Annotated in this window: 115 protein-coding genes, 2 tRNA genes and 1 other RNA gene (1 of these 118 cut by a window edge); 54 read left to right on the forward strand and 64 right to left on the reverse strand. The window is 70.4% G+C overall.

The features are described 5' to 3' along the window. The 5 genes from ABD978_RS38990 to ABD978_RS39010 all read left to right on the forward strand — a co-directional run. Positions 1-73 carry the 3' end of an ABC transporter ATP-binding protein gene (locus ABD978_RS38990; RefSeq protein WP_345365872.1) on the forward strand. 809 nt of this gene lie to the left of the window's left edge, so only the last 73 of its 882 coding nucleotides appear in the window; its start codon lies off the left edge, out of view; it ends in the stop codon at positions 71-73. Between the two features lie 33 nt (positions 74-106). Continuing rightward, positions 107-850: an ABC transporter permease gene (locus ABD978_RS38995; RefSeq protein WP_345365874.1), complete on the forward strand. Its 744-nt coding sequence runs from the start codon at positions 107-109 to the stop codon at positions 848-850. Continuing rightward, positions 850-2,013 carry a sensor histidine kinase gene (locus ABD978_RS39000; RefSeq protein WP_345365876.1) on the forward strand — a complete coding sequence of 388 codons (1,164 nt, stop codon included), beginning with the start codon at positions 850-852 and terminating at the stop codon, positions 2,011-2,013. The genes ABD978_RS38995 and ABD978_RS39000 overlap by 1 nt, the downstream gene beginning before the upstream one ends. A 32-nt stretch (positions 2,014-2,045) precedes the next feature. After that, positions 2,046-2,651 carry a response regulator gene (locus ABD978_RS39005; protein WP_345365878.1) on the forward strand — a complete coding sequence of 202 codons (606 nt, stop codon included), beginning with the start codon at positions 2,046-2,048 and terminating at the stop codon, positions 2,649-2,651. A gap of 136 nt (positions 2,652-2,787) precedes the next feature. Continuing rightward, positions 2,788-3,021: a hypothetical protein gene (locus tag ABD978_RS39010; RefSeq protein ID WP_345365880.1), complete on the forward strand. Its 234-nt coding sequence runs from the start codon at positions 2,788-2,790 to the stop codon at positions 3,019-3,021. Between the two features lie 529 nt (positions 3,022-3,550). On the opposite strand, the gene ABD978_RS39015 is transcribed toward ABD978_RS39010, so the two are convergent. Next, a complete protein-coding gene (locus tag ABD978_RS39015) occupies positions 3,551-4,291 on the reverse strand; it encodes a hypothetical protein (protein WP_345365882.1) in 741 nt (246 codons plus the stop codon). 399 nt (positions 4,292-4,690) lie between these two features. Between ABD978_RS39015 and abc-f the strand changes: the two genes are divergently transcribed. Then, positions 4,691-6,328, forward strand: a complete 1,638-nt coding sequence (abc-f, locus tag ABD978_RS39020) for a ribosomal protection-like ABC-F family protein (protein ID WP_345365884.1) — start codon at positions 4,691-4,693, stop codon at positions 6,326-6,328. Between the two features lie 162 nt (positions 6,329-6,490). After that, positions 6,491-7,069: a biotin transporter BioY gene (locus tag ABD978_RS39025; RefSeq protein ID WP_345365886.1), complete on the forward strand. Its 579-nt coding sequence runs from the start codon at positions 6,491-6,493 to the stop codon at positions 7,067-7,069. A 186-nt stretch (positions 7,070-7,255) separates the two neighbouring features. On the opposite strand, the gene ABD978_RS39030 is transcribed toward ABD978_RS39025, so the two are convergent. Beyond that, positions 7,256-7,879, reverse strand: coding sequence for a TetR/AcrR family transcriptional regulator (locus tag ABD978_RS39030; RefSeq protein WP_345365888.1), 624 nt, complete (start codon positions 7,877-7,879; stop codon positions 7,256-7,258). Between the two features lie 79 nt (positions 7,880-7,958). Between ABD978_RS39030 and ABD978_RS39035 the strand changes: the two genes are divergently transcribed. Continuing rightward, the gene (locus tag ABD978_RS39035) at positions 7,959-9,248 is read left to right on the forward strand and encodes a GH1 family beta-glucosidase (RefSeq protein WP_345365890.1); all 1,290 of its coding nucleotides are present in this window, start codon (positions 7,959-7,961) and stop codon (positions 9,246-9,248) included. On the opposite strand, the gene ABD978_RS39040 is transcribed toward ABD978_RS39035, so the two are convergent. Continuing rightward, positions 9,249-10,307, reverse strand: coding sequence for a CapA family protein (locus tag ABD978_RS39040; protein ID WP_345365892.1), 1,059 nt, complete (start codon positions 10,305-10,307; stop codon positions 9,249-9,251). Between the two features lie 64 nt (positions 10,308-10,371). Here ABD978_RS39040 and ABD978_RS39045 point away from each other — a divergent pair, with 64 nt between their 5' ends. Together ABD978_RS39045 and ABD978_RS39050 are read left to right on the forward strand one after the other, a co-directional pair. Next, positions 10,372-11,532: an aminotransferase class V-fold PLP-dependent enzyme gene (locus tag ABD978_RS39045; protein WP_345365894.1), complete on the forward strand. Its 1,161-nt coding sequence runs from the start codon at positions 10,372-10,374 to the stop codon at positions 11,530-11,532. Between the two features lie 96 nt (positions 11,533-11,628). Further along, a complete protein-coding gene (locus ABD978_RS39050; protein WP_345365896.1) occupies positions 11,629-12,087 on the forward strand; it encodes a Fur family transcriptional regulator in 459 nt (152 codons plus the stop codon). Between the two features lie 57 nt (positions 12,088-12,144). On the opposite strand, the gene ABD978_RS39055 is transcribed toward ABD978_RS39050, so the two are convergent. Next, on the reverse strand, positions 12,145-12,573 hold the full coding sequence (locus tag ABD978_RS39055; RefSeq protein ID WP_345365898.1) for an ATP-binding protein: 429 nt from the start codon (positions 12,571-12,573) through the stop codon (positions 12,145-12,147). A 287-nt stretch (positions 12,574-12,860) separates the two neighbouring features. Between ABD978_RS39055 and ABD978_RS39060 the strand changes: the two genes are divergently transcribed. Together ABD978_RS39060 and ABD978_RS44115 are read left to right on the forward strand one after the other, a co-directional pair. After that, the gene (locus tag ABD978_RS39060; RefSeq protein WP_345365900.1) at positions 12,861-13,715 is read left to right on the forward strand and encodes a helix-turn-helix domain-containing protein; all 855 of its coding nucleotides are present in this window, start codon (positions 12,861-12,863) and stop codon (positions 13,713-13,715) included. A gap of 24 nt (positions 13,716-13,739) precedes the next feature. Next, positions 13,740-13,919 (forward strand): DUF397 domain-containing protein, encoded by a 180-nt coding sequence (locus tag ABD978_RS44115; RefSeq protein WP_425550816.1) that lies wholly within the window; start codon positions 13,740-13,742, stop codon positions 13,917-13,919. Here the strand turns inward: ABD978_RS44115 and ABD978_RS39065 are convergent, their stop codons facing one another. Then, positions 13,920-14,528, reverse strand: a complete 609-nt coding sequence (locus ABD978_RS39065) for an HAD family hydrolase (RefSeq protein WP_345365902.1) — start codon at positions 14,526-14,528, stop codon at positions 13,920-13,922. Between the two features lie 91 nt (positions 14,529-14,619). Between ABD978_RS39065 and ABD978_RS39070 the strand changes: the two genes are divergently transcribed. Both ABD978_RS39070 and ABD978_RS39075 read left to right on the forward strand, forming a co-directional pair. Then, the gene (locus tag ABD978_RS39070; RefSeq protein WP_345365904.1) at positions 14,620-15,081 is read left to right on the forward strand and encodes a hypothetical protein; all 462 of its coding nucleotides are present in this window, start codon (positions 14,620-14,622) and stop codon (positions 15,079-15,081) included. A gap of 179 nt (positions 15,082-15,260) precedes the next feature. After that, positions 15,261-16,502, forward strand: coding sequence for a lipase family protein (locus ABD978_RS39075; RefSeq protein WP_345365906.1), 1,242 nt, complete (start codon positions 15,261-15,263; stop codon positions 16,500-16,502). 150 nt (positions 16,503-16,652) lie between these two features. Here the strand turns inward: ABD978_RS39075 and ABD978_RS39080 are convergent, their stop codons facing one another. Beyond that, positions 16,653-17,162 carry a hypothetical protein gene (locus ABD978_RS39080; RefSeq protein ID WP_345365908.1) on the reverse strand — a complete coding sequence of 170 codons (510 nt, stop codon included), beginning with the start codon at positions 17,160-17,162 and terminating at the stop codon, positions 16,653-16,655. Between the two features lie 178 nt (positions 17,163-17,340). Between ABD978_RS39080 and ABD978_RS39085 the strand changes: the two genes are divergently transcribed. Beyond that, positions 17,341-17,853 carry an O-acetyl-ADP-ribose deacetylase gene (locus ABD978_RS39085; RefSeq protein ID WP_345365910.1) on the forward strand — a complete coding sequence of 171 codons (513 nt, stop codon included), beginning with the start codon at positions 17,341-17,343 and terminating at the stop codon, positions 17,851-17,853. Positions 17,854-17,920: 67 nt separating this feature from the next. Here the strand turns inward: ABD978_RS39085 and ABD978_RS39090 are convergent, their stop codons facing one another. The 3 genes from ABD978_RS39090 to ABD978_RS39100 all read right to left on the reverse strand — a co-directional run bounded on the left by ABD978_RS39090 (position 17,921) and on the right by ABD978_RS39100 (position 20,083). After that, a complete protein-coding gene (locus ABD978_RS39090; protein WP_345365913.1) occupies positions 17,921-18,493 on the reverse strand; it encodes an NADPH-dependent FMN reductase in 573 nt (190 codons plus the stop codon). Positions 18,494-18,590: 97 nt separating this feature from the next. Then, on the reverse strand, positions 18,591-19,649 hold the full coding sequence (locus ABD978_RS39095) for an SPFH domain-containing protein (RefSeq protein ID WP_345365915.1): 1,059 nt from the start codon (positions 19,647-19,649) through the stop codon (positions 18,591-18,593). After that, positions 19,631-20,083, reverse strand: coding sequence for an NfeD family protein (locus tag ABD978_RS39100; RefSeq protein ID WP_345365917.1), 453 nt, complete (start codon positions 20,081-20,083; stop codon positions 19,631-19,633). The genes ABD978_RS39095 and ABD978_RS39100 overlap by 19 nt, the downstream gene beginning before the upstream one ends. 201 nt (positions 20,084-20,284) lie before the next feature. On the opposite strand from ABD978_RS39100, the gene ABD978_RS39105 reads away from it, so the two are divergent. Beyond that, a complete protein-coding gene (locus tag ABD978_RS39105) occupies positions 20,285-21,193 on the forward strand; it encodes a Rieske (2Fe-2S) protein (protein WP_345365919.1) in 909 nt (302 codons plus the stop codon). Between the two features lie 66 nt (positions 21,194-21,259). Here the strand turns inward: ABD978_RS39105 and ABD978_RS39110 are convergent, their stop codons facing one another. The 3 genes from ABD978_RS39110 to ABD978_RS39120 form a co-directional block, all read right to left on the reverse strand. Next, entirely contained in the window at positions 21,260-21,508 is a 249-nt protein-coding gene (locus tag ABD978_RS39110; RefSeq protein WP_345365921.1) for a hypothetical protein, read from the reverse strand. Between the two features lie 594 nt (positions 21,509-22,102). Beyond that, a complete protein-coding gene (locus ABD978_RS39115; protein WP_345365923.1) occupies positions 22,103-23,038 on the reverse strand; it encodes a PrsW family intramembrane metalloprotease in 936 nt (311 codons plus the stop codon). Between the two features lie 196 nt (positions 23,039-23,234). After that, the gene (locus ABD978_RS39120; protein WP_345365925.1) at positions 23,235-24,032 is read right to left on the reverse strand and encodes an ABC transporter ATP-binding protein; all 798 of its coding nucleotides are present in this window, start codon (positions 24,030-24,032) and stop codon (positions 23,235-23,237) included. Between the two features lie 104 nt (positions 24,033-24,136). Here ABD978_RS39120 and ABD978_RS39125 point away from each other — a divergent pair, with 104 nt between their 5' ends. Further along, positions 24,137-24,910 (forward strand): hypothetical protein, encoded by a 774-nt coding sequence (locus tag ABD978_RS39125; protein ID WP_345365927.1) that lies wholly within the window; start codon positions 24,137-24,139, stop codon positions 24,908-24,910. A gap of 67 nt (positions 24,911-24,977) precedes the next feature. On the opposite strand, the gene ABD978_RS39130 is transcribed toward ABD978_RS39125, so the two are convergent. From ABD978_RS39130 to ABD978_RS39160, 7 genes are all read right to left on the reverse strand, one after another. Further along, positions 24,978-25,757, reverse strand: coding sequence for an RDD family protein (locus tag ABD978_RS39130; protein WP_345365929.1), 780 nt, complete (start codon positions 25,755-25,757; stop codon positions 24,978-24,980). Between the two features lie 72 nt (positions 25,758-25,829). Further along, the gene (locus ABD978_RS39135) at positions 25,830-26,222 is read right to left on the reverse strand and encodes a DUF2752 domain-containing protein (RefSeq protein ID WP_345365931.1); all 393 of its coding nucleotides are present in this window, start codon (positions 26,220-26,222) and stop codon (positions 25,830-25,832) included. Positions 26,223-26,557: 335 nt separating this feature from the next. Then, positions 26,558-27,307, reverse strand: a complete 750-nt coding sequence (locus ABD978_RS39140) for a PP2C family protein-serine/threonine phosphatase (protein ID WP_345365933.1) — start codon at positions 27,305-27,307, stop codon at positions 26,558-26,560. 115 nt (positions 27,308-27,422) lie between these two features. After that, positions 27,423-28,040 (reverse strand): response regulator, encoded by a 618-nt coding sequence (locus ABD978_RS39145; RefSeq protein ID WP_345365935.1) that lies wholly within the window; start codon positions 28,038-28,040, stop codon positions 27,423-27,425. Positions 28,041-28,148: 108 nt separating this feature from the next. Further along, complete coding sequence (locus ABD978_RS39150; protein WP_345365937.1) at positions 28,149-29,291, reverse strand: GAF domain-containing sensor histidine kinase; 1,143 nt, start codon at positions 29,289-29,291, stop codon at positions 28,149-28,151. 65 nt (positions 29,292-29,356) lie between these two features. Beyond that, positions 29,357-29,674, reverse strand: a complete 318-nt coding sequence (locus tag ABD978_RS39155; protein ID WP_345365939.1) for a hypothetical protein — start codon at positions 29,672-29,674, stop codon at positions 29,357-29,359. An 11-nt stretch (positions 29,675-29,685) separates the two neighbouring features. Then, positions 29,686-30,072 (reverse strand): DUF2752 domain-containing protein, encoded by a 387-nt coding sequence (locus tag ABD978_RS39160; protein WP_345365942.1) that lies wholly within the window; start codon positions 30,070-30,072, stop codon positions 29,686-29,688. A gap of 112 nt (positions 30,073-30,184) precedes the next feature. Here ABD978_RS39160 and ABD978_RS39165 point away from each other — a divergent pair, with 112 nt between their 5' ends. From ABD978_RS39165 to ABD978_RS39175, 3 genes are read left to right on the forward strand one after another with little or no spacing between them, the layout of a single operon-like run. Then, positions 30,185-30,853, forward strand: a complete 669-nt coding sequence (locus tag ABD978_RS39165; RefSeq protein ID WP_345365944.1) for an SDR family NAD(P)-dependent oxidoreductase — start codon at positions 30,185-30,187, stop codon at positions 30,851-30,853. After that, the gene (locus ABD978_RS39170) at positions 30,850-32,181 is read left to right on the forward strand and encodes an MFS transporter (RefSeq protein WP_345365946.1); all 1,332 of its coding nucleotides are present in this window, start codon (positions 30,850-30,852) and stop codon (positions 32,179-32,181) included. Before ABD978_RS39165 ends, ABD978_RS39170 begins: the two co-directional genes overlap by 4 nt. Further along, on the forward strand, positions 32,174-33,184 hold the full coding sequence (locus tag ABD978_RS39175) for an S-adenosylmethionine:tRNA ribosyltransferase-isomerase (protein ID WP_345365948.1): 1,011 nt from the start codon (positions 32,174-32,176) through the stop codon (positions 33,182-33,184). The genes ABD978_RS39170 and ABD978_RS39175 overlap by 8 nt, the downstream gene beginning before the upstream one ends. 110 nt (positions 33,185-33,294) lie before the next feature. Here ABD978_RS39175 and ABD978_RS39180 read toward each other — a convergent pair whose 3' ends face one another. Then, positions 33,295-33,720 carry a hypothetical protein gene (locus ABD978_RS39180; protein WP_345365950.1) on the reverse strand — a complete coding sequence of 142 codons (426 nt, stop codon included), beginning with the start codon at positions 33,718-33,720 and terminating at the stop codon, positions 33,295-33,297. 174 nt (positions 33,721-33,894) lie between these two features. Between ABD978_RS39180 and ABD978_RS39185 the strand changes: the two genes are divergently transcribed. Then, positions 33,895-34,101, forward strand: coding sequence for a GntR family transcriptional regulator (locus ABD978_RS39185; RefSeq protein ID WP_345365952.1), 207 nt, complete (start codon positions 33,895-33,897; stop codon positions 34,099-34,101). A gap of 314 nt (positions 34,102-34,415) precedes the next feature. Continuing rightward, on the forward strand, positions 34,416-35,621 hold the full coding sequence (gene serB / locus ABD978_RS39190; RefSeq protein ID WP_345365954.1) for a phosphoserine phosphatase SerB: 1,206 nt from the start codon (positions 34,416-34,418) through the stop codon (positions 35,619-35,621). Between the two features lie 71 nt (positions 35,622-35,692). Here serB and ABD978_RS39195 read toward each other — a convergent pair whose 3' ends face one another. Next, positions 35,693-37,846: an FUSC family protein gene (locus tag ABD978_RS39195; protein ID WP_345365956.1), complete on the reverse strand. Its 2,154-nt coding sequence runs from the start codon at positions 37,844-37,846 to the stop codon at positions 35,693-35,695. A 497-nt stretch (positions 37,847-38,343) separates the two neighbouring features. Here ABD978_RS39195 and ABD978_RS39200 point away from each other — a divergent pair, with 497 nt between their 5' ends. After that, positions 38,344-38,712: a hypothetical protein gene (locus ABD978_RS39200; RefSeq protein WP_345365958.1), complete on the forward strand. Its 369-nt coding sequence runs from the start codon at positions 38,344-38,346 to the stop codon at positions 38,710-38,712. A gap of 42 nt (positions 38,713-38,754) precedes the next feature. Here ABD978_RS39200 and ABD978_RS39205 read toward each other — a convergent pair whose 3' ends face one another. The 4 genes from ABD978_RS39205 to ABD978_RS39220 form a co-directional block, all read right to left on the reverse strand. Continuing rightward, positions 38,755-39,225 (reverse strand): SixA phosphatase family protein, encoded by a 471-nt coding sequence (locus ABD978_RS39205; protein ID WP_345365960.1) that lies wholly within the window; start codon positions 39,223-39,225, stop codon positions 38,755-38,757. Between the two features lie 291 nt (positions 39,226-39,516). Continuing rightward, entirely contained in the window at positions 39,517-41,907 is a 2,391-nt protein-coding gene (locus ABD978_RS39210; protein ID WP_345365962.1) for a sodium-translocating pyrophosphatase, read from the reverse strand. 459 nt (positions 41,908-42,366) lie between these two features. Continuing rightward, complete coding sequence (locus ABD978_RS39215) at positions 42,367-42,798, reverse strand: ATP-binding protein (protein ID WP_345365964.1); 432 nt, start codon at positions 42,796-42,798, stop codon at positions 42,367-42,369. A 6-nt stretch (positions 42,799-42,804) separates the two neighbouring features. Beyond that, complete coding sequence (locus tag ABD978_RS39220; protein WP_252843406.1) at positions 42,805-43,158, reverse strand: STAS domain-containing protein; 354 nt, start codon at positions 43,156-43,158, stop codon at positions 42,805-42,807. A gap of 325 nt (positions 43,159-43,483) precedes the next feature. Between ABD978_RS39220 and ABD978_RS39225 the strand changes: the two genes are divergently transcribed. The 3 genes from ABD978_RS39225 (at position 43,484) to ABD978_RS39235 (ending at position 47,874) form a co-directional block, all read left to right on the forward strand. Continuing rightward, positions 43,484-45,751: a DEAD/DEAH box helicase gene (locus ABD978_RS39225; RefSeq protein ID WP_345367402.1), complete on the forward strand. Its 2,268-nt coding sequence runs from the start codon at positions 43,484-43,486 to the stop codon at positions 45,749-45,751. A gap of 253 nt (positions 45,752-46,004) precedes the next feature. Beyond that, entirely contained in the window at positions 46,005-46,421 is a 417-nt protein-coding gene (locus tag ABD978_RS39230) for a hypothetical protein (RefSeq protein ID WP_345365968.1), read from the forward strand. A gap of 256 nt (positions 46,422-46,677) precedes the next feature. Continuing rightward, positions 46,678-47,874 carry an FAD-dependent monooxygenase gene (locus ABD978_RS39235; protein WP_345365970.1) on the forward strand — a complete coding sequence of 399 codons (1,197 nt, stop codon included), beginning with the start codon at positions 46,678-46,680 and terminating at the stop codon, positions 47,872-47,874. Positions 47,875-48,285: 411 nt separating this feature from the next. On the opposite strand, the gene ABD978_RS39240 is transcribed toward ABD978_RS39235, so the two are convergent. The 9 genes from ABD978_RS39240 to ABD978_RS39280 all read right to left on the reverse strand — a co-directional run bounded on the left by ABD978_RS39240 (position 48,286) and on the right by ABD978_RS39280 (position 57,781). Continuing rightward, a complete protein-coding gene (locus ABD978_RS39240) occupies positions 48,286-49,098 on the reverse strand; it encodes a hypothetical protein (protein WP_345365972.1) in 813 nt (270 codons plus the stop codon). Positions 49,099-49,627: 529 nt separating this feature from the next. Further along, positions 49,628-50,188, reverse strand: a complete 561-nt coding sequence (locus ABD978_RS39245) for an Rv3654c family TadE-like protein (RefSeq protein ID WP_345365974.1) — start codon at positions 50,186-50,188, stop codon at positions 49,628-49,630. A 58-nt stretch (positions 50,189-50,246) separates the two neighbouring features. Next, positions 50,247-50,600, reverse strand: coding sequence for a TadE family type IV pilus minor pilin (locus ABD978_RS39250; protein ID WP_345365976.1), 354 nt, complete (start codon positions 50,598-50,600; stop codon positions 50,247-50,249). Between the two features lie 380 nt (positions 50,601-50,980). Continuing rightward, the gene (locus ABD978_RS39255) at positions 50,981-51,175 is read right to left on the reverse strand and encodes a DUF4244 domain-containing protein (protein ID WP_345365978.1); all 195 of its coding nucleotides are present in this window, start codon (positions 51,173-51,175) and stop codon (positions 50,981-50,983) included. Positions 51,176-51,482: 307 nt separating this feature from the next. Beyond that, on the reverse strand, positions 51,483-52,064 hold the full coding sequence (locus ABD978_RS39260; RefSeq protein ID WP_345365980.1) for a type II secretion system F family protein: 582 nt from the start codon (positions 52,062-52,064) through the stop codon (positions 51,483-51,485). A 684-nt stretch (positions 52,065-52,748) separates the two neighbouring features. Beyond that, positions 52,749-53,486: a type II secretion system F family protein gene (locus ABD978_RS39265; protein ID WP_345365982.1), complete on the reverse strand. Its 738-nt coding sequence runs from the start codon at positions 53,484-53,486 to the stop codon at positions 52,749-52,751. Further along, on the reverse strand, positions 53,483-54,637 hold the full coding sequence (locus ABD978_RS39270; RefSeq protein ID WP_345365984.1) for a TadA family conjugal transfer-associated ATPase: 1,155 nt from the start codon (positions 54,635-54,637) through the stop codon (positions 53,483-53,485). The genes ABD978_RS39265 and ABD978_RS39270 overlap by 4 nt, the downstream gene beginning before the upstream one ends. After that, on the reverse strand, positions 54,634-55,713 hold the full coding sequence (ssd, locus tag ABD978_RS39275) for a septum site-determining protein Ssd (protein ID WP_345365986.1): 1,080 nt from the start codon (positions 55,711-55,713) through the stop codon (positions 54,634-54,636). The genes ABD978_RS39270 and ssd overlap by 4 nt, the downstream gene beginning before the upstream one ends. A 1,282-nt stretch (positions 55,714-56,995) precedes the next feature. Continuing rightward, a complete protein-coding gene (locus ABD978_RS39280) occupies positions 56,996-57,781 on the reverse strand; it encodes a Fic family protein (RefSeq protein ID WP_345365988.1) in 786 nt (261 codons plus the stop codon). 242 nt (positions 57,782-58,023) lie between these two features. Here ABD978_RS39280 and acs point away from each other — a divergent pair, with 242 nt between their 5' ends. From acs to ABD978_RS39300, 4 genes are all read left to right on the forward strand, one after another. Then, on the forward strand, positions 58,024-59,994 hold the full coding sequence (acs, locus tag ABD978_RS39285) for an acetate--CoA ligase (RefSeq protein WP_345365990.1): 1,971 nt from the start codon (positions 58,024-58,026) through the stop codon (positions 59,992-59,994). A gap of 226 nt (positions 59,995-60,220) precedes the next feature. Beyond that, positions 60,221-60,655, forward strand: a complete 435-nt coding sequence (locus tag ABD978_RS39290) for a phage holin family protein (RefSeq protein ID WP_345365992.1) — start codon at positions 60,221-60,223, stop codon at positions 60,653-60,655. 113 nt (positions 60,656-60,768) lie between these two features. After that, positions 60,769-61,698, forward strand: coding sequence for an alpha/beta fold hydrolase (locus ABD978_RS39295; RefSeq protein ID WP_345365995.1), 930 nt, complete (start codon positions 60,769-60,771; stop codon positions 61,696-61,698). A 26-nt stretch (positions 61,699-61,724) separates the two neighbouring features. Further along, positions 61,725-62,228, forward strand: a complete 504-nt coding sequence (locus tag ABD978_RS39300) for a DUF309 domain-containing protein (protein ID WP_345365997.1) — start codon at positions 61,725-61,727, stop codon at positions 62,226-62,228. 165 nt (positions 62,229-62,393) lie between these two features. On the opposite strand, the gene ABD978_RS39305 is transcribed toward ABD978_RS39300, so the two are convergent. The 3 genes from ABD978_RS39305 to nth form a co-directional block, all read right to left on the reverse strand. Continuing rightward, a complete protein-coding gene (locus tag ABD978_RS39305) occupies positions 62,394-63,590 on the reverse strand; it encodes a MarP family serine protease (RefSeq protein WP_425550817.1) in 1,197 nt (398 codons plus the stop codon). 81 nt (positions 63,591-63,671) lie between these two features. Then, positions 63,672-64,334, reverse strand: coding sequence for an NUDIX hydrolase (locus ABD978_RS39310; protein ID WP_345365999.1), 663 nt, complete (start codon positions 64,332-64,334; stop codon positions 63,672-63,674). A 64-nt stretch (positions 64,335-64,398) separates the two neighbouring features. Next, positions 64,399-65,106, reverse strand: a complete 708-nt coding sequence (nth, locus tag ABD978_RS39315; RefSeq protein WP_345366001.1) for an endonuclease III — start codon at positions 65,104-65,106, stop codon at positions 64,399-64,401. Between the two features lie 84 nt (positions 65,107-65,190). Here nth and ABD978_RS39320 point away from each other — a divergent pair, with 84 nt between their 5' ends. Then, on the forward strand, positions 65,191-65,877 hold the full coding sequence (locus ABD978_RS39320) for a Crp/Fnr family transcriptional regulator (RefSeq protein ID WP_345366003.1): 687 nt from the start codon (positions 65,191-65,193) through the stop codon (positions 65,875-65,877). A 55-nt stretch (positions 65,878-65,932) separates the two neighbouring features. On the opposite strand, the gene ABD978_RS39325 is transcribed toward ABD978_RS39320, so the two are convergent. From ABD978_RS39325 to ABD978_RS39345, 5 genes are all read right to left on the reverse strand, one after another. Further along, complete coding sequence (locus ABD978_RS39325) at positions 65,933-66,694, reverse strand: MBL fold metallo-hydrolase (protein ID WP_345367406.1); 762 nt, start codon at positions 66,692-66,694, stop codon at positions 65,933-65,935. 14 nt (positions 66,695-66,708) lie between these two features. After that, positions 66,709-67,569 carry an NUDIX hydrolase gene (locus ABD978_RS39330; RefSeq protein ID WP_345366007.1) on the reverse strand — a complete coding sequence of 287 codons (861 nt, stop codon included), beginning with the start codon at positions 67,567-67,569 and terminating at the stop codon, positions 66,709-66,711. Positions 67,570-67,653: 84 nt separating this feature from the next. Beyond that, complete coding sequence (locus ABD978_RS39335; RefSeq protein WP_345366009.1) at positions 67,654-68,115, reverse strand: RidA family protein; 462 nt, start codon at positions 68,113-68,115, stop codon at positions 67,654-67,656. Next, positions 68,112-68,267: a Sp36 family protein gene (gene sp36 / locus ABD978_RS39340; RefSeq protein WP_252781158.1), complete on the reverse strand. Its 156-nt coding sequence runs from the start codon at positions 68,265-68,267 to the stop codon at positions 68,112-68,114. The genes ABD978_RS39335 and sp36 overlap by 4 nt, the downstream gene beginning before the upstream one ends. 12 nt (positions 68,268-68,279) lie before the next feature. Further along, on the reverse strand, positions 68,280-69,239 hold the full coding sequence (locus ABD978_RS39345; protein WP_345366011.1) for a slipin family protein: 960 nt from the start codon (positions 69,237-69,239) through the stop codon (positions 68,280-68,282). Between the two features lie 125 nt (positions 69,240-69,364). On the opposite strand from ABD978_RS39345, the gene bagA reads away from it, so the two are divergent. After that, positions 69,365-70,360, forward strand: a complete 996-nt coding sequence (gene bagA, locus ABD978_RS39350; protein WP_345366013.1) for an ATPase BagA — start codon at positions 69,365-69,367, stop codon at positions 70,358-70,360. Next, a complete protein-coding gene (gene bagB, locus ABD978_RS39355) occupies positions 70,357-71,511 on the forward strand; it encodes an ATPase BagB (RefSeq protein WP_345366016.1) in 1,155 nt (384 codons plus the stop codon). Before bagA ends, bagB begins: the two co-directional genes overlap by 4 nt. Positions 71,512-71,716: 205 nt before the next feature. On the opposite strand, the gene ABD978_RS39360 is transcribed toward bagB, so the two are convergent. Continuing rightward, positions 71,717-72,025, reverse strand: coding sequence for a WhiB family transcriptional regulator (locus ABD978_RS39360; protein ID WP_252843431.1), 309 nt, complete (start codon positions 72,023-72,025; stop codon positions 71,717-71,719). A gap of 239 nt (positions 72,026-72,264) precedes the next feature. Here ABD978_RS39360 and ABD978_RS39365 point away from each other — a divergent pair, with 239 nt between their 5' ends. Beyond that, positions 72,265-74,550 (forward strand): penicillin-binding protein, encoded by a 2,286-nt coding sequence (locus ABD978_RS39365; protein WP_345366020.1) that lies wholly within the window; start codon positions 72,265-72,267, stop codon positions 74,548-74,550. A gap of 68 nt (positions 74,551-74,618) precedes the next feature. Here the strand turns inward: ABD978_RS39365 and ABD978_RS39370 are convergent, their stop codons facing one another. Further along, positions 74,619-75,068, reverse strand: coding sequence for a GatB/YqeY domain-containing protein (locus ABD978_RS39370; RefSeq protein ID WP_345366022.1), 450 nt, complete (start codon positions 75,066-75,068; stop codon positions 74,619-74,621). Positions 75,069-75,134: 66 nt separating this feature from the next. On the opposite strand from ABD978_RS39370, the gene ABD978_RS39375 reads away from it, so the two are divergent. The 3 genes from ABD978_RS39375 to ABD978_RS39385 all read left to right on the forward strand — a co-directional run bounded on the left by ABD978_RS39375 (position 75,135) and on the right by ABD978_RS39385 (position 76,997). Next, positions 75,135-76,040 (forward strand): metallophosphoesterase, encoded by a 906-nt coding sequence (locus ABD978_RS39375; RefSeq protein ID WP_345366024.1) that lies wholly within the window; start codon positions 75,135-75,137, stop codon positions 76,038-76,040. Between the two features lie 146 nt (positions 76,041-76,186). After that, a tRNA-Pro gene (locus ABD978_RS39380) sits at positions 76,187-76,263 on the forward strand. Positions 76,264-76,502: 239 nt separating this feature from the next. After that, entirely contained in the window at positions 76,503-76,997 is a 495-nt protein-coding gene (locus ABD978_RS39385) for an SRPBCC domain-containing protein (protein ID WP_345366026.1), read from the forward strand. 224 nt (positions 76,998-77,221) lie between these two features. Here the strand turns inward: ABD978_RS39385 and ABD978_RS39390 are convergent, their stop codons facing one another. Both ABD978_RS39390 and ABD978_RS39395 read right to left on the reverse strand, forming a co-directional pair. Then, entirely contained in the window at positions 77,222-77,716 is a 495-nt protein-coding gene (locus ABD978_RS39390; RefSeq protein ID WP_345366028.1) for an NUDIX hydrolase, read from the reverse strand. Positions 77,717-78,238: 522 nt separating this feature from the next. Further along, positions 78,239-78,364 (reverse strand): hypothetical protein, encoded by a 126-nt coding sequence (locus tag ABD978_RS39395; RefSeq protein ID WP_345366030.1) that lies wholly within the window; start codon positions 78,362-78,364, stop codon positions 78,239-78,241. Between the two features lie 304 nt (positions 78,365-78,668). On the opposite strand from ABD978_RS39395, the gene ABD978_RS39400 reads away from it, so the two are divergent. Genes ABD978_RS39400 through ABD978_RS39415 form a run of 4 tightly spaced genes read left to right on the forward strand, consistent with a single transcriptional unit; the run spans position 78,669 to position 82,280 of the window. Continuing rightward, positions 78,669-79,397, forward strand: coding sequence for a hypothetical protein (locus ABD978_RS39400; protein ID WP_345366032.1), 729 nt, complete (start codon positions 78,669-78,671; stop codon positions 79,395-79,397). After that, positions 79,394-79,756 (forward strand): transcriptional regulator, encoded by a 363-nt coding sequence (locus ABD978_RS39405; protein ID WP_345366034.1) that lies wholly within the window; start codon positions 79,394-79,396, stop codon positions 79,754-79,756. Before ABD978_RS39400 ends, ABD978_RS39405 begins: the two co-directional genes overlap by 4 nt. Beyond that, a complete protein-coding gene (locus tag ABD978_RS39410) occupies positions 79,753-80,490 on the forward strand; it encodes an ABC transporter ATP-binding protein (protein WP_345366036.1) in 738 nt (245 codons plus the stop codon). Before ABD978_RS39405 ends, ABD978_RS39410 begins: the two co-directional genes overlap by 4 nt. Positions 80,491-80,495: 5 nt before the next feature. Further along, the gene (locus tag ABD978_RS39415; protein ID WP_345366038.1) at positions 80,496-82,280 is read left to right on the forward strand and encodes an ABC transporter permease; all 1,785 of its coding nucleotides are present in this window, start codon (positions 80,496-80,498) and stop codon (positions 82,278-82,280) included. Positions 82,281-82,343: 63 nt separating this feature from the next. Here the strand turns inward: ABD978_RS39415 and ABD978_RS39420 are convergent, their stop codons facing one another. Next, positions 82,344-83,108, reverse strand: a complete 765-nt coding sequence (locus ABD978_RS39420) for an SDR family oxidoreductase (protein ID WP_345366040.1) — start codon at positions 83,106-83,108, stop codon at positions 82,344-82,346. A 100-nt stretch (positions 83,109-83,208) separates the two neighbouring features. Between ABD978_RS39420 and ABD978_RS39425 the strand changes: the two genes are divergently transcribed. Beyond that, complete coding sequence (locus tag ABD978_RS39425; RefSeq protein ID WP_345366042.1) at positions 83,209-84,075, forward strand: helix-turn-helix transcriptional regulator; 867 nt, start codon at positions 83,209-83,211, stop codon at positions 84,073-84,075. 471 nt (positions 84,076-84,546) lie between these two features. Then, a complete protein-coding gene (locus ABD978_RS39430; RefSeq protein ID WP_345366044.1) occupies positions 84,547-85,608 on the forward strand; it encodes a phosphatidylinositol-specific phospholipase C domain-containing protein in 1,062 nt (353 codons plus the stop codon). Between the two features lie 174 nt (positions 85,609-85,782). On the opposite strand, the gene ABD978_RS39435 is transcribed toward ABD978_RS39430, so the two are convergent. Beyond that, a complete protein-coding gene (locus ABD978_RS39435; protein WP_345366046.1) occupies positions 85,783-86,382 on the reverse strand; it encodes a peroxiredoxin-like family protein in 600 nt (199 codons plus the stop codon). 70 nt (positions 86,383-86,452) lie between these two features. Between ABD978_RS39435 and ABD978_RS39440 the strand changes: the two genes are divergently transcribed. Next, positions 86,453-87,088 carry a TetR/AcrR family transcriptional regulator C-terminal domain-containing protein gene (locus tag ABD978_RS39440; RefSeq protein WP_345366048.1) on the forward strand — a complete coding sequence of 212 codons (636 nt, stop codon included), beginning with the start codon at positions 86,453-86,455 and terminating at the stop codon, positions 87,086-87,088. 138 nt (positions 87,089-87,226) lie between these two features. Here the strand turns inward: ABD978_RS39440 and ABD978_RS39445 are convergent, their stop codons facing one another. The 4 genes from ABD978_RS39445 to ABD978_RS39460 all read right to left on the reverse strand — a co-directional run bounded on the left by ABD978_RS39445 (position 87,227) and on the right by ABD978_RS39460 (position 90,199). Continuing rightward, complete coding sequence (locus tag ABD978_RS39445) at positions 87,227-88,333, reverse strand: AAA family ATPase (RefSeq protein ID WP_345366050.1); 1,107 nt, start codon at positions 88,331-88,333, stop codon at positions 87,227-87,229. After that, entirely contained in the window at positions 88,330-88,965 is a 636-nt protein-coding gene (gene pnuC, locus ABD978_RS39450; RefSeq protein WP_345366052.1) for a nicotinamide riboside transporter PnuC, read from the reverse strand. The genes ABD978_RS39445 and pnuC overlap by 4 nt, the downstream gene beginning before the upstream one ends. Before the next feature lie 155 nt (positions 88,966-89,120). Next, the gene (locus ABD978_RS39455) at positions 89,121-89,939 is read right to left on the reverse strand and encodes a PIG-L family deacetylase (protein WP_345366054.1); all 819 of its coding nucleotides are present in this window, start codon (positions 89,937-89,939) and stop codon (positions 89,121-89,123) included. Positions 89,940-89,974: 35 nt separating this feature from the next. Then, complete coding sequence (locus tag ABD978_RS39460) at positions 89,975-90,199, reverse strand: hypothetical protein (RefSeq protein WP_345366056.1); 225 nt, start codon at positions 90,197-90,199, stop codon at positions 89,975-89,977. Positions 90,200-90,370: 171 nt separating this feature from the next. Here ABD978_RS39460 and ABD978_RS39465 point away from each other — a divergent pair, with 171 nt between their 5' ends. Then, positions 90,371-91,321: a D-alanyl-D-alanine carboxypeptidase family protein gene (locus tag ABD978_RS39465; RefSeq protein WP_345366058.1), complete on the forward strand. Its 951-nt coding sequence runs from the start codon at positions 90,371-90,373 to the stop codon at positions 91,319-91,321. A gap of 12 nt (positions 91,322-91,333) precedes the next feature. After that, a complete protein-coding gene (locus ABD978_RS39470) occupies positions 91,334-93,097 on the forward strand; it encodes a S9 family peptidase (RefSeq protein WP_345366060.1) in 1,764 nt (587 codons plus the stop codon). Positions 93,098-93,253: 156 nt separating this feature from the next. Here ABD978_RS39470 and ABD978_RS39475 read toward each other — a convergent pair whose 3' ends face one another. Further along, complete coding sequence (locus tag ABD978_RS39475; RefSeq protein ID WP_345366062.1) at positions 93,254-93,916, reverse strand: TetR/AcrR family transcriptional regulator; 663 nt, start codon at positions 93,914-93,916, stop codon at positions 93,254-93,256. Positions 93,917-94,072: 156 nt separating this feature from the next. On the opposite strand from ABD978_RS39475, the gene ABD978_RS39480 reads away from it, so the two are divergent. After that, a complete protein-coding gene (locus ABD978_RS39480; RefSeq protein WP_345366064.1) occupies positions 94,073-94,789 on the forward strand; it encodes a hypothetical protein in 717 nt (238 codons plus the stop codon). Positions 94,790-94,954: 165 nt separating this feature from the next. Here the strand turns inward: ABD978_RS39480 and ABD978_RS39485 are convergent, their stop codons facing one another. From ABD978_RS39485 to ffs, 7 genes are all read right to left on the reverse strand, one after another. Further along, positions 94,955-96,025 carry an aspartate-semialdehyde dehydrogenase gene (locus tag ABD978_RS39485; protein WP_345366066.1) on the reverse strand — a complete coding sequence of 357 codons (1,071 nt, stop codon included), beginning with the start codon at positions 96,023-96,025 and terminating at the stop codon, positions 94,955-94,957. After that, positions 96,022-97,290, reverse strand: a complete 1,269-nt coding sequence (locus tag ABD978_RS39490) for an aspartate kinase (RefSeq protein ID WP_345366068.1) — start codon at positions 97,288-97,290, stop codon at positions 96,022-96,024. The genes ABD978_RS39485 and ABD978_RS39490 overlap by 4 nt, the downstream gene beginning before the upstream one ends. A 286-nt stretch (positions 97,291-97,576) precedes the next feature. Beyond that, the gene (locus ABD978_RS39495; RefSeq protein ID WP_345366070.1) at positions 97,577-98,092 is read right to left on the reverse strand and encodes a DUF5063 domain-containing protein; all 516 of its coding nucleotides are present in this window, start codon (positions 98,090-98,092) and stop codon (positions 97,577-97,579) included. A gap of 25 nt (positions 98,093-98,117) precedes the next feature. Further along, positions 98,118-98,717, reverse strand: a complete 600-nt coding sequence (recR, locus tag ABD978_RS39500) for a recombination mediator RecR (protein WP_345366072.1) — start codon at positions 98,715-98,717, stop codon at positions 98,118-98,120. 218 nt (positions 98,718-98,935) lie between these two features. After that, positions 98,936-99,292 carry a YbaB/EbfC family nucleoid-associated protein gene (locus tag ABD978_RS39505; RefSeq protein ID WP_345366074.1) on the reverse strand — a complete coding sequence of 119 codons (357 nt, stop codon included), beginning with the start codon at positions 99,290-99,292 and terminating at the stop codon, positions 98,936-98,938. Between the two features lie 215 nt (positions 99,293-99,507). Further along, positions 99,508-101,670, reverse strand: coding sequence for a DNA polymerase III subunit gamma and tau (locus tag ABD978_RS39510; protein ID WP_345366076.1), 2,163 nt, complete (start codon positions 101,668-101,670; stop codon positions 99,508-99,510). A gap of 22 nt (positions 101,671-101,692) precedes the next feature. Next, positions 101,693-101,789: signal recognition particle sRNA small type (gene ffs / locus ABD978_RS39515), an RNA gene on the reverse strand. Positions 101,790-101,839: 50 nt separating this feature from the next. Here ffs and ABD978_RS39520 point away from each other — a divergent pair. Together ABD978_RS39520 and ABD978_RS39525 are read left to right on the forward strand one after the other, a co-directional pair. Continuing rightward, complete coding sequence (locus tag ABD978_RS39520; RefSeq protein ID WP_345366078.1) at positions 101,840-102,181, forward strand: DUF952 domain-containing protein; 342 nt, start codon at positions 101,840-101,842, stop codon at positions 102,179-102,181. Between the two features lie 10 nt (positions 102,182-102,191). Beyond that, positions 102,192-102,279: transfer RNA gene (locus tag ABD978_RS39525), tRNA-Ser, on the forward strand. A gap of 359 nt (positions 102,280-102,638) precedes the next feature. On the opposite strand, the gene ABD978_RS39530 is transcribed toward ABD978_RS39525, so the two are convergent. Then, entirely contained in the window at positions 102,639-103,955 is a 1,317-nt protein-coding gene (locus tag ABD978_RS39530) for a ricin-type beta-trefoil lectin domain protein (RefSeq protein ID WP_345367408.1), read from the reverse strand. 745 nt (positions 103,956-104,700) lie between these two features. Further along, positions 104,701-105,045, reverse strand: a complete 345-nt coding sequence (locus tag ABD978_RS39535; RefSeq protein WP_345366080.1) for an ATP-binding protein — start codon at positions 105,043-105,045, stop codon at positions 104,701-104,703. Positions 105,046-105,211: 166 nt separating this feature from the next. Here ABD978_RS39535 and ABD978_RS39540 point away from each other — a divergent pair, with 166 nt between their 5' ends. Further along, positions 105,212-105,967 carry a GntR family transcriptional regulator gene (locus ABD978_RS39540; protein WP_345366082.1) on the forward strand — a complete coding sequence of 252 codons (756 nt, stop codon included), beginning with the start codon at positions 105,212-105,214 and terminating at the stop codon, positions 105,965-105,967. A 142-nt stretch (positions 105,968-106,109) separates the two neighbouring features. Here the strand turns inward: ABD978_RS39540 and ABD978_RS39545 are convergent, their stop codons facing one another. Continuing rightward, a complete protein-coding gene (locus tag ABD978_RS39545) occupies positions 106,110-106,430 on the reverse strand; it encodes a MarR family winged helix-turn-helix transcriptional regulator (protein ID WP_345367410.1) in 321 nt (106 codons plus the stop codon). A 104-nt stretch (positions 106,431-106,534) separates the two neighbouring features. Here ABD978_RS39545 and ABD978_RS39550 point away from each other — a divergent pair, with 104 nt between their 5' ends. The 4 genes from ABD978_RS39550 (at position 106,535) to ABD978_RS39565 (ending at position 110,904) form a co-directional block, all read left to right on the forward strand. Beyond that, on the forward strand, positions 106,535-107,956 hold the full coding sequence (locus ABD978_RS39550; RefSeq protein ID WP_345366085.1) for an ATP-binding protein: 1,422 nt from the start codon (positions 106,535-106,537) through the stop codon (positions 107,954-107,956). Positions 107,957-108,067: 111 nt separating this feature from the next. Beyond that, a complete protein-coding gene (locus ABD978_RS39555) occupies positions 108,068-108,754 on the forward strand; it encodes a hypothetical protein (RefSeq protein ID WP_345366087.1) in 687 nt (228 codons plus the stop codon). Between the two features lie 522 nt (positions 108,755-109,276). Further along, entirely contained in the window at positions 109,277-109,882 is a 606-nt protein-coding gene (locus ABD978_RS39560) for an RNA polymerase sigma factor (protein WP_345366090.1), read from the forward strand. Further along, entirely contained in the window at positions 109,879-110,904 is a 1,026-nt protein-coding gene (locus ABD978_RS39565; RefSeq protein ID WP_345366092.1) for a CU044_5270 family protein, read from the forward strand. Before ABD978_RS39560 ends, ABD978_RS39565 begins: the two co-directional genes overlap by 4 nt. Positions 110,905-111,392: 488 nt before the next feature. On the opposite strand, the gene ABD978_RS39570 is transcribed toward ABD978_RS39565, so the two are convergent. Beyond that, positions 111,393-112,604: an oxygenase MpaB family protein gene (locus ABD978_RS39570; protein ID WP_345366094.1), complete on the reverse strand. Its 1,212-nt coding sequence runs from the start codon at positions 112,602-112,604 to the stop codon at positions 111,393-111,395. Positions 112,605-112,745 lie beyond the last annotated feature (141 nt).

Genomic DNA, 112,745 nt, shown 5'->3' on the forward strand with positions numbered 1-112,745 from the left:
TCGGGTCAGCGACCTGGAGGTCAAGGGCGCCGATCTCGAGGACGCCTTCCTCTCCCTGACCCACGACCGCTGACCCCCTGCTCGGCTCCCGGAAAGGACCCCCACGATGTTCCGCTACCTCGGCCTGGAGATCCGGCGCACGGTCCGGGACCGGCGCTTCATCTTCTTCACCATGGCCGTCCCGGTCGCCTTCTACCTCCTGTGGGCGAACGTCTACGGCAAGGGCAACGGCTCGGTCGCCGGTACCAACCTGAACGCCCGGACCTACCTGCTCGTATCGATGGCCGCCTACGGCGCCCTCGGCGCCTCGCTGACCGCCACCGCGGCGCGACTGGCCGGCGAGCGGCAGATCGGCTGGCTGCGCCAGCTCCAGGTCACTCCGCTGCGCCCCTGGGCCTTGATCACCGTGAAGATCGTCTCGTCGATGTGCCTCGCGCTGCCGGCGATCACCCTGGTCGGGCTCACCGGCGTGCTGACGCAGCACGTGCACCTGTCGGCCGGTGAATGGGCCGGGATGGTCGGCCTGATGTGGCTCGGCACGCTGCCGTTCGCCGCGCTCGGCACCCTGATCGGCTCGCTCGTCGGCGCCGACGCCGCCCAGCCGGTGACGCTGGCCTGCTACTTCACGCTCTCCATCCTCGGCGGACTGTGGATGCCGGTGAGTTCGCTGCCCACGGCGCTGCGTCACGTCGCGCGCTGGCTGCCCTCCAACCGATTCGCCGGACTGGGCTGGAGCGTCGTCGGTGGGCACGTCCCGCCCGCCTCCGATGGGCTCGTGCTGGCCGGCTGGGCGCTGGTCCTGGGCGTTCTCGCCATCGCGGCCTACCGCCGCGCTACGGTACGCGCTTGATGAACATCTTCTTCCCGAAGGGCGCCGACGGGACGGCCACACCGCCTCGTTGGCGCCGTCTCGTGTGGATGTCGTTCGGGCTGGTCTACCTCTTCTTCTGGCCCCTGGCGGGCCTCCTGGAACACCAACGGTCGACCGCACGCATCGCGTTGTCAGTGCTCGCCCTGGCGGCGTTCGTCGCGGCCTTCCTCGCCCTGGCCATCGGCAACAAACTGTGGAGCGGCGAGACCACCCGTCGCACCTGGGTCCTGCTGGGGACCGTCACGGCCATGGCGATCGGCTTCCCGCTCGTGTTCGACGGCCAGTGGGACGGCCTGCCGATCTACCTGGGGGTCGGCTACGCGATGACGCTGCCGCCCGCGTGGGCCATGCGCGGCGTCCTGGCCGCCACCGTGCTCACGGCCGCCCTGTGCCTGGCGACGCACGTCGGGAGCGCGACGTGCGTCCTGCTGACCTTCCAGACGCTGAGCATCGGCCTGATCATGCTGGGCTTCCGGGGCAGCCGGATGCTGATCGCCCAGCTGCAGGAGGCGCGCGGCGAGGTCGCCCGGCTCGCCGCGAACGAGGAGCGGCTGCGGATCGCGCGCGACCTGCACGACCTGCTCGGCCACACGCTGTCGCTGATCGTCTTGAAGAGCGAGGTCGCGGTGCGCATCGCCGACCGCGACCCGGCCAGGAGCCTCGGTGAGATGAAGGACATCGAGACGGTCGCGCGGCAGGCGCTGACGGACGTCCGCGCGGCGGTCAGCGGCTACCGGCGGCGCGACCTCGCCGAAGAACTGGACAACGCCCGCGGGGTACTGGTCGCCGCCGAGATCGAGCCGGCGATCAGCACCTCCGGGACGCCCCTGCCGGACGGGGTCGACGACCTGTTCGCCTGGGCGGTCCGCGAAGGCGTCACCAACATCGTCCGGCACTCCCGCGCCCGTACCGCCGACATCTCGGTGACCCGCGTCGGCGCGGACGCCGTCCTCCAGATCAGCGACGACGGGGCGGGCCCGGCGGCGGACGGCGGCTCTCCGGGCGTCGGCGGCAACGGCCTGACGGGGCTCGGCGAACGGGTCGCGCTGGCCGGCGGGTCGGTCGAGTCCGGCCGGGGCCCGAACGGCGGTTTCCGGCTGATCGTGCGCGCTCCCCTGGACGCGCCGGCGCCGACCGCGTGAGAAGGTCATCGGGTATCGAGAAGGATCACGGGATGATTCGCGTACTGCTGGCCGAGGATCAGGGCATGGTGCGTGGCGCGCTCGCCACCCTGCTGAGCCTCGAGGACGACATCGAGGTGATCGGCGAGGCCGCCGACGGTGACGAGGCCCTGGCCGTCGCCGCGCGGACGCGTCCCGACGTCGCGCTGCTCGACATCGAGATGCCCGGCCGCAACGGAATCGACACCGCCGCCGCGCTGCGCAAGGCCCTGCCGGACTGCCGAGTGATCATCCTGACGACGTTCGGCCGTCCGGGCTACCTGCGCAGTGCCATGGAGGCGGGCGCGTCGGCCTTCCTGGTCAAGGACAGCCCGGCGCGCGAGCTGGCGGCCGCGATCCGGCGCGTGCTGGCCGGCGAACGCGTCATCGACCCGGCGCTCGCCGCCGCCGCGCTCAGCGCGGGCCCGAACCCGCTGTCCCCCCGCGAGCGGGAGGCGCTGGCCGCGGCCGCCGACGGCTCGACCATCGGCGACGTGGCACGGAAGCTGCACCTGTCGGAGGGAACGGTCCGCAACTACCTGTCCGCGGCGATCCACAAGACCGGCGCCCGCAACCGCATCGAGGCCGTCCGCACCGCCCAGCGCCAGGGCTGGCTCTAGATCTTCCGCGTCGACGGCGTGAACCGGCCACCCGTCCGGCCCGTATGCCGAATTAGATGATCTTCCAGGCCGTCCAACCTGGGGTGGATGGCCTGGAAGGCATCGCTCGGCTTGTCGTCGTCAGAAAGGGTTGCGCGTGATCCGCAAAGTCCTGCTGCCGCTGGGCCTTGCCGCGGGCATTGCCGGCGGTGTCCTCTTCTCCGCGAGCTCGGCCTCCGCCTCGGGTTTCGTTCCCGGTGGCGTCTACCCCTCGGTCCAGGCGTGCTCGGACGCCGGCAACGCCGGCTTCCCGCAGGGCCGCTGGGTCGGCTTCTATTGCCAGTCGCTCGGCTACGGCCAGTACGAACTCTGGGTCCAGCCGACCTACTGATCCATCTCCCCGGCGGCACCGCCCCCTCCCGCCTGCGACGCGCGTGGGAAGGGACGGTGCCGTTCCGGCGGTGCCGACCGACAGCGGCGTGGCGCGGCTGGTGCCAGGTCGCGAGCAGAAGTCTCGGGGAACGCGGCCGCAGCCGCCCCAGTTGCCCTGGTTCACCCCCTCCACGAACCGGAGCGGGTTGCGTTCACCGAGCGTTCTGCACCCCCAGCGCCAGGGCGGCAAACGCCGTCGGCTCGGACCGGAGGCGGCAGCGCCGGTGCCTGTGGTTGCCGTCGCTGTTGACAGGTTGCCGTCGGTGTGGTCGGTGAGGTGTCCGGATCGTCGCGTTCGGCCCGGCGATACCGACGGCAAGGTCCTAGGTCACGCAGGTTCCCGGGCCCCTCGACGTGAGGAGCCCGGGAATCAGATCACCTTCGGTGAAGTCAGCCGGTTCGCCGGAGTCTTCGGCGCGGTCGGCGTCAATCGGGTGTCGGTTCCGACGTGGATGTGCCTGGTCGAGGTGGTCGGCGGGTGTGACGGCTCAGCGGACGTCCCGGAGCATCCAGAGTGGCGTCCCGAACTCGATGACTCGCGGGCGGAAGACCGGGATGTTCGGGTTCCGGGCCAGGAGCACGGCCGGCATCTCGTCGAGCGCCTTCATCGCCCGGATGATGTCGTCCCACTCGATCAGCTTGTCCAGCGTCGTCTCCTGCATTCTCCAGCCCCAGTGGCTGAGGACCTGCTGGTGGCCCCTGTCCCGAGTTCCACGGCTGACCACCACGTGGTTCGCCCCGTCCATGAAGATCACACATCCCGCCGGAATGCCGGGTGTGCTGATCCTGGTCTTCGGGTCCACCTCGATGCGGCTGCGCGGGCCGGGACACACCTGTTCCAGCAGGCTCGTGTAGTACCTGCGGCCGTAGCGGGCGGCCGTCGCGGCATCGTGCGCGTTGACGTGGATCTGCTTCAGCCACGCCTTGTCGACGAAGCCGGCGCGGTAGGCGGTGTACATGACGGCCTCCCAGCAGTTCATCGTGTCCGACGGTCCCGGTTCGGGACCGTCCTCGATGAGCCAGGTCAGAAAGCCGTTCTTCGGATGGCCGGGAAGCTGCGTGCTCACCCTGCCGGAGGCCCAGTCCAGTCCGCTGGGGACCCACGTGAACCAGCCGAGCATCTCCCTGCCCGCGTCGAGGAACGCCCGCGCCCGGGTCTCGGCGGACCACGCCGCGGAGATGACGCCGCCCTCAAGCCGCTCTCTCAGGGCTTCGCTGTTCGCACCCATGAAAGCTCCCTTTTCGTTGTACCCCCTCCGCCGAACGGCGGACATGCCGGCCCTTAGGACCGGCACTACCCGAAACCGTGCCGAGTGACGATCGATCCGCCACGTGGACGGCGGAACCCCGCCAGGTGATCGGCTCCCGCTACCGGCAGAGGAACTCCATCGCCTGATTGTTTGCCGTCGGCGATGGCGCTGAGTTCGCTGGTATGGTGCAACGCGAGTAGCCCCGATCTCAGGGAGACAGACGTGGTTGGTGACGACGACATCTCCGGCTGATACCCGGACATGACGGCCACCGGCAGGCGCGCAGGAGCGCCGCCGACGTGGCCGAACGGTCGTTTCACCCTTCCCTGCTCCCTGCGGATGGCCGTTGTGCCCCGCGTTCGACCCGAGGGCTCTCTCATGTCCGACGCTTTCATCGTCTGCTCGAACCTGTCCTTCTCCTGGCCCGACGACACCCCCGTCTTCCAGGACCTGTCCTTCTCCGTGGGCGGCGGCCGTACGGGCCTCGTCGCGCCGAACGGCGCCGGGAAGAGCACCCTGCTCAAGCTGATCGCCGGTGAGTACCGGCCCGGCGGCGGCACCGTGTCCGTCGAGGGCGTGCTCGGCTACCTCCCGCAGACGCTGCCCCTCACCGGTGACCTGACCGTGGCGGAGGTGCTCGGGGTCGCCTCGGTGATCCGCGCGATCGACGCCATCGAGGCCGGCGACGCCAGCGAGGAGAACTTCGCCACGGTCGGCGACGACTGGGACATCGAGGACCGCACGCAGGCGCAGCTCGACCGGCTCGGCCTCGGGGACGTCGACCTGGCCCGGTGCCTGCGTACGCTCAGCGGCGGCCAGATCGTGTCGCTCGGCCTCGCGGCCCAACTGCTGCGGCGGCCCGACGTGCTGCTGCTCGACGAACCGACCAACAACCTCGACCTGGACGCGCGCCGCAGGCTTTATGCGGTCCTCGAGGACTGGAAGGGCTGCCTGCTGCTGGTCAGCCACGACCGGGAGCTGCTCGACCGCATGGACCGCATCGCCGAACTCGACCGTGGCGAGGTCCGCTTCCACGGCGGGAACTTCACCGCCTACGAGGCGGCCGTACGCGCCGAGCGGGAGGTCGCCGAGAAGAACATCCGCGCCGCCGAACAGGAGGTCAAGCGGGAGAAGCGGGAGATGCAGCAGGCCCGGGAGCGGGCCGAACGCCGGGCGAGCAACGCCGCGCGGAACATCCAGAACGCCGGCCTGCCCAAGATCCTCGCGGGGGCGCGGAAACGGCGTGCCCAGGAGTCGGCGGGCAAGGCGGACGAGACGCACGCCACGCGGGTGGCCGGGGCCAAGGCGCGGCTGGACGAGGCGAGCCGCGCGCTGCGCGACGATCAGCGGATCACGCTGGAACTGCCCGAGACGAACGTCCCGGCCGGCCGTACCGTCTTCCTGGGCGAGCGGATGCAGGTCCGCCACGGGGAGCGGGCGATCTTCGCCGGCGAGGGCGTCGACCTCGTCATCCGGGGGCCGGAGCGGATCGCGCTCACCGGGCCGAACGGCGGCGGCAAGTCCACCCTGCTGCGCCTGGTCAACGGCGAGCTGGATCCGGACGGCGGCGAGACCAGGCGGGCCGACGGCCGGGTCGCGTACCTGTCCCAGCGGCTCGACCTGCTCGATCCGGACCGCACCGTGGCGCAGAACCTCGCGGCGTATGCGCCCGGGATGCCGGAGTCGCAGCGGATGAACCTTCTCGCCCGCTTCTTGTTCCGGGGATCGCGCGTCCACCTTCCGGTCGGGGTGCTGTCCGGCGGCGAACGGCTGCGCGCGACGCTCGCCTGTGTCCTGTTCGCCGAACCCGCGCCCCAGCTCCTGCTGCTGGACGAGCCGACCAACAACCTCGACCTGTTGAGCGTCGGCCAGTTGGAGAGCGCCCTCAACGCCTACGAAGGCGCCTTCGTCGTGGTCAGCCACGACGAACGGTTCCTCGCCGAGATCGGGGTGAGCCGCTGGCTGCGGCTGACGGAGGGCCGGCTGCTCGAAACAGGCGCGCCCGCCGGGGAGTGAAACCTCAAGACGGGGGCGCCCGCCGGGAGTGAGACCTCGAGCCGCTCCCGAGGGGGACCGGTTACAAAGCCGAGGGGCCATCTTTTGGCGGGGCCGCCGCGCGCTCATCGCCGGTCCTGGAAGGGACAATGAGCGCGATAACCCTCGAAAGGGAGGTTCTACGTGTCCAACTCGCAGGCTGTGGCGAGCCGTCCGGCCGTCCTCGGCGACCTGGTGCCGGGCCGGCTGGTCCGCGACGTCGCGCTGGTCGTCGGCGCGGCGGTCTTCGTCGGACTGGCCGCGCAGGTCAGCGTGCCCATCCCGGGAACGCCGGTGCCGGTGACCGGCCAGACGTTCGCGGTCCTGCTGTCGGGCGCGGCGCTCGGGTTCCGCCGTGGCGCCCTGTCCATGGCGCTGTACGCGCTCGCCGGAATGGTCGGCGTGCCGTGGTTCGCCGACGGCGCGTCCGGGTGGCGGATGGCGTCGTTCGGTTACGTGCTCGGCTTCGTGCTGGCGGGCGCGGTCGTGGGCGCCCTGGCCGCCCGTGGCGGCGACCGGTCGCCGCTGCGGACCGTGGGCACGATGGCCCTCGGCCTCGCCGTGATCTACGCGGTCGGGGTGCCGTGGCTGATGGCCTGGACCCACAGCGACCTGGGCCAGGCCCTCTCGATGGGCGTCCGGCCGTTCCTGGTCGGCGACGCGATCAAGATCGCGCTCGCGGCCGGGCTGCTGCCCGGCGCCTGGCGGCTCCTCCGCCGCTGACGTCCCCGCATGAGATGAGGGCCCGGCTCCCGATACAGGGGGGCCGGGCCCTCGTCGTCATCACGGACCCTCGTCGTCACCACGAGCCCTTGTCGTCATTGCGGGCCTCGTCGTCATTGCGGGCTCTCGTCGTCGGCGCGGGCCTCGTCGTCGGCGCGGGCCTCGTCGTCGGCGCGGGCCTCGTCGTCAGCGGCCGCCGAGGTGGTCGGCCAGGTAGCCGTGGATGAGTCGCTCGACCTCGGCGAGCAGTGCCGGGTCGCCGTCCGGCTGATTGCGGAAGGCCAGCTTGAGCACCGCGTCCGCCGCCTCGACGGAGACGGCCAGCGCGCGGGCGAAGTCCCCGTCGTCCGGCAGGTCGAACGCCGAGACGAGAAGCGTCTTCAGCCGGTCCGCGACGACGGCGTTGTTCTCGGCGGCGACGTCGAGCAGGTGGACGTCCGCGATGTCCCCGAAGCGCAGCACCCGGAAGCCCAGGACCGTACGGTGCATGTCGACGAAGATCTCGATGACCGTGCCGACGGCGTCGTACCAGTGCGCGTAGCGCCGCTCGGCGAGCGCACGCTCCACCCGGTCGCCGAACATGTCCAGGTTGCGGAGCGCGAGCTGCTGCGCGATCGCCTTCTTGTCCGGGAAGAACTGGTAGACCGAGCCGATCGCGACCTCGGCCCGCTGGGCGATCTTGGTGGTGGACAGGCCGTCGTACCCGGATTCGTCGAGGATCTCCGCACACGCGTCGAGCATGCGCTGGACGCGTTCGGCACTCCGTCGTTGCGCAGGTCGGCGGCGCAGCGCCGAGCTATCCGTCGTCACACGTCCAATCATGCCTTTTCCGACGGAGATACCGGCGCGTAATATCCGAGGTCCGTTCACGTTTGCGGGGAGGTGGGCCGTGTTCCCCACGGACTTTCAATGGGGCGTCGCGACCGCGGCGTTCCAGATCGAGGGCGCCACGGAGGAGGACGGCCGAGGGCCGTCCACGTGGGACACGTTCTGCCGGGAGCCCGGCCGCGTACGGGACGGGCACACCGCCGACGTCGCCTGCGACCACTACCACCGGTGGGCCGAGGACCTCGACCTGATCGCCGGCCTCGGCGCCCGCGCGTACCGCTTCTCCATCGCCTGGCCCCGCGTCCAGCCCACCGGCAGCGGCGCGGCCAACCCCAAGGGCCTGGACTTCTACGACCGCCTCGTCGACGGCCTCGCCGAACGCGGGATCGCGGCCGTGCCGACGCTGTACCACTGGGACCTCCCCCAGCCGCTGGAGGACGCCGGCGGCTGGATGAACCGCGACACCGCCCACCGCTTCGCCGAGTACGCCGCGCTCGTCGCCGAACGGCTGGCCGACCGCGTCGACCTATGGATCACCCTCAACGAGCCGATGGTCGTGATGGCGTACGGCTACGCCTTCGGGATCTACGCGCCGGGCCAGGCGCTCATGCTCGACGCGCTGCCCACCGCCCACCATCAGCTCCTCGGCCACGGCCTCGCCGTCGCCGCCCTGCGCGACGCCGGTGCGGAGCGGGTCGGGATCGCCAACCACTACACCCCGGCGTGGCCGGTCGACGACACCGCCGAGGACGCCGAGGCGGCCGCCGCCTTCGACGACCTGCTGAACTGGCAGTTCGCCGACCCGATCCTGCTCGGTCGCTACCCCGACCTCGGCCTGGACATGTCCCACGTCCAGGACGGCGACCTGGAGGTGATCGGCGCGCCGATCGACGCGCTCGGCGTGAACTACTACCACCCGACCGGGATCGCCGCCCCGGCCGACGACGCCCTGCCCTTCGCGATGCGCGACCTGACCGGCTTCCCCACGACGGGGATGGGCTGGCCGGTCGTCCCGGACGGGCTGCATCGGCTCCTGGTCGACCTGCGGGACCGGTACGGCACCGCGCTCCCGCCGGTGTACATCACCGAGAGCGGCTGCTCCTACGACGAGTCACTGGACGACGACGCCCGCATCGGCTTCCTGAACGCGCACGTCGGCGCCGTACAGGCGGCGATGCACGACGGCATCGACGTGCGCGGCTACTTCGTCTGGTCGCTGCTCGACAACTTCGAATGGGCCGAGGGTTACGCGCCGCGTTTCGGACTCGTGCACGTCGACTACGCCACCCAGCGGCGCACGCCGCGCGCGTCGTACGGCTGGTACCGCGACCTGATCGCGGGCTCGTCCTGATCAGGGCCCGGCGGTGAGACCGGTGCAGCGGCGCAGCCGCTCCCACTTGGCGTGCGCCCGGGTCGCCGCCGCGCCGTCGAGCAGCCGTGGCACGCCCTTGGTGATGTAGGCCGGCTTCCACGCGGCCCCCAGCACCTTCCGCTTCCGCAGGGTGATCTCGAGGATGCCGGAGTCGGGGTCGTTGCGGTCCGGGGCGGTGAAGAAGAAGTTGCCGAGGCCGTAGTCGACGTACCGGCCCTTCATGTACCCGCCGCCGAGGGGGATGTGGGCGTGCCCGCCGACGACCACGTCCGCGCCGGCCCGGACGAGGGCGCGGGCCAGCGTCTTCTGGCGGGGCAGCGGGCAGGGGTTCTTCTCCTGCCCCCAGTGCAGGTACACGATGACGGTGTCGGCGTTGCGGCGCGCCGCGCGTACCTCGTTGACGAGGCGCGGGACGTCCTTGGCCGAGGCGAGGCCGCCCTTCTTCGCGGTCGCCGTCCAGGCGCTGATCAGGTTGTCGTCCAGGACCTGGGTGGCGCCGAGGATCGCGAGGCGGTCGCCCTTGACCGTCACGTAGTACGGCCGGAAGGCCTGGGCGGCGTTCGCGCCGATGCCGACGGTGGGGAAGCTCGACTTCTTGATGGCCGCGAGCGAGTCGCGCAGGCCGACCGGGCCGTAGTCCATGGCGTGGTTGTTGGCCATGGTCACCACGTCGACGCCGGCGGCCCGCAGCGCGTCGAACGCGCTCGGCGGCGCCCGGAACGTGAACTGCTTCGGCGCCTTCGTCCCACGCGTGGTGATGGCCGTCTCCAGGTTGACCATGGCGAGGTCGGCGCGCGTCAGCTCGGGGATGGTCGGGCCGAGCGCGGTGGCGGGGTCGGCCAGGCGCGCGCGGAGCCGCCCGTTGAAGTGGACGTCCCCGGCGAACGCCACCGTGATCGGCCCGTCCTTCGCGTCGCCCGGCGCTCGACTGGATGGCGTGGAGCCGCGCGGGCTCTTCGCCGCACCACCGCCACCGCCACAGGCCGCCGCCGCGGCCGCGACACCGGCCAGCGCGGCCATCAGCATCGTTCGCCGCATCACGCCCACCATCTCTGGGAAAGGATCACAGGATGGCATCTTTCCCGCATTTCGGAAAAATGGAGTGATCTTGCTCGACATCGCGGGCATCCGCGCCGAGACCCCCGGCTGCCGGGAGGGCGTGCACCTGAACGCCGCCGGATCGGCGCTGCCACCACGGGTCGTACTCGAGACGATGCGCGACCACCTCGACCTCGAGGCGCACATCGGCGGGTACGAGGCGGCCGACGCCGCCGAGGCCCGGCTCACCGGAACGTACGACTCCCTCGCCCGCCTCATCGGCGCACGCCCCGACGAGATCGCCTACGCGGAGAGCGCCACGCGCGCCTGGGACATGGCGTTCTACGGCATCCCGTTCCGGCCCGGCGACCGCGTCCTCACCAGCGCCGGCGAGTACTCCAGCAACACGATCGCCTTCCTCCACGCGGCCCGCCGGCAGGGCGTGAAGGTCGAGGTCGTCCCGGACGACGAGTACGGCCAGATCTCACTCGACGCCCTCAAGGCCGCGCTCGACGACGACGTACGGCTCGTGGCGATCAACCATGTCCCCACCCACGACGGCCTGATCAACCCGGTCGCCGAGGTCGGCCGCCTGGCCCGGGCGGCCGGCGCGCTCTACCTGCTCGACGCCTGCCAGTCCGTCGGCCAGCTCGCGGTGGACGTCGGTGAGATCGGCTGCGACCTGCTGTCGGCCACGGGCCGCAAGTTCCTGCGCGGACCGCGCGGCACCGGCTTCCTCTACGTACGGCGGTCGGCGCTCGGCCTCCTCGACCCGCCGTTCCTCGACCTGCGGGCCGCGGACTGGACGGGACCGGACTCGTACGAGCTGCGGGGCGACGCCCGCCGGTTCGAGTCGTGGGAGAGGTCCGTCGCCGGGCAGCTCGGCCTGGGCGCCGCCGCGGAGTACGCGATGGCGATCGGGCTGGAGGTCATCGAGAAGCGCGTGCTGGAGCTCGGCGCGCTGCTGCGCACGGCCCTCGCGGAGCTCCCGGACGTCACCGTACGGGACCGGGGGCTGCACCGGTCGGGCATCGTGACGTTCACGCACCGGGACCGGGAGCCCGCCGAGATCGTCGCGTCGCTCGCCGAACGGCGGATCCACGTGCGGGTGTCCCAGCAGACCTACCGGTACGACGAGGGCGCGCGGCCGGAGCCGCGAGTGCGGGCGTCGGTGCACTACTACACCACCGAGGACGAGATCCGGCGGCTCATCACCGCGCTCTGAAACGTTCCCCGAGGTAGATCAATGTTTGGGACGCCGTGGGTCCGGCCCAACTCCGACCTATCATTGTCCTGAACGATTCCACCCAGGGGGGACAGCGTGGACGACGCGAAGGGCCGTGCGCCCCTCCACGATCCGGCCGCCGAACTGCGCGCGGCCGGGTTCCGCGTGACCGCCGCCCGGGTGGCGATCCTCGACACCGTGCGCTCCGGTGACCACCTCGACGTCGACACGGTCACCGCGCGTGTACGCGAGCGGCTCGGCCGGGTGTCCGTGCAGGCGGTGTACGAGGCACTGCACGCCCTCACCGGCGCCGGCCTCGTACGGCGGATCGAGCCGGCCGGCAGCCCGGCGCGGTTCGAGGGACGGGTCGGCGACAACCACCACCACCTCGTCTGCCGCGACTGCGGCCGCGTCACGGACGTCGACTGCGTCGTCGGCGACGCACCGTGCCTCGAGCCCGCCCACGACGCGGGTTACCTCGTCGACGAGGCCGACGTCACGTTCTGGGGCCACTGCCCCGACTGCCGTCGGGAGCAGGTGCGGAACCGCACCTGACCGACCGCGCATATCCCCCATGACCAGGCGGGAGATCTCGGGCCGGTGCGCGGCGATTCAGCGGGGTCGCTGAAGCGCCGCACGCTCAGCCGGTGTCAGTTCCACACCGGGCGCGGCCAGCACAGCATGGATGGTCTTGCCTTCGCGGCCGTAGACCACCCAGCACGACGCCGACAGCACGTCGACGATGTGAAGCCCCCGTCCGCCCTCGGCCAGACTGTTGTCCGGATCAACCGGACGCAGAGGTCGTGGGTCAGGGTCGACGACGGACACCTGCGTCCACCGCCGCGTCACCTCGACGCCAAGACGGACAGGCCGATCGTGATGCCGCCACTGGTCGGCCAGCCCCTCGGCCACCAGATCGGCAGCGGCGCGAAGGCCATTGGTGACCAGCTCCGAGACGACGACCGCGACGTTGTACGCATGCTCGGGGCTTCGGATGCCGTCGGAGACGACATCCGCCGTGAAGCGGCGTGCGATCGCCACAGAAGTGGCGTGCACCCGCAGCGCGATCCACGAAACTCCATCCCGTCGGATCCCGATTCCAGACGGTTCGCCACCAGCGGATGATGGCGGCTCTCGGTTCATCGGGTGATCACCATGCCCTCCGTGTTCGACTGAACATGTCAACTCAGTCACGCTGGGTTATGACGCCTGCAGACATGGTCGAAGTGCACTGTGCATGATCACAACGCACGAGGCCGTATTGACGCATCGATGGCCACATTCGGTCATTAATTGATCACTTAGCGTGGCATCGTGAGACTGGGGTCATGCCCGAGCCCCATAGTCCGACCGTCCGAGGTCGGAAACTTGCGAGCGAACTGCGTCGCCTACGTGATCACGCCGGCTTGACCACGGAAGAGGCCGCCGCCAGACTCGGAGACGATTGGAGCCGCTACAAGGTCTCCCGTATCGAGCAGGCCAAGACCAAACCGACCATTAACGGCGTCACCGCACTCCTCGACCTGTATGGAGTCGACAGCGCAACGCGTGCCGCACTCATCGAACTGGCGAGAAACGCCTGGCGAAGAGGCTGGTGGGAAGACTACAAGGATCTATTCAAGAAGCCATCGTATGTAGCTCTCGAAGACGACGCGGCTCGGATCGACGAATGGAGTCCTCAGTTGGTTCCGGGACTCCTGCAGACCGACGAATATGCCAGGGAGGTCATCCGCACCTGGGAGCACGGTGACGAAGCCAGTGTCCAACGGCGCGTCATGGCGCGGATCACCCGCAAGGCTCTGCTCGGCAGAGCCGAGCCGCCTGCGCCGGACCTCACGGTAGTCATGGACGAGGCCGTCCTTCGGCGTCCGATCGGCGGCACCAAGGTCATGCGATCGCAGTTGCACGCGTTGCTGGATGTCGGGGAGCGGCCGAATGTGACCGTCCGGGTGATCCCCTTCCACGTCGGCACCCACGCCGGCCTTGACGGCCCGTTCATCGTCCTTGGCTTTCCCGACTGCATCGCATCCGATGTCGCCTACGTCGAGACCAAAGCGGGGGCTACCTATGTGGAAAGCGTGGACAGCGTGCAACGCTTTAAGCTGGACTTTGAGAAGTTGAAGGCCGCGGCGTTGTCCATAGAGGATTCGGTGGACCTGATCGCCGCCATTGCCAAGGAGTGACGGATTCTCATGCCTCTCCCTCCGATGGACTTGTCGCATCTCCCGTGGCGTAAGAGCACCCGCAGCGGCGGAGGGCAGGCGACCTGCGTAGAAGTGGCACCTATCGTCATGGAGCAGAGCAGCCAGACCGGCGAGTGCGCGGAAGTCGCGATCGCGGATAGGTGGCGGTCGGCTCTTGCCCCCGGTCGAGCGCTCACCGCCTGATCAATCCGTTGCCAGTAGCGCCTCGATCTCGCCGATCGCCTGGTCGTTGTCCCGATACAGCACCGCGTGGATGCCGGCCCGGCTCGCCGCGTCGACGGCGACCTCGACATCGTCGAGGAACACCATCTCCTCGGGTGAGACACCGAGACGTGCGCAGGTGAGTTCATAGATCCACGGATCGGGCTTGCACATGCCGACTTCGTGCGAATACACGATCTCGTCCACCAGATCTTCGAATCCGTAGGTGGCCTGTTCACGCTCCCGGGCGCCGACGAAGCTGTTACTCAGTATCCCCGTCCGACACCGTGAACGCAGCGCACGTGCGTACTCGATCAGGTCGGTGTTGGCGACGCCGAGGTACTGCTTCCACATGTCCGCCATGAGCTCATCGACCTGCTGTTCGGAGAGCCCGAGCCGCTCCCTGACCGCCCGGTGCACGTCATCTTCGGTGATCGTGCCGACCGCCCCTGCCGCCCAGACATCGGCCATCCGCCCACCGATCTCACCGGGAGCGAACCCGAGTCGCTTCTCCCATCGCTGATCGAAGTCCATCTTCGGGGTGATCTCCAGGACACCCCCGATATCAAAGACGACCGCGCGAACCACCATGATCTTTAGGACGGTGGTCCGAGTCCAAGTGTTCACCTGGACAGGGAATCCGCACCTGGCCCGGCGGTGGAACCGGTGGCAGGATCAAGCCGTGGAAACGCCTCGGATCACCTGGCGGATGGGGGTCGCCGCACGGACGTTAGCGGCGCTGGTGATGCTCGTCGGGATCCTGCTGGAGATCGGATTCGTGGCGGCGCTGGTCGAGGAGCGGGAATTGGGATTCGTCGGTGCGCTCCTCGTCCTGCCCTGCTTCGTCGTGTGGCTCTGGTGCGCCTTCCTCCGGCCGTCGATCGGCCTCACGTCGACCGAACTCGTGCTCCGCAACAAGTACCGGACCGAACGCGTCGAGCTGCGGACGATCCAGGCCGTCGTGCCGAGCTCCGGCGGCCTGGTCATCGTCGTGGACGGCCGGCCCGCCTGCACCGGATGGGCGGTCCAGAAGTCGAACCTCGCCCTCTGGCTGAACCGGGAAGGCCGGGCCGACCGGATCGCAGAACAGATCCGGCAGGCGGCACTCGCCGGCGGCGCACCGGTCGCGCCCGCCCCCGAGTGATGCGTCCTTCCGCCACCATTTCGACCCTACGGCGCCCGAGTAAGTGACCGTTTATCACATCGGTCGCAAATCGCGGGCCGCCGATTGATGGTGCTCGCCTATCACCCCGGCGGCGTACGGGAGATAGTCCAGGCCCCGCATCGATGACGTACGGTGCCCGCCTCCCGCTGGAGTGATCGATGACCACGGCCGCCCCCCGCCCTCGGCTCGTCGCCCGAACCTTCCGCGCACTGCCGATCGCCGCCGCCGCCCTGACTCTGGCCGCCGGTGCCGCGTCGGCCGCCGATCCGCCGCCGGCCGGTTCGGTCCCGCCGGACCAGGACCCCTTCTACAGCGCGCCCGCCGACATCGGCTCGTACCAGCCGGGTCAGGTCGTCGCCGACCGGAAGATCACTCCGAAGGTGGGCGACCTGGCCACCACGACCGACGCGTGGCAGATCTCCTACCGCACCGACGACTCGCACGGTCAGCCCGAGCTGGCGGTCACGACGCTGCTCGTCCCGAAGAAGGCGTGGACGGGCGGCGGCCCGCGTCCCATCGTCTCGGTGCAGGCGGCCGAGGACTCCACCGGTACGCAGTGCGCGCCGTCGTACGGAGTCTCCTCGGGCCAGGGGTACGCGGCCTCGTCCGCGATCTACCCGGCCGCCGTGCTGGCCAAGGGCTGGGCGGTCGCGATGCCCGACTTCGAGGGCCCGAAGTCGGTGTTCATGGGCGGCCCGCAGGCCGGGCACGCGGTCCTCGACGGGATCCGGGCCGTACGGAACCTCGGCGCCGGTGGGGTCGGCACGACCAACCCCTGGGCCCTGAACGGCTACTCCGGCGGTGCCCAGGCGACCGGCTGGGCCGCCGAACTGCAGCCCTCGTACGCTCCGGACGTCACACTCGTCGGCGCGGCCATGGGCGGTGTCCCGGCCGACCCGGCCGCGGTGGCGCGGTCGCTGGACGGCGGGATCTTCTCCGGCTTCGAGGCCGCCGCGACCGTCAGTCTGGCCGCGGAGTACCCCGAGGCCGGCATCGACGACCTGACCAACGCCGAGGGCAAGGAGGCGCTGCAGAAGGCGCGCGGCAAGTGCCTCACCGACCTGCTCACCGGCTTCACGTTCAAGAGGCTCGCGGACTACACCACCGTGCCCGACCCGCTGTCGGTCCCCTCCGTGGCCGCGATGCTCAAGAAGAACACCATGGGCGCGGCGGCGCCGACGACGCCGATCTACGACTACCACGCCGACACCGACGAGATCGTTCCCGTCGCTCAGGACGACGCCCTGACCCGGGCGTGGTGCGCCAAGGGCGCCACCGTTCAGGTCGTCCGCGACCTCCTCGGGGAACACGCGGTCGAGATGGTCGTCCGGCAGAACGACGTGCTGTCCTTCCTCACGGACCGCTTCGCCGGCCGGACTCCCGGGAACACCTGCACGTAGGCTCCGAACCGCCGCCGCGAACCCGCCCGTTCCGGCGGACGCCCGTCCGTCAGCGCGCGCCTCAGGCCACCGGGCCGGCCGGTGGCCTGAGGCTTTTCCGCCGACCGACTCCCGGCCGGCGCCATGGCGCTATCGGAATGCCACGGTCGATCACTCCGCTGCTTCCTCAGAGCCCTGACCGACAGTGCTCTGCCGCTCAACGGCGCTCTGGTGAGAAGTGGTCTGCTGCCCCGAGGATTTCGACTGCTCGACCAGTTTCTTATTCTCCAGACTCGTCTGGATCTCCTGCAGTCTCAGCTGCTCCGCCAGCTTTTCGCGGTCCAGAGCAGTTTGGCGCTCCTGAGACTTCATCTGCTCGATCGTTTTTTCATGCTCCAGAGCGGTCTGACGCTCTTGAGACTTCATCTGCTCGAGCGTGATCTGGTGCTCCAGAGCGGTCTGGATCTCCTGGGACCGCAACTTCTCCTGCAGGCTCGGTACTCGTTCCGGCACCAGCACCGGCGACTTGATCGGGATGTAGGTGGTCGGAATATATGCCGTTCCGGGATAGTAAACGCCGGTAGCCGGGTCGTCTTGCGCGAACGCCGGCGCGGCTCCGATCAGCGAGGCCGCCATGGTCGTGGCCACCAGACCGCCTGCGGCTATTGCCGTTTTCAGCACGTCAGGTCACCTTCTTACCTGGACGATACATTAATATTGACGAAACCACCCTTTTATCATCAGACTTCAGGGCGTCATGAAGCCAGTATCTCCCGGTAAGCCGGACAGTCCACCAGAAGAACGTAATATTGCCGCAAATAAGAATGACGGTATCGAGCGTAGTTTCGAAAGGAACCACATGACGCGCATCACGCTGATCCAAGGCGACATCACCGAGCAGAAGGTCGACGCGGTCGTCAACGCGGCGAACTCCTCGCTCCTCGGCGGGGGCGGGGTGGACGGCGCCATCCATCGGCGGGGCGGCCCCGAGATCCTGACCGCGTGCCGGGAATTGCGTGCGTCTCAGTACGGCAAAGGACTCCCGACCGGGCAGGCGGTGGCGACGACCGCGGGACGACTGCCCGCACGCTGGGTGATCCACACGGTCGGCCCGGTGTACTCCCGGTCCGAGGACCGCTCCGAGCTGCTGGCCTCCTGCTATCGAGAGTCGCTGCGGGTCGCCGACGAGCTGGGCGCCGCGACGGTCGCCTTCCCGGCCGTGTCCGCCGGCATCTACGGCTGGCCGCTGGACGACGCCGCGCGGATCGCGGTCGGCACCGTACGGGCGACGCCGAGCGGGGTGAAGGAGGTGCGCTTCGTACTGTTCACCGAAGATGTCCACGACGCGTTCGCGCAGGCACTGGCGGACTGAGCGGCCGCGAACCCCCAGGTGACGTACCGCCGGGCGGCGGTGACCGCGGTCGTGGCGGTTCCTCTTCTCAAACGGTGAAGGGCCGGGCCGTGCGGGCGTCGCGTAGGGCGCGGGCCCACCAGACGAGCTGGTCGAGCAGGGGTGTGACGGCGGCGTTGCAGGCGGCGGTGGCCTTCGGCCAGCTCCCGTCGGCGGCGAACAGGTCCCAGTAGCAGGGCAGAGTGATCGACGCCGCGATCGGCACCGCGTGCAGTTCGGTGAAGACCTGCCGGAGCTGGGCGACCGCGTACAGCCCCCCGGACTCCCGCCCGTACGCGACGAAGGCGACGGGCTTGGCGTGCCACTCCTCGTACAGCCAGTCGATCGCGGTCTTGAGCGGGGCGGGGAAGCTCTGGTTGTACTCCGGCGTCACGACCACGAACGCGTCCGCGGCGGCCAGGCGCGCACCGAACTCCGCGACCCTCGGAGGTACGGCCTCGTCGTGGTCGCAGAGGGTCGAGGGGAGCCGCGTCTCGGCCAGATCGACCAGGTCGACCTCGAGGTCCCCGCGCCGCCGGGCCCGTACGGTGAACCACTCGGCAACGGTGGGGCCGAACCGGCCGTTGCGGGTGCTGGCGATGATGACGGCCAGTCGCACCATGTCCCCCTCCCGTCGTTCTCGGTGTGGTCTCACCATGCGGGAGGGGGTTTACGGCTTCTTTACGGCGTCTCGCGCGCCCGCCACCCGGCCGGCGTGGTCACTCGGTGGCGGCGTCCACCCGGCCCGGGGCGAGTTCGAAGGGCGGCGTGTGCTCCCGCAGGGCGGCCTGCTCCTCCGGGCCGTCGATGGCCCCCGGTCGCGGCTCCGGCACGCGCGCGTTCCGTTCCTCCTCGCGCGGCGCCGGACGGCCCTTGCCGGCAGCCTTCGGCTGCTCGGCCTGCCCGCCGAACGCCGCGCTGACCGCCCGCAGCGCGGCGGTGACCTCGCCGGGGATGACCCAGAAGGAGTTGCCCTCCCCTGCCGCGATCTTCGGCAGCGTCTGGAGGTACTGGTAGGCGAGCAGCTTCGGATCGGGGTCGTTCCGGTGGATCGAGGTGAAGACCTGCTCGATGGCCTTCGCCTCGCCCTCGGCCTTGAGGATCGCGGCCTGCCGCGCGCCCTCCGCCTGCAGGATCGCCCCCTGTTTCTCCCCTTCGGCGGTCAGGATCCGGGACTGCCGTACGCCTTCGGCCTGCAGGATGGTGGCCCGCTTCTCGCGCTCGGCCCGCATCTGCTTCTCCATCGCGTCCTTGATGGACTGCGGCGGTTCGATCGCCTTGATCTCCACGCGGGTCACCCGGATGCCCCACTTGCCGGACGCGTCGTCCAGCACGCCGCGCAGCGCGGTGTTGATCCGGTCGCGGGAGGAGAGAGTGGCCTCCAGGTCGAGCGTGCCGATCACGTTGCGCAGCTGGGTGGCGGTGAGCTGCTCGATCGCCTTGATGTAGTCGACGATCTCGTAGTCCGCCGCCCGCGGATCGGTGACCTGGAAGAACAGCACCGTGTCGATGTGCACGACGACGTTGTCCTCGGTGATGACCGGCTGCCCCTGGAACGCCACGACCTGCTCGCGCAGGTCGATCAGCGGCTTCACCCGGTCCGCGAACGGCACGATGAAGTTCAGGCCCGGTTGGAGGGTCTTGCGGTAGCGACCGAAACGTTCGACGTTCCGCGCGCGGGCCTGGGGCACGATCCACACGGTCCGCATCACCACGGTCGCCACCAGGAGCAGCGCGATGACCAGCGCGACGATGCCTGCTACGGCGAGGTCGGCCATGAGTCCTCCCGAGGATGTACGAGGGCGGTGACGCCTTCGATGGCGAGGACGTCCACGGCCGCCCCCTCTGGAATCACGACTCCGGGGTCGTACGGGCGCGCGCTCCACTCCTCGCCGCCGATGCGCACCCGGCCCGAGTAGCGGGAGACCTCGGTGATGGCCAGCGCCTCACGTCCCACGAGCGCCGCGGTACCGCTCCGCAGCAACGGTGGCTGCCGGACGTGACGCAGGGCGATCGGGCGTACGGCGGCCAGCCCGGCGACGGAGGTCGCGCCGAACACGATCACCTGAACCAGCAGGGGAACGCCGACCGACGCGGTCACGGCGGCGACGAGCGCGCCGACCGCCATCAGCCCGAGCGCGAACGTCAGCGTGGTCACCTCGGCGATTCCGAGAACTGCGGCCACGACCAGCCAGACCACCCACGCCGGCATCGGGGACTCCTTCAGTGACGCACGGCCCTGAGTCCACGGTAACTCCGTACGCGCCGATTGCCGCCGTCCGAAGAGGCGATACTTGCCGCTCGAGCCGAACCCCTATGTGCCGGGGGAAATCGAGACGGGTAGGACCCCCGGTGATGGGGACGTAGGACGGCAGACTAATGTCCGAAAAGCGAAGCCATCCGAGGAGGTGCGGTGAACCGCCAACGGGTGAGCAGGATCTCCCGGTCGCTGGTGCGGCCCCGTCCCTTGAAGGTCGCCGAAGATCTCGAGCACGCCGACGCCCTCGACGGGGCCGCGCGGTCGATCACCAAGGTCGTACGGCGGTTGCTGCCCCCAGGCCCCGTCAAGGATCTGCTGCACGGAGTTCCGTTGGGCCACCCGGCCCACCCGCCATTGACCGATGTCCCGATCGGCTGTTTCGTCTCGGCCGCCATACTCGACCTGCTGCCCGGCACTGAAACGGCGGCCGAGGTGCTGCTGGCGACCGGGTTGGCGGCGTCGGTCCCGACCGTCCTGACCGGGGTCGCGGACTGGTCGGCCCTGCACAGCGAACAACAGCGCGTCGGCCTGGTCCACGCGCTCAGCAACGCGGCCGGCAGCACGCTCTACACCGTCTCGCTCCTCGCCCGCAGGCGCGGCTTCACCGGTGCGGGCAAGGCGTTGTCCTTCGCGGGTCTGACCGCGCTGGTCGCCGGGGCGTACCTCGGCGGGCACCTGGCGTTCCGGCAGTCGGCCGGGCCGAGTCACGCCGAGTCCATCACGCACCTCGGCCCGCTGGGCTGGCACGACCTGTGCTCGATCGACGAGCTGCCGGACGGCTGGCCGGTCCACCGGAACCTCGGCTACATCAGCCTGTTCGTGCTGCGGGAGGGCGATGACGTGCACGTCCTCGCCGACCGGTGCTCCCACCTGGACGGCCCCCTGCATCAGGGCCGCGTGATCGAGGTCAACGAGGAGACCTGCATCGTCTGCCCCTGGCACGGCAGCACGTTCCGGGTCGGCGACGGCACCGTCGTGCACGGCCCCGCCACCGGCCGGCAGCCCGCCTTCGAGACGCGGATGGGCGACAACGGCATGATCCAGGTGCGCCCGGCCCGATAGGACCGTTCCATCCCGTCCGCCGTACGGCGCCTTCCCCACCCGAAGGCCCGTCACGGCGGCCCGGTCCTACTCCTCGTCGGCCTCGGCCCGCGACTCTCCGCGGTCGTTCACCGGGTGCTCCACCAGCGCGAGGATGCGGCTCGCCATGAACCGGGCGGTCCGTACGGGAGTTCCATTCCGAGTGACCTCGACGACCTCGACCACGCCTCGCCGCGTGACCACCTCGACCCGCCGCCCGGCACGCGTCGCCGCCACCTCATAGGTGCGGGTCGCCCCTCCGGCATCGATAACGACCTCAACCCGGTCACCCTTCACACCACACCCCTTTCGAACACCTATTCGAGTAATACCCGTCCCTCGAACCTCCCAACCAGACCGAGAGATGGGTATCACCAAATAAAGCGATCACAATGCGTGCTCGATCGAACACCAATACGATCCACTGGGTGACCACCCATGCCTTCGTCGACGAGTCAACGCGCCGGGAGCGGTACATCCTGTGTGCCGCAACCGTGGACACCTCGAGTTTGGACGAGGTGCGACGGCTGCTGCGCGGACTCTGCCTTCCCGGCCAGCGACGCTGGCATTAGCTGCATCGCCGAAACGCTCAGGAAGAGTTCGGAGAACTTGAGCTACGCGCATCTACGTCCGCACGAAGAACCCGGATTGTGGCTGCCGGATGCGGTGGCCTGGACCTACGGCGCAGGCGGTGACTGGAGACGGCGAGTGCAACCGATCATCGAGCTCACGCGGAATGTTGGCCTAGTCGCATAAAACGCGAAACCCGACTGCTGACCGTCCGGACAGGAGTCGGGCTCACTTCCTCCGGCTAGTGCCAGAGGCTGGGACCATTGTGCAACAGAGGCTAAGCGTAATCAAGCGGTAACGGGATCGACTCGATTCTCAGCCTCAGTGGGGCGGGGTGGCGGTGGGGATGCGCCAGCCGGGGGGCGGGTTGTAGGGGCGGCGGGTCGAGTGCCACAGGCCCACCAGCCAGGCGATACCGATCACGGAGATGACGGCGAGCCCCGCCCACGACAGGAACGTGAACAGGCGCACCTGCTCGTCGGTGGGCCTCGGCATCCAGCCCGTCTCGAGCAGCCGGTACTGCGCGGGACTCCCGGTGAGCAGCAGGGTGACGACCAGCGCGATGGAGTGCATCGAGTCCCACAGGGCGTGCAGGAGCGAGACGCCGACGTAGGCCACGATCAGCCGGTAGGTGATCAGGAAGTGATGCCGGGTGCTGGCCCGGAACAGCACGCCGCCGAGGATCCCCGTCCACAGGCCGTGGCCCACGGGGGCGAGCAGGCCGCGGAGGAGTTCGGTCTGCACCACCTGCATCAACGACAGGCCGTTCTCGGTGAACAGCGCGGTGAAGGCGTAGCCGGCCGACTCGAAGGCGGCGAAGCCGAACCCGACGGCCGCGCCGAGGATCATCCCGTCGCGCATCGTCTTGGTCGCCAGGTGCCGGGTGAGGACGGCCAGCGCGCACAGCTTGACGGCCTCTTCGATCAGCCCGACACCGACGAACAGCCAGGGCGACGGGTGCAGCAGGTACGTCTCCAGCAGGGAGGCGGCCAGCACGCCCAGCACCCCGCCGGTGAGGAAGGTGCTGAACACCAGCGTCGGCGTCAGCTCGCCCGTGTCACGGCGTTCGAACGCCCAGACGACGAACGTCACCGGCACCAGGAAGCTGCCCAGCAGCACGAGGGTGGGGATCAGGTTCGGGTTCTGCGTGAGCAGGATGACGAGGACGGTCAGCACCCACAGCACCAGTCCGGTGACGAACACCCGGAGCCATGGCCGCGCGGCCCGCCGCGGAGCCTGAAAGGTGGGTGTGCCCATCGCCCGCTCCCGTCGCCTCGACCCGTACCGGGATTCATGCGCCGATCGGTCGGCGTCTACCCGGGCCGCGGAGCCGAAAAACGCCGCTGACCGGCGATCGAGGGATCGGGGTCGGGCCGTCCTGCGGCGCGGAGAGCGGGACCGGCCGGCAGGGGCGGCTCGGCCGGTCCTCGGGAGTCGGTCGTCTCGAGCCGGCTCAGGGGCGGGGGGCGACCGCGTGCGCGTGCCAGCGGCCGTCCTGCCGCTCGATCTTCAGGGGCAGGCCGAAGCACTCCGACAGCAGCTCTTCGGTGAAGACCTCATCGACCTTCCCGGTGGCGACGACCGAGCCTCGGCGCAGCAGCAGCGCGTGCGTGAACCCCTCGGGCACCTCCTCGACGTGGTGGGTGACGAGGGCCATCGTGGGCGCGAGGCGGTCGTTGGACAGGGCGGTGAGGCGCGCCACCAGGTCCTCTCGGCCGCCGAGGTCGAGGCCGGCGGCCGGTTCGTCCAGGAGCAGCAGCTCGGGGTCGGGCATGAGCGCGCGGGCGATCGATACCCGCTTGCGCTCGCCCTCGGACAGGGTGGAGAACCGGCGCCGGATCAGGTGCGCGCAGCCGAGCGCGTCGAGGAGCTCGACCGCCCGGGTGACGTCCGTGGAGTCGTACTCCTCTTTCCACCGGCCGATGATGGCGTACGACGCCGTCAGGACGATGTCGATGACCTTCTCGTCGGCCGGGATCTTGTCGGCGATCGCCGCGCTGGACAGGCCGATGCGGGGCCGCAGCTCGAAGACGTCGGTCTTGCCGAGCGTCTCGCCCAGCAGCTCCACCTCGCCCTCGGTGGGGAACAGCATGGCGGCGGCGACCTGGAGCAAGGTCGTCTTTCCGGCGCCGTTCGGGCCGACGATGACCCATCGCTCGTCTTCCTGGACCGTCCAGTCGACGTCGCGCAGGAGCGACGCGCCTTCGCGTCGGACCTCGACGCCCTTGAGTCGTAGTACCTCGCCGGCCATCGCATCCTTCCCCTAGAGCGCGCAGCGACCGGCGGGATGCCGCCGGGCGCTGTCCGGGTCTCGGAATGAACCTACGGCATTATGAAACGCTTATGGTGGTCGGCATGCGCCTCACTCTCCCTTCCACCGGGCTTGTCGCCTGGGGCAACGCCTGGCTGACCGGCCATGTGGGGCTCGACGAGGCGGCCGATGTCGTCGAGCGCCAGGGCGGCCCGCACGTGGTCGCCGGCGTACCCGGCGAGAGCGGCGAGCTTCCGCTGCGCCAGGGTCTCGGCGCGCTCCGCGTGGCCGGACTCACCGGGCTGCGCCTCGCGCTGCCCGCACCGGGCGACCCGCTCGGGCTGACCGGCCCGCCGGATTTCAACACGGCGGCGATCGACGCCGGGGAGGCCGTCCTCGCCACGACGCGCGAGCGGTCGCTCGGCCTCATTCCGGCGGAGGACCGCCGGGGCTCCTCGTACGTCGGCACCCGCTGGGAGGTTCACGAGACCCGCTCCGGCGCCCTGGACACCCCCGCGCTGCCGGAGGCCGATCGTCAGTTGACGCTGGCGGTTCGGGACGCCACCGAGGCGCTCCTGTCCGTGGACGGCGGGCAGGAGTGGCGGCCGGAGATCGCCGAGGCGCTGGGCGCGCTGCGCGACTCGCACCGGCACGAGCACGTCGGCGGCCTCGCGCCGGGGTACCCCGCACGCGCGCACCGGGTCGCGGCGCTCGCGAGCCGGCTGGCCGTCGTGGTCGATCTGGCACGTTCCACCGAGAGCGTCGGCCTGTCCGCCGCGCACGTCGAGCGTCGCTCCGAGGCTCTCCGCACCCTCGACCGCGCGGTCCGCCGGGCCCGGGTCGCCGCCTACAACAGCGTCTTGGACCCCGTCCGCTGACCTCGTACGCGAAACGCCCCGGCGATCGCTCTCGCGGTCGCCGGGGCGTCTGTCCCGATCCTGTTTCTCAGGCCTGGACGACGATGGTGGTGCAGACCTTGTCGGCGAACGTCTGGCTCTTGTCGTCCCAGAGCGGCCACAGGTAGCCGATGTAGCAGGCGGCGCCGTCGAGGAAGTGGGCGAGCCGGCGCACGAACGCCATGCCGAACCCGATCGGCTGACCGGTGGTCTCGCCGATCAGCTTGATGCCGAGGGCGCGCTTGCCGGGCGTCTGACCGGTCGTGCCCTCCTGGTGGCACAGCCAGAGGCCGAGCCCGACCGCGGCGAGGAACCCCAGGAACACGACCAGGGCGCCGCCGCCACCGCCGATCGCGATGCCGATGCCGTAGAGCAGGCCGTACGGCACGCCGACGATCAGTCCGTCGACCAGCGTGGCGCCGACCCGGGAGAACCAGCTGGCGTACTGCCCCTGGTTGTAACCGGCGCCATAGCCCTGCTGCGGGTACTGCTGGCCGTACGCGGCGGGCTGCTGGCCATAGCCCTGCTGCCCGTAGTCCTGCTGGCCGTATCCGGGCTGCTGCCCATAACCGGGCTGCTGGCCGTACCCCTGCTGCTGGCCGTAGTCCTGCCCGTATCCGGGCTGCTGCTGGCCATAGCCGGGCTGCTGCTGCTGGCCGTACCCGGGCTGCTGCTGGCCATAGCCCGGCTGCTGCTGCCCATAACCGGGCTGCTGCTGACCGTAGCCCGGTTGCTGCTGGCCGTACCCGGGCTGCTGCTGCCCGTATCCGGGCTGCTGACCGTACCCGGGCTGCTGGCCCTGGCCGTACGGGTCGTAGGGGGTGCTCACGCTCTTACTCCTTCATCGAATGACGCCCGTCTGCCAAGCCGGGCCCGCGGTCGCCGTGACGCGATATGGAATTCACCACTGCAGGAGCCCGAACCGGGCGAGCTGCCATAGCCAGGACAGGCCCAGCACGACGCCGAGCAGTGCAGTGCGGGCGCGCGGCTCGATCGTCCACCATCGGCGCCCGATCCCCAAAGGCGCCGTGGCCAGACCGATCGCCCCCGCGAGAGCGAACGGATTCGCGAGGACGGCTCTGACCGGGTGGGCGGCCCCCAACTCCATGAAGACGGTGGTACCGCCACAAAGAGGGCAGGGGACTCCGGTGAACCGCCGAAGCGGACACAGTATGCCGGGATCGTGGGCACGGTGCACTAGCGCCGCGAGTACGGCCGCAACGGCCATGCTCCCCGTGCGGATCGCCACACCCCGTACCCCGTCCCCTGCGGCGGCGGTGAAGGAGGCGAGCATCCGCGCCGGCGCGGTCGGCGCACCAGGGGTGACCCTCGTCCCCCGTGCGACGTCCAAACTCCGCCCTCCAACCCCGTGCCGTTGTACGCCTGTGGGACCTATATCGCAGCAAGGCGGGTAACGGTCAAGTCAGATGGGCCCCAGAGCCCAGAACGTGACCGCACGGAGACATTCGGGACCGGCCGGCATCGACGCCGGGCGGCGTCCACCACCGTCCTCGGCGCCGAGCGGCACCCACGACCGTCGTCAGCGCCGGACAGCGCCCACGCGACCGTCGTCAGCGCCGGACGACACCCACGACCGTCGTCAATGCCGGACGGCGTCCAGGCCCGTCGTCAGCGCTGGGCGGCGCCCACGACGACCGGGGGCCTCGCGTCCGCGCCCTCCGGGACGACGTCCACCACGATGACGGTGATGTTGTCCGGTCCGCCGCCCTGATTGGCCAGATCGATGAGCGCGCGAACGGCCGCCTCGGGCTCCGGCTGGGTCGTCAGGACCTGATGCAGCGTCTCGGCGTCGACCGGGCCGGTCAGGCCGTCGGAGCACAGCAGGTAGCGATCGCCCGGCAGGGCCTCACGCAGCGACATGTCGGGCTTGCGGTCCGACTTGCCGTCGAGCACCCGGACGAGGCGGTTGGCCAGATGGGGCGCCGCGCCGTCCTCGCCGGTGAGCATCTTCTCCAGCGTGTGGTCCTCGGTGATCTGGTACAGGATGGTGTCCCGCAGCATGTACGCGCGGGAGTCCCCGATGTGCGCGAGCGCGAGCTGGGTGCCAGACCACAGCATCGCGGTGCAGGTCGTGCCCATCGACTGCAGCGCCGGCTCCTGCACGACCCGCTGCGCGATGGCCTGGTTGGCCGACAGCACGGCGTGTTCGAGCGTGTCCACCAGCGCTGGCTGTGGGACCTCGGCGTCGGTCGGCGCGAGGGCCTGGACGGCGAGGGAGCTTGCGATCTCCCCGCCGACGTGGCCCCCCATCCCGTCGGCGACTGCGAGCAGCCATGGGCCCGCATACGCCGAGTCTTCGTTGTTCTCGCGGGTACGGCCGACGTCCGACCCCGCGGCGTAGCGAATGGCGACTCTCATATGAATTCCGATGACATCCTCGGCGATGCGGTTCACTCAGCCGACTACTGAGGTTCATCAAGATATTCGACCGACGCGTCTTACGCCTCCTCGATCTCACGCGAATACTCGCGAGTCACCGATCGGCGAGGCCGTGACGCACGGCGTACAGGGCCGCTTGGGTGCGATCCTGCAGCCCAAGCTTAAGCAGGATGTTCGAAACGTGCGTCTTGACGGTCTTCTCGGAAACGACCAGCGCCCGGGCGATCTCCCGGTTGGACCGGCCCCGGGCGATCTGGACGAGGACCTCGCGCTCGCGTTCGGTGAGCGCCCCGGCGCCCGGCGCGGGCGCCAGCATCGCCTCGGTCGCCTCCGGCGCGAACAGCATGTGCCCGTCGTGGACGGCGCGGATCGCCTGCACCAGGGCCTGCGGGTCGACGTCCTTGTAGAGGTATCCGGAGGCGCCGGCGCGTACGGCCGGCAGGACGTGCTCCCGCTCGCCGACGCTGGTGAGCACGACGACGCGGGACTCGATGCCGCGGGCGCGCAGCTCGCGCAGCGCGGTCGGCCCGTCGACGCCGGGCATCTTCAGGTCCAGGAGGACGACGTCGGGATTCAGGGCCTCCGCGCGGGAGACCGCCTCCGCGCCGTCGGCGGCCTCGCCGACGACCTCGATGTCGTCCTGCACGCCGAGGAACGTGCGCAGCCCCTGGCGCACGACCGGATGGTCGTCGGCGATCAGCACCCGGATCATGCGGACACCTCCAGGCGTACGACCGGACGGTCATCGGCGATCAGCAGCCCGATCATGCGGGAACCTCCAGGCGTACGCTCGAACGGTCGTCGACGATCAACACGCGGGTCATGCCGGCACCTCCAGGCGTACGACCGTGCCGGCGGGGGACGAGTCGACCGTCAGGCGCCCGCCGACCGACTCCGCGCGTTCGCGCATGGACGCCAACCCCAGGCCGTCGCGCGAGCCGACCCCCACGTCGAAGCCGGTGCCGTCGTCGTGGACCTCCAGCGCGCCGGCCGTCAGCCGCACCGTCACCTCCGAGGGGTCGCCGTGGCGGAGGGCGTTGTACAGGGCCTCCTGGGCGACGCGGTACGCCACCGCCTCGACCTCGGCCGGCAGGGCGACGTCCTCGCCCTCGAACCGGACCCGTGGCCGGCGCCCGCGCCCCGAGCTCCAGGCACGGTCCAGGACCCGTACGTGCTTGCGCAGCGACTCCGCGAGCCCGTCTCCCTCGAGTTCGGCGGGGCGCAGCTCGAAGATGACCTCCCGCAGCTCCGCGAGGGCCTCCTTGGCGAGCGTCTGGACGCGTTCGAGCTCGGCGCGGGGGTCGGGCGCGGACAGAGCGGCCGCGGCGGTGAGGCGGAGCGAGAACAGCTTCTGCGCCACCGCGTCGTGCAGCTCGCGCGCCAGCCGGGCGCGCTCCTCGATCACGGTGAGTTCGCGGTTCCGTTCGTACAGCCGCGCGTTCGTCATCGCGATCGCGGCATGGGCCGCGAAGAGGGTGAGCAGGTCCTCGTCGGCGGCCGTGAACGGGAGGTCGGTCGGGGTAGGTTGGTCGGGCGAGACGCCGCCCGGCGTGCGCCGGTTGGCGAGGAAGATGATGCCGAGGGTCTCGGTCCCGTCCTTGATCGGGACGCCGAGGAAGTCCTTGAGGACCGGGTGCGCGGTCGGCCAGCCCTCGAACGCCGGGTCCTTGCGCACGTCCGGCAGCCGCTGCGCGCGGTCGTCACGCAGCATCAGCGCGAGCAGCCCGTGCTGCCGGGGCAGTGGGCCGATCCGCTTCCACTGCTCGTCCGAGACGCCCTCCACGACGAACTCGGCGAACGAGCCCTCGTCGTCGGGTACGCCGAGCGCGGCGTAGCGAGCGTCGAGGAGCTGGGCGGCGGCCCGGACGATCACCTGCAGGACCTCGTGCACGGACAGGTGCCGCGTGACCGCGAGCACCGCCGTGCTGACGGCGTGCAGCGTGGCGTCCCGATCGGTGTCCACGGCTCACGACCGTACCGCCGCGCGGCGCCCCCGCCCGATCCGGGCGGGGACCCCGCGGGAGACCGTCAGCTGCCGGCTTGCAGCCGGACGATCGCGCTCACGACGCCGAGGGCCAGCGCGACGATGCCGCCGATCCAGGCCACCCTGGCGATCGTGTCGGGCCGCCCCTGGGCGCGGAACTGGCCCTGGGCGACGAAGCCGAGCACGATGGCCGCCGGCGAGCAGCAGAACCAGCAGATGATGCCGATGATCGAGAGCACCTGCGGAGTGCTCGACTGCGGCTGGGCGGGCTGTCCATAGCCGCCGCCGTATCCGGGCGGCGGAGGCGGAGCGGACGGCGGGCCGTCACCGTACCCGGGCGGGCCCTGAGGCGGGTATCCCACGGTTCCTCCAGTCAGATGATGCCGAAGCGGGCGAGCTGCCAGACCTCGGAGACGATCAGAGGTGCGACGATAGCGACGATTGGGACGATCTGTCGCGTTCTGCGGGACGATCGTTGCCAGAGCGTGCTCAACCGGGAACGCCGCGCGATTGGAACGAGCACGAACCCGGCGCACACCGCCACAGCCAGCGGCGATGCGTCGAATGCGCCCACGATGTCGGCGTGGCCGAGATGGACCGCCGCCGTCGTGAACCCGCACAGCGGGCAGGGGACACCGGTGTACTGCCGCAGGACGCACAGCGTGGGCGGGCGCGGGATGCGCAGCGCGGCCAGGCCGACGACGACCGCGACCAGCAGCGCCACCCGTGCGGGCACCCCCCACGGCCGCCCGATCGCCATCCGCCCGTTCCTCACACGACAAGTGTGCCCGAAGGACCTACGACCATCAGCCCGGCCGGACCAGGTCCCGCGACCGATGCCGGTCACGCGGTACGGGCTTAACGTCGAGGACATGAAGGCACTGATCACCGGAGCGTCTCGCGGGCTCGGCCTGGCGCTGGCCCGCGCGCTCGCCCAGGACGGCTGGAGTCTGATCCTCGACGCCAGGGGGGCGTCCGACCTGGAGAAGATCGCCGCCGACCTGGCCGCCGCGGGGGTGGACGTCACCGCCCTCGCCGGCGACATCGCCGACCCCGCCCACCGGGAGACGCTCGTACGGGCGTCGGACGGGCTCGACCTTCTCGTCAACAACGCGAGCACGCTCGGCGCGACGCCGCTGCCCCGGCTGGCCGAGTACCCCTCGCCCGAGCTGGAGCGCGCGTTCGCGGTCAATGTGCTCGGCCCGCTCGCGCTCATCCAGGGCGTGCTGCCGGCCCTCCGCGCGCGCCGGGGCGCCATCGTCAACGTCACCTCGGACGCCGCCCGCGAGCCGTACGAGGGCTGGGGCGGGTACGGCGCGACGAAGGCCGCGCTCGACCAGCTGTCCAACGTCCTGGCCGCGGAGGAGCCCGAGATCGCCGTGTGGTGGGTCGACCCCGGCGAGATGCGTACGCGGATGCTCGCCGACGCCGGTGAGGACGCGGACGCCGCGCCCCTCCCCGAGGACGTCGCCGTCCCCGCCCTGCGCAGACTGCTCGGCGAACGCCCCGCGAGCGGCCGGTACGCGGTGGGCGACCTGTGAGCGCCCCGGCCGAGACCGCGGAGACGACCGGCCGGGAACCGCGCCCCCGGCTGCTGACCGGCCCGTACCGTACGACCACGATCGGCATCCTGGTCGTCGTCACGCTGCTGGCGTTCGAGCAGATGGCGGTCGGCACGGCCATGCCGGTGGCAGCGCGCGACCTGGGCGGCCTGTCGATGTACGCCTGGGGCTTCAGCGCGGTCTTCATCACCGGGCTGGTGGGGAACGTGCTGGCGGGCGGCTGGGCGGACGCGCGCGGCCCCGCCATGCCGCTGTTCACCGGGCTGGCGGTCTTCGTCACCGGGCTGGTCATCGTGGGGACCGCCCCGGCGATGACCTGGTTCGTGGCGGGCCGGGCCGTCCAGGGCCTCGGCTCCGGCCTGGCGGTCGTCCCGCTGTACGTGATCGTCGCGGGCGTCTATCCGGAGACGTCCCGGCCGCGGGTGTTCGCCGCCATGTCGGCCGCCTGGGTCGTGCCGTCGCTGGTCGGCCCGTCCGTCGGCGGGCTGGTCGCCGAGCACCTCGGCTGGCGCTGGGTCTTCCTCGGCCTCGTTCCCCTCATCGTGCCCGCCGCGGCCATGCTGATCCCGGCCCTGCGCGGCTCCCGGACGCGCGGCGTGCTCCCCCGGGGCCGTACGCTCGCCGCCGTCGCGCTGGCCGTCGGCGCCGCCCTCCTGCTGTGGGGCATCGACCACCGCTCGCCGCTCGCGCTGCCCGGCCTGGCCGGCCTCGCGTACGGCCTACGGGTGCTGCTGCCGCGCGGCACGCTGCGCCTCGGCCGGGGCCTGCCGACCGCGATCGCCATGCGCGGCCTCCTGATGGGCACGATGTCCGGCACCGAGGTGTTCATCCCGCTCGCGCTCATCACCCGCCATGGTTTCACCCCCACCGCCGCCGGGGTCGTGCTGACCGCGGGAGCCCTCGGCTGGAGCGGCGGGTCCTGGCTGCAGGGCAGGTCCACCGGCGGCTCGCGAGCGCGGTTCGCGGTGCTGGGCGCGGCCCTCCTGGCCACCGGAGTCGCCGGGATCGCCGTGGCCCTGTACGTCTCCGGCTGGGCGGCCGTCCCCGCCTGGATCGTCGGCGGGCTCGGGATGGGCATGGCCCTCCCGACCCTCAGCGTGCAGGTGCTCGCCCTGTCCGCCCCGTCCGAGCAGGGCGCCAACTCCTCGGCCCTGCAGATCTCCGACACCCTCGGCGCGTCCCTCGCCGTCGGCGTGGCCGGCGCGCTGGTCAACGCGGCGGGCCTGGGCGCCGGGCTCGTGTGCACCCTCGTCATCGCCGTCATCGCGGCCACGGCCGCGCACCGTGTGGAGGCCCCCCGTGCTTGACTTCGCCCTTCCGCCCGACCTCGAGGCACCCGAACCCCCGGCGCGCCGCGACGCCGTCCGCCTGCTCGCGGCCACCCGGGACGGCGTGACGCACCACGCGTTCACCGATCTGCCGGCCCTGCTCCGGCCCGGCGACCTGCTGGTCTTCAACACCTCGGCGACCCTGCCCGCCGCCGTACGACTCGACCGGCTGGCCGTCCACTTCTCCGGCCCGGTGCCGTCGGACCCGGACTGCTGGCTCGTCGAGCTGCGGCTGCGGACCGGCCGGGCCTCCGAGCCGTACGCGGGCGGCTGCCCGGGCGAGTGGTTCCCCATGCCCGGCGGCGCGACGCTGACCCTCCTGGACCGGTACACGCCCCGGCTCTGGCGGGCACGCCTCGACACCGACGTGGAGCCGTACCTGCGGCGCCACGGCGTGCCGATCCGGTACGGCCACGTCCGCCGCGACCAGCCGGCGGCGGCGTACCAGACCGTCTTCGCCGAGGCGCTGGCCCGGCAGGACGGCTCCGGGAGCGCCGAGATGCCGAGCGCGGGGCGTCCCTTCACCGCCGACCTGGTGACCCGCCTCGTCGCGCGCGGCGTGCTCCTCGCGCCGCTGACCCTGCACACCGGCGTGGCGTCCCCGGAGAAGGACGAACCGCCGTACCCGGAGCGCTACGAGGTCCCGGCCACGACGGCGGCACTCGTCAACCACGTGAGGTGGGAAGGAGGCCGGGTGGTCGCCGTGGGGACGACCGTCGTACGCGCGCTGGAGAGCGCCGTGACCGGCAAGGGGTTCGTCCGGGCCGCCCACGGCTGGACCTCACATGTGGTCACTCCGGACGAGGGCGTACGGGTGGTGGACGGCCTACTCACCGGGCTCCACGAACCGCGCTCCTCGCACCTGCGAATGCTCACCGCGATCGCCGGCGAGGAACTGCTCGAACGCGTCTACGCCGAGGCCCTGGCGGGCGGCTACCGCTGGCACGAGTTCGGCGACGCGAACCTTCTTCTTCCCCACTGACAGCGCACACGGCGGTCCCGCCCGGCTTCCGCCGTAAGGTGCCAGAACCGGCCGCGGGGCCGTCGCCTTTCCGGCGGTGCTGAAACGGCGGTGGTCCTGGCCTGAACGGCTCAGCTTGGACGCCCGTAGCGCACGCACTTCAGGTAGGTGATCGGGGGTTGAAGGGCGCCGTCGTCGAGGCAGACTCGCACGATCGGGGGTCCGGGAGAGGACACCACTAGGGAGAAGCTGAAACTTTTACTGGTGCCGCATGCGTTGTCATCGACGTAGCTGTACTGGCGATCCATTTCGTGACCTTCAGCGTCAAGAGCGAAAGCAGTGGTCCCTCGGCAATAATTCTGGTCAACCGACTTGTGCTCACCCGTCAGGGTGACCGATCGGTTGTACCAGGTGATTGTGCCCCTCGTGTAGGTGTTCCCGAGCGTTACGTCGAACGTGCTGACCGGGTAGCTGGCGGCGCTTGCCGCAGGAGCGCTCGAGAGCATGCCTGTGGCCAGTATGGCGGTGCTGAGGGCGGTGGCGAGCTTGATGCGCACGTCTTCTCCAGAGTAGATGCCCATGCGACTTTCGACAGGGGACGCTTAAGTATCCATACGTAAGCCGATCACGTCCATTAAAGAGGGAGATTGATCCAGAGGCCTGGCATGGCACCCGCCGATACGGGCGCGAGATCCCGCAGTAGGGACAATTTCCATTCCAGCAGATAGGAGGTGATCTCGACGGCCGCGTGCACACCTCCTGGAGACCGCTCCGGACGACGACTGCCGGGCGCCCGTGTCATCACCGAGACCTGCGGCGTAGCGCGTGCGACAGCGGCCCGCGCCGTCCAGGAACTCACAGCGCGCGGCACGGTCATCGCAGTTCCCGGACGCGGAACTTTCGTTAAGCCTCGGGAAAGCACGTCGAACGACGATTGACGACCTGCTCACCGGACTGGCCACATCAGCCGGCCGAGCCGGCAACCGGGACGCCTCCGGTCCGCCGCCCAACGCATCTCGAATGCACGGCGACCGCGGACCCGGACGGGGACAAGGCCCGCATATCGACACCACGGGCGGGGTGCCTGCCGAGCATCCGGTACGGCGCCTCTTCCCTGAGGGACGTGTCCTGAAAGGGGGTGACCTGCGGTAACGCAGGGCGGGCGCCAAGGGTCCGGGCGACGAACCCTCGGTGTCCGGATGGTGGACCGTCGAGCGGGCCACTATGCGGGCCAAGTACCGTGGTGAACAGCATGGATGCCAAGACGCGCACGCTGCTGATCACGCTGACCGGCCGTGACCGCCCCGGAGTCACGTCCCGCCTGTTCAGTACTCTCGCCGCTTTCCCCGTCACCGTCGCCGACGTCGAGCAGGTCGTGATCCGCGGTCGTCTGGTGCTCGGTGTGCTCGTTTCGTACGGTCCGGATACCGACATCGGCCAGGTCTGGGCCGCCGCCGAGAAGATCGCCGCCGACCTCGGCATGGAGATCGAGCTGGCCACGGGGACCGGCAACGGCAACCCGCGGCGCCGCCACGGCCGGTTGCACGTCACCATCCTCGGCCACCCGCTGACGCCCGCCGCGCTGGCCGGGATGGCGGGGCGCGTCGCGGCGCACGGCGCCAACATCGACCGCATCGAGCGGCTCGCCCACCACCCGGTCACGTGCATCGAGATGGACGTGTCCGGCGCCGACCCCGACGGCCTGCGCGTCGCGCTCGCCGCGGAGGCGGCCGAGCAGCACGTCGACGTGGCCGTCCAGCGCGGCGGGCTCGCCCGGCGGGCGAAGCGGCTCATCGTGATGGACGTCGACTCGACCCTCATCCAGGGCGAGGTCATCGAGTTCATCGCCGAGCACGCCGGGCTGGAGACCAAGGTCGCCGAGATCACCGAGGCCGCGATGCGCGGGGAGCTCGACTTCGAGGGCGCGCTGCGGGAGCGGGTCGCGATGCTGGCCGGGCTCGATGAGGGCGTCCTGGCACAGGTGCGCGACCGCATCGAGTTCTCGCCGGGCGTCCGCACCCTCGTGCGCACGTTGAAACGGCTCGACTACAAGTTCGCGATCGTCAGCGGCGGGTTCACCCAGATCACCGACGCGCTCGCCGCGGACCTCGGCATCGACTACACGGCCGCCAACGTGCTCGAGGTCGAGAACGGCAAGCTCACCGGGCAGCTCGTCGGCCCCATCGTCGACCGGGCGGGCAAGGCGGAGGCGCTGCGCCGGTTCGCGGCCGACGCCGGCGTACCGATCAGCCAGACCGTCGCGATCGGTGACGGCGCGAACGACCTCGACATGCTCGCCGCCGCCGGGCTCGGCATCGCCTACAACGCCAAGCCCGTCGTACGCGAGGCCGCCGACACGGCCCTCAACGTGCCCTACATGGACAGCATCGCCTTCCTGCTGGGCATCTCCCGCGAGGAGATCGACGCCGCGGACGCCGAGGACGCCGGCCTGCTCTGAGCGCCGGGTCCGGGGCCGCGTCGCTCGCGCCGACCGGCGCGGCACCGCCACGGCCGGCCGATGTTCCCGGGTCAGGGGGCTGCGTCGCTCAGGACGGCCCGGCGGAGGCGTTCGGCGTCGGAGGCGAGACCGCGCAGCGCGTGCCGGGCGGCGGCGACCTGGACCAGTGAGCGGCGCAGCGTCGTGACCGCGTCCGTTCCCACGTCGTCCAGCTCGACGCGGCGGCGGCGTGTCAGCTCGGCCAGGTGCCGGTCGAACTCCTCCAGGAGGTCGTCCAGCCGGAGTTCGGCGACGGCGCCGTCAGGGGACAGCAGGGCGTCCGCGCTCTCGTCGAGCTGGTCGGCGACCCGTTCGAGGATGGCGGGCAGCGGGCCGGCGTCCGTACGGTCCTCCCAGAGCGTGCCGACGGCCTGCACGTCGTCGCGCAGCCGCCGGGCGATCGACGTGGCGTCGAGCAGCCGCCGTACCAGCTCCGCCGGTGGCGCCGGCTCGTGCCCGAGCCGGGTCGCCGACTCCTCGACGTCGGCGGCCGCCCCCGCGGCGTCCTCCATCCGCCTGCGGACGGACGTCTCGGCCTCGCCGTCGAAGCGCGCCGCGACGGCCCGGGCCAGCCCGGCGTGGGTCCGCATCAGGCGGGCCAGCCGGCCGGGCAGGAGGCCGATCGTGCCGGCCGGCCAGAGCACCCGGGCGGCGGCCAGCGCGAACAGTCCGCCCACGACGGTCAGCCCGATCCGCCACCCGGCGGCGGACCAGCTCATCGGGGCGGAGTAGTCGATCAGCAACATGATCATCGGCGTGGCGACGGCCATCCAGTGCCCGTGGTTCACCGGCCGCACCGTGAACCCGAGGGCCGCTCCGATGAAGACCAGCACGATGAGCGTGGCCTGGTGCGGCACGAGCGCGAGGGCCAGCGCGGCGACGATCGCGCCGATCGCCGTGCCGCCGATCCGCTTCACGACCCGCGTCACCGTGTCGCCGTACGAGTCGCGCAGGCTGGCGACGACCGTGATGGTCAGCCAGTGGCCGTGCGTCAGGTGCAGCCAGGTGGTGAGGGCCATGGCGACGGCGATCGCCACCCCCATGCGCGTGGAGTGCCGGAAGCCGGGCGAGCGCGTACGGACGCCCTCGGTGAAGCGGGCCCAGCCGCCCGTCGGGCGTTCGGGGAGGCGCGGCGAGTCGATTTCGATCTTCAGGCCGGGGGCGATGATCTCCCGGGCGCCGTCGACGGTCGCGGCCATCCGGCCGATCGACTGCCGGACCTGCACGATGAGCGCCGTCCGTACCAGGTCGTCCGGGAGCCACGCCTGGCGTACCTCCTCGCTGACCCGGGCGAACCGGTGCAGCGCGACCGGCTGGTCCGCGCCGAGCGGTGTGCCGCCGCCCGACTCGATCCCTCCGGCGACCAGCCGCAGCCGGGCGGCGATCGCGGCGACGGCGACCCGGCGCTCGCGCTCCCACTCCTCGGGCGGGGACGTCTGCCGCGCCGCCTCGAGGTGCGTGCGCAGCGCGACGGCCTCGTCCATGACGCGGTTGAACGCGTCGATCAGTCGCCTCGGACGCTGCTCGTCGTCCCGCCCGCCCGACAGGTACAGCCCGTACGTCGCCCGGGCCTTCCTGATCTCGTCGTACGCCTGGCGGCGCCGCCGCTCCCACTCCTCGGTGCGCGGCTCCGGCTCGGCCAGGAGGTCCAGCGCGAAGGCCACCGAGCCGCCCGCCTCCGCGAGTGCCGTGCGCAGTGGCCGCAGGCGGTGGGTGAGCAGGGGACCGACCATGAGCAGGGCGACGAACAGCCCGCCGAGCATCTCCAGGAAGCCGTTGAACAGCACCGGGCTGCCCGCCGGCCGGACCGTCGCGGCGATCAGGACCAGTGTCGCCGTCACGCCCAGCCAGGGGACGGCCACGGCCACCGCCGCGACGACGGGCACGACGACCACCGCGAGCAGGGGGTGACCGGCCAGCAGGCCGCCGAGCACGGAGAAGCCCGTCACCACCAGGACCGCCGCGAGCAGCGCGCGGGCGCGGGCGCCGTACGGGCCCTGGGGCGTGGTGTTGACCACGAAGAAGGCCCCGAGCGCCGCCACTCCGCCCTGGGCCGGATGCCCGGTCACCGTCCCGATCAACAGCGGGACGGCGATGCCGATGGAGGCCACCACGCCGTACATCGGCGACGCGCGCCCCTCGGACTCCGCATACGTCTCCCGCAGCCAGGCAAGCGACGACCGCAAAACACGCCCCTTCGTCCGGAACCTCCCGGAGTAAGGGTACGAAAGGCCAGGTAATCGCGGCCACGGCGACCGGCATGCCGAGTCCCGTACGCGGCGCGGCGGCGGGCGCGTCAGGTCCGTGGAGTACGCGACACGGCGGGCGCGGAGTCCGGTAGGCGGCGCGGCGGGCTGGTCAGTGGGTGTGCGGGGCCCAGTACGCGGCGAGGCGGCCGGCTCCCGGCCACAGGTCAGGCCAGTCACCGTCGAAGCCGGGGAAGTCCTTCTGGCGATCACCGGACGGCGGCAAGGCGACCCGCTCGTCCGTCCGTAGCCCACTTCCGGTCGCTTCCGAAAGAGGGACTTCGGACCGTCCCCATAAGCACACGCGACGTGATCATCGTCCTCTAGGCTACCGAACCATCAAGATCACCAACTGAAGGGACGAATTCGTGCACGGCTTCATGCGGAAAGCGGTGCTGGCGCTCAGTACCGCGGCGGCAATCGCCGGATCGATTGCGGTGACCGGTCCCGCGGACGCGGCGTCTTCACCGATCGCGGCCTGCGGTGGCGGCAGCTACCACGTCATCGGCCACCATGATCTCGGCAAGATCGCCACCGTCTACCTGCTCTACAACGGCCGCACGGACTGCGTGGTCACGTGGAAGAAGCGCGCCTACGTCGGCAAGCGCACGAAGATGCTCGCCTCCATCGCGAAGAACACCGGGACCACCAAGCATTACAACTTCAAGTACACCAACAACTACGGCACCTACGGCACCTACGCCGGCCCGGTGAAGGTCACGGCGCCGCACACCTGCATCGACTGGGGAGGCGGCACCGGTCCCGGCTGGAAGGTGTGGTACTCGGGTCCGTCGCACTGCGGCTGACGGTCTTCGGTGATGACGGCCGTCGTGTCGACGCTGCGACGACTACCGGGCGCGCGGAGTCCACAGCGACGCCAGACGGCCGATGCCCGGCCATAGGTCACTCCAGTCCCCGTCGAACTCGATGACCGCCGTCGCGGCCGTCGGGAAGCCCTCGCCCGCCCCGCCGCCGAGGTCGGACACCAGCCGATGCATGGATGGGTTGTGTCCGACCAGCAGAAGCGTTCCAGGGGCATCGGGCCGACCGCGCAGCAGGTCGAGGATCGCCTCGGGATCGTTGTCGTACACCCCGTCCTCGATGTCCACCGGGGCGTCCAGCCGCAGCTCCTGAAGGGTCTGCCGGGTACGCAGGGCCGGCGAGCAGATCACTCGATCGGGGACGCGGCCGGTGGCGCGCAACTCGTCGCCGGCCGCCCGCGCGTCGCGCCGTCCCCGCTTGGCGAGCGGCCGATCGATGTCGGCCGTGCCGAGCGGGGACTCGGCCTTGGCGTGCCGCAGCACGATCAGCGTGGGCATCAGACGCGGTGGTGCGGCGAGAAGATCACGGCGATCAGCATGATCGTCAGGACGATCGCGAACATCACGCCGACGAGGATCGCGAACCCCTTCGCGCCGGACGGCTGGGACTTCTGCATGCCTCCAGTCTGCCGCCTCCCCGCAGTGCCCCGACCACACCCCGCCCCCTGGCCGCGGACGCACCGGTCAGGGGCCGCGGTGCGAGGGCCTCATCCTGCCCGTACACGCGGAGAGGGCCGGACGGTGATCCGTCCGGCCCCCTCTGCCCTCTTCACAGAGTGGCTGATGCGGTCACGACGCCTTGGCCGACGCGGCCTCCTCGTCCGTGTCCTCCGCGCCGCCCGGCGCCTTCGCGCCGCTCTCGACGGCCGGCTCGGCCTCCCCGCCGATGGAGGACGCCCGCCGCTTCGAGACGACGATCGCGCCGACGATGACGGCGACCGCGACGACGGTGACGACGACCCGCAGGGCGGTGTTCGCCGCGTACGTGACGACGGCCTGGGCGATCAGCAGCGACACGAGGTTCATCACCTTGATCAGCGGGTTGATCGCCGGGCCCGCGGTGTCCTTGAACGGGTCGCCGACCGTGTCGCCGATGACCGTTGCCGCGTGCGCCTCCGAACCCTTGCCGCCGAGGTGGCCCTCCTCGACGAGCTTCTTGGCGTTGTCCCAGGCGCCACCGGAGTTGGACAGGAACACCGCCATCAGAGCGCCGGCCGCGATCGCACCCGCGAGGTACGCGCCGAGCGGCGCGTACCCGAGCGCGAAGCCGACCGCGATCGGCGTCATGATCGCCAGCAGACCGGGCGTGGCCAGCTCGCGCTGCGCGTCGGCGGTGCAGATGCTGACCACCCGGTCGTAGTCGGGCTTCTCGGTGAAGTCCATGATCCCGGGCTTGGTGCGGAACTGCTCGCGCACCTCGACCACGACACGTCCGGCCGCGCGGCCGACCGCCGAGATCGCCAGACCGGAGAACAGGAACACCACCGAGGCGCCGATGATCAGGCCGACCAGGACGTTCGGGTTGTCGACGCCCAGGTTGAAGGTCCGGAACGTCGGGCCGAGGGCCTTCTTGACGTTGTCGCTCGCGCCGGACAGCTCGTTGACCACCGTCGTGCGGAACGAGCCGAACAGCGCGGTCGCGGCGAGCACCGCGGTGGCGATGGCGATGCCCTTGGTGATCGCCTTCGTGGTGTTGCCGACCGCGTCGAGGCGCTCCAGTACGCCGGCGGCCTCGCCCTCGACGTCGCCGGACATCTCCGCGATGCCCTGCGCGTTGTCGGACACCGGGCCGAACGTGTCCATCGAGACGATCACGCCGACCGTCGTGAGCAGACCCGTGCCGGCCAGCGCGACCGCGAACAGCGCGACGGTCGTGTTGTCGAACCCGAGCAGGAACGCGCCGTACACGGCCGCGGCGATCACCAGCGCGGTGTAGACGGCCGACTCCAGGCCGAGCGAGATGCCGGCCAGGATGACGGTCGCCGGACCCGTACGGGCGCTGTCGGTGGTCTCCTTGACCGGACGGCGGTTCGTCTCGGTGAAGTAGCCGGTGAGCAGCTGGATCGCGCTGGCCAGCACGATGCCGATCAGCACGGCGCCGAGCGCGACCCAGCGCGGATCGACGTCGGCGAGGTTCGAGTCGCCGGTGATCGAGGCGTTGGCCCCGTGCAGCTTGGCGAACGAGTCGGGCAGGTACAGGAACGTCGCCACGGCGACGGCGATCGCGGAGATGATCGCCGAGATGAAGAAGCCGCGGTTGATCGCGGTCATGCCCGACCGGTCCTTGGCCCGCGGCGCGACCGCGAAGACGCCGACCACCGCGGTGACCACGCCGATCATCGGCACGATCAGCGGAAAGACCAGGCCCTCGGTGCCGAACGCGACCCGGCCGAGGATGAGGGCCGCGACGAGCGTGACGGCGTACGACTCGAACAGGTCGGCGGCCATGCCGGCACAGTCACCGACGTTGTCGCCGACGTTGTCGGCGATCGTCGCCGCGTTGCGCGGGTCGTCCTCCGGGATGCCCTGCTCGACCTTGCCGACGAGGTCCGCGCCGACGTCGGCCGCCTTGGTGAAGATGCCGCCACCGACCCGCATGAACATCGCGAGCAGCGCGGCCCCGAATCCGAAGCCCTCGAGCACGCCCGGGGCCTTGCCCTTGTAGGCGAACACGACGACGGCGGCGCCGAACAGGCCCAGGCCGACGGTGAACATTCCGGCGACGCCGCCGGTGCGGAAGGCGATCCGCATCGCGAGTTTCTCGCCGGTCTCGCGCGCCGCCGCCGCGACCCGGACGTTGCCTCGCACGGCAAGCCACATTCCGGTGAACCCGGTAATGCCGGAGAACAGCGCGCCGACGACGAAGAACACCGATCTACCGATCTTCACCCCGGTCGACTCCGCCGGAAGCAGGAGCAGCAGGAACGGAATGATGACCACGAAGATGCCGACCGTACGGAACTGGCGCTTGAGGTACGCCAGCGCGCCCTCTTGCACCGCCGTTGCGATGCTCTGCATCTTCTCGGTGCCCTGGCTCGCGGCGAGTACCTCGCGAACCAAGACGCCTGCGACAGCCAGTGCCAACAAGGCGATCACGCCGACAACGACCACCAGACTCAGGTCGCTGCCGCCGAGACTCACCTCCGCACCGGCCTGGGCGGGCGGGTGAAGCCCAGACATGCATCCTCCTCGACAGCCGCGTTCGATCCGGTCGCCCCGGGGGTGACCGGCCACCGCCACGCGTCGGGCGGGGCAATGGTGCCGGGAGTCTACGCAGGCGTAGCCGGAATTAGAAGCCTGCTCGGTTGCTTAACGGTAATGCGACCGAGATGTGACACTCGCTGCACCAGAAATTAATACTACGCGGTTAGTCAGAGGCGTCTTCGCTGGTCAAAGCCGACTTACGCGACGATCCACTTCTTGACCAAAAAGCTGTCCATAAGCGGCGATCAGGGGATTAGGGCCGCGAAAACTGGGAAAAGTGTACTGCCCGTATAAAGCAGAAGCCCCCGGAGTCGCGCGTCGCGCGACCCCGAGGGCGGAGCCTTCTATGCCGGCCGAGGACCCTCGATCTGAGCGTGCCGGCCGAGGAGACCTCGACCGGCGCGTACGTACGGATCCTTCGACGGGTCGGGCCGGTCAGTCCTTCTTGACCGGCCAGCTCATTGTGATCTCTACTCCGGACGGCGTCGATGCGATGTCCACGTCGTCGGCCAGCCCCGCGATGACGGCGAACCCCAGATTGAGCTCGCCGTTCAGCTCCGTGAGGTCGACCGGCCCCGTGCCGCCGTTACGCGTCGGATCGTCGTCGGGCACCCGGTCGGTGACCACGACCACGAACCGATCCCCGCCGTCCCGCAGCTCCACCCGGACGGGCTCTTCCGGGCACTGCTGCCGATGGGCCTCCACCGCGCGGGAGCAGGCCTCGCCGACCGCCAACCGCACCTCGTCGAGCAACGTCTCTTCGATCCCGCCCCGCCGGGCGACGGCGGTCGCGATCAACCGGGCGGTGCGGACATGAGCCGGGAGGGGACTGAACGCAAGCTCGACGGTGGCTGTCTCGGGCGCCATCCGACCCTACTTCTGCTTCTTGCGGTGCTCTCGCGCGTCGTCGACCGAGTCGAAGATGCCGAAGACCTTGGTCAGGCCGGTGATCCGGAAAATCTTCAGGATGCGCTCCTGCGTGCAGACGAGCTCCAGCGAGCCGTCGTGCGCCCGAACCCGCTTGAGCCCGCCGACCAGAACCCCGAGGCCGGTGGAGTCGAGGAACTCGACCTTCTCCATGTCGACGAGGAGGTGGTACTTACCCTTGTTCACCAGGTCGATGAGCTTCTCGCGGAGTTTCGGCGCGGTGTAGACGTCGATCTCTCCCTCCACGTTGATGACTGTGAGGTCATCGTCGGTGGTGTAGTCGTTCACCTTCAGGTCCACAGATCCTCCTGCGCCGTGCCGCGTATGGAAGTCGGGGCCATGGAACCCCGCCGTGATTCAACCACGCTCCGCCATCGTGTCTACACGAAATCACCACACAGGGCGACCCCGCCCAGCGTGGCGTATGCCTCGTGCGAGCAGGGGGTAGGCACGTGACGGCCCAAGCGTTGTGCCCAGGATGCCAGACTGGAAACCTCCGCATGGCGAACCACTTTCAACCGAAGGGGTGACGCAGGCCATAGAGACGGACTCCGCCTTCCCCTCCGACCATGACGCCCCGTCGGCCGCAGGCGGCCGTACCGGCCCGCACGGGCGCGCCCCGCTCATCCTGCGCCGCCTGCTCGACGACCCCCGCCGCCGCGGTCGCATCACCCATGTCCAGAGCGTTCCCGCAGGCGACGGCCGTACCGCCGACTGGCCCGCGTGGGTGCCGCCGCTCCTGGTCGACCGGCTGCGCCTGGCCGGCGTCGACCGCCCGTGGGAACACCAGGTCAAGGCGGCCGAGCTCGCCCACGACGGCAGATCTGTGATCATCGCCACCGGGACCGCCTCGGGCAAGTCGCTCGCCTACCTGCTGCCCGCTCTCCAGGGCGTGTTCGACGGCGGCTCGGTGCTCTACCTCGCCCCGACCAAGGCCCTGGCCGCCGACCAGCTCCGCTCCCTGCGCGGCCTGAAGCTCGCCCAGCTGCGGGCGGCGACCTTCGACGGCGACACCCCGGCCGACGAACGCGCCTGGGTCCGGCAGTACGCCGACTACGTCCTCACCAACCCCGACATGCTGCACCGCACGGTCCTGCCCGGCCACGCGCGCTGGGCGCCGTACCTGCGCCGGCTCCGCTACGTCATCGTGGACGAGGCGCACGGCTACCGCGGGGTGTTCGGCTCCCACGTCGCGCAGATCCTGCGCCGGCTGCGGCGCGTCTGCGCCCGGTACGGCGCCGAGCCGGTGTTCATCCTGGCCTCGGCGACCGCGTCGGATCCCGGCCTGTCCGCGTCCCGGCTGACCGGTGTGGACGTGGCGGAGGTCGCGGAGGACACCTCGCCGCGCGGTGCCACGTCGTTCGCGCTCTGGGAGCCGCCGCTGACCGACCTGCGCGGCGAGCAGGGCGCCCCCGTACGCCGCACGGCCACCGCCGAGGCCGCCGACCTGCTCGCCGACCTGGTGATCGAGGACGTGCAGACCCTGGCGTTCGTACGCTCGCGGCGCGGCGCGGAGGCCGTCGCGCTCGGCGCCAAGCGGGCCCTCGAGGAGATCGCTCCGGACCTGCCCGCCCGCGTCGCCGCGTACCGCGCGGGGTACCTGCCGGAGGAGCGGCGCGCGCTGGAGAAGGCGCTGCGCTCCCGGGACCTCGTCGGGCTCGCCTCGACGAACGCCCTCGAACTCGGCGTCGACGTCTCCGGCCTCGACTCGGTCATCATCTGCGGCTGGCCGGGCACGCGCGCGTCGCTGTGGCAGCAGGCCGGCCGCGCGGGCCGCTCCGGCCAGGACGCCCTCGCCGTCCTCATCGCCCGCGACGACCCTCTCGACACCTATCTCGTGCACCACCCCTCGGCGATCTTCGGTACGCCCGTCGAGGCGACCGTCCTCGACCCCGACAACCCGTACGTCCTCGCCCCACACCTTTGCGCCGCGGCCGCCGAGCTTCCGCTGACCGAGAAGGACCTGCCGCTGTTCGGCCCGTCGACCGGGGAGATCCTGCCCGATCTCGTACGCCGGGGGATGCTCCGGCACCGGCCCACCGGGTGGTACTGGACCAAGCGCGAGCGGGCCACCGACCTCGCCGACATCCGCGGCGCCGGCGGGCCGCCCGTCCAGGTCGTCGAGGCCGCGACCGGACGCCTGCTCGGCACGGTCGACGAGCCGTCCGCGCACACGACCGTCCACCAGGGCGCGGTCTACCTCCACCAGGGCGAGTCGTACGTCGTCCAGACCCTCGACCTGGACGACTCGGTGGCGCTGGTGGAGGCCGCCGACCCCGACTACACGACGACCGCCCGCGACGTCACCGACATCTCGATCCTGGAGACCCTCCGGTCGTCGTCCTGGGGCGAGGCGACCCTCTGCTTCGGCACCGTCGAGGTCACCCAGCAGGTCGTCTCGTACCAGATGCGCCGCCTCGCCAGCGGGGAGGTCCTCGGCGAACGCCCGCTCGAACTCCCGCCACGCACGCTCCGCACCCGGGCGGTCTGGTGGACGCTGCCCGACGAGGCCCTGCGCGTGCTGGGCGACGCTGACGTGGGCGGGTCCGCGCACGCCGCCGAGCACGCCTCGATCGGCCTGCTGCCGCTGTTCGCCACCTGCGACCGCTGGGACATCGGCGGCGTCTCCACGGCACTGCACCCCGACACCGGCCGCATGACGGTGTTCGTCTACGACGGGCACGACGGCGGCGCGGGCTTCGCCGAACGCGGCTACGAACAGGCCGGACGCTGGCTCCGCTCGACCCGTGAGGCGATCGCCGACTGCGAGTGCGAGCACGGTTGCCCCTCCTGCATCCAGTCGCCGAAGTGCGGAAACGGGAACGATCCCCTCGACAAACAGGGCGCGCTCGACCTGCTCGACGCCCTGCTGAAGCAGGCCCCGCCGCGCTGATCACACCGGCTCGATCCGGCGTGCTTCGTGCCTGCTCCGACCTCGTACGTCCGCCGTTTCGAGGGCGGTCGGCGACGGGCCGGCCGCACCGCCGCGTACGCGCCGATTGTCCGGTCTCACGAGCGGGGCGAACGCGCACCGCCCTTTTGAGATCGTGCGACTTCCCGCTAACTTGACCAATCCGACATTTTGCCGGGTGCGTCACCGGGGGTCGTGCCTCGCGCTCCGCTGTCATAGGAGAGGAGACATCTCGATGATCATCCTGGGAATCGTGCTGGCCGCCGCGGCGGTCGCGGTGGGCGTCGGCGTCATCGCCGAGAACTCGTCATCCGCCTCGATCGACATCTTCGGCCAGCACGTGCCGGGTGTGCAGACCGAGGGCCAGGTCTTCGCCGCGGGCGTCCTGGTGGCGTTCGTGTTCATGCTGGGCATGGGCCTGGCGTTCCTCACGCTGAACCGGGCGCTGCGCAACCGCCGCGAGCTTCGCGACCTGCGGGAGGAGCACCGCGAGTCGATCAGCACGCTGGAGATGGAGAAGCAGCGGCTGCAGCGCGAACTCGCCCGCGCCCGCGGCACCGCCGGAGAGACGGCCACCACCGCGGACGACATCCGCGTCGCCGGCCGCCCGGCCCCCGACCCGGTCTCCTCCTTCTTCGACCGCACCGACTGACCCCTTCGCCCCGCGGCCGTACCGTCCAGCCGACGCTCCCGGCACCCGTACGAAAGGCTCGGTGAAGCCGCGCCGCGACGGCCGGATCGCCCCGGTTTCATCACCGAGCGCCGGGTACGGTGCGCGACGCTGTTGGTGCGCGCCGGACCGGTCCGGCTCCATGCCGGCGTCTCGTCCGGTGGCGTCGGACGTCCGGCCCGGAACGGACGGCTGAGCAGAGGCGAGGTGACCCCACGCCAGTGGGGAAGGAGGCCGGATGGACGGCAACGCGCTCGGCGACGCGGCGAGCGGACGCAAGGCGATAGTGGTCGGCGGCGGCATCGGCGGCCTGGCGGCCGCCATCGCACTCGACCGCTGCGGCTGGCGGGTGGAGGTCCTCGAGCGGGCCGCGACGTTCGGCGAGATCGGGGCCGGATTGTCGCTGTGGCCCAATGGCGTACGCGCGCTGGACGCGCTCGGCCTGGGCGACCAGGTCCGCGAGCGCGCCCTCACCGAGACCGAAGGCGGCATCCGCGACACGACCGGCCGGTGGTTGTCGCGAACGGACGTCCAGGAGCTGGGACGCCGGTACGGCCCGGTGGTCGCGGTCCACCGCGCCCACCTGCTCGAGATCCTGCGCGAGGCCGTGCCGACCGCGGCGCTGCGCACGGGCACCGAGGTCATCGCGGTCGGAACCGAGGGTCCGCGGATCGAGGTGCGGCACAGCGAGGGAACGTCACGGAGCGATCTCCTGGTCGGCGCCGACGGCATCCGCAGCGTCGTCCGGCGCTCCCTGTGGCCGAGGCACCCGGCCCCCCGCTACGCCGGATACACGGCTTGGCGCGTGATCGTCGACACGGATCGCCCCCTCACGTCGGGCGGCGAGACCTGGGGGCGCGGCGAACGCGTGGGGATCGTGCCGCTCGCCGACGGTACGACCTACCTGTTCGGTGCCGCGAGCGCCCCCGAAGGACAGCGCAGCCCCGACGGCGAGCTGGCGGAGATGCGGCGGCGCTTCAACGGCTGGCACGCGCCGATCCCCGAACTCCTGGCGGCCGCCTCCGACGACGCGGTCATGCGCCATGACATCTACCACCTGCCGCCACTGCGCACCTTCGTCCGGGGGACGACGGCGCTGCTCGGCGACGCCGCACACGCGATGACACCGGACATGGGACAGGGCGCCAACCAGGCGCTGGAGGACGCCGTCACCCTCGCCGCGGTGCTCACCGCACACCCGACCGTCGAGTCGGCGCTTTCCGCCTACGACCGCGGGCGCCGCGCCCGCGCTCAAATGATCGCGCGCCGGTCCCGCCTGATCGGAACCGTCGCGCAGTGGAGCTGGTCTCCGGCCGCAGCGGTCCGGGACTGGGTCGTCCGCCTGAGCCCGTCGGCGTCCATGCTGAAGGCGCTGGACCCCGCCCTCAACTGGAGCCCACCGACTCCGGATGCCACCGGAGCCGACCGACCCTAGATCCCGTGCTCAGACCGTCCTGAGCGCCCAGCCACGCCGCCGGCACCTGCCGCCGGCGGCGGATGCCGACGCCGACGCGTGACCTCCAGCGACGAAGGCCCTACGAGCCCTCACCGGCAGCAGCGGCCCATGGGACAGAGACCCGTCGGGCTCTTTGCGACGCCAGAGACCCCTGGGGCCAAGGGCGTTAGAGACCCATGGTTTTCAGTGGCAGCAGAGACTCGTGGGTCTGCCCAGCGGCGGCAGAGACCGGTGGGACTCTGACTGTCAGCTGCCGCAGAGAACCAAGAGACCACTAGGCGCGGCGGAGATCCATCGCTCCGTTAGCGGCGGCAGAGACCCAAGACTCCCTCCCTCCGCAGCGGCAGAGGCGCATGGCCTCTCCAACTGGCGGCAGGGAGGCACGGGCTCTCAGCTGCGACGACGACGCCCGCGGTAACCGCGACGAGCCGGCGTGGCCTCCTGCTCGGCGGCGGTGGGAGCTGACTTCTCCGCCGCCGGCCCGTCCGAAGACGCCTGAGCCGCCTCCGCCGTAGCAGTGGACTCGGTGGCCGCACCCGTCTCGGCGGCGCCTGACTCACTCGTTCCGGTCGGCGTGCCGGTCTCGGCGACGCCGGACGAGGTGGTTCCCGCGGTGGCGAGCTCGGTGATCGGTGGCCTTCTCCGGCGCCGCCCGGCGGCGGAACCCCGACCACGCGTGCTCTTCCCGGCGGGGCCGGTCTGTACGGCACGGGCCTCCGCCGCGAGACGCTGGCGGCGGGACCACATGCCGAAGTGCGCCGAGAGCAGCAGGAGCACCAGCGCGGCCGCGACGCTCTGTCCCCACTTGATGGGGGTGGTCGCGGAGGCATCGTCCGCCTGGATCCGCTTGGCGGCCGGCTCGGCGATCTGCGGTTCCGGGGTGGGGTACTGGAACCCGACCCCGGAGCCGTTCGGAGCCAGCGACGGCAGGCTGAACGGTGAATTGTTGTTGCTCGACGGCTGCGTCGGGATGCCTGCCGTACCGCTGCCAGAGTCCGTACCGGTGGGCAGATTGGGAACCGAACCCGGAGTGGTCGGGTCACTGCTCGACGTCGGGCTCTTGCTCGGTGTCTTGGAGTGCGTCGGCGTCGGCTTAGCCTCCGTCGATCGGGCTTTCACGGAGAACCCGCTGGTGTCATACGTGCACTTCGTGATGTCCCCGACGACGCTCAGGGTGAAGTATCCGGCTTCGGAGACCTTCACATCGCCCGCGATAGTGCCGTTGCCGGTACGTGATCCGACCTGCTGATCGATGCCAGGCCCGGAAATCTGTAGATGCGCCGAGAGCAGTCCTTTGACCGTGGCGCTCACGTGGACACTCGACCCCGTCGTAACCGACCCGGAGGGAGGGGTGATCGATGCGCTCCCCAACAACGAGCAGGGACTCGCAGCGTTCGCGGAGCCGCTGATGCCGAGCGTGATGGCGGCCGTGGCCAGGGGAGTCATCAGGGCGACAGTGGCGACCTTGCCGACCTTCCTCAAGACGCCGTCCCTTCGTCGACACTCTTCCGTCGCCCCGGTCTGCTGAACTCCGGCGGCGACTCTCAGCCCTTGCTCGCGAACGACCCCGCGGTGAACGCGTGTCGGCCGTTCCGAGTGACTGTAGGGCTTTTCGAGGCTGGTGGGGGTAATTGTTCGCAGCAGCTTATCGGACACTAGCTCCAATAGTGTCACCGATCAATACCGAAACATGCGTGGCAGGACAGGGGAACTCCGGATACTTGTGAAGGGTTCAACGAGGCGAAGCCCGGCGGGTGACGGTCGGAGCCGGGAAATCGGGGACGGAGCCTGAATCGTCATCGACCGGCCCGGCACGTGCCCGCGCGGTGGCGCTCAGCCGGCCCGTTCGCGGAAGGGCACCGACGCGGGCGATGACGATGACATCGACGACCCGACCGCGGAACGTGCACCGCCGGAGCGACGCTTCCGAATCGCGGGCGACTCGTGCGGCCAACTCGCAGGCGCGTTCGGATCCCTCGGCCACGTGGGCCGCCGCGGCGAGGGCCGCCAGGTCCGCGGCGGCGTCCGCGCGATGCCGTGCGACACGCGCGCCGCCCACCACCATCGCCATGACGGCCACCGACCACACGGCTCCGATCAACGCGACCATCCACACAGTGCCCGACCCCCGATCGCCACGGCCCGCCCTCCGGACACGCCACCCACTCCTCAGCGGAAAGCCACCCCGCAGCGCACGCCACCCAAGTCGGTGTCGCGCCGCGCTGCCGGGGCGCATGCCGCCGGGAATCGCAAGTCGGTCGCCTTGCCGGATGAGCCGCACGCGGTCGGACATGGGCCGTCCTTCGCTGTCCTGGGCCGCGTGCGGCCGAACCGGTGACCTGATGGAGTGGTCAATTTCGCGCGGAGATCGGTTGGGCTCCTCCCTCCGGTTCGGTGGCGGCGACGGTCTGGGCGCGCAGCCGCAACGGCGGGAACAGCCGTCGTACCGGAGAGTCGACGGTGGCTCTCACCCGCACCCGGGTGAACCGACGATCACGGTCGATCGAAACGCCGGCCCCGGGCGGTGCCGCGCGGCGAGCGGCGGCACGGACCTCGGCCAGAGGCTCGCCCCTGGCGGCGGCGCGGGCACCCGCTCGAGCGGCGTCCACGCACGCCACCTGCGCTGCTGCGGCGCTCACGCCCCACAGGGCGATCGCGAGGAGCAGGACCAGCGCCGGAAAGGCGACTGCTGTCTCGACCGTCACCGACCCTCGATCCCCACGCGCCCTCGAACCACCTGGTCGCCGCCGCCCCCACGCCGCCACAGCGGAGCGCACCGGGCGCCCGAGCCACCGGCCCGGTCCTGAGCCACCTGATCGCCGAAGTCCCCGCACTACCCCTGCAGCCGAGCATGCGGACGTCTCAGACGACCAGCCTCGCCCCGAGCCACCCGATCGCCGGCACCCCCACCCCGCCACAGCCGAGCGCACCGACGGCCCAGGCCACCGACCCGACCTCGGCCTGCCGGCCGTCTCACGCGTCCGCGACCGTCCGGGGCTCCGGCGAAACATCGGGCTGGAGAGCCGCAGCGACCAGGTGAGACGACCGGATGCGCCTGGCGATGCGCGCTCCGCGCGGCGGCCGGTCACCCGACGAAGTTGAGCGCGCGGTGGATGATCGTTAAGAGCATCTGCCGGACCTCGGAGCTGGTCACGATCTTGAACAGCAGGCCGGCGAACGCGGCGGCCGCCACGGTGCCCACGGCGTACTCGGCGGTGGACATGCCGTCATCGGCCTTGCGCGCCTGCCAGCGACGCCTCAGCGCGGAAACGATGTGCATGTGGACCCTCCTGTTCGGACGACGGACGCGAGCACGTCCCGGCATCCAGCGTTGCGGACCGCTCAGCACCCCACCACGCCCGAATGCGGTTCTGTGGATAACCCGTCCCAGCCGCGCTCGCCGGAGGCTCGTCGGTGATATCGCCCCGTGGCCCTGACCCGGGTCTCGCTTCGCAGCGTCGTCATCGCCTACCAGACCGGTCTCGTACGGCCGGCGTCGTCGCCACGGTGAGGTCAACGCCGAGGATTTCCGTCGTCATGGCGACCGAAATCCTCGGCGCAGCCAGGATGACGCGGATCGGTCACAGTCAGGGCAAAAGCACGGTCGCGGCGATGCCGGCAACGGCCGGGACGATGCCGAGCAGGATGAACGCCGGGAGGAAGCACAGGCCGAGCGGCGCGACGGCTCGCACGCCTGCGGATCTGGCGCGTGACGCCGCGGCAACCCGGGCGACGCGCCGCTGGTCCCTGGCGAGGCGGGTGAGCGTCGCGGCGAGCGGTGCGCCGCCGGACGCGGCCCGGGCCGCCGCACGGCCCAGAGGCGCCAGTACGGGATCCTGCGTGAGGGCGAGCCATTCGGCGGCAGGGTCGGCGCCCAGCCGGATACGCGCCGCCACGTAGGCCAGTTCGGCGCCGAGCGGCCCGCCGACCGCACCGGCCACGGCCTCGACCGACTCGTGCCACGCACCGCCGCCCCGAAGGCACGCCGCGAGAAGGTCGATCGCGATGGGCAGTTCGGCGACCACGCGGGTCCGGCGGAGCCGGGCCGCCCGCGGCTCGAGTCGCGTGAGAAGACGCATCGATCCGACCGCCACGAGCACGCCGGCCACCCAGCCCACCGGGCCGCCGAGCAACAGAGCGCTGACGAGACCCGCCACGAGGCTCAGCACGGGTCGACGCCGATCTCTCGTCCCGTCCGCTGAAGCCTCTGGACCCACGTTCGCCGCGCGAGAGCGACCGGCCGTCGTGACCGAATGAGAGCGGCCGGTCGTGACCGAACGGATCTCGTCAGGTACCGCGGTGCTCGGTGCCGCTCCCGCCGGGCTCCCCACTGTACGTGCGCCTCCGGCGACTTCTCCTGATCCGCTCGGAGACCTAGCGCCATCGTGCTCGTCAGGGAACAGCCTGCCCAGTCGCTTACTCGCGTCGTCGGCCGAGATGACGACGAGACCGGCGAGGCCGGCGCAACCGATGGCGATCAGCTCAAGGAACACCGGCGGTCCCCCAAGGGCCGGCGCGCTCGAAGGCCCACCTCGTCCGTCGCATCGGCCCCGACCGGGGTGCCCCTCGGGGCCGCCGCGCTCGAAGGCCCACCTCGTCCGTCGCATCGGCCCCGACCGGGGTGCCCCTCGGAGCGTGTGTGCTCGTAGGCCCACGTTGTCCGTCGCGCCGGGCCCGACCGGGATGCCGCGCTCGGGGACGGCGCGCTTGAAGGGCCGCCTTCTCTGTCGCAACGACCCGACCGGGGTGCCGCGCGGGGGCGGCGTCCGGGTTCCCGTGTCGGTGCCGGGGCTCGGCGCGGTCAGGCGATCTCGCCGCGCTCGGCGCGTTTTCGGGACGTCGGCGCGGGGTCGTCACCGGGGCTCCTCGGCGGCGATGGCGAGGCGCCTGGTCCACCACAGGCCGAGGACGTCGAGGCCGGTCCCGAGCCCCAGGCACAGGGCTCCCGGCAGCGTGCCGAACAGGAAGGCGAAGGGGCGTGCGCCCAGCGCGATCGCCATGAGCAGGCCGAGGAGGGGCAGCCCGGCGAGCAGCCGGGCGGTCGCGCGGGGACCAGCGAGTTGCAGGGCGACCTCCTCGCGGTGCGTCTGCTCGTCGCGGAGTGCGTCGGCCAGCCCTTCGACGACCGAGGCGAGCATGCCGCCCCGGTCCATGCCGATGCGCCAGCATCCGGCGAGCAGGCGGAGACCTTCGCAGCCAGGCGCCACGGCCGCCCGGTCGAGCGACGCGGCGACGTCGTCACCCGACCGGGCGGCGGCGAGGACGGACTCGAACCGGGGAATGGACGAGAGCCCCTCGGCCGCGCCGGTCAGCGCGGCGCCGGGTGGGCGTCCGGCGGCGAGCTCGGCGGCGATCCCGTCGCACAGCTCGACGACCGCCGCCCGCCGTGCCGTGACGTCTCGCCGGCCGCCGAAGAGCAGGTCCCGTACGTGGCGCAGCCGGTCGACGGGCCGGGGCGCGGCCGCCCGCTCGGCGGCCTCGCCGGCCGACCGGGTCCCCATGATCGAGGTCAACCGCAGCACGGTCGGCGAGGGCAGCGCCAGCACGCAGACGCCCGCGAACACACAGGCCACGGCCAGCACGGCGGTCACGGCCGCGGACCCCCGAGTCGGGCGGCCAGCGCCGCGGCCCCCGGACCTTCCCGGATCTCTCCTCCGGGCCCGCAGGACACCGCGGGGACCACCTCCACCAGGCCGTCCGGCCGCCGCTGGAAGACACAGATCGCGGCCATCCGGCGGCGTCCTCCGGGTGCCTCGCGGACGAGGTGCACGACCACGTCGAGGGCCGCGGCGAGCTGGCTGTGGACGGCCTCCCGGCTGAGGCCGGCGGCGCACGCGAGGGCCTCCAGGCGGGCGGGAACGTCGGCCGGAGCGTTGGCGTGCAGAGTGGCGCAACCGCCCTCGTGGCCGGTGTTCAGCGCGGCCAGCAGGTCGACGACCTCACGCCCTCGCACCTCGCCGACCACCAGGCGGTCCGGACGCATCCGCAAGGCCTGGCGGACGAGGTCATGGAGGGTGACGCCGCCCGCGCCCTCGATGTTCGGTGGACGGGTCTCCAGGCCGATGACGTGCGGGTGCGCGGGCCTGAGCTCGGCCGAGTCCTCGACGAGGACGATGCGCTCCCCCGGGTCGGCCAGCGACAACAGGGCCGACAGAACGGTTGTCTTGCCGGTCCCCGTGCCTCCGGTGACAAGGAACGCCAGCCGGGCGGCGACCAGGGCGTCCAGCAGGTCCGCTCCCTCCGGGGACAGGGTGCCGGCCGAGACCAGCTCGGCGAGCGTGAAGGCCCGGCGTCGCGGCAGGCGCAGCGACAGGGCGGTGCCGCCGGACGCGACCGGCGGCAACACCGCGTGCAGGCGCACTCCTCCCGGCAGTCGCGCGTCGGCGTACGGCGCGGTGTCGTCGAGCCGGCGACCGGCCGCGGCGGCGAGCCGCTGGGCCAGCCGCCGTACCGCGGACTCGTCCGGGAACCGTACGCGGGTCAGCCGCAGGCCGGCGCCCGTGTCGACCCAGACCTCTCCCGGGCCGTTCACCAGGACATCGGTGACATCGGGATCCCGGAGGAGGGGCTCGAGCGGCCCCGCTCCCACCAGGTCGGCCCTGACCTCATCCGCCAGGGACAGGACCTCGGTGTCGCCGAGAACGGGCTCCTCGGCCCGCAGCGCGGCCGCGATCTGGGCCGCGGTCGGGACCGCGCCCGTGCCGACGAGCCGTCCGCGGACCGCCTCGGTGAGGTCGCTCATGGCCGCCCGCCTCCCTCACCGCTCATCGGCCGGATCTGCCGGAGGTCGGTGAGGAAGCGGCGGCAGAAGCCGTCGAGCGCCCCGCCCCGGCCGGGACGGTGACCGCGCTCGATCGCGGTGGCCAGCCGCCGGTCGGTCGCGACCACGCCCGCGAGCGGAAGGCGCAGCGACTCCGCGATGACCGCCGGTTTGAGGCCACCGGGCGCCGGACCGCGCACGACCACCCGCAGGTCGCGGGAGTAGTTGCGGACCAGGTCGGCGACGCGGTCGGCCGCCACGGTGGCGCGGACCTCGGCGGGCACGACGATCAGCGTGGAGTCGGCGGCCGCCAGCACCTCGGCGCCGGCGTCGGTCAGTTGGCGGGGCAGGTCGGCCACGACGAGGTCGTAGCCCCGGACGGCGGCGTCGAGCACCGACCGCATCGTCTCCGGCGAGACCGGCTCGGCCGCACCGCGGTGCCATGACAGCACGGCGAGGCCGTCACGCGCCGGCAGCGAGTCGTGGAGCGTCGCGGTGCTCAGCCGTCCTTGCCGGTCGGCGTAGTCGGACCACCTGGCCCCGGGCGTCCCCTCCGCGCCCAGGACCAGGTCGATCCCACCGCCGAGCGGATCGCCGTCGAGCAGAAGCGTGCGCAGCCGATGCCGGGCGGCGACACCGGCCAGCACCGCGGCCAGCACGCTCGCGCCCGCCCCGCCGCGTCCTCCCAGGACGGCGACCACGGCGGCGCGTCGACGGGCCGGCTCGGCGGCCGCCGCCATCTGCTCGACCAACCAGGTCTCGCCCGCCGGCAACGCGATGACCTGCTGCGCTCCGGTCTCGACCGCGAGGCGGTAGACCTCGTCGCCGTCAGGCTCCGCCGCGGCGAGGATGACGCCCGGCCGCCGCTCGGGAGACGACCGGGCGAGGTCACCGGCTAAGTCGGCGCCGACGACGATGAGCGCGGCCTCGCGCCAGGCGGCCCGTGCGCTCGTGGGATCGGTGGCGAGCCGGCTCTCGACGTCCGCCGCCGTGGCCAGACGCATCAGGTCGTCGATGAGCAGGGAGTCGGCAGAGACGATCAACACGGTCGCGGACATGGCATCTCCTCGCTTTCGCGAGATCAACCATGCGGCTCCGGCTCGCCCCCTCGAAAGTCCCCTGCGCGAACCTGTGGATAACCCGGCCCCGGCACCGTCGCGCGAACGTGAATGCCCCTGGATACGAGACGACCCCCGCCGGGGGGGAGAGCGGGGGTCGCCGGACGGTCCGGCTCCGGGGGGGTAGAGCCGGTCCCGTTTCCCGGAAGGTCTCGAAGGTCAAGCCAAGGCCGGGCGTTCGTCAGCGCACCGTAAACCCGACGGCCCCCAGTCTATGCAGATTCGACATAAAGTCGCCCGATCACTCGGAGTTCCGTCGAGTGGCGACCAATTCGTGATCATTGGCCGATCACCCAAAACGGGAGTATTCGGGCGTTTGCCACGCGGGGGGTGCGGCGAGAACGCCTGTCCTAAGCGTCTGCAGCGTAGCGGAAGGAAGCGAGATCGTTCTGCTCTGGGCCATGGTTGATTGATTCAGAGGTAGATCACGCTATGTGATCACCCTGCCGAGCCCCGGCCATACCGATCATCTCGGCGAAGCCGCTCTCTTCGCGGTCGATCGCTTGCTCGGGCGCCCGCCCTTCTACCGGACGAAGATCCTTCGTTGGACCTCCGTTAACCCGGCCAAGGGGCTTGCGATCTGCGCTGATTCGGCGTAGACAGAATGCACGGACCAAGTGTCCGAGCACGGCAGCCGGGCACCCACGCGCGACCAGCCGCGGGAGGCGCGTCGAGACGGGCTTGACCCGATCCGACGATTTTGAGGTGCACGCTTGGTAACCCGGTGTGACGTGTCGGCGACGGCGTTCCTCCGGGAACGCCGTTCGCTTTGTCGCAGGCAGCCACCTGTTTCGGATCGGCCGAAATCGGCACTGATGAAACGATCTTCCGAGATCCATGCGTGCTTCCGAACCCCGTCCGCGTGCGACGAGCGGTTCTGCTCGCGTGAATCAACGAGCGCAGGCTCCGGTGGGTCCCCGACAGCCGGATAAAGCCGCGCGTCAACGGCGATCTCGCACGTCACCGGTCGATTGGCGCGGATTGATCATGACCGACGCCCGTCCCGCGCGCCGACGACCCGCACCGAGCGGATGGCACCACACGGCCGCGATCTCCGCGCCCACGATCCCGTACGGACGACTCTCCCACCGCGTGACCCGTCGCATTCAGCGCCGGCCACCCGCGCGTTCGGCGCCGGGCACCCACGTGATCGGCGCCCACCCGCAAGATCGGCGCTGTCCACTCGCATGATCGGCGTCGGCCACCTGCATGATCGGCGCGGTCAGCCGCGCATGAACGCCTCGCAGACCGCGAGCGCCTCGCGCGCGCCGAGTTCGACGGCCTCGGCGCAGTGGCTCACCCATCGCCCCACGCCCTCGGGGGTGCCGGTCGCGTAGCCGCGCAGCGCGTCGCCGTACGCGGCCCGCAGTTCGAGATGTCCGACCTCCGGGGCGGTCAGTGACTTCGGATCGAGGCCCCGGTCGACGAGGGTCAGCCGCGAGGCCGCGCGGGCCACGATGCCGTCGCCCCACCCGAACGGGCGCAGGGCGAGCAGTTCCCCGTGCACGATCGCGGCGATGACGATCGCCGGCGCCTCCGTCGTGATGGTCAGCAGGTCGCTGAGCACGTCGAGCCGCGCGGCGACGTCCGCGGGCGGCAGGGGCGTGCCGAGTTCCAGCGGGTCGGTCGCCTCGTCGTCCGGACGGGGCCGCCCGAGCGCGTCGGGGTCGAGGGCGTCCGCGGCCGCCAGCACGTGGAGCCGGGCGAGCGCCTGGCGCGGCGCCTTGTGCCAGGTGTCCGCGAGCGCGCCGAGCTCGGCCGACACGCGCAGGGCGCCCTGCACGACCGGGTCGTTCGTCAGGCCGCCGCGTACCTCTTCCAGCGGCACCGCGACCCCTTCCAGGGCCGCCGACGCGCGGGCGCCGCGCAGCGCCGACTCGGCGGACACCTCGGCGCTCCGCCGCCGCAGGATCCGGTGACCGAGCAACCGGTCGACGGCATCCCGGGCCCGGGCGACGGCCTCGGGAACTCCCGGCAGGCCTGCGACGTTGGCAAATGGGTCGCTCATTCGAACGCGCGGCGCTCGGTGGCCGTCCCGGTGGCGGACCGGTCCGGGAACGCCGCTTCCTCCTCGGGATGTCGGTGGCCGAACACGGCACGGCGCGGATGTCGCGGCGCGGGCCCCCGCCGGTGACGGGAACGGCGCCACCGCATGACCCTATGCCGCGAGCACCCCTTGTAACGACACATGCGAAGCTGCTGAAGTTGGCTTGGACCGTCCTGACCTCCCGAACCCCGAAGGAGCGCGCCGTGACGCAGGAAACCCCACACGAGACCCTCTCCAATCTTCTCCAGGAGAGTCGGCGGTTCGCTCCCCCGGAAAAGCTGGCCGCAGCGGCCAACGTCACCTCGGCGGCGTACGAGGAGGCGGCGGCGGACCGGCTGGCGTTCTGGGAGGAACAGGCCAAACGCCTGCACTGGACCGCCGAGTGGGACACGACCCTCGACTGGTCGAACCCGCCGTTCGCCAAGTGGTTCGTCGGGGGGAAGCTGAACGCCGCGTACAACTGCGTCGACCGGCACGTCGAGGCGGGCAACGGCGACCGCGTGGCGTACCACTGGGAGGGTGAGCCCGGCGACACCCGCACGATCACGTACGCGGACCTCAAGCGCGAGGTCTCGAAGGCCGCGAACGCCCTGCTCGAGCTCGGCGTCCAGAAGGGCGACCGTGTCGCGATCTACATGCCGATGATCCCGGAGACGGTGTTCGCGATGCTGGCCTGCGCCCGCATCGGCGCGCCGCACACGGTGGTCTTCGGCGGGTTCTCCGCCGACGCGCTGCGCGGGCGCATCGAGGACTGTGACGCGCACGTCGTCATCACCGCGGACGGCGGCTACCGCCGGGGCGCGCCGAGCGCGCTCAAGCCGAACGTCGACGAGGCCGTCGCGGGCGTCGACCACGTGCGCAACGTCCTCGTCGTCCGCCGTACCGGCCAGGACGTCGCCTGGACCGAGGGCCGCGACATCTGGTGGCACGACCTCGTCGACCGGCAGAGCGAGGAGCACGAGCCGGAGGCGCACGACGCGGAGCACCCGCTGTACGTCATGTACACCTCGGGCACCACCGCCAAGCCCAAGGGCATCCTGCACACCACCGGCGGGTACCTCACGCAGGTGTCCTGGACGCACCACGCGGTGTTCGACCTCAAGCCGGAGACGGACGTCTTCTGGACAGCGGCCGACATCGGCTGGGTGACCGGCCACTCCTACATCGTGTACGGGCCGCTGTCCAACGGCGCGACCAGCGTCATGTACGAGGGCACGCCCGACACCCCGCACAAGGGCCGCTGGTGGGAGCTGGTCGCCAAGTACAAGGTCTCGATCCTGTACTGCGCGCCGACCGCGATCCGCACGTTCATGAAGTGGGGCGAGGACATCCCCGCCCAGCACGACCTGTCGTCGCTGCGGCTGCTGGGCTCGGTCGGCGAGCCGATCAACCCGGAGGCGTACGTCTGGTACCGCAAGAACATCGGCGCCGACCGTACGCCGGTGGTCGACACCTGGTGGCAGACCGAGACCGGCTCGATCATGGTCAGCCCGCTGCCGGGCGTCACGCACGGCAAGCCCGGCGCGGCGATGCGGCCGCTGCCCGGCATCGAGGCCGACGTCGTCGACGACCAGGGCAAGTCGGTGCCGAACGGCGGCGGCGGCTTCCTCGTCGTCAAGGAGCCGTGGCCGTCGATGCTGCGCACGATCTGGGGCGACGACGAGCGGTTCATCAAGACCTACTGGTCGCGCTTCGAAGGGCTGTACTTCGCCGGCGACGGCGCGAAGAAGGACGACGACGGCGACTTCTGGCTGCTCGGCCGGGTCGACGACGTCATGCTGGTCTCCGGCCACAACATCTCGACCACCGAGGTCGAGTCGGCGCTGGTGTCGAACCCGAAGGTCGCCGAGGCGGCCGTGGTGGGCTCCACGGACCCGGTCACCGGGCAGGCCATCGTCGCGTTCGTCATCCTGCGCGGGGAGGTCGTCGACGACGGCGAGGCGCTGGTCGCCGAGCTGCGCGACCACGTCGCCAAGCACCTCGGCCCGATCGCCAAGCCCCGGCAGATCATGATCGTGCCGGAGCTGCCGAAGACCCGGTCCGGAAAGATCATGCGGCGGCTGCTCCGTGACGTCGCGGAGAACCGCTCGCTCGGTGACGTCACCACGCTGACGGACAGCACGGTGATGGACCTCATCAAGGACCAGATGCCGGCCGCGTCGAGCGACGAGTAAGGGCGGCGAACGGGTGAGCGCGGCCTCCGGGTCCGCGCTCACCCGTCGCGGCGGTACCGGCCCGCCGCCGGAGGCGTCGGAACCCATCACCGGTAATCTCGGACAGTCGCGTGCCGATAAGCCGTTCTTTTGCCGGGACTTCGCCGGTTCACTCCTCATCGGCGATTCGGTCTATTCGGATCCTGCCCGATCCGGGAGAGTGGCGACCTGCACTGAGAGGAGAAACATGACCGAGGTACGGCCGAACGGCCAGTATGACGACAAATCACTCGGCGAGCTGGTCGCCATCGCCACGGGCAGCGTCTCCCGCCTCGTGAAGTCGGAGCTCGAGCTCGCCAAGCTGGAGCTGAAGGGCGACGCGAAGAAGGCCGCCCTCGGTAGCACCCTGTTCGCGGTCGCCGGCGTGATCGGCGGGGTCGTCGTCATCCTGTTGTCGATCGCCCTCGCGTACGGCCTGGTCGCGCTCGGCATCTGGAACTGGGCCGCATTCCTCATCGTCGCCGGGTTCTACGTCCTGCTGGCGGCCGTGCTGATCCTCATCGGCCTGTGGCGGATGAAGAAGATGAGCGGCGCCAAGCGGTCCCGGCAGTCCGTCATGGAGGACTTCGCCATGCTCCGCCGGGGCGGCGACTCCGAAGACAAGCCCGCTCCGGCGGAGTGACGCCCTTCGCGCGGAGGCCCGCGCCGGCGGAGTGACGCCCACAGAAGAGGAGCCCGCGCGGGCGGAGTGACGTCCACCGGCGCTCGCCGGGGACCGATGAAGGGGGGCCGTACGTGACCGACGAGTCCGTCGTTCAAATCGACGGCCCGTGGCGGCACCGGTCGGTGAGCGCGGGCGGTACGCGCTTCCACGTCGTCGAGATCGGCGAGGGGCCGCTCGTCCTGCTGCTCCACGGATTCCCGCAGTTCTGGTGGTCGTGGCATCGCCAGCTCGTGTCGCTGGCCGAGGCCGGGTTCCGGGCGGCGGCCGTCGACCTGCGCGGGTACGGCGGCAGTGACAAACCACCACGCGGGTACGACCTGATCACGCTGGCCCGGGACGCCGCCGGCCTGATCCGGGCGCTCGGCGAGGCGAACGCGACCGTCGTCGGGCACGACTGGGGCGGCCTGCTCGCCTGGACGATGGGCGTCTACCAGCCGCGTGTCGTGCAACGGCTGGTCGCGGTATCGGCGCCGCACCCCCTGCGCATCCGTACCGCGATGGCGACGGACCTGCGCGGCCAGGCCTGGGCGGCCCGGCACACCTTCGGCTTCCAGTTGCCGATGGGACCGGAGCGGCTGCTCGTACGGGACGACGCCGCCCAGGTGGGCCGGGTGCTGCACGCCTGGTCGGCGCCGGGCTGGCCCGACTCCGGCAGCGAGCGGCTGTACCGCTCGGCCTTCCAGATCCCCGGCGTCGCGCACTGCGCGCTGGAGTACCACCGCTGGGCGGTGCGGTCGATGCTGCGCCCGGACGGACTGCGGTACGCCCGGCGGATGCGCACCCCCATCCGCGTCCCCACCCTTCAGCTGCACGGCTCGCTGGACGGCTACGTGCTGCCCCGCAGCGCGCAGGGGTCGGGCCGGTTCGTCGACGCGCCGTACCGGTGGCGGCTGATCGACGGCGTCGGGCACTTCCCGCAGGAGGAACGCCCGGGGGCCTTCGACGCCGAGCTCCTCTCCTGGCTCGCGGAACCCCACCCGGACCGCCGCCGCCCCGACTGAGGCCGTCCGGAGCGGACAATAGGACCATGCGCGATCGAGATGAGGTGGGGCGGGCACGCAACGCACGGCCCCGTGACGCGTACGGTCGGCCGCTGCCGCATGGGGCGGTCGGGGAGGAGCGCGTCCCGGACGACTACGCGGCCGAGCCCGCCGAGGCCCTGGCCGAGGCGCAGCGGCTGCTCGACGCGGACCGGCCCTTCCACGCCCACGAGGTGCTGGAGGCCGCCTGGAAGGCCGCGCCGGAGGCCGAGCGCGCCCTGTGGCAGGGGCTGGCCCAGCTGGCGGTCGGATTCACCCACGTACGGCGCGGAAACGCGCGAGGGGCCTGCACGCTGCTGCGCCGCGCCGCCGACCGCATCGCGCCGTACACGGACACCGCCGTGCCGCACGGGAGTGCCGCCGCGCCGCACGGGATCGCGGTGGCCGACCTCGCGGGTACGGCGCGCGAGCTGGCCGACCGCATCGAGCGCGATGGCCTGGCGGCGGTCACGGACGCGGACCTGGCTCCCCGCCTCGCCCAGCCGATTTAGGACGTGTTCGGTGGATCACGTGCTGGTCGATCTGTGGGGGCGTACCGGATGCTCGGGAAAGGCCCCACCCGTGGTGCCGATATGCGGGTTCTGCCCCGGTCCTGGACCGTGGTCGTCGAGCATTCGGGTACACCGTGGGCGGCGGACCGGAGCCGTCCCGGCTACCTAGTCCGAGCAGGACTGCGTCGAGACGCTGCCGCTCGCGTTGATGCCCGCCTCGGCGTCCGGCGCGACCTCGTGGGCGGTGAGGGCGTACCCGGTCTCCTTGTTGTCCAGGGCGGCGGCGAAGACGACGCCGTACACCCTGCCGGACGGGGACAGCAGCGGGCCGCCGGAGTTGCCCTGCTCGACCAGTGCGCGGATGGCGTAGATCTCGCGGGTGACCTGGCCGGAGTGGTAGATGTCGGGGCCCTTGGCCTTCTGCTTGGCACGGATCCGGGCCGCGCGGGGGGTGAACGGCTGGTTCTTCGGGAAGCCGGCGACCACGGCGTCGTCGCGGCTCTGGGCGCCCTCGTCGAATTTCAGGGACGGCAGGTTCAGCCCCGGCACGTCGAGGACGGCGATGTCCCGCTTGTCGTCGTACAGCACGACCTTCGCGTGGTAGTTGCCGTCCTTCTCCGTGTAGACGGTCGGGCCGGAGTCCACACCCGCGACGACGTGCGCGTTGGTCATGACGCGGCCGGGCGCGTACACGAAGCCGGTGCCCTCGATCCTGCGCTGGCAGCTGTGCGCCGTGCCCATGATCTTGACGATGCTCTTGCGGGCGGCCAGCAGCTGCGGGGTGTTGAGGATCTTGGTGTCGGGCGGCGGCACCTCGGCGATGGGCTCACCCCCGAGACCGCCGAACACCTGCGGGAACTCCGTCTTGGACACGAAGCCGCGGAAGGAGGAGAACCAGGTGTTCGCCTGCTGCGGCATGAACGTGTCGACGCCGTGCAGCACCTGGGAGCTCTTGACCTGGGTGCGCAGCCAGACGATCGGCGAGGTCACCAGGGCGCTGCCGATGAACCACGCGACGACGAGCAGCGCGACGCTGCTGACGCAGGCGCCGCCGACGGCGTCGACGCTCCGGGCCGACTCCCAGGTCACGCGGCTGCGCAGCGCGGACCCGACGGAGGAGGCGATGAGCTGCCCGAGCGTCGCGGCCAGGAAGGCGATGACCACGGCGAGCAGCGCCTGCTGCGCCGCTCCGTCGACGACCGCCTTGACCAGAGGTGGGGCGATCAGCATGCCGAGGACGACGCCGCCGACGAAGCCGACGAAGCTGAGGACGCCCACGATGAAGCCCTGTCGGTACCCCGAGATGGCAAAGAGCACGACGAGCACCAGCAGGATGAGATCAAGAACGTGATCGCCCAGCACCGGTCAACCGTATAGCGCATTCGGCCCCGAGGACGTCCCCTCCCTGGACCAGATCGGCCGCGGAGACGTACGAACCGGGGACTACTCGCGCCGCCCGAGGTCGATGACCTCGGCGGGGAGGTCCTCGACCCGCGTGGTGTCCCAGGGACGATCCCAGCCGCCCGCCTCGAGCACCGCGTGCAGGATTCCGGCGGTGAACCCCCACACGAGCATCCCCCGGACGCGGAACGCCGGGCCGAGGTGCCCGGAGGGCCCGCGGATGCGCAGTCGGTTGGCCGGGTCCGTCAGCTCGGACAGGGGGACCCGCGCGACCGAGGCCACCTCGCGAGGGTCGGCCGGGCCCACGGCGGACGGCTCCCGCCACCAGGCGACGACCGGGGTGACGCGGTACCCGCTGTGCGCGACGTACATCTCCGGCATGGTCGCCAGGACGGCCACGCCGGAGGAGTCCACCCCGGTCTCCTCGGTCGCCTCGCGCAGGGCCGCCCCGACCGGCCCGTCGTCCCCGGGGTCGACGCCGCCGCCGGGGAACGCCGGCTGCCCGGCGTGCTTGCGCAGCGTGTCCGCGCGCTGGAGGAGCAGGAGGTCCGGGCCGTCGGGCCCCTCACCGAACAGGATGAGCACCGCGGCGGCGCGGGCGCCGTTCGCGGGCGGACGAAAGAGCGCGGGGACCTGCATCCGGGGTGCCTTGGCCGCGAACCCGCGCAACCACTCCGGGCAGTCCGTCCCAGGGTCGACCGACATCATTGAAGGTTCAACCGGCTCGGGCGCTTGATCCTTCCCCGTCACGAGACCTGTTCCTTCCCGGTCACGAGAACGGACCGGGCTTCACCAGCTTGCGGGCGGTCTCCTCATCGGTCGGACCTTCGCCGTACGACGGGCAGAGCCGGGCGAGCGGGCAGGCCCCGCAGGCCGGGCGCCGCGCCTGGCAGATGCGCCGGCCATGCCAGATCAGCCGGTGCGACAGGATCGTCCAGTCCTTGCGCGGGATCAGCTCCCCGACCTCGTACTCGATCTTCACCGGGTCGGTCTCGGTGGTCCAGCCGAACCGCCTGCTCAGCCGCCCGAAGTGCGTGTCGACCGTGATGCCCGGCACGTCGAAGGCGTTGCCGAGCACGACGTTGGCGGTCTTGCGCCCCACGCCGGGCAGCGTCACGAGCTCCTCGAGGGTGTGCGGCACCTCGCCGCCGAACCGGTCGCACAGCTCCTGGCCGAGCTTCAGCAGGCTGTTGGTCTTGGCCCGGAAGAAGCCCGTCGACTGGATGATCTTTTCCACCTCTTCCCGGTCGGCCGCCGCGAGGTCAGCGGCGGTCGGGAATCGGGCGAAGAGGGTCGGGGTGACCATGTTGACTCGCTTGTCCGTCGTCTGCGCGGACAAGATCGTCGCAACCAGGAGCTGGAACGGATCGACGAAATCAAGCTCACAGTGCGCATCCGGGTACACTTCCGCGAGCTCTCGATTGATCCGGCGAGCCCGGCGTACGAGGGCGAGACGCGACTCCGGTTTGCGTGGCACGAACGCAAGGGTAACGGGGGGGTCGACCAAAACTCATCCTGCGATGTGCGTCACACTGTGGTGGTACGTCAGCAAGGAGGAAACGTGAACGACCGCGACGTGGAGGTTCTGGGACGGGCCCCACTGTTCGAAGCACTCGACGAGGAAGGGGCGAAGGCGCTTCGCGCCATCGTGTCAGAGGTCCACCTCTCACGCGGTCAGACGCTGTTCTCCGAGGACCAGGAGGGCGACCGGCTCTACGTCGTCCTCGATGGCAAGATCAAGCTCACCCGGACGGCACCCGACGGCCGGGAGAACCTTCTGAGCGTGCTCGGCCCCAGCGAGATGTTCGGCGAGCTGTCCCTGTTCGACCCCAGGCCGCGTACGGCCAGCGCCATCGCCGTGACCGAGTCGCGGCTGGCCGGGGTGGGCCACAACGACCTGTGGCCGTTCCTCAAGGTCCACCCCGAGATAAGCATTCACCTGCTCCGCGCACTCGCCCAGCGTCTGCGCCGGACCAACGAGAACATGGCCGACCTCGTCTTCACGGACGTGCCCGGCCGGGTCGCCAAGGCCCTGCTCGACCTCGCGGAGCGGTTCGGCCAGCCGAGCGAGAGCGGTCTGCACGTCCACCACGACCTGACGCAGGAGGAGCTCGCCCAGCTCGTCGGCGCGTCCCGGGAGACGGTGAACAAGGCCCTCGCCGACTTCGCCCAGCGTGGCTGGCTGCGCATCGAGGCCCGCGCCGTACAGGTCCTCGACATCGACCGCCTCCGCAAGCGCTCGCGCTGAGCGGGTCCTGGCCGAGCGGGTTTCCGTTGAGCGGGTTCTGGCCGAGCGGGTCCCGTCAGATGACGCCGCGCTCGGCCAGGTAGTCGAGCTGGGCCTGGACGGCCCACTCGGCGGCCGGCCACAGCGACCGGTCGACGTCGGCGTAGACCCGCTCCACGACGTCCCGGGCCGTCCGCGCGCCGGCCGCGACTGCGGCCTCGACCTGCTGGAGGCGTTCGCGCCGGTGGGCGAGGTAGTGGTCGAGCGCGCCGACGGGGTCGTCGAGCCGGGGGCCGTGGCCCGGCAGGATCACGCTCGTCCCCTCGGCCATCGCCCGCAGCCGGTCCAGTGAGGCGAGGTAGTCCCCGAGCCGGTCCACCACCGTGGTGCCGTAGCCGAGCACCGTGTCACCGGTGAGCACGGCCCGGTCACCCGGCAGCCAGAAGCACAGCGAGTCGTGGGTGTGGCCCGGGGTCTCCATGACCCGCAGCTCCAGGCCGTCCAACTCCACCACGTCGCCCTCCCCCAGGCCCTCCTCGCCCAGCCGCAGGGCCGGGTCGAGCGCCCGGATGGGGACGGGGTGGGAGTTCCCGGCGGCGAACTCGGCGAACCGCCGCGCGCCCTCGGCGTGGTCCGGATGGCCGTGCGTGAGGAGCACGAGGGCCACGCGTCCCGCCTGGGCGGCGACCCGGCGCAGGTGCTCCTCGTGCTCCGGCCCCGGATCGACGACGATCGACCGCTCGGCGCCCGGCTCGCGGAGCACCCAGGTGTTCGTACCGTCCAGGGTCATCGGCGAGGGGTTCGGCGCCAGCACGCACCGGGCCCGCTCGGTGCCCATACCGTCGATGCCGCTCACGGCCGGGCTCCGGGAACGTGGCCGTCGAGTTCCGGCGGCAGGACGAGGTAGACGCCGTCACCGGTCACGCGCGTCTCGGGCAGCCGGGGCCGTACGTCCCGCTCGGCGGCGAGGACCGCGGCGACCGAGTCGTACGCCGTCAGCTCGGTGAGCGTGACCATGGTCGGCGGCAGCAGCGCCATCTCGCCGCGCCGGGCGGCCTCGACCGCCTCCTGCGGGCGTACCCACGTCACCCGGTCGGACTCGGTGCTGACGTCGCGGGTGCGCTGGCCGGCGGGCAGCGCCGCGACGAAGAACCTGGTGTCGTAGCGGCGTTCCTCGATGACGGGCGTGATCCAGTGCGCCCAGGGGCGCAGCAGGTCGCCGCGCAGGACGAGGCCGCGCTTGTCGAGCAGCGCGGCGAGGGACAGCGAACGGTCCAGCAGCGCCTGCCGGTCCGCCTCCCAGTCGTCGCCGCTGATGTCCCCCGCGATCAGGTCCGCCGTGGGTCCCGCGAGGAGCACGCCCGACTCCTCGAACGTCTCACGGACGGCCGCGCACACCAGCTCACGGGCGAGGGTCTCCCCGGCGCCGAACGCCGCGCCCCACTCCTCCGGCGACGGCCCGGCCCAGCCCACCGTACGGTCGCCGTCCCGCGCGTCCACCGAACCGCCGGGGAAGACGTACGCGCCCGGCGCGAATGGCATCGACGACACCCGGCGCAGCATGTACACCTCGATGCCGCCGCTCGGGGCGTCGCGGAGCAGGACGACCGTGGAGGCGTCCCGTGGCGCGGCCGGCTCCGCCCGGCCCTCCTCGATGTCGCGGGCGCGCTGGGCGAATTGGTCCGGCAGCCGAAGGCCGGAAACGTCCGTCAACGGGGCCTCCTCGTTCACGGGGGGGTCGGGACGCCGGCCGGCGGGTGCCGGCACGGCGTCCCGTAAGGCTCTGTCCGCCGAACGTTATTCGACTTCGGCGATCAGTTCGACCTCGACGGGCGCGTCCTTCGGCAGCACCGCGACGCCCACCGCGCTGCGGGCGTGCCGGCCCGCGTCGCCGAACACCTCGCCGAGCAGGTCGCTCGCCCCGTTGATCACCTGCGGCTGGCCGTAGAAATCCGGCGCGCTGGCCACGAAGCCGACGACCTTGACGATGCGCCGCACCCGCGACAGCTCCCCGACCTCGGCCTTCAGGGCGGCGATCGCGTTGAGCGCGGCCGTACGGGCCAGCCCGGCGGCCTCCTCCTCGGTGACCTCCGCGCCGACCTTGCCGGTCGCGAGCAGCTTGCCGTCGGCGATCGGCAGCTGGCCCGACGTGTAGACGAGGTTCCCGGACCGGGCGGTCGGGACGTACGACGCCAGCGGCGCGACGACGTCCGGCAGCTCCAGGCCGAGCTCGCGGACCCTCTCCTCCGGGGTGCTCACTGCTTCTCCCGCTTGAGGTAGGCCACGAGGTTCTCGGGGTTCGGGCCGGGGATGACGGTGACGAGCTCCCACCCGTCCTCGCCCCAGTTATCCAGGATCTGCTTCGTCGCGTGCACGAGCAGTGGAACGGTCGCGTACTCCCACTTCTTCATGGGGGAACGCTACTACCGCTGGGTGGGCGGCTCCTCGTGGCGTGCGGCGATGCCGGGCTGCTCCTTCGCCTCCAGTCCGGGCACAGGCGGTACCTCCTTGACGGAGTCGATCGACGCCGGCTCACCGGCCTCGGCCAGCTCCTCCTCGGCCTTGGCGAGGCGCTCGGCGAGGTCGGTCCGGGGCGTGCCCTCACGCGGTGTCTGGTCCCCGCCGGCGGCGCGGTCGAAGAAGCGCAGCAGCTCCACGGGGAACGGCATGACGAGCGTGCTGTTCTTCTCGGCGGCGACCTCCACCACCGTCTGCAGCAGCCGGAGCTGGAGGGAGGCGGGGTCCTGCGCCATGACCTCGGCCGCGGCCGCCAGTCGCTTGGACGCCTGGAACTCACCGTCGGCGGTGATGATGCGGGCCCGGCGCTCCCGCTCCGCCTCGGCCTGGCGCGCCATCGACCGCTTCATGCCCTCCGGCAGCGAGACGTCTTTGATCTCCACCCGCTCGATCTTGACGCCCCAGGGCGCCTCGGTCATGCCGTCCATGATCTGGCGGAGCTCGGCGTTGATCGACTCGCGGTCGGACAGCAGCTGCTGCATGTCCGCGCGGCCGATGACCGAACGCAGCGACGTCTGCGCCACCTGCGAGATGGCCCAGTTGTAGTTCTGCACGTTGACGATCGCCTTCACCGGGTCGATCACCCGGAAGTAGACGACCGCGTCGACGCGGACGCTGACGTTGTCCTGGGTGATGCCCTCCTGCGCGGGCACGCCCATCGCCACCGTCTGCATGTTGACCTTCGTCATCCGGTCGATCACGGGGAAGATCAGCGTCAGGCCCGGCGGCCGGAAGTGCGACTGCACCTGGCCGAGGCGGAAGACCACGCCGCGTTCGACCTGCTGAACGACCTTGATCGACGACAGGATGATCAGCAGGATCACGAAGCCGATGACGCCTAGGAGCACGAATGCCGCTTCAGCCACGGCGCTCACCTTTCTGACGGCCGATTCCCTCATGTCCGACACTAGTCGTCGGATCCCCTGAGGTGGCAGACGTCACCTTGCGGGGGTTGCGAACGCGTCGCCGGACGGACGATAACCTCACAAGAGTGAGCGCGAGAGACACCGACTGGGACGGTGTACGGCTGCACGTCGTCACTGGTAAGGGCGGTACCGGCAAGACCACGGTGGCCGCCTCCCTGGCGCTCGCCCTGGCCGCGGGCGGCCGTCAGGTCCTGCTCATCGAGGTGGAGGGCCGGCAGGGGATCGCCCAGCTCTTCGACTGCCCGCCGCTGCCGTACGAAGAGCGCAAGGTCGCGGTGGCGCCGGACGGCGGCGATGTGTACGCCCTCGCCGTCGACCCCGAAGAGGCCATGCTCGAGTACCTCGAGATGTTCTACAACATCAAACGGGCGGGCAAGGCGCTGGGCAAGATGGGCCTGATCGACTTCGCCACCACGATCGCCCCCGGCCTGCGCGACGTGCTGCTCACCGGCAAGGCCAGTGAGGCCGTGCGCCGCCGCGACAAGAGCGGCCGGTTCATCTACGACGCGGTGGTGATGGACGCCCCGCCCACCGGCCGGATCAGCCGGTTCCTCAACGTCAACGCCGAGGTCGCCGGGCTGGCGAAGGTCGGTCCAATCCGCAACCACGCGGACACCGTCATGCGGGTGATCCGCAGCCCGGAGACCGCGGTGCACTTCGTCACGCTCCTGGAGGAGATGCCGGTCCAGGAGACCCTGGACGGGGTCACGGAGCTGCGGGAGATCGGCCTTCCCGTCGGCGGCTTGATGATCAACATGGTCCGGCCGCCGCTGCTGCCTGCGGACGAGCTGGACCTGGCCGTCCACGACGAGCTCGACGTCGAGGCGATCCGCATGGGGATCAAGGCGGCCGGCATCGAGGACCGCACCGCCGAGATCGCCGACGCCCTCGCCGAGGAGGCCGCCGACCACGCGCGGCGCACCGCCCTGCAGGAGCGCGAGAAGGCGCGCCTCGCCGACGCGCACGTCCCGCAGTACGAGCTGCCGCACCTGAGCGACGGCATGGACCTCGCCGGACTGTACGAGCTGGCCGCCGAGTTGAGGAGGCAGGGAGCAGCGTGACCCCCGCGGCCGAGAAGACCCCGCCGGACTTCTGCGTCGACGACCTGATCGACGACCCCGACACGAAGATCATCGTCTGCTGCGGGTCGGGCGGCGTGGGCAAGACCACGACCGCCGCCGCCGTGGGCGTCCGCGCCGCCGAACGCGGCCGCGACGTCGTCGTGCTGACCGTCGACCCCGCCCGCCGGCTCGCCCAGGCGCTGGGCCTCACCGAGCTGGACAACACCCCACGTCTCGTCGAGGGCGTCGACGGCGAGCTGTACGCCATGATGCTCGACATGAAGCGCACCTTCGACGAGATCGTCGAAGCGCACGCCGAGCCCGGACGCGCCCAGCAGATCCTGGCCAACCCCTTCTACCAGTCGCTGTCCTCCAGCCTCTCGGGGACGCAGGAGTACATGGCGATGGAGAAGCTGGGCCAACTGCACCGGTCCGGCGCCTGGGACCTCATCGTCGTCGACACGCCGCCGTCCCGGTCGGCGCTGGACTTCCTCGACGCGCCGGAGCGGATGGGCCGCTTCCTCGACGGCCGATTGATCAAAATTCTGATGGCCCCCGCCAAGGCGGGCGGCCGCTTCGGACTGAAGGTCGTGACCGCCGGCTTCGGCATGTTCACCAGCGCGATCACGAAGGTGCTCGGCGGGCAGCTGCTGAAGGACGTTCAGACGTTCGTGCTGGCCTTCGACACGATGTTCGGCGGGTTCCGGGAGCGGGCGGAGCAGACGTACCGGCTACTGCAGGCGCCCGGCACGGCGTTCCTCGTCGTCGCGGCCCCGGAGCCGGACGCGTTGCGCGAGGCGTCCTACTTCGTCGAGCGCCTCGCCGAGGAGCAGATGCCGCTGGCCGGCATGGTCCTCAACCGGGTGCACAAGTCCGACGCCTCGCACCTGTCGGCCGTACGCAGCCAGGCCGCCGCGGAGACGCTGGAGGACCGCGGCGCACACCCCCTCGCCGCCGCGCTGCTGCGCCTGCACGCCGAGCGGATGCAGGTGACCGCGCGCGAGGCGCGGCTGTGTGAGAGCTTCACCTCGTCGCACCCGACCGTGCCCAGGGCCACGGTCGCGGCCATGGCCGAGGACGTACACGACCTCGACGGGCTCCGGTGCATCGCGAGGGACCTCGCGGGCGAACCGGAGGAGCCTGCGGCCTGACCGCCGTACCGCTCTCCTACGCGGCGCGGGCGCCGGCGACACCGACGCGCGCCCGGCATGCCGAAGGAGTCGGCCGCCTGATCGTTCAGGCGCTGCATGAGGGAACCTGGCCGGCCGGGGCGGCCAGGCGATCGACTCGCCGGATCGGTCGGGCGACGTGCCGGTTCAACCGACAACGTGCCGACTCGGGCGGCGATTCGCCGGATCAGCTCGCGACGAGCTCTTCGTCCGGGTCCTGCGACTGCTCGTACTGCTCCTTGGCGGTCTCCAACAGCTCTCGCCACGACGAGACGTCCGGGCGCCGACGAAGCAGCGCACGGCGCTCGCGCTCTGTCATGCCGCCCCAGACACCGAACTCGATGCGGTTGTCGAGAGCATCGGCGAGACACTCGGTGCGCACTGGGCAGCCGCGGCAGATCAGCTTGGCCCGGTTCTGAGCCGCCCCCTGCACGAACAACGCGTCGGGATCCGCGTTACGGCAGGCGGCGCGGGCGGTCCAATCCGTGATCCACATCTTGGCCCCACTCCCCTTGGGTCGGTTGTCGTTTGCGAGCCCCGGCCGGACGGGCGCGGACGTCAGGCCGCCATACGAAAGCCGTGGGGAGAAACTTACGGAAGAGCGCGCCGCTTCAACAGCCCCCGATGGGTCCATTCTTGAGATAGCCCCTACGGGCCATAAGGAGGCAACGAACTAGTCATCCCCCACGGCGAGGTGTCCCATATGCACCTCTAGTCCCGCGTAACCTATGTCGCGTGACTGATGAGAAGGCAGACCGGGAACCCGCCATCCTCAAGCTGATACGCCTCCTAGGGGCGGCGCTCGTGGCCGGAGTCCTGGTCAGCTTCCTCGCCCTGCCGGCCGTCGGCAGCGCGGGAATGGCGACCCGGGACGCCTCCGACAGCTTCAACAAGCTCCCGGACGACTTCAACATCCAGCCGCCCCCGGAGCGCACCACGGTGTACTCCGCGGACGGCCAGGTGATCGCGACGTTCTACCACCACAACCGCGAGTCGGTGCGTCTCGACCAGGTCGCCCCGATCATGCGGAAGGCGGTCGTCGCGATCGAGGACTCGCGCTTCTACCAGCACGGTCCCCTCGACATGAAGGGCTCCGCCCGCGCGCTGGTCACCAACGCCCAGGAGGGCGGGGTCAAGCAGGGTGGTTCGACGCTCACCCAGCAGTACGTTAAGAACCTGCTGGTCGAGAGCGCGGACACCGACAAGGAGGTCGAGGAGGCGAAGGCCCCGACGTTCGGCCGGAAGCTGCGCGAGCTGCGGTACGCCGTGAACGTCGAGAAGCACCTCTCCAAGGACCAGATCCTGCAGGGCTACCTCAACATCGCCTACTTCGGCGCCGGCGCGTACGGCGTGCAGGCCGCGGCCCAGCGCTACTTCAGCAAGGACGCCACCGAGCTGGCCCTCCCGGAGGCGGCGCTGCTGGCCGGCATCACCAACAGCCCCAGCTACTACGACCCGACGATCTTCCCGGACCACGCCCTGGAGCGTCGCAACACCGTGCTGTACCGCATGGCCGAGCTGAAGATGATCACCAAGCAGCAGGCCGACCAGGCCGCCGCCCAGCCGATCAAGCTGCACACCAAGCTGCCCAAGAGCGACTGCGTCGACAGCAAGGTGCCGTTCTTCTGCCAGTACGTGAAGAACGAGATCCTCGGCAACCCGGCGTTCGGCAAGACGGAGAACGACCGGGCGAAGCTCCTGTACCGCGGCGGCCTGACGATCCGCACCACGATCGACATGAAGGCGCAGAAGGCCGCGCAGCAGGCGCTCAACCGGCGTCCCAGCCACAGCAGGACCGCCACCGAGGCCATGGTCAAGCCCGGCACCGGGGAGATCAAGGCCATGGTGGTCAGCCGCACCTACGGCACGAACGTCAAGAAGGGCGAGACCCAGCTCAACCTCGCCGCCGACTACGCGCACGGCGGCAACCTCGGCTACTCCGCCGGGTCGACCTTCAAGATCTTCACGCTGGCGGCCGCCCTCGACAAGGGCATCAACGCGGGCTCCTCCTTCCCCGCGCCCGAGAGCGCCACGGTGTCGGGCTACCGGGACTGCAAGGGGAACGGCTCCGAGCCCTGGCCCGTCCAGAACGCCGAGAAGTCCAAGGGCAAGTCCGCCAACCTGCAGACCGGGACGTGGGAGTCGATCAACACCTTCTACGCCTACCTGGAGAAGGCGGTCGGGATCTGCGACGCCGTCAAGATGGCGCAGGACTTCGGCATGAAGCGCTCGGACGGCAAGCCGCTCCAGCAGAACCCGGCCCAGGTCCTGGGCACCAACGAGATCGACGTCACCCACCTCGCCGCCGCGTACGCGGGGTTCGCCGCGCGCGGCGAGTACTGCACGCCGATCGCGATCACCGAGGTGACCGACTCGACCGGCAAGAAGATCAAGGTGCCCAAGTCCAAGTGCACCAAGGCCGTCGACGCCGATATCGCGGACGAGGTCACGAACATCCTGCAGGGCGTCCTCACCAAGGGCACCGCGGCCGGCATGGGCATCGGCCGGCCCGCCGCGGGCAAGACCGGCACCTGTGAGAGCTTCACCTGCGCGGTCTTCGCCGGCTACACCCCCGACCTGGCGGCCGCCGTCTGGTACGGCGACCCGGAGGCGCCCTGGGGGCACCGCAACTACGGCGTCTACGGCAGGAACGTCGCCCCGATCTGGCGCGCCTCGATGATGGGCGCGCTGAGCGGGACGAAGGCCTCGTCGTTCCACACGCCGGTGAAGGACTTCGGCACGCTCGACCAGAAGCAGATCCCCAACGTCCAGGGCATGCCGGTGCAGCAGGCCAAGAAGCAGATCGAGAACGCCGGGTTCAGCGTGCAGATCTCGCCGCGCGCGGTCGACTCGAGCCAGCCGGCGAACACCGTCGTCTACACCTCGCCGAGCGGCGGCAGCCAGGTCGACCAGGACACCACCGTCATGCTGTTCGTGAGCAACGGCAGCGGCGCGGGGGTCGCCGACAAGAAGGGCAAGCGGGGCGGCAAGAAGCACGGCGGCTGGCCGTTCGGCAACTGACCACCGAACCGTGAAAGGTCCCGCGCACGGCCCGTGCGCGGGACCTTTCCGTTGTGCGGGAGCGCCGGTCAGCCCGCGAGCTGGCGCTTGACCTCTCCCGAGACCCGCTTCCCGTCGGCCCGGCCGGCGACCTTCGGCGTGACCGCCTTCATCACCTGGCCCATCGCGCGCGGCCCCTCGGCGCCGGTCTCCGCGATCGTCGCGGCGACCAGCTCGGTCAGCTCCGCGTCGGACAGCTGGGCGGGCAGGTAGTCCGCCAGGACCACACCCTCGGCCCGCTCCGCCTCCGCCTGCTCCGTACGACCCGCGTCGGCGAACGCGTCGGCCGCCTCACGGCGCTTCTTGGCCTCCCGCTGCAGCACCTTGACGACCTCGTCGTCGGAGAGCTCGCGCGCCCGCGTGCCCGCGACCTCCTCGTTCGTGACGGCCGTCAGCACCATGCGGAGGGTACGGGTGCGCACCTCATCGCGTGCCTTCATCGCGGCCGACAGATCGGCCTGCAGCTTCTCCTTCAACATAGGGACAATCTTGCCCTGCGTACGGGCTTGGACGCCCGGCAATAATCGGTGCGTCGTTCTGGCACGATGGTGAGCGTGCGAAAGAGATACGCGATTCCCCTGGGCGTCCTCGGCACCGGGGTCGCCGGAATCGGTTACGCATCGGTCATCGAGCGGAACTGGTTCCGCCTCCGCCGCTACGACGTGCCGATCCTCTCACCCGGCCAGCGGCCGATCAAGATCCTGCACATCTCCGACACGCACCTGACGCCGGGCCGCCGCCGGCTGATCAAGTGGGTGAGCGCGCTCGACTCCCTCGAGCCCGACCTGGTCGTCAACACCGGCGACTCGATCTCGCACCGCGACGCCATCGGCCCGTTCCTCGACCTGCTCGGACCGCTGCTGGACCGTCCGGGCGTGTTCGTGTACGGCTCGAACGACATGTACTCCCCGGTCCCGAAGAACCCCGCCCGCTACCTCTGGCGGACGAGCCAGAAGGATTACGGCAAGAGGCGGACCGTCCCCGACCTGCCGTACCGCGAGCTCGGCTCCGCCATGACCGCCGCCGGCTGGCTCGACCTCAACAACGCGACCGGCACGATCAAGGTGGGCGACACCGAGATCTGGCTCGGCGGCATCAACGACTCCCACATCCGCAAGGACCGGTACGACGAGATCGCCGGCCCGGCCAAGGGCCCGCTCAGCATCGGCGTGATGCACTCGCCCGAGCCGCGCAACCTCGACCGCTTCGCCGCCGACGGCTACCAGTTGCTGCTGGCCGGCCACACGCACGGCGGCCAGCTCTGCGTCCCGCTGTACGGCGCCCTGGTCACCAACTGCGGCATCGAGCGCGCCCGCGTGAAGGGCCTGAACCGGCACGGCGACGCCTGGCTGCACGTCTCCGCCGGCCTCGGCACCTCCCCGTACGCCCCGGTCCGCTTCTGCTGCCCCCCGGAGGCGTCCTTGCTGACGCTGGTCCCGGCAGCGAGGTGAGGCGAGCCTTGATCCCTGGCACTCGCCGCGCCGTAGCGTCAGCGTCCGCCAGGGATCAGAGGCCGAGTCGGTAACCATGGCGCGGGGAGGGTCAAAAGTCCGCTAGACTCGTCGAGGCGCAGGCGTTGAAGACGACCTGCGGCCACCGGGGTGTAGCGCAGCTTGGCAGCGCGCTTCGTTCGGGACGAAGAGGTCGTGGGTTCAAATCCCGCCACCCCGACCAGCCCAGAGGCCCTGTACCGCGACGGTACAGGGCCTCTGTTCATGTTCGGCCGCCTATCGCCTCTGGGCCGACTTCGGCCCGAACGCCTTGCCGATGATCTCGGCTCCCTCGGTGATGACCGGGCGGTGGGCGGTTCTCTCTCCCCCCGACCGATGACTTTCGCGTCGTCACGTGGTCTACATGTTGGGAACTTCCCCCTTCCGCACCTGCGGGAGGCCCGAGATGAGATGACAAGGAGCGTGCACACCGTGGACCAGGAGAACATGAGCGCCACCCTGACCGTCGCCGTGCCCGCCGCCAGGGTGTTCGCGGTGCTGGCGGACCCGACGACCCATTCTGCGATCGACGGCACGGGCTGGGTTCAGGAAGCCGTCGACCGGGCGCCGCTGACCGAGGTGGGGCAGATCTTCCGGATGGACATGTATCACGCCAACCATCCAGACGGTGACTACCGGATGGCCAACAAGGTCCAGGTGCTCGACCCGCCGCACGCCATCGGCTGGCTGCCGGGGCCGGACAAGGGCGACGGTCAGCCGGAGTTCGGCGGCTGGACCTGGCGTTACGAGCTGGCGTCGCTCGGTCCGTCCGAGACCGAGGTCACGCTCACCTACGACTGGTCGGCGGTGCCGCAGTCCTTCCGGGAGTACCTCCGGTTCCCGCCGTTCGGCCCTGAGCATCTCACCAACTCGCTGCACCACCTGGCCGAACTCGCCGCACAGACGTCCCGAGCCTGAACGTCCGGCGGCTGGACACCGGCCGTCTCCTCTCCGCCTTGGGGGGATCCCTGGCGTCGCCGGGTGCATCACCCGCCCTGCAAGAGTGCCGGGGTCCCCTCAAGGAAGAAGGCGGTGGCCTGCCTCGGGTGGCATGCCGATACGAAACACCGCTGAACCGGAGGAAGAGCCGCCATCGCACTGGCCGCCCCACACTGCGCCGGCCGTTCTCGCCAGAACGCTGCTCACAGGCCGAGTTCGACCACTTGCGCCGGAATGCCGTGGTCGATCAACGCCACCAGTGGGGTGGCGAGGTCGCGAGGTGAGAACAGCTCGGGACCGCGATATGCGGCGATCTCCTGCGGCGGCCACCATCGGAACCCGCTGATGTTCTCATCGACGAGTTCCTCATCAGCCAGCGTGCCGCGTGGACGGAACGACTCGGTACGGACGAGGAAGTAGTCGTTCACCACACCGTCGTAGCCCGGCGCATGGTCGGCTGCCTCGACTCGCTGGTGCCATACGTGCGGTGGGTCGGCGTCGATGGCGAGCCCTACCTCTTCGAGCAGTTCGCGACGCAGTGCGGCAAAGGCCGACTCGCCGCTCTCGACACCTCCGCCGGGGGCGGCCCACACGACGGCCCCAGCCGTCTTTGGAAGGGTGAACCGGCACAACAGGATGCGGTCCTCTTCGTCCAGGACGATGGCGCGCACCGAACGGCGGATCTTCAGCGCGGACATCCGGGAAGCACATCCATACCCCCGGAGACACTGCGTGGAGAGCGGGAGAGCAGTGCGGTGGCTGCTTTGACTCCTGGGGCCGCCGACCATAGTCCGTGATCACGGCTGATGCTCCGCGCCTTCCAGGACTGAAGTCGGCCGAGGCGGACTGGTTGGTGCAAGCCGCATTGGCGGTCGGTGCGGCGAGCCCTGTCGACGACTCCGAACAAGCCTCCCCGCCGTGCCGGCCGTAAGACTCGGGGAAGGCCCCCACTGCCGGGCGGTTTGTCTCGATAAGGGACCCGATCATGGTGCATTCACCGAGCATTACGCTCGCTCCACCACGAACCTGCCTCGGGCACCACTCCACCGGACCTCTGATCAAGGCGGGACCGCCCCAGCAAACGGCGATGACCTGGTCGCTACTCGCTGCACGCCCAGTGCGGTCGATGACCACCTGCGAGTGGCCGAGTAGACAACGAAGTGCGGGCCCGGCCGATGGCCGGGCCCGCAGTACTCACAGGCGTCTCGCCCGCGAGGTCGTCAGCGCCTGGGCTTGGTCACGCGGACCGGGCCCTCGATGCGCGGGTTCTGGTTCCCGCCGCTCTGGCCGCCGGAGCCGTTGCCCGAACCGGAGCCGTTGTTACCGGAGCCGTTGTTGGCCGCCATCGTGGTGTCCCTTCGTTGTGATCGCCCTCCGCGTTCTCCCGGGGAGGGGGCCGCGTCATCTCGTGACGATGGCCAATAGTTATAAGTCCGGCACAGAGCCCACGACGCAACTCGGTCCAACAAAAAATTTCATCTCCGCGTCGCCAGCGAGTCCATACGCCGACACGTGGCGATCAGTCGGCGATGGTTCCGCAGGTCGAGAAGGTCAGGCAGCCCGTTCCTCGGCCGAAAGGGCAGTGGCAGGCGCGCTGCGGATCTGCACGAGTCTGTTGCGAAGATCAGTTTGTGATGGAAACCTGCTTCCATGACAGACGGAACGACTCCCTCCGCGGACGTCGCCCGAGAGGTGCTTTCGACCACCCGGGAACTGACCCGACGCGTACGCCGTGCGCAACGCGGCACCTGGTTCCCGCTCGCGCTCCTCGGCGTGGTCGTCGTCGCGGCCGCGCCCTTCTACCGCCTGGGGCGACACGCCGTCAGGTGCGACCCGGCCCGGGGCGCCCGCGGCGGCGTCGAGATCATCCATGACGGCACCTGCACCCAGGTCGTCGGCTGGCCCTCCGGGGTCTACTGGCTCGTCGCCCTGGTCCTGGCGTACGCGGCGATCGGTGCCTTCTACGTGTACCGGGCCCGCAGCCGCGGGGTCGGCGCCCGCATCCTGCCGTACGTGGGCTCCGGGATCGCCGCCGGACTCGTCTTCGGCATCGCCTCTGCCTGGGCTCGACAACTCGGCCTGGAGGATTACTCCCCGGGCGGTCCGCTCGCCGTCGGTCTGGTCCCGCTGATCTCCATCGGCCTGGCGCTGTTCGTGCTGGCCCAGGTGGAGGACAACCGGCCCCTCCTGGCGTTCGCCGCCGGCTATCTGGTGGTCGCGGTCCTGACCTGCGGCGTGGGAACGCGGAGGCTGGGGCTGAACACAAGCTTCGACCTCGCCCCGACGTGGAACTTCCTCCCGGGCCTGGTCGTCGCCGGCGGTGTGCTGCTCCTCGGTGGCGTGTGCTTCGCCCTGGCCGAACGGCGGCGCGGGGCATGACCCATCCGGCGAACGCGCTCGACGACGTCGTTCACCAGCGCATCCGGCTGGGCATCCTCGCCGTCACCCACGAGGCACGGCGAGTGGAGTTCGGCTTTCTGCGGACCACGTTGGACCTGACCGCCGGCAATCTGTCCCAGCACCTGACCGTGCTGGAGAAGGCCGGGCTGGTGAAGATCGAGAAAGGCTACGAGGGCAGGCGCGGCCGTACGTGGATCAACTTGACCGCAACCGGCAAGAAAGCCCTGTACGACGAGATCTCCCAGCTCAAACAACTCATCCGCCAGGTCGAGGAGTCCCCTGCGGCCGACCCGGCCGCCGAACCCGCACGGGTCGAGAACGAATCCGAGGGTGGATGAACGAGCTCGGCGGTGTGCTGCAGGTCCGCGGCCTGTTCAAGGAGCATGGCCAGGGGCAGAGTCTGATCCGCGCGGTCGGTGGAGTCGACCTCGAGGTCCCGGCGGGACAGATGCTGGCGGTGATGGGACCCAGCGGCTGCGGCAAGTCCACACTGCTGCACCTGATGGGGGGCCTGGAGCGACCCACCGAAGGGGAGGTGTGGCTGGCCGGCCGGCGCATCGACACCGTGAGCGAGCGGGCCTTGGCCCGGCTGCGGCGCCGGTCGGTGGGGTTCGTCTTCCAGGCCTTCCATCTGGTGGAGGAGTTGTCGGCGGCGGAGAACGTGGAGTTGCCCGCGCTTCTGACCGGGCGCTCGGCGCGCGCGGCCAGGCGCCGCGCGACCTTTCTGCTGGAGCGGTTCGGGCTCGCCGACCGCGCCCGGCACCTGCCCTGGCAGTTGTCGGGGGGACAGCGTCAGCGCGTGGCCATCGCCCGTGCCCTGGCCAACGAGCCGCTGGTCCTGTTGGCCGACGAGCCGACCGGGAACCTGGACACCGCAGCGACGCTCGACGTGCTGCGGATCTTCGCGGACCTGCGGGCCGCAGGGCAGACTCTCGTGGTCGTCACGCATGACGAGCGGGTCGCGGCCACCGCGGACCGGGTGATCTCGATGCGCGACGGGATGTTCGTCGACGACACCCGGCCGGCAAGCGGCGCCGGGCGGCTCGACGGCCGGTTCGGGCTGGAGGGCTGAACGCCGTGGGCCGCATTCTGCTCGTGCTCCGCCTCGTCCTGGGCGACGTGCGACGGCATCCCGGCCAGGCCGCGATGCTCCTTGTCTCGATCACGGCCGCCACCGCCGCCTTGGGCCTGGGACTGTCCCTGCACGGGGCGACCGGCGCGCTTTACCGACAGACGCGCGCAGCCACGGCCGGGCCGGACCTGGTGGCCGTTTCCCCTGGCACCGACCGGACCTCGATCTCGGCTCTGACGTCGTTGGAGCACGCTCCCGGGGTCGTCGCCCACAACGGACCGTACCGCCAGTTCTATGCGACGCTCACGGCGCACGGCTCCACGGCGCGCGTGGTGGTGGAAGACGCCGCTGCGACACCGTGCTCGGTCAACCGTCCGTCGGTGACCTCGGGCAGCTGGGTACGCCCCGGAGGCGTCGTGCTCGAACGCGGCTTCGCCGCCGCTCTGGGCGTCCACGTCGGCGACCACGTCACCGTCGCCGGGCGCTCACTTCCGATCGTCGGGACGGCCGTGACCGCGGCCCACCCCGTCTACCCGTGGGCGCAGCTGACCGGCGCGGACGGTGGGGAGAGCGACGACAGCGGTCTGGCCTGGCTGAGCGAACAGGACACTCGAGCGCTGGTCTCCGCGCATCTTTCGGTGACCTCCGCCCTGGATCTGAAGCTGCGCGACCCCGCCGCGACCCGGGCGTTCATAGATTCCCATCGTGGCTCCGATATCCCGGTGAACTTCTTCACCTGGCAGTTGATGGCAGACCAGGACTCCGTCATGCTCAGGGACAGCCAGCCGATCCTGGTCATCGGCAGTTGGCTGCTCTGTTTCCTGGCCATCGCCGGCGTGGCCACGCTGGCCGCCGGACGCGCCGCCAAGCAGACCCGCCGGGTGGGACTGCTCAAGGCCGTCGGCGCCACACCCGGCCTCATCGCCGCCGTCCTGCTCGCCGAATACCTGACCCTGGCGCTCCTCGCCGACGTACTGGGGCTGACGGCCGCACGGCTGGCCGAGCCCGCCATCATCAATCCCACCGCCGGCCTGATCACCGCCGCCACCGGACCGACCGGCGGCACCATCGTCGTCACGACCGTCATCGCCCTGGCAGTGGCGGCCCTCACCACCCTCGGCCCGACCGTACGGGCCCTGCGCACGGAAACCGTCGCCGCACTGGCCGACACCGCCCACCAGCCCCAGCACCGAGCCCACCTGACCAGAGTCTCCGCGCTGCTCCCGACTCCACTCCTGCTCGGGCTCCGCCTGATCGCCCGCCGACCCGGCCGCGCGTTCCTCCACGCATGCACCATGACGGCCACACTGACCACGATCACCGCCCTGCTGATGGAATACGCCCAGCCCGCCAGGGGCTACGGCCTGGGCGGCTCTTCCAGCCTGACCAATCTGAAGGCCGATCAGGGACGGCACATGATGCTGGCCGTCACGGCCGCGCTGATCACACTCGCCGTCGTGAACACCCTCACGATCACCTGGACCACGGCGCAAGAAGCCCGACCCACCATGGCCATCGCACGCACCCTCGGCGCCACCCCCGGACAGATCACCGCCGGACTGTCCGTCGCACAACTCCTGCCGACCCTGCCCGGCGCCCTCGCCGGCATCCCCATGGGCATCGTCCTGTGCCTGCCCTTCAGCGCCGCGAACATGGCCTGGCCCCCCGCGTGGTCGCTGTTCGCCGCCGCACTCGCCGCCCTACCCGTTACAGCAGCGCTCACCGCCGTACCCGCCCGCATCGCGGCCCGCCGATCCGTGGCCCAGACCCTCAGCGCCGAAGCGACCTGAGTGGATGGCGCCGGCCGGCGCCGAGCATGGGGTTCCTTCTCGGCACCGGCGGTGCGTGCCCGGTCATTCTCCGTGCGGGTCGGAGGCGTTGAGGGTCGCGACGACCTGGTCGTAGTCGCCGCGGGCCTCGCCGTACCGGAGGAACTTCACCCGCTCGACCTGGATCTCCTTGGCGTCGGGCCGGGTCTCGAGCAGGTCCATGACCTCCGCCACGAACTCGTCGAGCGGCATCGCGAACTCGCTCTCCTCCTGACCGGGCAGCAGTGAGGTGCGGACGGCGGGTGGCTCGAGTTCGACGATCTTCACGCTGGTGTCGGCGAGCTGCAGCCGGATCGACTCGCTGAGCATGTGGATCGCGGCCTTCGACGCGTTGTAGCTCGGGGTGACCTTGAGCGGCGCGAACGCGAGACCCGAGGAGACGGTGACGATCGTGGCGTCCGGCTGCGCCTGCAGGTGCTCGATGAACGCGGCGATCAGCCGGATCGGGCCGAGCACGTTGGTCATCACGATGGACTCGGCCGAGGCCAGGAAGGACTCGGGGCGGTGCCAGTCCTCGACGCGCATGATGCCCGCCATCGCGATGAGGACGTTGAGGTCCGGGTGCTTGGCCAGCACCTGCTTCGCGGCGGCCTCGATGCTCGCCGCGTCCGCCGTGTCGATCTGCACGGTGTCGATGCCGGGGTGCTCGGCGGCGATCTGTTCGAGCAGTTCGGTACGGCGGCCGCCGACGATGACGGTGTTGCCCTTGGCCTGGAGTTCGAGGGCGAGGGCGAGGCCGATACCGCTGGTGGAGCCGGGGATGAAGATGGTGTTTCCGGTGATGTCCATGTCTCAAGACTCGCCCACCGGCAGCCGTGGGTGCAGAGAGCGGTCATCGGGGGATCGGCGATCCCTGGCTCGACCCGGGCATCGCCCGAATAATGGACGCATGGATCGTGCAGCACTGGCGGACTTCCTGCGTCGCCGCCGCGACGCCCTGCGGCCCGAGGACGTCGGGCTCCCGGAGGGTGCGCGCCGCCGGGCCCCCGGCCTGCGGCGGGAGGAGGTCGCGGCGCTCGCCGTGATGTCGACCGACTACTACACGCGCCTCGAACAGCAGCGCGGTCCGCAGCCGAGCGAGCAGATGCTCGGGTCGCTCGCCCGGGCGCTGCGGTTGACCGGTGACGAGCGGGACTACCTGTTCCAGGTGGCCGGGCACAACCCGCCGGCTCCGATCTCGGCCGCGACGCACGTCGCGCCCGGACTGCTCCGCGTGCTGGACCGCCTCGCCGACACCCCCGCGCTCATCCTGTCCAACCTGGGCGAGACCCTCGTGCAGAACCGGATGGCCGAGGCGCTGTTCGGGGACAGGTCGGGCTACACGGGCCTTGCCCGCAGCGAGATCTACCGCTGGTTCACCGATCCCGGGGAGCGGCTGCGCTATCCAGAGGACGACCGTGACCGGCAGAGTCGCGCCCAGGTCGCGAACCTGCGTGCGGCGTACGGGTCGATGGGCTCGCACTCGCCGGCGGGCGAGCTCGTACGGACACTGCAGAGGGCGAGCCCGGAGTTCGCCGAGCTGTGGGAACGGCACGAGGTGGCCAAGCGCTTCGAGGATCACAAGACGCTGGTCCATCCCGAACTCGGCCCGATCGAGGTGGACTGCCAGGTGCTGTTCACCGAGGACCAGTCGCAGGCGCTGCTCGTGCTCACCGCCGCGCCGAACACCGAGGACCATGAGAAGCTGCGGCTGCTCGGGGTGCTGGGACACCAGCGTTTCGCCGAGCCCGAGGACAGCCGGCCCGGGCGCGCATAAAGGACCTACGAGGCGATTTCCCTTCGCCGGCATTGTCCGGGTCAGGTTGTGGGGGTCGCCGTCCAAGAGCTTTTCAGCTCCTGTAGGGGCTCATCGCCCCTTCCGGCCTCTCAGCCCTTCCTCGCGAATCCCGTCCGGGCGATTCGTGTGGTCGAGCTCCCTCGCACGTCCCGCAGGCCAACTCCCACACTGCCCCGGCGGACCTGTTCCCTCAAGGGACCAAAGTCCCTGGTCAGGGGACTATGGTCCCGCCCATCACGACCGCGACGATCTCCTCGCGGCCCATTACTAGCCGCACATCCCCATGTCAACCGGTAAGCGTAGCCCGAGATCAAAGCGCCTCTTCGGCGGACTTTGAGCTTGACAGAAATAAATTAATATCAGCGACGACATTCCACTTTATTCGTAGCCGTGAACGGGGTGAATATTCATCCGTACGCTCTTCATTCCGGTACGGACCTGGGAGGCGGGATGCCGGTCGGCCTTCGGAGGTGCGTCGCGGTCGCCGCGGCGGCCGTGCTGGCGGGAGCGCTGGGAGTGGGCGGGTCGGTCCTGTCGGCGGGGACCGCTCGTGCGGACGTGTCGCTGGCGCAGACGACGGTGGTCGGCGTGCACAACGCCTACAACCCCGCCGCGTACCCGTACCTGGCGAAGGCCCTCGACGCGGGCGCGTCGATGGTCGAACTCGACGCCTGGGACGACGTCTTCACCCATGAGTGGAAGGTCAGCCACGATTCGCTGACCAGCAACAAGAACAACTGCGTCGACGCGTCGAGCCCGTCCGACATCTACTCGGGCAGCGCGAACAAGGACCTCGGGTCGTGCCTCGACGACATCAAGTACTGGCTGGCCGCGCACCCCGGAAAGGGCCCGATCCAGGTCAAGGTCGAGCTCAAGGCCGGCTTCCAGAACAACTACGGCATGGGGCCGGCGGCGTTCGACTCGGTCGTCAACTCCCACGTCGGGAGCCTGCTGTACCGGCCCGCCGACCTCCTGGGCGGCCACGCGAGTCTCGACGAGGCCGCCAAGGCGAACGCCTGGCCGAGCCGCGCCGCCCTCGCCGGCAAGATCATCATGTACGTCATCCCGGGCACGGTCGAGCTGAACAACCCCACCGACACGCTGCACACCGACGTCGAGTACGCCACCTACCTGAAGAATCTCCGCGCGGCGGGCAAGACGGCGACCGCCACGACGTTCCCCGCGGTCCTCGGCGCCGCCTCCGGCGACCCCCGCACGCAGTACGCCGACACCTCGATCCGGCCGTGGTTCGTCGTCTTCGACGGCGACGCCGCCACGTACGTCAGCGGCGTCGACACGGCCTGGTACGACGCGAACCACTACCTCCTGACCATGACCGACGCGCACAACGTGGCGCCGGCGCTCGACCAGTACGACCCGCCGGTGTCCGACGCGCAGGCACGGGTCGCCCTATTGGCCGGAGCGCACGCGAGCGTCGTCTCCTGTGACTGGTACGGCCTGCCGAGCGTCCTGTCCCTGACGCTGAACCGCGGCGCCGCATCGGCAAGCTGACCCCGGCCCGGAGCCGTCGCCCGCGGCGGCCCCGCCGGGTCGCCGCGACGCAACGGCTCAGCAGGAGCCGAGCAGGTCGGCATCCGGCCGGAGTCGGGACCCTGCCGGTCAAGGCTGAGCCTTCGATGCGGCTACCGCCCGGCGGCCGTTGTGGGGGCAGGGTCGGAGTGCGTCTCACTGCAGCCGGTCGTCGAGTACGGGCGCCTGGGAGGCCAGGCTGAGCAGTTCGTCGACGGGCCACTGGTCGTAGGCGTGGTCGCCGTACTTGCAGGCCAGGATGGTGCCGTCCGCGGCGATCAGGAAGTCGGCCGGCAGGCCGAAGCGTCCGCCGTGCGGCATCGCCGCGGGGGCGCGTTCCCGGCCGCGTACGATCCCCCAGGCGTTGCGCAGGACCGCGCGGACGATCGTGCCCCAGACACGCGGGTTCAAAAGCGCCCGTTTCGCCGATTCGACGCCGAACTCGACGTACAGCCGCCTGTCCGGATCGGCGATGACGGCGAACGGCAGGTCCGGCGTGTACTCGCGCAGTTCGTCGGCCGGCGAGTGGAAGAGGACGACCTCACGGATGCCGGCCGCCTCGATCTCGGCGTGCCGGCGGACGATCGACCGCAGGTGGAGGTTGCAGACCGGGCAGCCCGCGAAGCGGCGGAACTGCAGGTGGACGAGGTGGCCCGGCTGCAGGAGGCGGATCGTGGGGCCGGTGACCGGAGTGAGCTCGCGGTCCCGGATGACCTCACCGGCGTGAAGTCGGTGAGAAGCGTCGGATTCGGTCATCGGGTCACCCTTCAGGTAGGCGTACAACATACGCTAACACTCGTACGCGTACCTTGTACGCTGTCTTGCCATGCCCCGTCCACGCTCGCTCACCGAGTCCCAGATCGCCGCGGCGGCCCTCGCGGTCATCGACCGCGACGGACTCGCCGCGCTGACGATGCGCGCCGTCGCCAAGGAGCTCGGGATGGGGACGATGTCGCTGTACCGCTACGTCGACGACCGCGAGCAGTTGGAGGGGCTGGTCGTGGAACGCGTGCTGGGCGCGGTCGATACCACGCCGCCGACCGGATCGTCGTGGCGGGACCGGCTCGCGACCATGGTGGAGCGGGTACGTCGCGCGGTCGCCGCGCATCCGGAGGTCGTGCCGCTGACGCTCACCCACCGGCAGAGCTCACCGAGCAACCTGCGCTGGGCGGAGACGGTGCTCGGCATCCTCACCGAGGCGGGGATCGGCGGCGAGCGGCGCGTCATCGCGCTGCGCGGCCTGGTCGCCTACCTGATCGGGGCGATCCAGCTCGAGCATCTCGGCCCGCTGTCCGGCGCGGGAACCCGGCGGATCGCCGCGCTGCCGGCCGAAGAGTTCCCCCTGATGGCCGAGACGGGACGGCTGGCGGCGCGGGTGTCGGCGGACCAGGAGTTCCGCGCGGGCCTCGCGGTCCTGCTGGACGGGCTGGAGCGCGCGACCGGCGGGGACGGGTCCGCCTGAGGCGGTCCGGGCCGGTCGGACGACGGGTTTCAGCGCGACGCCCTCGCGCGGAGGGAGGCTCCTGAGGCCGTCCCGGACGACCGGTTCCGGCGCGAGGCCCTCGCGCGGACGGGCGCTCCAGAGGCGGTTCCGGGTCGGTCAGAGCGGGTCGGTGAAGGTCCAGCCCTTGTCGAGGAGCGCGTCGACGGCGGTGACGGCGGTGGCGATACGGTCCTCGTGGGTCCCGGTGACGACGACGTACGGCAGGCCGCGCCGGTCGAGCTCCTCCCGGAACCGTTCCGACATCCGCTCCCGGATCGACTCGCCGTCGCGCCAGCCGTCCTGCTCGAAGGGCACGCCGGCGGTGTCCGTCAGGATCCACAGGTCGTGGTGGGCGCGGGCGTGCAGGCGTTCGACGTCGGGCGCCGGCGCGCCGAGGTAGCGCTCGTGCCAGAGGCAGGTGGCGAACGCGTCGGTGTCGCAGACCAGCAGCGGGGAACCGGAACGGGCGGCCGCGTCCTCCAGGGCGAGCTGCCGCTCGGCGATCACCGTGAACTCCTCCGACGACCAGCCGAGATCGCCGATCCACAGGCCCGGGTCGGCCCGCCGGGCGACGGCCAGCTTCTCCTCGCAGTACAGGCGGCCGTACTCCGGAACCCACCGGGTCGCCGCCCAGGCCCCGCCGCGGGCGGCGTAGTGCGCGGCCAGGGCGCGGCTGAGCGTGGTGGTGCCCGAGGACTCCGCGCCGAGGACGACGACGCGCCGGGTGAGGTGCGCCCGGACGGCGGGCGAGAGCCACTCCCAGCAGGCGACGGGGTCCCGCCGTACGGCGGTGCCGCTGACCGGGAACCGGTCGCGCGGCGGGTCGACGGGGACGTGCGCGGCGGCGAACCGGCGCGCGAGCTCGGGGCCGTACGCCTCGGAGCTGAACACCGCGTCGACCGGCGGTACGCCGAGCGCGCCGACGCCGTGCCCGGACGCCGCGGCCAGGCCGGTCCGGAACGCCGCCACGTGCGCCGCCCAGACCTCGTCGGAGTCGTAGTCGACCTCGACGTCGTCGAGGACCGGGACGATCTCGACGTGCGGCTGGGGGTGCCGTTCCCGGAGCCAAGCCGCGCGCAGGGCCACCGGGACGCTCTCCACGGTCGAGGCGGCCACGACGACGGTCACGTGCGCGCAGGCGTCCGCCGCCGTGTCGATCAGGTGATGGTGGCCGGCGTGCGGCGGATAGAACTTCCCGATGACCAGCCCATGCCGGTATCTCACGAGGCCACCGCCCGCCGTGTCCAGTCCTTCCGCCAGGCGAACAGCCCGGCGACGCACAGCGCGAGGAAGACGACGTAGAGCACGCTGGTCAGGTAGAGGTGCTTGTAGGCGTACAGCGGGATGTAGATCAGGTCGGCGCTGATCCACAGCCACCAGGACTCCAGCAGCTTGCGGCTCTGGCCGTACGTCGCCGCCAGCGAGATCACGGTGGTCAGCGCGTCCCAGAAGGGGACGTTCGAGTCGGTCCAGGTGCTCAGCACCCACGTCAGCAGGCCGGTGGCCGCGAGGCCGGCCACCGCGATCCCGGCCCACTCGGTGCGGGACGTCCGCTGGACGAGGCGTTCACCGCGCTCCTGCCCGCCGTACAGCCACTCCCACCAGCCCCACGCCTGCAGGACGACGTAGACCGCCTGCAGGCCCGCGTCGGCGTACAGACCGCCGTCCACGAAGATCAGGCCGAGCAGGACGACGTTCGCGATGCCGATCGGCCAGTTGGCGATGTGCTGGCGGACGACGAGCCAGACGTTGATCGCGCCGGTGGCGAATCCGAGGACCTCGGCCCAGCTCGTCGGCGTGCCGCCGAGCGTGACGGCGGGCGCGAGAAGCGGACCCAACAGGCTGTGTAGCGACAATCCGGCATACTCCTCGCGATCAGGCGGTATGTCGGCAGAACCCTACATGTGGGGCACACGCGCCCGGCGGACCGGCGTGTGCGGCCCCGGGAACGCGAGAGCCGGCCTCCGCCCGCGCGGAGGGCCGGGCCGCGTCGACCCTCCGCGACACCCGGTCAGCGCAGGCCGGCGAACAGGTCGTCCTCCTCCCCGTCAGGGACGGGAACGGCGCTGAAGCGGCGCACGAAGACCTCGCGGCCGAGGGCCTGGCGCTGCGCCTCCTCGGGCATGCGCAGCAGGAAGATGTTCTCGCCCTGGCTGGCGTGGGCCTCCAGGGCCTTGCGCTTGCGCTCGAAGTACGCGGAGACGTCCACGGCGGTGGTGATCTCCTCGTCCGGCGTCCCGAAGTCCTCGGGGAGGTCGAAGTCCCCCACATCGGCGCCGGTGTCGCGCAGGTAGTCCATCATCTGGGCGATTCCGGCCCGGGGGATGGCGGTGTAGTAGAGCTTGCGGGGGATTCCCGTCGCCTCCGCGGCGGCGATCGCGATCCGGTGCGCCTGGATGTGGTCGGGGTGCCCGTACCCGCCCTTCTCGTCGTAGGTGACCACGACCTGGGGACGGTACCGCTCCATCAGCTCGGCGAGCCGGGCGGCCGACCGGTCGAGGGGGACGTTGCTGAACACCTCGGCGTCGGCGTTGGCGTCCCAGCCGGCCATCCCCGAGTCCGGGTACCCGAGCAGTTCGACGTGGTCGATGGCCAGGTGAGCGGCGGACTCCTGGAGTTCGTCGAGCCGGCGGCGGCTCACCTCGACCGGGTCGTGCCCCGGCTCGCCGGGCTTGACCCCACCGGGGCCGTCGCCCTGTTCCCCGTTCGTACAGGTCACCAGGACCGTGCGGACGCCCTCCTCGGCGTAGCGCGCGAGGACGCCACCCGTGCCGATCACCTCGTCATCCGGGTGGGCGTGCACGGCCATCAGCGTGAATTCGGATTCCATGGCCCCCAGCATGCACGTGCGAGGGGGCCGTACGGTCAGCGGGAGCGGCGCCGACGGCGTCGCCAGATCTTCGCGCACTCGGCGCAGGTGTTCGGCGGAGGCGCGGACGAGGACTCTCCGCGCACGGTCATCACCGCGCCGCAGTAGGCGACCACGGTGCTCCCGACGGGCCGGGCGGGCGGCGGGTAGCCGTGTTCGACCTCCTCGTCACCAGTGCCGTCGGGCCTCAGTGCGAGCTCTGTCGAGGATCTCGGCGTCACCCCTCAACGGTACGACGCGCCGTCCCGAACGTCCCGATCAGGGGCGAACAGGCCTGCCGCGAAGCGTGCGGGCTGACCGCATCCGGACCGAAGGTCACGCGTGTCCCGGTTGCATCGCATTTCGCCGACTGCGAGCATGATCCTTTCCCCCCACCACCACCAGGAGTCCGCATGCGTTTCAGCGCGCGCCTGGCCGCCGCCACCGTCGCGGGGGCCATGATCTCCTCAATTCCGTTGGGCGCTCCGAGCGCCCTCGCGGCCACGCCGTCCCCGACGGCCGGGTCGAGGGTCGTCACCGCCGCCTCCGCGCCGTCCGGCGTCGTGGCCAAGGGCGCCTACATCTACGACGCCTCCAAGGGCAAGAAGCTCTGGGGCCGCGCCACGACCACGAAGCGCCCGATCGGCAGCATGACCAAGGTCATGACCGCGCTCGTCGTGCTCCGCGCCGGCGGCCTCGACCGCTGGGTCACCATCAAGAAGTCCTACGTCGACCACGTGAAGAACAACGACGCCTCGTCCGCCGGCCTGAAGACCGGTGACAAGGTGACCGTCCGGCAGCTGCTGAGCGGCATGATGCTGCCGTCCGGCTGCGACGCGGCGTACGCCCTCGCCGACGTGTACGGCCCCGGGCAGACGAAGTTCCTCGCCAAGATGAACAAGACGGCCAAGTCGCTCGGCATGACGAGCACGTACTTCCGGACCGCCGACGGGCTGCCGACCTCCTCCAAGAAGGAGGGGTACTCCACGCCGAACAACGTCATCAAGCTGACGAAGAAGGCCATGGCCAGCTCGACGTTCCGGTCGATCGTGGCCGAGAAGACGTACAAGCTGTCGAAGACCACCCGCCACCACGCCTACAGCTGGAAGAACACCAACCTGCTGCTCGGCTCCTACAGCGGCACGATCGGCATCAAGACCGGCCACACGGACGGCGCCGGGTACTGCCTGGTGTTCGCGGCCAAGCGCGGCGGCCGTACGATCTACGGCCTCGTCCTGAACAGCACGACCACCGACCCGAACCGCCGGTTCACCGACGCCGCCAAGATGCTCGACTGGGCGTACGGCACCAAGTCCGCGCAGCTCCGCCTGCAGTCCGTGCCCGCGGGTCCGCAGACGGACTGAGACACTTGACGCATGGGTGACGACGAACGCTGGAAGGCTCGCTTCCGGGCCGCGCGGGTGAGCCTGCCCGGCTGGGCGCACGACGCGCCGCACCGCTCGGTGTACCGGTCGAACGCCACGGGCACGTGGGAGATCTACACCTGGGACCGTACGACCGGCGACCGCAGACAGGTCACCGACCGGCCGAACGGCACCTGGATGGCCGGCGTCGAGCCGACCGGTGAATGGATCTGGTGGTTCTCCGACACCGACGGCGACGAGTTCGGGGTGTGGAAGCGCCAGCCGTTCGGCGGCGGTCCGGACGAGCCCGCCGTTCCCGGCCTGGAGCCCTCCTACCCCGCCGGGCTGTCGGTGGGGTCCAGCGGACTCGCCGTCATCGGCCGGTCCACGGACGGCGGCACGACGATCCACGTGTCCCGTCCGGGGGCCGACCCGTACGTCCTGTACTCCCACGCCGAGGACGCCTACGCCATCGACCTGTCGAAGGACGAGTCGCTCGTCGCGATCAACCACAGCGAGCACGGCGACAGCCGGCACATGGCGCTGCGGGTCGTCCGGACCGGCGGCGAGACCGTCGCCGACCTGTGGGACGGCCCGGGCAAGGGACTCGGCGGGCTGGCGTTCTCGCCCGTCCCCGGCGATCAGCGGCTGCTCGTCGAGCACGAGCGCCGGGGCAAGCCCGAGCCGCTGATCTGGGACCCGGTGAGCGGGGACGTCCAGGAGATCGCCCTGGACCTCCCCGGCGAGATCGGCTCGGACTGGTACCACGACGGGTCCGCGCTGCTGATCCGGCACTCCCACCACGCCCGCGACGAGGTCTACCGGTACGACCTCGCGAGCGGCGAGCTGTCGAGGATCGACACGCCGCGCGGAGTGATCGGCGGTGTCACCGCGCGCCCGGACGGCACGGTCGAGTTCTCCTGGTCGTCCTCGGCGTCCCCGCCGGTGATCCGGTCCACCTCCGGCGAGGTCGTGCTCACCCCGCCCGGCCCGCCCGCGCCCGAGTCCGTCCCGGTCGAGGACGCCTGGGTGACGGGTCCGGGCGGTGACATCCACGCCCTGGTCTCCAAGCCGGACGGACCGGGCCCGTACCCGACGGTCTTCGACGTCCACGGCGGGCCGACCGCCTACGACTCCGACTCCTTCTCCCCCGACGCCGCGGCGTGGGTGGACCACGGGTTCGCCGTCGTTCGCGTCAACTACCGGGGGTCGTCCGGCTACGGCAGCACCTGGCGCGACGCCATCGAGGGCCGCCCCGGGCTGACCGAGCTGGAGGACATCAAGGCCGTCCGCGACTGGGCGGTCTCCTCCGGGTTGGCCGACCCGGCGCGGCTCGTCCTCACCGGCGGGTCGTGGGGCGGGTTCATCACCCTGCTCGGCATCGGGATCCAGCCGGCGGACTGGACCGTCGCGATCGGCATCGTCCCGGTGGCCGACTACGTCGCCGCGTACGAGGACGAGATGGAGGCGCTGCAGGCGTTCGACCGGTCGCTGTTCGGCGGCTCGCCGACGGAGGTGCCCGAGCGGTACGAGGCGTCCTCTCCGATCACGTACGTCGAACGCGTCACCGCCCCGGTGCTGGTCATGGCCGGGGAGAACGACCCGCGCTGCCCGATCCGCCAGATCGACAACTACCTGGCCCGCCTGCGGGAGCTGGGCAAGGACCATGAGGTCTACCGATACGACGCCGGGCACGGCTCCCTGGTCGTGGAGGAGCGCATCCGCCAGGTCGCCGCGACGATGGACTTCGCCCGCAAGCACCTCGACCTGACGTAGGCCGAGGCGTGCCTCCCGGGGCGCGTAACGCCCGGGAGGCGCGCCTCGCCCGCGACGATCTCGGTGGGACCGGATGACGATCCTCGCGGTCCCCCTGCGAACGCACGGCCGGCCCGCGTCACCGCCGCGGGTTTCGGCCACGGCGGCAGGCTCGCGTCACCGCCGGAGGTCGCGGTAGGTCGCCAGGGCGTCCCGTACGATCCCCCGCATGCCGGGCACCCGTGCGAGGCCGACGAGACGGTCGATCAGCGGGACCGTCCGCTCGATCAACCGATAGGTCTTGGCCGCCCCCGGCGAGCTGTCGTACACCCAGTGCAGGATGACGCCCATGCTGTACAGCCAGAGCAGCTCGGGCAGGTCGGCGCGGATCTCCGCGTCGGTCTTGAGGGTGGAGCCCTCCACGAGCTCCCGGTAGACGGCGATCGCGGCCTCGCGGATCGGAGCCGACTCGGTGCTGAACGGGCTCAGCGGACTCGTCGGCTCCGCCGCGTACTTGAAGAACTTCCCGGCGAACTCCTTGTACGGCTGCAGCGTGTCGATGCGGGCGCGCACCACCCCGAGCAGCCGCGCGCGGAACTCCCGCTCCCGCGCCAGCACGGCCCGGCACGCCTCGGTGTGATCGTCCTGCGAGTGCTCGTAGTAGAGCTGGATCAGCTCTTCCTTCGAGGAGAAGTAGTAGTAGGCGTTGCCGACCGACACACCGGCCTCCGCGGCGATCGCCCGCATCGTCGTCGCCTCGTAGCCACGCTCGCGGAACAGCCGCAGGGCGGTCTTCGCGATCAACTCTCTCGTCTGCTCGGACTTGGTCGGTGTGGCCACACGCGACACTGTACGACCCTCCGCCGACCATCCGGGTCCGTCATCCAGCGGCCAGAAGTGGGTGTGGATTCGGGAAAGCGGCGCGTCCCTTGCCGGAGTGTCGCGCTCGCGGCGATCAATGCTGCGACTGGCGATGCGACAGTACGGGAGGGCTACATGTCGATACGCACTGCCGTCATCGCCGGCTGCGCAGCCGGATTCTGGACGTTAATGGCCGGTTCGGCCATGGCGCGCACCCACACGCCGACGTCGGAGCCCGGTCTGCTGCACCAGCGACTGGCCGGTGCGCTGTTCCGGGCGGTGGGGGTCCGCTGGATCTCCTCCGGGCACTGCACCCGGCGCGGCAACCCGCACTGCACCTCGTTCGATGGGCTGCGGGCGGCGACGTTCGCCGGGCTTATGGCGCTGAAGGGGGCCAGCCACTGCCACCTGACCGTCTCCGGCGGCACCGAGGCGGGGCACGCGGCGGGCCGCTACAGCCATGGCGCGGGTTACAAGCTCGACCTCCTGCCCAACCGGTGTCTCGACACCTACATCCCGCACCATTTCGAGCACGTCCCGACGCGGGGCGACGGCGCGGCGCAGTACCGGGCGCCGGGGCCGGTGACGTTCGCCCGCGAGCGGTCTCACTGGGACGTCACCTTCGGTGGCGTTCCGGACTCTCTGACCGGGCGGAAGGGCGCCAAGACGTCGCCCGACCACGAACCGGACAAGACCGGGCGGCCCGAGGACCGGCCGGGGACCGAGCAGGCGGACAAGTCGGGCGTCGGCCACGGACGTTCACCGGGCGCGCCGGGGACCGCCAAGGCGGATCGCGACCGCCGGAACGTCGACGGCCTCTCCGACGGAGATGACGACGACGCGGACGATTAGGTTTCCCGTGAAACATGAGCGTCCCGGCGGTGCGCGGCACCGCCGGGACGTCTCTCGTCGATCAGACGCTCGCCGCCCAGACCCCTGGTCGACGAGCACTCGCCGGTCAAGCACTCATTGATCAGCGCTCGTCGATCAAGCGCTCGTCGGTCAGATACTGCTCGGTCAGGCGCCGAACTCGGCGGCCACCAGCTCGGCGATCTCCGCGGCGTTCAGCGCGGCGCCCTTGCGCAGATTGTCGCCGCAGACGAACAGGTCGAGCGTGTTGGGGAAGTCGATCGCCTGGCGGATCCGGCCGACGTACGTCGGGTCCGTGCCGACCACGTCGGCGGGCGTCGGGTACACGCCGTTGGCCGGGTCGTCCATGACGACGACGGTCGGCGCGGCGTCCAGGATCGAGCGCGCGCCCTCCACCGTGATCGGCCGCTCGAACGTCGCGTGCACGGCCAGCGAGTGCGTCGTGATCACCGGCACCCGTACGCACGTGGCGGAGACCTTCAGGTCGGGGATGCCCAGGATCTTGCGGGACTCGTTGCGGAGCTTGAGCTCCTCCGACGCCCAGCCGCCCTCCTTGAGCGACCCCGCCCACGGCACGACGTTGAGCGCCATCGGCGCCGGGAACGGCGACTCGGTCTCACCGAGACGGTTCTGGATCGCCTTGCGCACGTCACCGGCGGTCTGGCCGAGCGTACGATCGCCGGCGACCGCCTCGATCTCCGCGTACAGCCGCTCCGAACCGGCCACGCCGGCCCCGGACACCGCCTGGTACGAGGCGACGACGAGGGAGTCCAGGCCGTACTCCGCGTGCAGCGCGCCCATCGCGGCCATCATCGACAGGGTCGTGCAGTTCGGCGTCGAGATGATGTTCCGCGGCCGGTTCCGTACGGCCTCGGGGTTCACCTCCGGGACCACGAGCGGCACGTCCGGCTCCATCCGGAACGCTCCGGACTTGTCCACGACGACCGCGCCGCGCTCGGCCGCGATCGGCACCCAGACCTTCGACACCTCGTCCGGCACGTCGAACATCGCGATGTCGACGCCGTCGAACACCTCGGCGGTCAGCTCCTGGACGACGAGCTCCTCGCCGCGTACCGGAAGCCGCTTGCCGGCGGACCGGGCGGAGGCGACGAGGCGGATCTCGCCGTACACGTCCTCCCGGGACGACACGATCTCCCGCATGACGGTGCCGACCGCGCCGGTGGCCCCGACGAGGGCGAGGGTGGGCTTCCTGCTCATCGGCCGGTACCTCCGTAGACGACGGCCTCGATCTGGTCGGCGTCCAGGTCGAACGCGCGGTGGGCGGCGGTGACGGCGGCGTCCACGTCGTCCTGGTCGACGACCACCGAGATCCGGATCTCCGAGGTCGAGATCATCTCGATGTTGACGCCCGCGTCGGCGATCGAGCCGAAGAACTTGGCGGTGACGCCCGGGTGGGAGCGCATGCCCGCGCCGATCAGCGAGACCTTGCCGATCTGGTCGTCGTAGCGGAGCGAGTCGAACCCGATGCGGTCCTTGATCTTGTTGAGGGCGTTCATCGCGGCCTGGCCGTCCGTACGGGGCAGCGTGAACGAGATGTCCGTACGGTTGGTCGCCGCGGCCGAGATGTTCTGCACGATCATGTCGATGTTGATCTCGGCGTCGGCCAGCGTCGAGAAGATCGTCGCCGCCTCGCCGACCTTGTCGGGCACCCCGACAACGGTGATCTTGGCCTCGCTCCGGTCGTGGGCGACGCCGGAGATGATCGCTTGTTCCATCTGGTTTCCCTCGATGCTGGTCTTGACCCAGGTCCCGGTCTTGTTGCTGAACGACGACCGTACGTGGATCGGCATGCCGTACCGCCGGGCGTACTCCACGCAGCGCAGGTGCAGGATCTTCGCGCCGCAGGCCGCCATCTCCATCATCTCCTCGTAGGAGATGTCCGGGATGCGGCGCGCCGCGGGCACGATCCGCGGGTCGGCGGTGAAGATCCCGTCGACGTCGGTGTAGATCTCGCAGACGTCCGCGTCGAGGCCCGCGGCCAGCGCCACCGCCGTCGTGTCGGACCCACCGCGGCCGAGCGTGGTGATGTCCTTGGAATCCTGGGAGACGCCCTGGAAACCGGCGACGATCGCGATCGACCCCGCGTCGATCGCGTCGCGGATACGGCTGGGCGTCACGTCGATGATGCGCGCCTTGCCGTGCTTGCTGTCCGTGATGACGCCGGCCTGGGAGCCGGTGAAGGACCGCGCCTCGTGTCCGAGGTTGGCGATGGCCATGGCGAGCAGCGCCATGGAGATCCGCTCGCCGGAGGTGAGCAACATGTCCAGCTCACGCGCGGGCGGCAGGGGGCTGACCTGGTTGGCGAGATCGACGAGCTCGTCCGTCGTGTCGCCCATCGCGGACACCACGACGACGACGTCGTGCCCGTCCTGTTTCGTAGAGACGATGCGCTGGGCGACGCGCTTGATGCTCTCAGCGTCGGCGACGGAGGAGCCACCGTACTTCTGCACGACTAGGGCCACGCGTGTGCACTCCTCGGATCGGGATCAGGGCAGTCGAAAGCCGAGTCTACCGAGGTCAACGCGATACCCCGCGCGGATTATCCCGCTATGCGAGATTTCCCGAAAGTCGGGTAACGGTCCGGAAACCTTGCGCGAAACGACCCGCTCGCCACGAGATCCGGAACGGCCGACCCGTGGCCGGGACAGGGCCACGGGTCTCTTCTATCTTGGGGGGACCCGGTGACCGGTCGAGGGTCGGCCCGCGACCGGCTTGGTCCGGCGGCAGCCCGCGACCGGCTGGTCGGGGTCAGCCCGCGACCGGCTCCTCCATGACGTCCAGCCGCGCGCTCGCCGAGACCGCGTAGAGCGCCCGCAGCGCGGCGCCGGCGTGGTTGCCCCAGTGGTTGAAGTAGCTGTACTGCCACCACCACAGCGCCTCGAGCTTGCGGTCGGCGTCGTAGTGACGGAGCCCGTGCACCAGGTCACTGGCCACGTCCACCAGGTCGTCCGACAGGCGGTACACGGTGGTCTCAGCGTCCTTGTACGGGTCGAAGACCTCGGCGTACTCGTCGACGGTGGTCAGCCGCTCGGCCAGCCCCTGCCGGATCGTGTCCAGGTCCGGGTCCTCGCCGACGTCCGGCTCCCAGTTGTCCGGCAGGATCACGTCGGTGCTGGCACCGAGCTGAGCCCCGGCCACCGCGATCTGCGACACCTCGAGCAGCAACAGCGGCACCGTGTGCCCCCCGGTCTCGCCCACCGCCACGGCGTTCAGTCCGGTCAGGTAGTTCTGGGCGTGCTTCGCCACACGGTCGGCGAGCGTCATCCAGCTATGCTCAGAATTGCTGTTCTCAGACATCGAGCAGCCTCCGTCCTTCAAACGCACGACCGAGCGTCACCTCGTCGGCGTATTCCAGGTCGCCTCCCACCGGCAGTCCGCTGGCCAGCCGGGTGACGGTGAGACCCATCGGTTTCACGAGCCGGGCAAGATAAGTGGCGGTCGCCTCGCCTTCGAGATTCGGGTCGGTCGCCAGGATCAGCTCGGTCACCTCGCCGTCCGCGAGGCGCTGCATGAGCTCCCGGATGCGCAGGTCGTCCGGGCCGACGCCCTCGATGGGGCTGATCGCGCCGCCGAGCACGTGGTAACGCCCGCGGAACTCCCGCGTCTTCTCGATCGCGACGACGTCCTTGGGCTCCTCCACCACGCAGATCACGTGGGTGTCCCGGCGGGCGTCGCGGCAGATCCGGCACTGCTCGGCCTCGGCGACGTTCCCGCAGACGCTGCAGAACCGGACCTTGTCCTTGACCTCCCGCAGCGCTTCGCTCAGCCGCGTGACGTCGGCGGGATCCGCGGCGAGCAGGTGGAAGGCGATCCGCTGTGCGCTCTTCGGCCCGACGCCGGGCAGCCGGCCCAACTCGTCGATGAGGTTCTGGACAACCCCTTCGTACACGGTCCCTCCCTTCTCGTCGTCGACGCGCTCACCGGGAGCGCCGTCATGAGTGGACGTTCTCGGGGAGGCCGTTCACGGCGGGTGGACGCTCTCCCACGCGGCGCACGGCCACCATGGGGGACGTCCCCGGGCGTCCTTCGAGACCTCCCGATCGAAGCACGCCCGGCGGACATGGGCACACGGCGGGTCCGTGGGCCCACTGGATCCGCCGCCTCAGGTCACATGCCGGGGAGGCCCAGTCCGCCCAGGCCGCCGCCCAGTCCCTCGGTCAATGGTCCCATCTTCTCCTGCGCGAGATTCTGGGCCTCTTCCGTGGCGTTGTGGATGGCCGCGAGCACCAGGTCGGCGATGGTCTCCGCGGTGTCCGCCGGGTCCTCGGGGTCGATGGCGGCAGGATCGATGACGATCTTGACGACCTCGTTCTGCCCGTTGACGGTCGCGGTGACCAGCCCGCCGCCGGCGGTGCCCTGGACCTCCGTCTCGGCGAGTTCGCGCTGCAGGCTCATGAACTGCTCCTGCATGCGCTGCGCCTGCTGCAGCATCTGCTGGATATTCGGCTGGCCACCGGGTTCCACGGTGCTCTCCTCATTCGATCGTCCGTTGAGACGAGACTACGGGGTTCGCACCCGATCCGGTATGCGGCTCCCGGCAACCGGTACGGCTGTCCCAAAACGCCCCCGACCGGGCGGCGAGCGCCGCACGAAAGGCTCGGCGAACCCGCAGGTCGGCCGAGGAGCATGCCCGGTTCATGGCGGGATGACCGTGACGTTACCGAGCCTTTTCCCGGACGTCAGGTGTTGTCGAACTCCTGGATCACTTTTCCGCCGAGCACCTGCTCGATCAGGGCCATCCCGGTGAGCGCGGCCTCGCTCCCCGCGTCCGCGTCACCCTCCGGATCGACCTCGTCCTCCTCGTCCACCGGCTCGGGCGGCGGCGGGACCGGGCTGGGCGGCGGGGCCGGCGCGGACGGGGCCGGCGACGGCGTACGGGGCTCGCGGGGCGGAGCCGCCGAAGCGCCCCACCCGCCCGGGTCCGGAGGCGGCGGCGCGGGCCGTGCACTCTGCCCCGAACCTCCGACGAGGACGGCGTCGATACGCCAGTCGACGCCGAGGATCTCCTTCAGCGCGTCGCGGAGGACGGCGTCCTTGCCGCCGGTCGTGAACCCGCGCCGCTTGCCGTCGTTGGCGAACGCGAGCGTGAGCACCTGGCCCTCGATCGACGCGACCTCCACGCCCTCCATGAGGACGATCCACGCGACCTTGCTCCGCTGCTTGACCGCCTCCAGGATGTCGACCCACATCCGCCGGATCGCGGCCGCGTCCACCCCGCCGGCCGGCACTGCCGCACCGGAGCCTCCGCTCGGCGCCGCGGCCGCCGGTGCGGGCCTGGTCGGTGCCGCGGCGGACGGCGTCGGCCACTCGGCGGCGGACGACGGCCCGGCGGCCGGTGCCGACGGACGCCCCGCCCCGGACGTCCGGGCGGGCGCGGGCCAGTCCGCGCCGCCGGATGACTCCTCCCGCTGCGCGGCGGGCCTCTGGGCGGCGGGCGGCTGATGCCCGGGCGAGTCCGACGGCTGCGGCCGGGGAGCCTCGACCGGAGCCGCCGCCTGCGGAACGGGCGGCTGCGGGCGGCCCTGCGGCGCAGCCGCTTGAGGACGGCCCTGCGGCGCAGACGGCTGAGCGTGGCTCTGCGAGGCGGACGGCTGAGCGTGGCTCTGTGGGGCGGACGGCTGAGCGTGGCTCTGTGGGGCGGACGGCTGCGGTACGGGCTCGGCCGCGGCGACCTGGCCGCCGACGGCGATGCGGCGCTCCAGCCGCTCCAGACGGGTCAGCAGCGACGCCTCGTCGTCGTACGCGCCGGGCAGCAGGATCCGCGCGGAGATCAACTCGAGCAGCAGCCGCGGCGACGTCGCCCCGCGCATCTCCGTGAGGCCGGTGTGCAGCAGGTCGGCGGCGCGCGTCAGCTCCGCGCGACCGAGCCGGGACGCCTGCGCCTGCATCCGCTCCAGCTCGTCCGGCGGCACGTTGAGCAGGCCCGTCGCGCCGGAGTCGGGGACGTTCGACAGGATGACGAGATCGCGGAAGCGCTCCAGCAGGTCGGCGGCGAACCGCCGCGGATCCTGCCCGCCCTCCATGACCCGGTCGATCGCGGCGAACACCGCCGCCCCGTCCCGGGCCGCCACCGCGTCCACGACCTGGTCCAGCAGCGACGAGTCGGTGTACCCGAGCAGGGACACCGCGCGGGCGTACGTGATGCCCTCCTCGCCCGCGCCCGCCAGCAACTGGTCGAGGATCGACTCCGAGTCACGGGCGGACCCCGCGCCCGCGCGCACGACCAGCGGAATCGCGGCCGGCTCGTACGGCACGCCCTCCTTCTGCAGGATGTCCTCGAGCAGCTCACGGAGGGTGCCCGGCGGGATCAGCCGGAACGGGTAGTGGTGGGTACGCGACCGGATCGTCCCGATGACCTTCTCGGGCTCGGTGGTCGCGAAGATGAACTTCAGGTGCGGCGGCGGCTCCTCGACGAGCTTCAGCAGCGCGTTGAACCCCTCACGGGTCACCATGTGCGCCTCGTCGATGATGTAGATCTTGTAGCGCGCCGCCACGGGCGCGAAGAAGGCGCGTTCCCGCAGATCACGCGCGTCGTCCACACCACCGTGGGAGGCGGCGTCGATCTCGATCACGTCGATGTGGCCGGCCCCGGACGGCCCGAGCGCGACACAGGACTCACACTCGCCGCAGGGCTCGGGAGTCGGACCTTTCTCGCAGTTCAGCGAGCGGGCGAGGATGCGCGCGCTCGAGGTCTTGCCACAGCCACGCGGACCACTGAACAGGTACGCGTGATGGATGCGCCCGTTGCGCAACGCCTGCTGCAGCGGCTCGGCGACGTGCTCCTGCCCCTTGAGCTCGGCGAACGTCGCTGGCCGGTACTTGCGGTACAGAGCCAGACTCATGGGGGTCCGTCCTCGTCGAAAAGCAGAGGACCCCCCGCACACCCGTCAGAGCCTGCTTATCCTTGCTGCCTTCCGGCCCTGGGGAGGTTCACAGGATGGACGCCGTGCGAGGGGTCTGATCCGAGTCTATGGCATCCGGCGCAGGGATTCGGCCCGTACGCTCTGCTTCATGGCAGGCGATCTCACGGACCCGCGTACACCGATCTTCCACATCGCCGAACGGACCCAGTGGGAGGCAGCACGGGACTCCGGCCACCCGTACGCGGTGTCGACCCGCGGCCGTACCCTCGCCGAGGAGGGGTTCATCCACGCCTCCCGCGACGAGGACCAGGTACGCGGCGTCCGACGCGCCTTCTACGCCGACCTCGACGATCTGGTCCTTCTCGTGATCGACCCGGCGGGTCTGGACGTCCGCCACGAGCCCGTCGGCGACGACGTCTTCCCCCATATCTACGGCCCGATTCCTCCCGAGGCGGTCATCGAGGTTCGCGCACTGCCGGAGAACCGGTAGGCTCTGCGGCGGAGGATTCGCCTAGTGGCCTAGGGCGCACGCTTGGAAAGCGTGTTGGGGGCAACCCCTCGCGAGTTCGAATCTCGCATCCTCCGCCAGCTTGATCAGGCAAGACGTCGGGCCGGTACCCAGGGGTACCGGCCCGACGTGCTTCCCGGGCTCGAACCAATACACGACCGCAACGTCGACCACCCGGCGTGAGGCAGGAGAGTCTCCGGCAACGGGGCATAGGTTGCAGCGCACCGCGGTCCCTGCCCGATCAGTCGTCGATCTTCACGAAGCCATCGAACATCCAGGCCACTCGTGGGTCACGCAGACCTCACCAAGATCTCTTCTGTGATCTTGATAAATAGGCAACAATGGCCTGTTGTTAAGCCCGGGCCGGCACGCCAAGGGCGTGCCAGCCCGACGTGCTTCTCAGTTCAATTGGCACATGGCCGCTCACTTGCCTGCTACGTCAGTTCCATTTCTGGTTGTTGCCGCCGTTGCAGGTCCACAGCTGCACCAGGGTGCCGTTGGCGATTCCGGCGCCGTTGGCGTCTAGGCAGAGGCCGGACTGGACGCTGGTGATGGTGCCGTCGGCGTTGACGTTCCATTGCTGGCTGGCTCCGCCGTTGCAGTCGTAGATGACCGCCTTGGTGCCGGAAGAGGTGCCGCCGTTCGCGGCGTCCAGGCACTTGCTCCCGTAGACCTGGAGCTGCTTGGCAGAGGTCTGCGCCCATTGTTGATTCGACCCGCCATTGCAGTCCCATAGCTCCACCTGCGTGCCGTTGGTCTGCGAGAGGTTGGGGACGTCCAGGCAACGGCCGGCGTTGACGTTGCGCAGCGGTGCCGGCGAAGACGGTGGAGGCGGAGTGGGTGAGGAACCGCCGCCCTGGAACTGCGTGAAGAAACTCCACACCACTCCGGAGGTCCAGGTCCGCCAGCCGTCACACGTACACCCGTCGATCGGACCCGGGTCGTGACCGGCTCCGTCGAACGCGGCCCAGACGACGGGGTACCCGGACCGGCATCCGGAGTAGGTGGTCACGATGTGCGTCAGGCTGCCGTTCACCGGCTCGGGCGGGTTCTGTGGGGTGCAGCCGTTGTTCCTGACGAACGTGTCGCGAAGTGCGCGTCCCGAAGCGATCGGCAGGACGTTGTCCCTGATGCCGTGGAGCCCAATATAGGCGACGGGCTGGGTGCCGCCGCTGCATCCGCTGAGGTTCGCGCCGGAGTAGACCGCGACCGCGCGGAAGACCGTCGGCCGGGCGCAGGCGAGTGCGTACGTCATCGCGCCGCCGTAACTGAAGCCCGAAGAGAAGACCTGGGTCGTGTCGACGCACAGGCCGCCCTCGAGCTGCCGGAGCATGTCGTCGACGAACGTGACGTCCTGGCCGCCGGAGTTGGCCCAGCCGTTGTTGATGCCCTGGGGTGCTACGAAGATCGTGGTGTTGCCGGCGTTGTCGGCCAGCCTCCGCAGTCCGTAGTAGGACCAGTTGTAGCCGTCGGTTCCGCCCGAGTCGACGTCGTTCGCGGTGCCGCCGACCCAGTGGAATCCGAAGATCAACCGGTACGGGTGGTTGCTGTCGTAGCCGTTGGGGACCCGCAGAATGTAGCTGCGGTTCTGGCCGCTGCTCTGGATCGTGTGGGTTCCGCTCGCCAGCGTCGGGGCCTTACCGCATCCGGCGGTCGCCGCCGCGGGGCGGAGAGCGGTGGATGACGGCGTACGGCCGAGGGTGCTGCTCAGTGCCGTGCCCCCGGTGGCCAGGGCGAGGAATGCCGCTACCACCATGGTCACGAAAAGAAACTTACGTCTCACCTGCTCCTCCTTGTCCTCGGAGAGAGGGGCCGTCGCATCCCGCCGACCGCCCTTTGGCCATGTCGAATCGGTTCGACGCGAGGTTACGATCAGCGTGAATTCAGGTCAATGCTGGTCGTCAATGTCTCGTCACGGGCGAAGCTGGAACTCGTTCCCGACCCATCCACACTGGTCAGGGGACCGTCGTGCGCCCGGCCGTCGACCCGAGGTCCGGCTCGTTTCACGACGGCTTTCATCGGCTAGCAGATGACTCGGTTCGCCGCTCGTACTCCGACCACTCACGCCACCGCCAGTTCGGCCGCGCGGCAGACGTACACCAACTGCTGCCCAGTCGCAGCGAACAGGATCGGGTCGGTCGTGTCGAAGCGGGCGATAGCCATGTACTCGCGCCGATACCGGCACCACATCACTAACCACTGACGGCATAGGCCCTGAAGCTCGGCGAGTTGAGCAGAGCTCGGATCAGAGCGGACGGCAGGAATGTCGGTGGCCGTGTCTCCGATCACTGCAGCACGTGCGGGCGCAGCTCGGAGCAGTCGGAAGAGCCCTGTGAGGAGTGAACGAATCCTCGCGCCTTTCGCATCTGCCGTCGATTGGCCGGTGTCAGCGTGACGTCCAGCGCCGCTTCGGCCCTTACGGCCTTGCCGGCACACTCGAGCGTCGTCCAAGGGACTGCGGACGGACGCATGCATCCGGTGATACTTCGACCCTTGGCTGGTCACGCCTTCACCTCCGCCCAGGCCAAACGGCCTTCGCTGGAGATTTCATCGCCCATGACGTCGGCGAGCTGAGCCACGATGTGCAGGCCACGGCCGAAGTCGACGGCTTCATCCGCCGCCCAGACGTCCGGAGCTTCCCGTCGAGGGCCCTCATCCCGGATTTCGAGGCGGAGCCTCTCCCCTTCGGCGGTCAGCCGCAGGCGGATGTTCCCCCCCTCGGCCGCCCTGGAATGGCGGACGCAGTTCGTCGCGTACTCGCTGGCGATGATCTCCATGCGGTCGCGGATGTCCTCGGGGAAATCGCCGAGGACTTCACATACCCAGTGCCGGACGCCGGGCACCACGGACGGCGAACCTGCCACCTCCATCATCCACTCACTCACGGCTCACCTTCATTCACCCTCGGTCATCAAAGCTGGAATCCAGGTTCTTGGCTGGATTCCAGGCTGTCAAGGGCTCCCCTACGATGGACCTTGATCGAAAGATGACTTTCGAGGGGAGGCCGCCGGAGTGCCGACTGAAAACCTGCTCTACCTGCGGGTTGCGGACGATTTGCGCCGCCAGATCGTCAATGGCGAACTGACCGCCGGATCACGGCTTCCCTCACGCGCCCAACTCGCCGAGCAGTTTCACGTCAGCGAGAACGTCGTACGCCGAGCGATCGACGTCCTCATGGCCGAAGGGCTCATCGAGACCCGCACCGGCGCCCGGCCCACCGTTCGGCAGCGTCCACAGCTCCGCCGGCTCACTCGCTCCTGGTACCGCGAGCAGCGCGAAGGATCGCCCTTCCGCGCCGATATCAAGGCCCAAGGCCACGAAGCGGACTGGACCTGCGAATCCAAGACCACGACCGCTCCGCCGACCATCGCCGAGCGGCTCCGCATCGCAGCCGACGCGCCGGTGATGCGTACGGACTACGTGTTCACCTCCGACGGCGAGCCGGTCATGATGAGCACGTCCCACGAGCCGTTGGAACTGACACGCGGCACACCGGTCATGCTGCCCGAACGCGGCCCGTACGCCGGCCAGGGCGTCCGGGACCGGATGTCGGCGATCGGACAGCGCATCGTGACTGCGACCGAAGTGGTGACGGCCCGCCCCGTCACGCAGAACGAGTCGGCGGCCTTGAACGTGAGCGCGGGCACCATGGTGATGGTGATCCAGCGGACGTACTGGACTGACGAGCGGCCAGTGGAGACGGCGAACATCGTCGTGCCCGTCGACCGCTATGAACTGCTGTATGTCATCCCCGTCGAGGGCGACTGAGTCCTGCCCAGGATGGCAGGTCGCCGACGAGTAACCCTTTCGCACCCCGCTGGTCCGGCGCGGACTGCCACAGTCGGTGGAGCCGCCACCACTGAAACGCCGGGGTACATCAGTCTTCGGCGGTGTCGGTCGACCAGCGGGTCTAGTAGCGGCCGGAGGGGCGCGGGAGCGTGCCGCGGGCGAGGATCTGGTCGAGGGCCGTATGCAGCGGCGCGAGCGGGTCGGGGTCGAGTCCGTCGAAGAACATCCGCTTCACCAGGGCGGCGTGGCCGGGGGTGGCCCGGTGCAGGGCGTCCCGGCCATGTGAGGTGAGCACGGCGTCGGTCGCCCGGGCGTCGGCGCTCGACGGGCAACGTTCGACCAGGCCGCGTGCTTCCATGCGCAGCACCTGGTGGGAGACCCGGCTCCGCTCCCAGCCGATGCGGATCGCCAGGTCGCTGAGCTGCAGCCGCGCCGCGCCCAGCTCCTCCCGATCCGCAACTTCAGAGCGTCACCTCGAAATAACGGACAGATAGTATCACTAGCGATACTATCTACGTCGATACCATCGCCAGCAGGAGGCTTGCCATGCGGCGTTTCATCGGACGGAGCCGTGAGCTGAACGTGCTCGGCACCGCCTTGCAGTCGGTTCGCGATGCCGTCGGGTCGACGAAGCCGGGGCAGTGCCTCCTCATGCGCGGGCGGAGGCGAGTCGGAAAATCCAGCCTCGTCGAGGAGTTTCTCCGGCGCACCGAGCTGCCGTACCTGTTCTTCACCGCGGCGGGCGGAACGGCGGAGGACGAGCTGGCAGAGTTGCTCGACGCCGTCGCCAGATCCACACTGCCGGAGCGGGAACTGTTCTTGGAGGAGACCCCAGCGCAGTGGAACGCGGCACTCAGGCTGCTCGCGGAGATCCTTCCCGATGACAGACCGAGCGTCGTCGTCATCGACGAGGTTCCGTACCTCATGGACCGCATCGACGCCTTCGAGGGCATGCTCCAGCGCGCGTGGGACCGTCTGCTCACCCGCAAACCCGTACTACTGCTCCTGGTCGGATCCGACCTGTCGATGATGGAGGCCCTGAACAGCTACGACCGCCCCTTCCACCAGCGGGGCCGGGAAATGGTCGTGGGGCCGCTGAACCCGGCCGACATCGGCGAGATGCTCGAGCTTGAGCCGGCAGCCGCCTTCGACGCCGCCTTGATCACCGGCGGCCTCCCGCTGATCTGCGCGGAGTGGCGGCCCGGAGCTGACGTCTGGGAGTTCCTCCGCGACTCGCTGGACAACCCCATCTCGGCGCTGCTGGTCTCCGCCGAGCGGTCACTGGCCGCGGAGTTTCCACCGCAGGCGATGAGCAGGGAAGTCCTGCGGGCCATCGGAAGCGGGGAGAGAACCTTCACCAACATCGCACGCGCGGCGGGCGGCATCGCCCACACCACTCTCACCCGAGCCACTGATGTCCTGACTGAGAAGCGGGCGGTGGCAGCCGAATTGCCCCTCTCGACGAGACCGTCGAAGGAACGCCGTTACCGCGTGGCCGATCCCTACCTCCGCTTCTGGCTCGCCTTCCTGGATCCGCACATGGCAGAGATCGAACGGATGCGGGGAGACCTCACGCTGAGCCGGATCAAGGAGCAGTGGACGAGCTGGCGAGGGCGCGCGATCGAACCCCTCGTCCGGGAATCCCTCGCCCGCCTCCTGCCAGACGGACTGTTGCCAGCCGCCCCGGCGATCGGTGGGTACTGGACCCGCAGCAACGACATCGAGATCGATCTGGTGGGTGCCGACCGGCAGCCAGTGGCCAAGGAACTGATCTTCCTCGGCTCGGTCAAGTGGCTGGAGAACTCCGCGTTCGGCGCTCACGACCTGGCCGCGCTGCAGAAGCACCGAGCCACGATCACCGACGAGCCGGTACCGCTCGTGGCGGTCTCCCGTAACGGGGTCAACTGTTCCGGCCTCCAGGCTGCGTATGGGCCCGAGCAACTACTCAGCGCCTGGCGCAGGGCGTGAGCGGGGCACCGTCTGGTTGCAGTTGGCAGCCTGTTCCATCTGGCGATGATTCCGCTCGGCTGGTCGAATAGGGGACTCGGTTCGGATGTGACGATCTAAGGAGCTCAAGGCATGGCAGCGGATGCCCTCGATGGACCGGTACCGGAAGCAGCCGTCCGCGGGCAGCGAGTCCTCGATCTCCTGGATAAGGCAATCAGCATCCAGAGTCCGCTGGTGCGCAAGAACGTCGCCCGGGCCCGCCAGCGGAACCCAGAGGCGACACCAGCACAGGTAATCCGCAATCTGGAGCGAATGTATGTCAGCGCCTTGGCCGGGTCGGGTGCTGCCGTTGGGGGATCCGCAGCCGCGCCCGGCGTCGGCACGGGCGTCGCACTGGCACTGTCGGCAGGCGAGGCTCTCTCATCTCTTGAGCTGAGCGCCCTCTTCGCCCTCTCGATCGCCGAAGTTCACGGAATCCCCATCGACGAGATCGAACGCCGTCGAACGCTCGTGATGGGGATCATGCTCGGCGGGACCGGCTCCACCACCATTACCAAGATCGCCGAGCGTACGGGGCAACACTGGGGACGCCAGGTCGTCGCCAAGGTGCCTGTCGAGACGTTGCGTCAGATCAACGGGGTCCTGGGGAAGCACTTCATCACGAAGTACGGAACCAAGCAGGGAATCATCGTCCTTGGCCGAGTGGCACCGTTCGGTATCGGCGCGGTGATTGGTGGTAGCGCCAACGCTGCCATCGCCGCTCTGACGGTGAAGGCCAGCCGTCGCGCATTTGGCCCGCCCCCGACAACTTGGCCATGACTGGAGCCCAGCACCCCGCCAACGTCCGAGGACTCACGTGACTGACCCTCGGTGCACGCTAGTCTCAGTTTCAGTCTCATTCGCCGACGTTCACGGCTGTTCAGGATGGGGCTTCGCTTCGTTCTTACCCAGGTCACAGACGGTGCCGACCTGTCCCGGACACGGTTCCGCAGACTTGGAAAGCGTGTTGGGGGCAACCCCTCGCGAGTTCGAATCTCGCATCCTCCGCCAGCTGACCAGGAAAGACGTCGGGCCGGTACCCCTGGGGTACCGGCCCGACGTGCTTCCTAGGTCTCAGTTTTAGTCTCAGTTGGCCGTCAGGCGCGGCACCCGCTCACTCGACCATTCCGTGAAACAGCCTCGCGAGTGCCACGTCGGTTGGGTTCGCTAGGCGCCTAGCGAACCCAACTCACGGCGGGATCACTCGATCAAGCCATGGGCCGCGAACACTGTCGGGTGCATCGGCGAACAAGAGATGATCCCCACCCGAGAGAGGTTCGACATGAGTAAACGGAGCCGCGCGTGGCGGCCGTGATGCGAATCGCCGGCGAACCCGGCACCGAAGCGACGGATGCCGAAGTCATCCGTCTTTCGACACTGGAACCGGAACTGTTCGCCGAAATCTTCGATCGTTACTACGCCGAGATTCACGGGTACGCCGCGCGGCGGCTCGGGCCCGGCCTCGCGGATGACGTGGCGGCGGAGACCTTCCTCATCGCCTTCGACCGGCGGGACCAGTACGACGTGGGGCACCCGCTCGCCCGGCCCTGGCTGTACGGAATCGCCTCCAACCTCCTCTCCCGCCACCACCGGGCCGAGATCCGCCGGTACAAGGCCCTCGCCCGAGTCGCTGTCCACGAGGCCACCGACGGGCACGCGGATCAGATCGAGGGACGCGTCGACGCCGAATCCACCCGAGGGGCGCTGGCGGCGGCGCTGGCCGCGATCCCCGCCAAAGACCGGGACGTGCTCCTGCTCGTCGCCTGGGCCGGGTTGAGCGGCGAGGAGGCAGCGCGGGCGCTTCGTGTCCCGGCCGGCACGGCGCGGTCGCGGCTGCACCGAGCCCGCAAGAAGGTGCGCGCCGCGCTGGGCGGCTTCGACCCCACGACCGTTGGAGAGGACGCATGATGGACGATCTGAAGACCCTTCGGGACGCATGGGGAGAAGCCGACGCGCCCTCCCAGAGCGCCCATGCGCAGGCTCGAGCGGCCCTGCTGGCCAGAGCCGCAGGACAAGGACATGCGCCGCGGACGGCGCGCCGCCGCCTGCGACTGCCCAAGATCGGCGTTCGGCTCGTCGCCATCGGCGCGCTGGCCGCAGCCATCACCGCCGGAGTGACCGTTGTGCAGACCTCCGGCGGTACCGACAAGGCCGGGCGGCCGCGCTCGGCGCTGCCCGGCATACCCGCTGGGCCGGTCGCCAACGCGGAACAGGCGCTGGACCGGGCCGCCACGGCCGCCGACGCCCGCCCGTTCACTCCCCCCCGGCCCGACCAGTGGATATACACCGAGCTCCGCATCCGCACGTCCGCCAAGCCGGCCGGCGGGGTGACCGGCGGCCCGTACAAGACCTATATCCGGCGCCACTGGGAGCGGGCGGACGGCAAGAAGAGCGCACAGATCGTGAACGGTCAGGTGAAGGTCCTCGACGGGTTCAGCGAAACGATTCCGCCGAACGACTATCCGTCGCTGGCGGCACTGCCTACCGACCCGGACGCGCTGCTCCGATGGGTCTACGCACAAAACGGCGGGAAGCCGGGCACGCAGGGGCAGTACGAGGTGGCCTTCCAGACGTTGAACGTGATCCTCAGGGAGAACCTCCTGCCCCCGCGGACGGAAGGGGCGATCTTCCGGGCCATGAAGAAACTCCCGGGCGTGACTCTGGTGGACAATGCCGCCGACGCCGCAGGCCGGCCGGCCATCGCGCTCGGCCGGACAACCGAGGGCTGGCTCCACGAGGAGGTACTACTCGACCCGAAGTCCTACGCCTACCTGGGGGAAAGAGCAATCTCGATCAAGAACCACACATTCCGGGGGGCCGGCGATAACCCCAACCTGGACGCCGGATTCATCAAGAAGGGCGTCCTGCAGAACCTCACGATTCGCACCGCCGCCGAGATCGTCAGCGAACCGGGACAGCGCACTTCCTAACCAGTCTCAGTTTTGGTCTCATTCGCCGGCGTTCACGGCTGTTCAGCAGGGGCCGTCGCTTCGTTCCTGCGCAGGCACAGACGGTGCCGACCTGCCCCGGACGTGGTTCCGCAGACGTGGAAAGCGGGTTGGGGGCAACCCCTCGCGAGTTCGAATCTCGCATCCTCCGCCAGCTTGATCGGACAAGGCGTCGGGCCGGTACCCCTGAGGTACCGGCCCGACGTGCTTTCGTCCGCGATCATCTCCTCTTGCGCCCCGTCCCGCGCTCGAAGGGGCCGAGTATGCGGGCGGTATCGACGGTGTCCCCCAGGCGTACGAAGCGGCAGGAGCCGTCCTTCGCGAGCCCATCAGGCGATGGTGGTGGTGCGGACTCCGAAGAGCTCCGACAGCCACGGGGAAGGATCTCGGGCGGGTGTGCGGCACCGGCAATGGACGCGCCTTGCGGCCTGTCGTCCGAGCCGCGGGGCGTCGTGCGGGGTTCGGCGGCTTCAGGCGCCGGGTCGGTTCGCGGTGGGGAGGGTGATGGGGGTCTGTGTTGCCGACGTGCCGTTGTTGAGGTACAGCATGGCGACGCCGCGTATGAATGAGTCGAACAGGGAGTAGCCGCTGGGGGCGGTGCTCGACGTGCCTTCGCGGAACGCGACGTAGAGCGGCCAGCCGGCCTGGATCAGGGCGCGTGAGACGAGGTCGTGCGGCAGCTTGAGCCAGTCCGAGTAGGTGTCGCCGATGAGGTAGCGGACCATCTCGCTGACGAAGCCGGTGTCCACGCCCAGGGTTGGCTGCTCGATGTAGCCGAGCAGCGTATGGGCCAGGTTGACGCCCTCGGTCGTGGAGGCGAGGTTGGGCCACAGCATCTGCTGCGCCTGCGCCTGAGCGTCGGCCCAGCTCTGTGGGATGAACTGGTCCTGGACGCCGAGCAGGTGGAGGGCGACCTGCCAGGCGTGGAGGTCCGCGGCCTGCTCTGCGGCCGACAACTTGACGCCCCACTTCTGCATGTTGTTGTGCGCGACAGTGGCCACCGAGTGGAAGGTGCGCAGGATGTCGCCGTTGCTGATCGGCTTCGACTCGTCCGCGGTCGCCTCGTAGTGCGTCGAGGTCGGAAGCAGGTTGCGCACCATGGAGTGCACCAGGCGCGTCTTGTTGGCGCTGACGATGAAGTGCCCGGTTGGGTGCCAGGCACTCCCGCTGTGCAGGTCGTACCCGAAGGTGAAGGTCTTGGCCGCGCGGGCCTTCATGTCGGCGCCGCCTGCGGACCAGTAGACCGCGCGGGCCTCCCGGGGGATCACGGTGCTCAGGATCCCGCTACCGAGGCTTTCGGACACGAACAGGTAGCTGCTCAGGCGTGTGTAGAGCTTCTCGGACGCGGCGAGCATGCTGGAGTCCGCCCACGAGGGCAGCTGGTTGACCTGCTGCAGGTAAGAGACCAGGTAGCTCGGCATTCCGGACGGAAGCGGATCGCTGTTGTTGACCCACGACTGCCAGGCGGTGTTGACCGCCGAGATCTTGCCGTCGGCGAGTAGCTGAGCCGCAACCTGGTCCGGCACGGGGTCCCACACCGAGAACGGGTCGGTGACCGTGTCGGCCTTGGCGATCGAGCCTGCTGACGACCACGACCACGGCTTGGGTGCCTCAAGCGCCGCGGTCGTGAGACCGAGGGCGGCGCCAAGCGTCAGGACGCGCCTCCTGCTGAGACTTTCCATTCACTTACCTACTTCCGCGCGAGGCCGGATGCACCGCATCGTGCCTGCACCTAGGAGGATGAAGCGGAGTCGAAGGAGAGAGAATTTCCATTAACATAACCAGGTGGGTCGAGGACGGCAAGGATCCGTTTCAGGCGAGTT

It is taken from the genome of Actinoallomurus liliacearum, from assembly GCF_039542035.1.
GTDB classification, from domain to species: Bacteria; Actinomycetota; Actinomycetes; order Streptosporangiales; family Streptosporangiaceae; genus Actinoallomurus; species Actinoallomurus liliacearum.

What these genes read in the sequence shown, in the direction of transcription:
- ABD978_RS39410 (WP_345366036.1), top strand. Translation starts at nt 79,753, where the DNA reads ATGAACGAGCTCGGCGGTGTGCTGCAGGTCCGCGGCCTGTTCAAGGAG.
- ABD978_RS39290 (WP_345365992.1), top strand. Translation starts at nt 60,221, where the DNA reads ATGACCGAGGTACGGCCGAACGGCCAGTATGACGACAAATCACTCGGC.
- ABD978_RS39550 (WP_345366085.1), top strand. Translation starts at nt 106,535, where the DNA reads ATGCGGCGTTTCATCGGACGGAGCCGTGAGCTGAACGTGCTCGGCACC.
- ABD978_RS39000 (WP_345365876.1), top strand. Translation starts at nt 850, where the DNA reads ATGAACATCTTCTTCCCGAAGGGCGCCGACGGGACGGCCACACCGCCT.
- ABD978_RS39430 (WP_345366044.1), top strand. Translation starts at nt 84,547, where the DNA reads ATGCCGGTCGGCCTTCGGAGGTGCGTCGCGGTCGCCGCGGCGGCCGTG.
- ABD978_RS39245 (WP_345365974.1), bottom strand. Translation starts at nt 50,188, where the DNA reads ATGTCCGACCGCGTGCGGCTCATCCGGCAAGGCGACCGACTTGCGATT.
- ABD978_RS39510 (WP_345366076.1), bottom strand. Translation starts at nt 101,670, where the DNA reads ATGAGTCTGGCTCTGTACCGCAAGTACCGGCCAGCGACGTTCGCCGAG.
- ABD978_RS39145 (WP_345365935.1), bottom strand. Translation starts at nt 28,040, where the DNA reads ATGATCCGGGTGCTGATCGCCGACGACCATCCGGTCGTGCGCCAGGGG.
- ABD978_RS39125 (WP_345365927.1), top strand. Translation starts at nt 24,137, where the DNA reads ATGCGCCTCACTCTCCCTTCCACCGGGCTTGTCGCCTGGGGCAACGCC.
- ABD978_RS39395 (WP_345366030.1), bottom strand. Translation starts at nt 78,364, where the DNA reads ATGGCGGCCAACAACGGCTCCGGTAACAACGGCTCCGGTTCGGGCAAC.
- ABD978_RS39270 (WP_345365984.1), bottom strand. Translation starts at nt 54,637, where the DNA reads ATGAGCGACCTCACCGAGGCGGTCCGCGGACGGCTCGTCGGCACGGGC.
- ABD978_RS39040 (WP_345365892.1), bottom strand. Translation starts at nt 10,307, where the DNA reads ATGCGGCGAACGATGCTGATGGCCGCGCTGGCCGGTGTCGCGGCCGCG.
- ABD978_RS39420 (WP_345366040.1), bottom strand. Translation starts at nt 83,108, where the DNA reads ATGGACATCACCGGAAACACCATCTTCATCCCCGGCTCCACCAGCGGT.
- ABD978_RS39230 (WP_345365968.1), top strand. Translation starts at nt 46,005, where the DNA reads ATGATCATCCTGGGAATCGTGCTGGCCGCCGCGGCGGTCGCGGTGGGC.
- ABD978_RS39360 (WP_252843431.1), bottom strand. Translation starts at nt 72,025, where the DNA reads ATGTGGATCACGGATTGGACCGCCCGCGCCGCCTGCCGTAACGCGGAT.
- ABD978_RS39235 (WP_345365970.1), top strand. Translation starts at nt 46,678, where the DNA reads ATGGACGGCAACGCGCTCGGCGACGCGGCGAGCGGACGCAAGGCGATA.
- ABD978_RS39160 (WP_345365942.1), bottom strand. Translation starts at nt 30,072, where the DNA reads ATGGCGATCGGGCGGCCGTGGGGGGTGCCCGCACGGGTGGCGCTGCTG.
- ABD978_RS39495 (WP_345366070.1), bottom strand. Translation starts at nt 98,092, where the DNA reads ATGACGCTCGCCGACCGTGTGGCGAAGCACGCCCAGAACTACCTGACC.
- ABD978_RS39210 (WP_345365962.1), bottom strand. Translation starts at nt 41,907, where the DNA reads ATGTCTGGGCTTCACCCGCCCGCCCAGGCCGGTGCGGAGGTGAGTCTC.
- ABD978_RS39480 (WP_345366064.1), top strand. Translation starts at nt 94,073, where the DNA reads ATGTCGATACGCACTGCCGTCATCGCCGGCTGCGCAGCCGGATTCTGG.
- ABD978_RS39370 (WP_345366022.1), bottom strand. Translation starts at nt 75,068, where the DNA reads ATGTTGAAGGAGAAGCTGCAGGCCGATCTGTCGGCCGCGATGAAGGCA.
- ABD978_RS39400 (WP_345366032.1), top strand. Translation starts at nt 78,669, where the DNA reads ATGACAGACGGAACGACTCCCTCCGCGGACGTCGCCCGAGAGGTGCTT.
- ABD978_RS39465 (WP_345366058.1), top strand. Translation starts at nt 90,371, where the DNA reads ATGCGTTTCAGCGCGCGCCTGGCCGCCGCCACCGTCGCGGGGGCCATG.
- ABD978_RS39555 (WP_345366087.1), top strand. Translation starts at nt 108,068, where the DNA reads ATGGCAGCGGATGCCCTCGATGGACCGGTACCGGAAGCAGCCGTCCGC.
- ABD978_RS39470 (WP_345366060.1), top strand. Translation starts at nt 91,334, where the DNA reads ATGGGTGACGACGAACGCTGGAAGGCTCGCTTCCGGGCCGCGCGGGTG.
- ABD978_RS39120 (WP_345365925.1), bottom strand. Translation starts at nt 24,032, where the DNA reads ATGGCCGGCGAGGTACTACGACTCAAGGGCGTCGAGGTCCGACGCGAA.
- ABD978_RS39205 (WP_345365960.1), bottom strand. Translation starts at nt 39,225, where the DNA reads ATGCCCACGCTGATCGTGCTGCGGCACGCCAAGGCCGAGTCCCCGCTC.
- ABD978_RS39455 (WP_345366054.1), bottom strand. Translation starts at nt 89,939, where the DNA reads ATGGAATCCGAATTCACGCTGATGGCCGTGCACGCCCACCCGGATGAC.
- ABD978_RS39530 (WP_345367408.1), bottom strand. Translation starts at nt 103,955, where the DNA reads ATGGTGGTAGCGGCATTCCTCGCCCTGGCCACCGGGGGCACGGCACTG.
- ABD978_RS39255 (WP_345365978.1), bottom strand. Translation starts at nt 51,175, where the DNA reads ATGCACATCGTTTCCGCGCTGAGGCGTCGCTGGCAGGCGCGCAAGGCC.
- ABD978_RS39115 (WP_345365923.1), bottom strand. Translation starts at nt 23,038, where the DNA reads ATGGGCACACCCACCTTTCAGGCTCCGCGGCGGGCCGCGCGGCCATGG.
- ABD978_RS39405 (WP_345366034.1), top strand. Translation starts at nt 79,394, where the DNA reads ATGACCCATCCGGCGAACGCGCTCGACGACGTCGTTCACCAGCGCATC.
- ABD978_RS39095 (WP_345365915.1), bottom strand. Translation starts at nt 19,649, where the DNA reads ATGGCCGACCTCGCCGTAGCAGGCATCGTCGCGCTGGTCATCGCGCTG.
- ABD978_RS39085 (WP_345365910.1), top strand. Translation starts at nt 17,341, where the DNA reads ATGACGCGCATCACGCTGATCCAAGGCGACATCACCGAGCAGAAGGTC.
- ABD978_RS39015 (WP_345365882.1), bottom strand. Translation starts at nt 4,291, where the DNA reads ATGGGTGCGAACAGCGAAGCCCTGAGAGAGCGGCTTGAGGGCGGCGTC.
- ABD978_RS39565 (WP_345366092.1), top strand. Translation starts at nt 109,879, where the DNA reads ATGATGGACGATCTGAAGACCCTTCGGGACGCATGGGGAGAAGCCGAC.
- ABD978_RS39075 (WP_345365906.1), top strand. Translation starts at nt 15,261, where the DNA reads ATGACCACGGCCGCCCCCCGCCCTCGGCTCGTCGCCCGAACCTTCCGC.
- ABD978_RS39440 (WP_345366048.1), top strand. Translation starts at nt 86,453, where the DNA reads ATGCCCCGTCCACGCTCGCTCACCGAGTCCCAGATCGCCGCGGCGGCC.
- ABD978_RS39310 (WP_345365999.1), bottom strand. Translation starts at nt 64,334, where the DNA reads ATGTCGGTCGACCCTGGGACGGACTGCCCGGAGTGGTTGCGCGGGTTC.
- ABD978_RS39485 (WP_345366066.1), bottom strand. Translation starts at nt 96,025, where the DNA reads ATGAGCAGGAAGCCCACCCTCGCCCTCGTCGGGGCCACCGGCGCGGTC.
- ABD978_RS39090 (WP_345365913.1), bottom strand. Translation starts at nt 18,493, where the DNA reads ATGGTGCGACTGGCCGTCATCATCGCCAGCACCCGCAACGGCCGGTTC.
- ABD978_RS39280 (WP_345365988.1), bottom strand. Translation starts at nt 57,781, where the DNA reads ATGAGCGACCCATTTGCCAACGTCGCAGGCCTGCCGGGAGTTCCCGAG.
- abc-f (WP_345365884.1), top strand. Translation starts at nt 4,691, where the DNA reads ATGTCCGACGCTTTCATCGTCTGCTCGAACCTGTCCTTCTCCTGGCCC.
- ABD978_RS39140 (WP_345365933.1), bottom strand. Translation starts at nt 27,307, where the DNA reads ATGAGAGTCGCCATTCGCTACGCCGCGGGGTCGGACGTCGGCCGTACC.
- ABD978_RS39300 (WP_345365997.1), top strand. Translation starts at nt 61,725, where the DNA reads ATGCGCGATCGAGATGAGGTGGGGCGGGCACGCAACGCACGGCCCCGT.
- serB (WP_345365954.1), top strand. Translation starts at nt 34,416, where the DNA reads ATGGATGCCAAGACGCGCACGCTGCTGATCACGCTGACCGGCCGTGAC.
- ssd (WP_345365986.1), bottom strand. Translation starts at nt 55,713, where the DNA reads ATGTCCGCGACCGTGTTGATCGTCTCTGCCGACTCCCTGCTCATCGAC.
- ABD978_RS39375 (WP_345366024.1), top strand. Translation starts at nt 75,135, where the DNA reads ATGGTGAGCGTGCGAAAGAGATACGCGATTCCCCTGGGCGTCCTCGGC.
- ABD978_RS39060 (WP_345365900.1), top strand. Translation starts at nt 12,861, where the DNA reads ATGCCCGAGCCCCATAGTCCGACCGTCCGAGGTCGGAAACTTGCGAGC.
- ABD978_RS39390 (WP_345366028.1), bottom strand. Translation starts at nt 77,716, where the DNA reads ATGTCCGCGCTGAAGATCCGCCGTTCGGTGCGCGCCATCGTCCTGGAC.
- sp36 (WP_252781158.1), bottom strand. Translation starts at nt 68,267, where the DNA reads ATGAAGAAGTGGGAGTACGCGACCGTTCCACTGCTCGTGCACGCGACG.
- ABD978_RS39520 (WP_345366078.1), top strand. Translation starts at nt 101,840, where the DNA reads ATGGCAGGCGATCTCACGGACCCGCGTACACCGATCTTCCACATCGCC.
- ABD978_RS39135 (WP_345365931.1), bottom strand. Translation starts at nt 26,222, where the DNA reads ATGCTCGCCTCCTTCACCGCCGCCGCAGGGGACGGGGTACGGGGTGTG.
- ABD978_RS39165 (WP_345365944.1), top strand. Translation starts at nt 30,185, where the DNA reads ATGAAGGCACTGATCACCGGAGCGTCTCGCGGGCTCGGCCTGGCGCTG.
- ABD978_RS39570 (WP_345366094.1), bottom strand. Translation starts at nt 112,604, where the DNA reads ATGGAAAGTCTCAGCAGGAGGCGCGTCCTGACGCTTGGCGCCGCCCTC.
- ABD978_RS39100 (WP_345365917.1), bottom strand. Translation starts at nt 20,083, where the DNA reads ATGCCGGCGTGGGTGGTCTGGCTGGTCGTGGCCGCAGTTCTCGGAATC.
- ABD978_RS39325 (WP_345367406.1), bottom strand. Translation starts at nt 66,694, where the DNA reads ATGGGCACCGAGCGGGCCCGGTGCGTGCTGGCGCCGAACCCCTCGCCG.
- ABD978_RS39215 (WP_345365964.1), bottom strand. Translation starts at nt 42,798, where the DNA reads ATGGCGCCCGAGACAGCCACCGTCGAGCTTGCGTTCAGTCCCCTCCCG.
- ABD978_RS39425 (WP_345366042.1), top strand. Translation starts at nt 83,209, where the DNA reads ATGGATCGTGCAGCACTGGCGGACTTCCTGCGTCGCCGCCGCGACGCC.
- ABD978_RS44115 (WP_425550816.1), top strand. Translation starts at nt 13,740, where the DNA reads ATGGACTTGTCGCATCTCCCGTGGCGTAAGAGCACCCGCAGCGGCGGA.
- ABD978_RS39065 (WP_345365902.1), bottom strand. Translation starts at nt 14,528, where the DNA reads ATGGTGGTTCGCGCGGTCGTCTTTGATATCGGGGGTGTCCTGGAGATC.
- ABD978_RS39435 (WP_345366046.1), bottom strand. Translation starts at nt 86,382, where the DNA reads ATGACCGAATCCGACGCTTCTCACCGACTTCACGCCGGTGAGGTCATC.
- ABD978_RS39005 (WP_345365878.1), top strand. Translation starts at nt 2,046, where the DNA reads ATGATTCGCGTACTGCTGGCCGAGGATCAGGGCATGGTGCGTGGCGCG.
- ABD978_RS38995 (WP_345365874.1), top strand. Translation starts at nt 107, where the DNA reads ATGTTCCGCTACCTCGGCCTGGAGATCCGGCGCACGGTCCGGGACCGG.